This window comes from Thermincola ferriacetica, assembly GCF_001263415.1.
Taxonomy (GTDB): domain Bacteria; phylum Bacillota; class Thermincolia; order Thermincolales; family Thermincolaceae; genus Thermincola; species Thermincola ferriacetica.
In genome coordinates, this window is sequence record NZ_LGTE01000010.1 from 1 (window position 1) to 97,917 (window position 97,917).

The following is a 97,917-nucleotide window of genomic DNA, read 5'->3' on the forward strand; positions in this document are numbered from 1 at the left end:
CAACATGAGCCATCGAGTTCGGGAACACTGCCTGCCTGGCCAGGGTTTGCAGCATAAAGCTCCTTGGTAGCGGAGAACCCCACCCGCCCTTCCGTGGTTAAAGAAGCGCGTAGTTTCACCGGAAGAGCGGCCTGGTATTACTACTTACCCGGCAAAAATTAAGCAATATTCTGGGCGCGAGTGTGGAACACTTTATATACGATGAACCTTTATCATTAAGGAGTAAGACAATTGGACGTACTGGCGCAAATAAAAGAAAAAGCAAGAAGGTTTAAAACAAGAATAGTGTTGCCTGAAAGTTCGGACTTAAGGGTTTTAAAAGCAGCCGGTGAAATAGAACGGCTGGGTATTGCTCATGTAGTGCTGCTCGGGGAAAAAGGTTATTTTACACGCATAGAACGAGAGCATAACATCTCCCTTGATGGCATTGAAATTGTTTCTCAGACAAAGAAGTTTAACCCATACAGGGACCTTCTTTATAACCTGCGTAAGCACAAAGGTCTAACTTACGAGGAAGCGGGCCGTTTGGTAAAAAACCCTCTTTATTATGGAGCGCTGATGGTGAAAGCGGGGGATTGCGACGGGATGGTGGCCGGGTCTTTGTCACCTACAGCAGATGTTTTGCGGCCTGCCCTGCAGATAATCAAAACCGCTCCTGGCATTTCCGTTGTCTCCGGCGCTTTTATTATGATTGTTCCGAACAAGGATTTTGGTGACGATGGAGTTATGCTGTTTGCTGACTGTGCCGTTAACCCTGACCCAACAGCGGAACAACTTGCCGAAATCGCCTATACGTCGGCTGTAACTGCCAAATCTTTACTTGGCATGGAGCCGCGGGTAGGGATGCTGTCCTTTTCTACCAAAGGAAGCGCCCGGCATGAAAAAGTTTTTAAGGTCAGACAGGCTACGGAGATAGCCAGGCAAAGGTACCCTTCCCTGGTGATTGATGGGGAACTGCAGGCTGATGCGGCCCTGGTTCCTTCGGTGGGACGTTACAAAGCACCGGGCAGTCAAGTGGCCGGTAGGGTGAATGTGCTGATATTTCCCGACTTGCAGTCTGGAAATATAGGCTACAAATTGGGGCAGAGATTGGCCAATGCCGAGGCTATCGGCCCTGTCCTGCAGGGGATGGCAAAACCTGTTAATGACCTGTCCAGAGGCTGCAGCGAGGAAGACATTGTCAACGTAGTTGCTATTACGGCTGTACAGGCTCAGGGGAATAAGACCGCCGTGCCCGAGTTATTATTTTCCTTGACAAAAAAATAGACTATAGTTATAATTTAATTTGTTTGACTAATGAGGTGTACTGTATGGTTATCGATATTAGTAAGGTTAAAAGGACTCCCGAACTGAGAGAAACATTTCAACTGCGGGAGCAAATGGAACCTATTACCAATGGGAAAGACCGGATAGAGTTTTCCGAACCTGTTGAGATAACGGGTAAAATCGAAAATACCGGCGGGAAATTAATTGTTCTGGGCAATATCTCAGCCAGGTTAAGACTAACTTGTTCCCGCTGTTTGGAGCAATATCCTCATGAACTGGCAACTTCCTTTGAGCGGGCATTCCGGTTGACCCCGGAAGATGCATCTGCCGAAGGGTCAGAAGAGGAAACGGAAATTATCAGCGGGGAAAAGCTGGATCTGACAGATATGATAGTGGAGAGTATTCTTTTGGAGCTGCCCATGAAGCAGGTTTGTTCCGAGGAGTGCAAGGGGCTGTGCAAAAAGTGTGGGATAAACCTGAATAAGACTGCATGTAATTGTGAAGATGACGATATTGACCCTCGTTTCGAGGTGTTGAAAAACTATTTTAAATCGTAGGGCTTTAAAGGGGGTGTAAAATAAATGGGTGTACAACAGCACAGACAATCCAAGTCCCGTGTAAGGAAAAGAAGGGCTACCCAAAAGCTTACAGCGCCAGGTTTTATTTCCTGTCCACAGTGCCATGAACCAAAGTTACCACATAGAGTTTGTCCGGAATGCGGATATTACAAAGATAAAGAGGTTGTTGCTGCTGAGAGTAAGTAACGCGTCTTATGTAGGTGAACAGATGTCTTGAGGCATCTGTTTTTTTGTTTTTTTATTTTTGACAAAAACCAATATTCTTTTAACTTGCATAATTTTGGAGTATACTATATATTATAATTAGTACCAGGTGCTAAGGATAGGTGCTAAAACTAGGTGGTATTAATATGGCGAGCACATCTGCTAAAGCTAGGAGACTGGAAAAATTAAAAACAGCGTTGGAAAACAACCCTTTTCTCACCGATGAAGAGCTGGCCAGAATGTTTTCCGTAAGTATCCAGACTATTCGGTTGGACAGGTTGGAATTGAACATTCCGGAAGTTCGTGAACGGGTTAAGCAGATGGCTGAGAAGAGTTATGCCGAATTGAGGTCTTTGAGCGGTAGCGAGGTAATCGGCGATTTAATTGACCTGGAACTTAACCGGTCAGGAATCTCTGTTATGAACATAAACGAAGATATGATCTTTCAGAAAACGGGGATTGCCAGGGGCCACTTTATATTTGCCCAGGCAAATTCTCTGGCCGTGGCCTGTATAAACGCTGAAGTGGCGCTGACCGGGACAGCCAGGATTTTCTTTAAACGACAGGTGAAGTTGGGCGAGCGGATAGTTGCTAAGGCTACGGTGAAAGGCCGCAAAGGTAACAAATATATAGTCGGGGTCGAATCGAAATCCGGACAGGAAATAGTTTTTGAAGGTACTTTTATAATATTTGCCCTTTCTGATAAGGAGGCGACGATGCAGTGAAAATAGCAGTGGATGCTATGGGCGGAGACTATGCGCCCGTGGAAATTGTCAAGGGAGCCGTTGAAGCAGTAAAGCTGCATAAACTTGAAGTTGTTTTGGTCGGTGACCACGCGGCTATCACCAAGGAACTGGCCAAATATGCATATGATAAAAACCTAATTTCTGTTGTACATGCTTCCGAGGTAATCCGCATGGATGAAGCGCCGGCCGTTGCTGTTAGAAAGAAAAGAGATTCCTCCATTGTTGTGTGCAACAGGTTAATCAAAGAAGAACAGGCCGATGCAGTGGTGTCTGCGGGTAGCACCGGCGCGGCCATGGGGGCTTCACTGCTTGGTTTGGGCAGGATAAAAGGCATAGACAGGCCGGCCATTGCCAGCATAATACCCACCCTCACCGGTTATTGTCTCCTTTTGGATGTGGGGGCCAATGCAGAATGTAAACCTGTTAACCTGGTGCAATTTGCTATTATGGGGCATATTTACGCGAAAAAAATCATGGGGATTGCCCAACCGCGGGTAGGCCTTCTGAACATAGGTGAAGAGGAATCCAAGGGTAAGGAATTGTATGTGGAAGCTCACCGATTACTGAAGGAAAGTAAGCTCAACTTTATCGGTAATATCGAGGGCCGCGATATCACCAGAGGCCGGGCTGACGTCATAGTTTGCGACGGTTTTGTTGGCAATGTGGTGCTGAAATTCGGCGAAGGATTGGCTCGCGATCTCATGTGGATGATCAAGCAGGAACTGAAAAAAAATATTTTTGTTAAAGTGGGCGCTGCCCTTGTCTTTACCCAGGCCAAAGGCCTTAAAAAGCGGATAGATTATGCTGAATATGGCGGGGCGCCGCTTTTGGGGGTTAACGGGATAAGCATCATCAGCCACGGTAGTTCTGACGCGAAAGCAATTGCCAATGCCGTTAGGGTGGCCAAGGAATGCGTCGAAAAAAAAGTAGTGGACTGTATTCGGGACAGCATCCACGAAACCATTTTGGGAGATGATGAAGATGCCAGGGTTTAATCGGGTTCCGGTCGGTATTGCCGGCATCGGGGCCAGTATTCCCAACCGGGTCATGACTAACTATGACCTGGAGAAACTTGTGGACACCAGCGATGAGTGGATCAGGTCCAGGACCGGGATAGTAGAGCGCAGAATGGCAGAAAAAGGGCAAAACACTTCGGACCTGGCGGTGGAAGCAGCGAAAAACGCCCTTGCTGATGCCGGGGTTGGGGCTGAGGAAGTTGACCTGATAATTGTGGCCACCGTTACTCCCGACTATTCTTTTCCGTCCACGGCTTGCCTGGTTCAGAAAAGGCTGGGCGCTGTCAAGGCTGCCAGTTTTGACCTGGCTGCCGGCTGTTCCGGTTTTGTATATGGTTTGGTTACCGGAGCCCAGTATATAGCATCAGGCCAGTATGAAACGGTTTTGGTTATAGGGGCGGAGGTTTTGTCTAAAATAGTTAACTGGCAGGACCGCAATACCTGCGTGTTGTTTGGTGACGGTGCGGGAGCTGCTGTATTAAGACCTACGCAAAAAGGTTATGGTCTCCTTTCTTTTCAGTTAGGATCTGACGGCAGCGGTGGTGGGTTGTTAATGATGGGGCCCGACGGCTACCTGAAAATGAACGGCCGGGAAGTGTTCAAATTTGCCGTCAAAATAATGGGCGATGCTGCTCTGGAGGTTATAGAAAGAGCGGGTTTAACGCCTGCCGATATAGATTTTTTTATCCCGCACCAGGCTAATTTGCGTATTATCGAGGCAGCAGCGAAAAGGCTGGCTATGCCCATGGACAAGGTATATGTAAACGTAGACAGATATGGTAATACCTCTGCTGCTTCTATACCTGTAGCCTTATACGAAGCCCGGGAAAGAGGATTAATTAAATCGGGGGATAATTTAGCATTGGTAGGTTTTGGCGCAGGTTTGACCTGGGCTGCTGCTGTCATCAGGTGGAGTATATAATTCCCAAAATTGATGTAGGGAGGAGAATGCCTTTGAAGACAGAACTGTGCGATCTTTTAGAAATTGAATATCCCATATTGCAGGGCGGGATGGCCTGGGTATCCACGGCTGAGCTGGCTGCTGCCGTGTCTGAAGCGGGCGGACTGGGTATTATAGGAGCCGGACATGCCCCTGCTGAATGGGTAAGAGATGAAATAAGGAAAGCCAGGGAACGGACCAATAAGCCCTTTGGGGTAAATGTGATGTTGATGTCTCCCCATGTGGAAGAAGTAATGCAGGTGGTTTTGCAGGAGAAAGTTCCCGTCATAACCACCGGCGCCGGTTCGCCGGGGAAATACATACCGGCATTAAAAGAAAACGGAACCCGGGTTATACCTGTAATTCCATCGGTGGCTCTGGCCAAAAGAATGGAGAAGGCCGGGGCTGATGCGGTTGTTGCCGAAGGCATGGAATCGGGCGGCCATATCGGAGAATTGACGACCATGGCCATGGTGCCGCAAATCGTTGATGCCGTTGATATACCGGTAATTGCTGCGGGTGGAATCGCCGACGGCAGGGGTTTGGTCGCTGCCCTGGCTTTGGGAGCCAAGGGAATCCAGGTTGGTACCCGTTTTATGTGCGCCGAAGAATGTACTATTCACCCAAACGTCAAAGAGTTTATCCTGAAGGCGAAAGACAGAGATACTGTTATTACCGGAAGAATTACGGGCCATCCCGTGCGTTGCCTGAAAAACAAGCTGACCAAGGAATTTGAAGATATGGAGGAGCGGCGGGTATCTGTGGAAGAATTGGAAGCATTGGGCGCCGGCAGTCTGAAAAAGGCCATGATCGACGGTGATATTGAGATGGGCTCGGTGATGGCAGGCCAGATTGCCGGTATGGTGAAGGAAATCAAACCGGCGCGTGCTATTATTGAGGAGATTATTGCCGGCGCCGAGCAAACCTTAAAAAGTCTGGAGGCTGTCAGATAATGAAACTGGCTGTTGTATTCCCGGGACAGGGCTCCCAGTATGTGGGCATGGGTAAAGATTTATATGATAATTCCTCTGAAGCAAGGGCGTTATTTGAAAAGGCCGACCAATTACTGGGTTACAGCCTGTCATCAGTTTGTTTTCACGGCCCGGAGGAAGAACTGCGCAAAACTCCTGTAACTCAACCGGCTATGCTGACGACCAGCACAGTTCTTTTTCGTGAATTTAGTAAGCGCAACAAAATCCCTGTGCAGGTGGTAGCCGGACACAGCCTGGGCGAATATTCGGCTCTGGTAGCTGCCGAATGCCTTTATTTTGAAGAGGCTGTGCAATTGGTCGAAAAAAGGGGCCGCTTGATGGAAGAGGCGGCGTCCAAGGGAGAGGGTGGCATGGCCGCTGTTTTGGGCCTGGAGCGCAGTGCGGTGGAAAAGGCCTGCCGCGAGGCGTCCGCTGCCGGCAAGGTAGAAATAGCTAATTACAATTGCCCGGGGCAGATAGTTATCTCAGGCACAGCGGGTGGCCTGGAAAAGGCCGCTGAACTGTGCCGTGCACTTGGGGCCAAAAGAATAGTCACCCTGAATGTCAGCGGGCCGTTTCATTCCAGCCTGATGAAACCGGCTGAGGAAAACCTTGCGCAAATACTTAAGGAAACAGTAATTAATGCGCCTAAATATCCTTTTATTTGCAATGTGACGGCTGATTTTGTCAGTGACGTGGAGGAAATTCGCGAATTCCTGACCAGGCAGGTAAGCCACTCAGTACTATGGGAGGATATGGTGCAAAATATGATAGCCCATGGCGTGGACACTTTTGTGGAAATCGGTCCGGGTAAAGTTCTAACAGGCCTGATCCGGAAAATTAACCGCGAAGTAACCGTTTATAACATAGAAGATTTAACTTCGTTGGAAAATACCCTTGCTAAATTGGAGGAGGTTATATAGAATGGTTCTAAGGGATAAAATTGCCATAGTAACGGGCGGGTCCCGTGGGATTGGCAAGGCCATATGTGAAGCCCTGGCCCGACAGGGAGCGCGTGTTGTCATTTTTGACGTAAATGCCGCAGAACTGCAGAATTGTGTTACGGAATTAAAGGCTGCCGGTTTTGATGCCGAAGGCTACGAAGTTAACGTAGCTCAGGCTGATAAAGTTGAGGAGGCAGTGGCCGGGGTGATAGACAATTTAGGGCGTATTGATATTTTGGTGAATAATGCAGGTATCACCCGAGACACACTGTTAATGCGGATGAAGGAAGAAGATTGGGATGCCGTATTGGCAGTGAACCTAAAGGGTGTTTTTAACTGTACAAAGGCAGTAAGCCGCCCCATGATGAAGCAGCGCGGTGGGGTGATCATCAACATCTCTTCCGTTGTCGGTTTAATGGGTAATGCAGGCCAGGCCAACTATGCGGCTTCCAAGGCCGGGATCATTGGCTTTACCAAGTCAGTGGCCCGCGAGTTGGCGTCAAGAGGGGTAAGGGCTAATGCCATTGCGCCCGGATTTATTGTTACGCAAATGACGGATGTCCTTTCCGACGAAATAAAAGGGGAACTGCAGAAGCAGATTCCGCTGGGCAGGCTGGGACAACCGGAAGATGTAGCCAATCTGGTTGTTTTTCTGGCCTCTGACAATGCCAGTTATATTACTGGGCAGACCATCGCTGTTGATGGCGGGATGGTAATGCACTAATAATTTATATTATTTCAGTTTTGTCTGGAAGGGGGTGAAACCATGACAACCTTCGAAAAAGTTAAAAGCATTATCGTAGAGCAACTAGGTGTTGAAGAGGATGAAGTGAAGCCGGAATCCACTTTTATAGATGATTTGGGTGCGGATTCTTTGGATATTGTTGAGCTGGTCATGGCGTTGGAAGAGGAATTCGATATGGAAATTCCTGATGAAGACGCCGAGAAGATCAGAACTGTCGCCGATGCAGTTAAGTACATTGAAGATAACCAGTAAAATGATATCATTGGATGATTAAAAGAGTCCCGTGGGTTACTGCGGGACTCTTTGAGAATAATGCTATATATTTAAACCGGGAGGATTTTATGAACTTACCAGAGTTGAGAATTGGCAATTTAATGCCAAAACTGCCCATCATTCAGGGGGGCATGGCTGTTAGGGTTTCGACTGCCCCTTTGGCAGGTGCTGTAGCTGAAGAGGGGGGTATCGGACTCATTGCAGCCACCGGCATGGGAATTGAAGAGCTGCGCAATGAGATAAGAAAAGCTAAAGAAATGACCAAAGGTATAGTAGGCATTAACGTCATGTTTGCGGCTAGGGAATTTGCCCAGCTTGTCAAAACTGCTATAGCGGAGGGTATCGATCTGATTGTTTCCGGAGCCGGATTCTCCAGGGACATGTTTTCCTGGGGAAAGGAAGCTAATGTCCCAATTGTACCAATTGTTTCTTCCGTTAAACTGGCCAAGATTTCCGAAAAGATGGGTGCTGCCGCCGTTGTTGTAGAAGGCAAGGAGGCCGGTGGACACCTGGGAACCACCGAATCCATCAAAAAGCTGATTCCTGAAATCAAGGAAGCTGTTAAAATTCCGGTCATTGCAGCCGGCGGTATTATTAACGGCTTCAATATTAGGGAAATCATTAACCTGGGCGCCGATGCCGTGCAAATGGGTACCAGGTTTGTGGCCAGTTTAGAGTCCAATGTGGCTGACGCTTTTAAACAGCTTTATGTAAAAGCCCGCCCCGAAGATGTGGTGGTGTTGGAAAGCCCGGTTGGTTTGCCCGGCAGAGGGCTGTTGAATAAATTTACCGAAAGGTTGTTTAATGGGGAGACCCTTACGCCTCAAAGCTGCGATGGCTGTCTGAAAAAATGTTCCAAAAGATTTTGTATTCTTAAGGCATTGGTAAAGGCACAGCAGGGCGATATGGAAAATGGGTTGGTTTTTTCCGGTGAAAAAGTGCATGAAATTAAAGACATATTACCTGTTAAAGAAATTATCAGGAATTTGCTGAACGAATTTAAAATGGCCGGAAGTGAGGTGTAGGTTATTTGGTGAAAAAAGTAGTTGTTACCGGTTTAGGAGTGGTCTCTCCCGTGGGGACAGGCGTGGATAAGTTCTGGCAGTCTCTTTTGGAGGGCAAGAGCGGTATTAACAGAATTACCCGCTTTGACGCTTCGGATTTGGCTACCCAGATTGCCGGAGAAGTAAAGGACTTTGACCCTCTGGACTTCCTTGATAAAAAAGAAGTACGACGCATGGACAGGTATACCCATTACGGCATGGCAGCGGCTAAAATGGCTATTGAAGATGCAGGCCTTGATCCTGAAAAACTTGATAAAGACCGGGTCGGCGTTTTACTGGGGAGCGGCGTGGGAGGCATTGAAACCGTTGAAGAGCAGGCCAGGATACTGATGGCAAAAGGTCCGGGGCGGATTAGTCCTTTCTTCGTGCCCATGATGATTGCCAATATCTGTGGGGCTTATATAGCTATCAATTACGGTTTCAGAGGGCCTAACACCACGACAGTCACGGCATGTGCCTCTGCCTCAAATGCTATCGGCGAGGCTATGCGCCTGATCAAGAACGGTGAATGTGATGTAGTTATAACCGGTGGAGCGGAAGCGCCGATTATCCCGCTGGCTATGGCCGGTTTCTGTTCGATGAAGGCAATGTCCACCCGGAACGAAGAACCGGAAAAGGCCAGCCGTCCTTTCGATAAGGAAAGAGATGGTTTCGTCATGGGTGAAGGGGCCGGGGTTTTGATTCTGGAGTCTCTTGAACATGCTCAGAAAAGAGGAGCGAAGATTTATGCTGAGCTATCCGGTTACGGAGTAACCTGTGACGCTTACCATATTACCGCACCTGACCCCGACGGTATTGGCGCTGCCAGAGCTATGGAGTTGGCGATGCGCGAGGCCGGTGTTGAACCCGAGGATGTGCAGTATATCAATGCCCATGGCACTTCGACTCCGCTGGGGGATATTGGGGAGACGAAAGCCATCAAAAAGGTATTTGGCGAGCATGCTTATAAGTTAGCGGTTTCGTCTACGAAGTCCATGACCGGACATTTACTGGGCGCCGCAGGGGGTATTGAAGCTGCTATCTGCATCCTGGCCATACAAAAGGGCCAGGTTCCGCCGACCATAAACCTGGAAAACCCTGACCCTGAATGTGACCTGGATTATGTTCCAAATAAGGCCAAGGAGATGGAAGTTCGCGTTGCTTTATCCAACTCCTTTGGTTTTGGCGGCCATAATGGGACAATCCTGTTTAATAAATTTGAGGAGTAATGTGACCGACAATGAAGTTGGGAATACTGGGGCCCAAAATTGACGAACTTATCGGGGTTATGGGAATAGACTGGACTTCACCTGAACTGCTGGTTACAGCGTTAACACATAGTTCTTATGCGCACGAGAATAAACGTGAACCCATAGAACACAATCAGCGGCTGGAATTTCTGGGGGATGCTGTCCTGGAGCTGGTAGTAAGTGAATATCTCTACGACCGCTTCCCCACTTACCCGGAAGGAGTTCTCACCAAAATGCGGGCAGGGATTGTCTGCGAATCGTCCTTGGCCTCAGTGGCCCGGGCAATGAATTTAGGGCAGTACATTCTGATGGGTAAGGGTGAGGAGAGAAGTGGCGGCAGGAACAGGCCTTCCATATTGGCCGATGCCATGGAAGCTATTTTTGGCGCTGTGTACCTGGATCAGGGTCTGGAAACAACAAAACTTTTTATCATTAACACTTTAAGTGAACAGATTTCCAAGGTAGTAGCAAAAGGCGGCCAAACGGGAGATTACAAGACGGAGTTGCAGGAGTTGGTACAGCAAAAAGCTGATAACACCCTGACTTATGCCATCATAGGAGAAGAAGGGCCTGACCATAATAAAGTTTTTACCGCCGGAGTTTATTGCCATGGCAAGATCTGGGGTGTAGGAAAAGGGAGGACCAAGAAAGAAGCTGAACAGGCTGCCGCCCATGACGCCCTGGAAAAGATAAAAAACGGCTACAACGTGCTTCCCAAGGGTGAATGATATTGGAAACCAGACATTTTATCATTCCAATTTTTATACCGGACTTAGGTTGTCCCAATCAATGTGTCTTTTGTAACCAAAAGAAAATTACCGGGCAGGTAAACATTCCTACGGCGGAAGAAGTAGCCAAAAAAATCGGGGACTACCTGGCAACTTTGCCCAATGTTGAAAACCGTAAAGTCGAAGTAGCCTTTTACGGCGGAAGCTTTACGGCTATTCCAGTTGACGAGCAGAGAAAATTTCTGCGGGCAGCATGGGATTATTACCGGACAGGTAAAATACAGGGTATCCGAATTTCCACCCGGCCTGACAAAATTGATGAAGATACTTTGAGCATATTAATGGCTTACGGCGTAGACACTATTGAACTGGGTGTCCAGTCTATGGATAAAGATGTATTAGCCTTTGCCCGGAGGGGCCATGCAACTGAGCACGTGGTTAAGGCGGCAAAATTAGTAAAGTCATGGGGTTTCTTCCTGGGTGTCCAGATTATGATTGGTTTGCCCGGCGACAGCCAGGAAAAAGCCCTGAAGACTTGCAACGAGGTTATCGACCTCAGCCCGGATTTCGTCCGGATTTATCCTGTCCTCGTCTTAAAGGGAACGGAATTGGAGAGACTGTTCCGCCAGGGAAAATATTCCCCCTGGCAGGTTAATGAAGTGGTGGATACGGCCAAAAAAATGCTAAACCGCTTTGAAAGGGCCGGCATAGAAGTGATCCGTATAGGGTTACAAAACACAGAAGAAATTTCTCCCGGCGGTGAAATAATAGCCGGACCTTATCATCCCGCCATCGGGGAACTGGTTTATGGGGCCTTGATTTATGAGCAACTACGGGAATTGCTGAATAGGGCCGGAGCGGTACCGGGCGGAATAAAAGAAGTGGAATTTGCCGTTTCCCCCAGGGATGAATCGAAGGCCCGCGGCCACAAATCGACGAATATTAAGGCCCTGCAGGAACACTACGGCCTGAAAACGGTTAAGATTATACCTGACCCGGAACTGGTTCCGGGGACAATAAAGTTAACGCGGCTCGACGAAGAAGAAAAAGATGTTGTCCTGCGGCGAAAGGACCTTATTTTATAGGCTGTGGAAAGCAGAGGGGGAACTTATTTGACAAAGCTACCGAGCAAAGAGAACAAGGAAAAGTTTGTTCGTGATATGTTTAATTCCATTGCCCGGCGTTACGACCTGATGAACACGTTGATGACTGGGGGTCTGGACAAAAAATGGCGGAAGTTTGCTGTAAAAAGGGCTGAACTGCAGCCTGGGGGTTACGGACTGGATGTTTGCTGCGGGACGGGGATGCTGACTATGGAATTGGCTCGCGCAGCAGGTCTCGACGGTAGGGTAACGGGGTTGGATTTTTCGGAAAAGATGCTGGCGGTGGCAAAAGAAAATTTAAAAAACTTTGACCTGAAGGATAACATCAGTTTGATCCAGGGTAATGCCATGGCCCTGCCCTTTGCAGAAAATACCTTTGATTGTGCGACAGTGGGCTGGGGGCTGAGGAACGTGCCTGATATCATGACTGCCCTCAGGGAAATGGTGCGGGTGGTAAAACCCGGCGCCAAAGTAGTCTCCCTGGATATGGCTCAGCCTACAGCGCCGGTATTTAAACAGTTATACTGGTTTTGCTTTGAGAAGGTTATTCCTGCAATGGGCAAATTATGGGCCGGAAACAAAGGAGCTTATAGTTATCTCCATGCCTCGGCAAAGGTCTTCCCCAACCAGAAAGTCCTGGTCCAAATGTTTAGGGAAGCAGGGTTAGTAGAAACAAAATACCACAACTTTTGTGGCGGTGTGGTAGCGGTAGTGGAAGGCAGAAAGCCTTAGCATAATGATAATTATTGTTCGAAGGTCAATGGGCATATAGCCAAAGTAGTTTCATCGCATGGTTTATCCAGCAGTTCGCAGTATTCGACGCCTGTGTCTTTGTCGATATATAAATGCTTGCACATTGTTGCGACCTCCCTTCAAGAATTATTTTATTTTTAACGCTTTCCAAATGCAATAGGTACTCTCCAAATCGAAAGAGAAAACAGCAACACGTTTGCTTAATCAGAGGAAACGTGTTGTTGTTTTCTCTTTTAAACCTCACTGATTTCATTAAGAATCCGGTCAACCCACCTGTTGAGATAGCCCATCTTAGTTAGTTCCTCGCAATGGTGAAGACATTTTTCAGACGCTTCCCGTTTGCTGTCAATCTGGTCGTAATAAAGCTGGACGAAATTGGCATGTATCCATAAAATATCGTCGCCATTATCGGCGTATTCCAGCGCCTTATTAAGAAGAATTTCCGCAAAGTCGTAGTTACGGTGGGGAATGGCGTTAGCGGCCGTTACCCAGAGAAACCGTGCCGTGGATTTTATTGGAAACGGTTTGTTTGTTCCGCTGCTGCAATCGCTGCAGTTGCATATTTTCGGGAAGTATTGCTGCCAGGCCTTTTTATGTTCAACAGGCAGGGAGAGATACATCTCCGTCAAGTGGTGCTGCTTAAGAGCATTCATTAACAAAGACATGGGGAATCTTCCTTTCCAACAATCTGTTTAAAAGGTAAGATTCCCCAAAATATTAGAAAATATGATATAGAGTTGCTTTGAAGTTGAGGGAAGCCGCTGTGCCGGTGAAACAACCGTTGCTCCGAGGCTACGCCCTTCTTTAACCACGGAAGGGGGGCTGGGTTCTCCGCTACCAAGGAGCTTAGTGCTGCAAAACCTGGCCAGGCAGGCAGCGTTCCCGAACTCGATGGCTCATGTTGCATTTCTCAAAAGCCAGGCCGCCTCCCGTCCGGCTACTCAACTTAACTTGAGTGCCGGACTTCCCGGCGGCCTTCGCCATCCTCGAACATGCGGGAACCCCCTGCCTGCCTGGCTACGGTTTTGCGGGCGCACTCGCTCCTTAACGGTAGCCTGAGAACCCCGCCCCCCTTCCGTGTTGCCGTTCGGCCTTGTATGGTGAAACAACTATCGTTTTAAGGAAAACAGAAGATACCGCTATGGAGGTAAAACAATAAGTTGCGATTTGGTGGAGGGCGGATAGACAGTGTTAACGACAGTGAGGGCTTGAAATCGCTGTTTCCGGCACGGACGCCGGAAACCCGGCCACGAGTCACGGATGACACCGTTACAGCGGCTCGTGTTATTACAGCGGTCCTTACAATTGCGGAGCAACAGTTGCTGCACTGCTAAAGTGGCTCGTCACCGGCGACTAAATTAGCACGGAACACCTAGGTCTTGAAAAGTAAACATATCGGTGAGAATTTTGGTGGCCGCTTCAACTATAGGCATGGTAAGAGCAGCCCCTGTTCCTTCGCCCAGGCGCATTTCCAAATTCAGGACGGGCATTAGGCCGATAGTTTCCAGCATAATATGATGGGCCTGTTCGGCGGAACAATGAGAACCTATCATATACTTGACAGAAAGGGGAGAAATTTTTGCAGCTACCAGCGCTGCGGCAGAGGAAATAAAGCCGTCAATTATTACCGGCCGTTTTTTTGCTGCCGCGCCAAGTATTACACCGGTCAAGCCCGCTATTTCCAGGCCCCCTACTTTGGACAGCACATCAACGGGGTCATTGGGATTGGGCTTATTTACCTCTAAAGATTTGGCAATGGCATTTATTTTCTTTTTCAATCCTTCATCATCGACACCCGTTCCACGGCCCGCTACCTCTGCCGGAGACAAACCTGTGAAAGCAGCCAGCAAGGCGCTGCTGGGGGTTGTATTACCTATACCCATATCTCCCGTAGCCAGCAGGTCATAACCGGCGTCAATCTGCTGATTGGCCATTTCAATTCCTACCTCAATGGCTGCAATGGCTTCCTCTCTGGTCATGGCCGGACCAATAGCCATGTTGGCTGTTCCCGGCCTGATTTTTCTCTGGATAACGCCGGGGAATACAGAGGTGTCCCCTTTAACCCCAATATCCACTACAATTACATCGGAACCGACATGATTGGACAGGCAGTTGATACCCGCTCCGCCCTTGGTGAATACCATCATCATAGCGACGGTGATTTCCTGCGGGTAAGCGCTGACCCCTTCATCCACTATCCCATGGTCGCCACCCATTATGATGACGCATTTCTTGTGGATTTTAGGAGTAGGAGTGCCCATGATACCTGCCAACTGAGCAGCTATATTATTTAGCTGGCCCAGGGCCCTTGTCGGTGTAGCCAGGGAATCAATGCGATCCCAGGCCGCCTGCATGGTTTCCCTGTTCAGATCTGTGATTTGCTCCAGGGTGGATTGGTAGAGTTCCATAAAACATACCTCCTTGTAAATTTGAAAAATTAATTCAATACTTTAAAAACAAAAATCCAGAACCATCTAGGCTCTGGACTTTACCATCATCCAAGCTGCATTTTTGCCTCCGCGGGCAAAATACCGACAGTTTCTGGCAGGTCTCCTGGCTTATGGATCATCACGGGCCTTACGCCTTCCCCGGAAAAACCGAGTGGCACAATTGTAAGGCCATTCCCCAATTACAGTGGCGGGACCGCTTAGGATTTTAACCTAATTCCCTATTCTCCCATATCGGGCACCAGAAACAATTTATTAGTTTTTATATTTCTATTCGCGAAAAATTGGCCAATTCCTTTTGGGTTTAATAATTTACTTGAAAAATTTGAAAAATGTTACTTTGAAAAACCGTAATTCATAAAGGTAATTGGTAAAAAATGTAGAAATCTATTTTGGAGCGGGTGGTGAAAAATGAGGCAGTGGAATTATTATAGGGATAATCATATTTTTGTAATCATAATGAGGTGGGTACTGGTTTTATTTTCTCCTGTACTTTACCACATCAGTCGGCTTTGGCCGCAGGGCCTGGATTTTTATGCATTAATTACATTTATTGCAGTCAATGTTTTTTTGACTGCTGCCACATATTTTCGCTGGAAGCTTTCTATGCGTCTGTGGGTAGTTGTACACCTGCTGGATGCTATAATCATCAGTATAATGGTAACTGCCAGAGGCGGAGTAGGCAGCGAGAATTTTAACGTTTATTATTTACTGGTGTTACAGGCCGGCATGCTATTCGGGTTCAGACCGGCTCTATACTGCCTGATTTTAGCCAGTATTTCTTATCTGATAGCGGTAATTCTCACATATCCCCAGGGCTATGAATGGAATGTTTTGGAGATAAGGCTGATCTACCTGTGGCTCATAGGCCTTACCAGTTCATACCTGGCTTTTTCTGAAAAAAAACAGCATCATTCTGCGAGCATTGATTTCCTGACCAGGACTTATAACCGGAAATTTCTACAGGCTACTGTAGAGGAGGAGTTCATCAGGGCCAGGGATGCCGGGGATAGCCTTAGTGTCATAATGATTGATTTGGATAATTTTAAAGAAATTAACGACCGGTACGGTCACTTGGCCGGAGACAGCGTCCTTGAGAAAATCGCCGCTATAATAAAAGCAAAAATACGGGAGATTGACGTAGCTGCCCGGTACGGGGGAGAGGAATTTGTAGTTGTCCTCCCATCTGTCACCCGTGACCTGGCTGTTGAATTTGCGGAGCTGATCAGAGATGCTGTTCAGAAGACTTGCTTTGAAATCATAGGCAACGATGGAGAGGTTTATAAAATAAATGTTACGGTCAGTTGTGGCGTGGCATGTTTCCACAGCGGTGTACAAAGTATTGATGAGTTACTGGCAAAGGCTGATGAATGCTTGTACAGGGCCAAGCAGATGGGCAGGAACAGGGTTGAGGCAGATTTTTGTTAAATACAGCGCCCGTTTTCTTTTTCAGGTTGGTATGGTAAAATTAATATGGTTTATTGAAGCCGACTTAAGGAGGAGAAACCCAGTTGTATTTAAAACGTTTGGAAATCCAAGGGTTTAAGTCGCTGGCTGATAAGACTGAACTGTATTTTAACCCTGGAATTACTGCCGTTGTCGGCCCAAATGGCAGTGGTAAAAGTAACATATCTGATGCCATTCGCTGGGTTTTGGGCGAACAGAGCGCAAAAATCCTACGGGGAGCCAAGATGGAAGACGTCATTTTTTCCGGCAGCGATAAAAGAAAACCTGTCGGTATGGCTGAGGTTACCCTGACTTTAGACAATTCTACAGGGATATTCCCGGTTGAATACAGCGAAGTTACTGTTACTCGCCGTGTGTTCAGATCCGGGGAGAGCGAATTTTTTATTAACAAGACACCCTGCCGGCTGAAAGATATTCATGAACTGTTTATGGATACCGGTATTGGCAAGGAAGGTTATTCCATTATCGGGCAAGGAAAAATAGACGAGATATTAAGTTCCAAATCAGAAGACCGGCGTTTGATTATTGAAGAGGCTGCCGGCATAGTAAAATATAAGAACCGTAAGCTCCAGGCTGTCCGCAAACTGGAAGATACCGAGCAAAACATGGTCCGGATTAACGACATCATAGCAGAGTTGGAAAACCAGGTAGGCCCGCTGGAGGAGCAAGCCACCAGGGCAAAAACATACATTGGCTATAAAGAAGAACTGGACAAGCTGGAAATAAATCTTGCCGTTCATCAGTTAACCGACCAGAAAGATCGTTTAGAGACCCTGACGGGTGAGGAAGCAAAGCTGCGTCAGGATATTATTGCCCTGGAGACAGAGGTGCGTAAAACAGACTCCGAAATCGAAGAACTTAAACACGACCTACACCTGACCAACGAAAATATTAATAATTTGCAGCAGGATATTTTTGAGAAAAGCAGTGCCATAGAAAAGCTGGAAGCTGATATCAGGATAAACGGAGAACGGAACAAAAACCTTAAAGAGCGACAGGAGCGGTTGCAGGCAGAAATTAATGAATTATCGGGCAAACAGGCGGCCATTCGGGAGCAATCCAGAGGAGAAATGGAAGGCTACGAGAAACTGGTCCACAACATTAGGACTATGGAGACCGAACTGGCCGAACTGGAGGCCCAGTTGAGGGAACTGGAAGCCGATAACCGGAGTAAAATCGACGATATAGAGCAGGCCAAGGGAGAAATAATCGATACTCTAAATGAAACTGCTGCTTTGAACAACCGGCTCCATGCCTTGGAGGCAGAGGAAAAATCCCTGCAAAAACGCAGGGAACAGCTCGTAACCCTGATAAAGGATGTCTCCGCAGACCGGCAACAGATATTGGCAACTTTGGAAAGTTTAAATATTAGCATCCGGGAAACGGAAGATGAACTCTCTTCTGCCGAAACAAAAATAAAAGATATTGCTGCCAAAATCAATGAAAATAGGGTTAAAATTCAGGATGTTACTCGCGAATTCAATAATTTAACGGAAGAAAAACAAAAACTGGCTTCTAAATTAAAAGCCCTGGAAGAGATGGAGCAGGATTATGAGGGCTATCACAAAGGCGTCCGGGAAATTTTAAAAGCCGGTAAACAAAAGAAGTTGGCCGGTATCTGCGGCGTAGTGGCTGAACTCTTAAACGTCCCGAAGAAATATGAAATTGCGGTAGAGGTAGCATTGGGCGGCGCTTTGCAGTTTATTGTGACCAGAACCGACAAGGATGCTAAAGCCGCCATTGACTTTTTAAAGAAATGCAATGCCGGGCGGGCTACTTTTTTACCGCTTAATACGGTCAAGGCCAAAGAACTGCGCAGCTCGGACAAGATTTTGAAGGCTAAAGGATGTGTTGGGATAGCTGCCGAGTTGGTTACCTTTGATCGGGAATATGAACCGGCAGTAAAAAGCCTTTTGGGAAATATCATAGTAGCCGAAGACATTGATACAGCTTTGCAAATAGCTAAAGATAATGAGTTTAGCTTTAAAGTGGTTACTTTGGACGGAGACGTGGTTAACCCGGGGGGGTCCTTAACAGGCGGCAGCTACAACAAGAGCCGCAGCAACCTCCTGGGACGAAAGCGGGAAATCGAAGAACTGGCGGTTGCTATTGCTGTCCTGCAGGTACAGGTTAAAGCGGTACAGGATAAGGAAGCTGCTTTGCAGAAAGAGAAGGAAAAGCTGACCGGAGAATTGGAAAGCATTAAGGAAAGCCAACAGGTGGGCCAACTGAGAATCGCCGGCTTAAAGGCTGAAATGGAACAGGTCAAGATTCAAAAGTCTAAACTGGAGCAGAGTTTGGAGGTTTATGAAATGGAAGCAGCCCAGTTAGACGAACGGCTGAAGGAGGTTTTAACCCAGAACGGAGAAATTACCGGAAAAATCCAACAGTTGAAAATCCGGCATGATGAATTGAACAAAAGGGTGGCCGAGAGTCAGCAGGACTTTGCTTCGCTGGAAGTCCACAGAAACGAGGTCACCGGTAAAGTTACCGCTAAAAAAATTGAACTGGCCAGGTTGAGGCAGGAAGAAATAAGTTGTCGGCAAACTCTTGACAGGGTGCGCCAGGAGATTGATGAATTGGCCGGGCAAATCAGGGTGAAATCGGAAGAAATCGATTTTATTGGTCGGCAAGAAGGCAATATTGCAGTTGAAAACAGCAAACTAGAAAAACTGATTACTACTTTAGTCGAAGAAAAAATGGGCATGGAAGAGCGCGTTAGCGCATTAAAAAACCACAGGGACCATTTGGCCGGCCAGATTGAACTTAAAGAGACCTCCGCCAAAAATGCGAACAGGCAATTTGCCAGTTTACAAAATCAGATTCACAGCCTGGAAGTTAAGAAAACCAGGCTGGAGGCGGAAATGGAAAATGAGCAAAGTAAACTCCTGGAAGAATTCGGGTTAACTTATGAGGAAGCTTTGCTGCAAAAAACGGAAATCAGCAGCAAACGGGAAGCTCAGGCCCGGATTAAGGAACTGAAGTCTCTCATTGCGGACTTGGGAGCAGTTAACCTTGCTGCCATCGAAGAATTTGAGAAAGTTAGCGAGAGATATAATTTTCTGAAAGCCCAGTATGCCGATCTTGAGGAAGCCAGAGTTTCTTTGTATAAAGTTATTTCAGAAATGGACCAGATAATGAGCAAGCGTTTCTGCAAAGCTTACGAAGAAATCAACGAAAATTTCCGGCGAGTTTTTACCGAGCTTTTTGGCGGCGGACATGCCGAACTTCAGATGACCGACAAAGAAAATATCCTGGAAACAGGAGTGGAGATAATTGCTCAACCGCCCGGCAAAAAACCGCAGCATTTATCATTATTATCCGGCGGTGAACGGGCCTTAACCGCTATTTCACTTTTATTTGCCGTACTCATGGTCAAACCGAGTCCTTTTTGTGTCCTGGACGAAATAGAAGCTTCCCTTGATGAAGCTAATGTTGACCGTTATGCCGCCTTCCTGCGCAAGTTTTCCAAGCAAACCCAGTTTATTGTTGTGACCCACAGGAAAGGAACTATGGAAGCAGCCGATGTTTTATATGGAGTCACCATTGACGATACGGGCGTTTCCAAAATGGTCTCCATGAAACTGGCCGACGCCATAAGCAAGGTAAGTTAGCCTGCATACCCTGTTTTAGGTAAGGAAACAATATAAGTGTTCCGGTAGCGGAACGCTTATATTTTACTTAGGGGGTTAAAGAATGCAGGTTAAAGGTGTGGCAAGATATATTGTGGAGAGGCTTTTTAAAAGAACAGTAGAAATCAGCCAAGGCAGAAACGTCGGTTGCATCGGCCTGGTTAACGCCGATGGCATTATAGACCGGATAACTCCCTTGATTGACGGGGGCTTGTCCGGTTTACCTATTCGTAGGCAATTGGATACCATAACCGACATGTCGGGGAAGTCGCTGATTGAGGGATTGGTGCAAATGCCTGAGAATGCTGTTATTTTGATGACTCGCCCAGGCAAGACAGGAATTATTACTGATGTGGGTGGAGTAGATGTCTATGACCGACCGATGATTGCTGTTGGCGTCAAACGCAAGGCTTTAGCCGGTGTCGGTATTATATATCCCAAGCCTGAATATTTTGATATGGCTACGGAATCGGAAGAAATAGATATTCATATCCTGGCAGCTAAGACTATGGAAGAGGAAAAAGAAATACTCAGGAATTCAGCCGTCATGAGTCTCAAGTATCTTGAAATATCTGGGCCGCTCGAAGTTTTGGACATATCCGAACAGCCGGAAATAAAAAAGGAAGAAATCCTTCAGAACGACTGGCGGTTGCCGAGGCCGGAAGTAAAATCCATGGATAAAAGTCTGGCGGAAAAGTTGGTGTCCAGGTCCATGGCTGTAGGCCAGGGACGTGAAGTGGCTACTATCGCCGTTGTAAACGAAAAGGGGCATGTGGAACCGAAAGGAGATATCGTTGTAGGAGGTATAGGGTATGTTCCGTCTCGCATTTTGGCTTCCAGTTGTGTGGATATAACCGGTAAGTCTTTACGGCAGATTTATGCCCACGAAGTGCCGGAAAATGCAGTAATCGTGCATACCCATCCCGGTGGAACCGGTGTCATGCATATAGGGGATGCAAATGCCGGTCCGGGCTTCTGGGGTAGGCCCATAATCGCTGTTGGTCACGATAATGACGGAAAAATTCTGGGGGCCACGGTTATTGAAGTGACCAACCGAGTTTTTGAACTGGCAGATGAAGATGAAGAGTTGGGCCAGTGTTTCTTTGCGGCGCGGACTCCGCAGGAAGAGGCGGACATCCGGAATCGTAAATTCGGTGTGGCCCAGGAATATACCAATTTGTGCAAACCAATTGAGATAAGGGGCTAGATATGTTAAAATATTTAGGTTAAGGTAATTACCTTAACCTAAATTTGGTTTTTGGGAGGTTTTCATAGCAGTGGGTTTTTTTTCAAAACTAAAAGAAAAGCTGACTAAAACCCGCGAGGGTTTTGTAGAAAAAATCGAATCTCTGGTTACCGCCCGGAAAAAAATCGACGAAGAACTGTATGAAGAGTTGGAAGAAGCGCTCATCCAGAGCGATGTGGGAATTAATACCGCCCTGGAACTGGTTGAAGAGCTGCGCAGAAGGGTCAAGGAGCGCAAGGTGGAAGACGCTGCCGAACTAAAAAATATCTTGCAGGAAATCATAACTGAAGTACTTATGGATGACGAAAGCCGCTTGGAATTGGAAAAAGGTAAGCCCAATGTTATTATGGTAGTGGGGGTAAACGGTGTCGGCAAAACAACCACTATCGGCAAACTGGCGTACCAGATCAAGGTCGGCGGCAGGAAAGTATTGCTGGCGGCCGGTGATACTTTCAGGGCTGCCGCTATTGACCAATTAGAAATATGGAGCAACAGGGTCGGCTGCGATATAATTAAGCATAAAGAAAATGCTGACCCGGCAGCGGTAGTTTTTGATGCTATTCAGGCTGCCCGGGCTAGGAATATAGATGTATTGATTATTGATACAGCGGGCAGGTTGCATACGAAGTCAAACCTGATGGAAGAATTGAAAAAGGTATACCGTGTTATTAACCGTGAAATGCCCGACGCTCCCCATGAAGTGCTGCTGGTTTTGGATGCTACCACCGGACAGAATGCCATCAGCCAGGCAAAACTATTCGGCGAAGCCGTAGGGGTTACCGGCATAGTATTGACTAAACTCGACGGCACCGCCAAAGGCGGCGTTATCATAGGTATTAAAAAGGAATTGGATGTCCCAGTTAAACTGATAGGCGTCGGTGAACAGATAGAAGACCTCAGGCCTTTTAAACCTGGTGAATTTGTTGAGGCATTATTCGAAAAATAGGCGGTAGGAGGTTTTTATGCCCAGGCTTGCGATAATAGGTGGAACAGGTATTTATGACCCAAGTATGTTGAACGGTTTAAAGGAACATAAAGTGGTTACGGAATACGGTGAGATAGATGTGATTACCGGCCAGTGCTGCGGGGAGGATATAGTGTTTATGAACCGGCATGGCAAAGGACATGCCCTGCCCCCCCATCGGGTTAATTACCGGGGCAACATTATGGCTTTGAAGAACCTTGGGGTAGAAAGGATTCTGGCCACTGCCGCCGTGGGTTCTTTAAACCCGGAGATGGGACCGGGCAGTTTCGTCCTTTGCGACCAGTTTATGGATTTCACGAAAAGCCGGCCCCAAACTTTTTACGAAGACGGCCAGAAAGGCGTGGTTCATATAGATATGACGGAACCTTATTGCGCGGAGCTGCGTAATACTATCTATGAAGCTGCCTGCAGTGAGGATATTCCTGTCATCCAGGGCGGCACCTATGTATGTACTGAAGGACCCAGGTTTGAAACGCCCGCCGAAATCCGGATGTACAGGCAGTTAGGAGGAGACCTGGTGGGTATGACGGGTGTACCCGAAGTGGTACTGGCCAGGGAAGCCGAAATTTGTTATGCCACGGTGGCGGTGGTCACAAATTATGCCGCCGGTATTGCCAGGGAGCCCCTGACCCATGCTGAAGTATTGGTAGCCATGCGGGAAAGTTCCGAGAGGTTTAGGAAGTTGATATTGGCTTTTGTAAAAAGGGTGCCGCACAAAAGGAACTGTCTTTGCCAAAACGCCCTAGGCGAATTGGGCACTTTGGGCAAATAAAGTGGAGCAGGACCCGTAGTCAGTTAACAGTTAGCAGAGGTGTATGCTATGGAAACAATGTGCTGGTACGAAGATAGGCTGGAATTACTGGACCAGACCAAGCTCCCCCACGAAGTTGTTTATGTCAAGTGTTTTACTGCGGAGGATGTGGCCCGTGCCATTAAGACCATGCAGGTTAGAGGAGCGCCGGCTATCGGGGCCAGCGCCGCTTTTGGCATGGCTCTGGCGGCTTTAAAGGAAGATGACGCCGATAGGCAGAAATTTCTGGCCCGCATGGAGGAAGTAGGGCGGCATTTGGCGGCAACCAGGCCCACGGCGGTCAATCTATTTTGGGCTATTGAGCGGATGCTGGCGAAAACCAGGGAGCTTGTTCAAAGCGGGGCAGACCTGAAGGAAGGTATTGTTCAGGAAGCGCTGGCCATTTACCGGGAAGATATAGAGATGAACAAAAGAATAGGCCATTACGGAAATGAAGTTGTCCCGGCAAAAGCAAATATTTTGACACATTGCAATGCAGGGGCGCTGGCTACAGCTGGTTATGGGACGGCTTTGGGAGTTATTCGGGCGGCCCATGCAGCAGGAAAAGATATTCATGTCTATGCCGATGAAACCAGGCCTTTGTTGCAGGGTGCCCGGCTTACGGCATGGGAATTAATGCAGGATAATATACCTGTGACACTGATCACCGATAACATGGCGGGCTACCTCATGCGTAAGGGTATGATTGATCTGGTTGTGGTGGGAGCGGACCGAATTGCTGCCAACGGCGATGTAGCTAACAAGATTGGTACCTATACCGTAGCAGTACTGGCAAAGGCCAATCGTGTACCTTTTTATGTGGCTGCTCCCGGTTCGACCGTTGACCTGACGTTAGTCAACGGTGACCTGATACCGATAGAGGAAAGAGGGCATGAGGAGGTTATCTCTCTTTATGGGCAAGGCGTCGCCCCCCAGGGAGTGAAGGTTTTTAATCCGGCCTTCGACGTGACACCGCATGAATTAATAACGGGTATTATCACTGATAAGGGCATTATCAGGCCGCCCTTTGTGGAAGGTCTAAAAAAACTGTTTACCGGCGAGGAGGAATAGATGAAAATGGATTATTTGGTTAGGGACATTAAACTGGCGCCCAGCGGTCACCTGAAAATAGACTGGGTAAAAGAACATATGCCTGTACTGAACGAAATTCGGAAGGAATTTGAAAAAACGAAACCTTTTGCCGGAAAAAGAATTGCTGTCAGTATCCATCTGGAGGCTAAAACCGCTTACTTAGGGAAGGTACTGAAAGCCGGCGGCGCTGACGTAGTCATCACCGGCAGCAACCCGTTATCTACTCAGGATGATGTGGCGGCAGCTCTGGTAGAAGACGGGCTGAAGGTTTTTGCCTGGTACAATGCGACGACAGAGGAATATTTCGACCACCTGGGCAAAGTTCTTGATACAGAACCCGATATCGTCATTGACGATGGCGGCGATTTGGTGAACATGCTGCACAGTGAGAAGACGCATTTACTGCCCAAGATTATCGGTGGCTGCGAAGAGACGACAACGGGGGTACTCCGCCTGCGGGCCATGGAGAAGGAAGGGCTGCTGAAATTCCCCATGATCGCAGTCAACGATGCTTACTGTAAGTACCTGTTTGATAACCGTTACGGAACGGGCGAGTCGGTTTGGACAGGTATTATGCGCACAACTAACCTGATTGTGGCAGGCAAGACCGTAGTTGTAGCCGGTTATGGTTGGTGCGGCAAAGGTATCGCTATGAAGGCCAAAGGCCTTGGCGCTAAAGTAATTGTTACGGAAATTGATCCGATCAAGGCCATTGAAGCCCATATGGACGGATTTACCGTTTTGCCCATGGATGAGGCCGCTAAATACGGAGATGTTTTCATTACCGTTACCGGGTGCAAAGATGTAATCAGGGGCAGGCATTATAAAGTCATGAAAAACGGCGCTTTGCTGGCTAATGCCGGGCATTTTGATGTGGAAATAAACAAGCCCGAATTGTTGGAAGGCGCCAAAGGGAAGCGGGTGGTCCGGCAAAATATTGAGGAGTTCGAAATGCCTGATGGCAGAAAAATATACCTGTTGGCTGAAGGCAGGCTTGTTAACCTGGCTGCCGGTGACGGGCACCCGGCGGAAATCATGGATATGTCTTTTGCCCTACAGGCCCTTTCCGCGAAATATATTCTGGAAGAAGGTAAAAAACTGGAGAAAAAGGTTTACAGGGTACCTGAGGAAATAGACAAAAAAGTAGCAGAGATTAAACTGAATTCTATGGATACCAGTATTGATAAATTGACTCCCGAACAGGAAAAATACCTGTATGGGTGGAAACACGGTGAATAATGCTGTTTGGGAGGGTGAACGGTGCTGCTGAAGGAATTTCAATTGGTAGGCGGCGGCCTTTTTGCCGCCGGTTTAAATAATTCGCATAGCGGCAACCTTAGTGTTAGAGCGGGAAAAAAGATAATTATTACCAGGCGGGGTTCCATGCTGGGCCACCTGACAGAGAAGGACCTTATTGAAACCGACCTGCTGAAAGATGGTCCCGAGCATAACCTTGTATCCCGGGAAATCGGGGTGCACAGGGCAGTGTACCTGCATACTTCGGCCCAGGCGTTAGTCCATGCCCACCCCATTTTTGCCACGGCTTTGTCCTTGGTGGAAGATGAAATTGAACCCATTGATGCTGAAGGTAAATACTACTTAAAGAAAGTGCCGGTGCTAACCGTCCGGGAAACAATAGGTTCGGCTGAGGTTGCCGAAAAGCTTCCGCTTTTGCTTCGGGAAAACAAAATTGTGGTGGTGAAAGGGCATGGCACTTTTGCAGGAGGGAAAACGCTGGAGGAAGCTTACCAGTGGACAACTTCGCTGGAACATGCGTGCAAAATTCTATATTACACACGCACTTTGCGTGCACGTTAAAGTGACTGGATAAGCCAGGATTATGGAGGGATTCCGATGAAAAAAATCATCAAAAACGTTGATGTATTGCCAATGACCGAAGAAGGCCTTGTGCTCAGGGATGCTGTAGTAGTTATTGAAGGGCACACGATAAAGTATGTCGGGGCGGCTGAAGGGCTGGAAGCAGGATGGGCTGCAGCCGAGGAAATTGACGGAGCCGGTATGCTTTTGCTACCTGGTTTTATCAATGCGCATACTCATGCGGCTATGACTTTGCTCCGGAGTTATGCCGACGATCTGCCCTTGATGCAGTGGCTGCAAGAGCGTATCTGGCCTTTGGAAGAAAAACTAACGGCAGAAGATGTATACTGGGGAACAAAACTCTGTATTTTAGAGATGATTAAGTCAGGTACCACAACTTTTGCCGATATGTATTTCTTTATGGAAGATGTGGCCAGGGCGGTAGAAGAAACGGGGATAAGAGCCTGCCTGTCAAGAGGAATGATAGGTGTTGCTCCTACCGGTCTCCAGGCGCTTGTAGAGAGCGAAGCGCTGATAGAAAAGTGGCAGGAGGGCGCCGATGGTAGAATAACTGTGATGCTTGGGCCTCACGCACCATATACATGCCCGCCCGATTACCTGGAAAAGGTGATGGCCCTGGCGGAAAAATATAAGGTCGGTATACATATTCATCTATCTGAAACATTGCAGGAAAACAATGACATCAGGAAAATGTACGGGAAATCACCGGTAGCGCATTTAAACGACTTGGGACTGTTTGAGTATCCGGTACTTGCTGCCCACTGTGTGCACGTCAGCCCGGAAGATATAAAAATTCTTCAAGCTAAAAAGGTCGGTGTCGCTCATAACCCGGAAAGCAATATGAAATTGGCCTCGGGCATTGCTCCTGTTCCCGAAATGCTTGCTGCCGGGGTTGCCGTGGGATTGGGAACCGACGGAGCGGCCAGTAACAATAACCTGGATATGCTGGAAGAAATGAGATCTGCTGCTTTGCTGCACAAAGTTAATAAAATGGACCCCACTACGATACCTTCATATAAAGCCCTGGAAATGGCCACAACCGGTTCAGCTCAGGTAGTTGGCCTTGGGGACCAAGTGGGCAAAATTGCACCGGGTTATAAGGCGGATATGATTTTAATTAATACGGAGAAAGCTCATTTATACCCGAAACACGACTATTTTGCCCATATTGTTTATGCTGCCCAGTCCTCTGATGTTGATACCGTAATAATTAACGGGAGTATCGTTATGAGAGGACGGGAAATGACGTGTTGTGACGAAAAGGAAGTTCTTCGGCAGGCTCAACGCTGTGCGGAAAGATTGATCGGATAGAATGAAAAAAGATTAACCGTCAAGAAGTGAAGGAATTTTTAGTTGAAATTTAAAACGAGTTATGATAAAATTGCAACTGTCGTTGTTTTTCAATGTATTAAGATTTTTCAAAAAAAATAAAAAAGTTTTTAAAAAAGAAGGAATTTGTTTAAACCTGTCGAATAAAATAATATATAAAACAAGTTAGTGAAGATTTTCACATTTGAGTAAGGAGGTGAAGGTGAATGGCGGGGCGTAGGTTAGCATCCTTGCGCTTAGAGAGGAACCACTTAATTGACGAATGGAAAAGCAAGAAAGGTCCCGAAAGCGCAAAACTGCTGGTTAGAATTATGGACTTAGACGATGATATTGATAGAGAAATTGATTACCTTCGCAAAAGAAACCTGAAAAAATTTGGTTCTTTTTAATTGACTGGGATTGTGAATCTGAGTACATAAAAAAGAGGCTGAAAAAGCCTCTTTTTTATGGTGCGCGTCTTGAGCTTTACCGGAAAAAGTTAATTATAAAAAATGCTATTGCTGCTACGATGGCAGAGAGTGGAGCCGTAAGGATCCAGGCATTAACAATATTTTTCGCCACGAACCATCTTACCGCCGACAGTCGTTGGGTAGAGCCTACACCCATGATGGATGCCGATATAACGTGGGTAGTGCTGACAGGCTTTCCTAATAAAGAAGCAGCTATGATTACCAGCGCTGCCGATGACTCAGCGGCAAAACCGTGTACAGGTTCAAGGCGAATGATTCGGGAACCCATGGTTTTAATTATACGCCAGCCGCCCAGAGACGTACCTAACGCCATTGCCGTAGCGCAAGCAACAACGACTAAAGTCGGCACTTTAAACTCGGGGATGAGACCGGCGGATAATAATGCCGCCGTAATAATGCCCATTGATTTCTGGGCATCATTGGAACCATGACTAAAGGCCATAAATGCGGCGGATAAGATCTGTAGTTTGGAAAAGTATTTGTTAACGTTTCTATGGGACCAGTTGCCGACAAGAATAAAAATAAATTTCATGACCAAATAGGCAATAAGAAAACCTATGATTGGAGAGGTTATAAGGGGGATAAAGATCTTTTCTATTAAGCCTCTGACATTAAGAACGGCAAACCCCCGACTTGCCACTGCCGCTCCTGCCAGGCCGCCGATTAGAGCGTGGGAAGAACTGCTGGGTAGCCCGTAATACCAGGTGAAGAGGTTCCATATAATGGAGCCGGCTAGACCGGCTATGAGGATTTCATTATTAATAAGCTTTGGGTCCACAATTCCGTTGCCGATGGTATGAGCCACTTCCGTACTCGCAAGCGCTCCCACAAAATTAAGGACTGCAGCCATTATAATTGCTTTGGCGGGCGTCAGTACTCTAGTAGATACGGAAGTGGCTATGGCATTAGCTGTATCGTGAAAACCGTTAATAAAATCAAAAACCAGGGCAAGAATAATTACGAGGATGATTAAAAGATCAAGCATATTTCACCACTACCCCGCGTATCAGTTTGGCCACCTTTTCACATCGGTCAAGGGCTGTTTCCAGTTGTTCGAAAACTTCTTTCCACTTGATAACCAAAATAGCATCATCGGCCTTTTTAAACAAATCGGCTACTCCGAACCTGTATATTTTGTCTCCTGCCGTTTCCAGTTTTTTAATCTCATAGCACAGGTCCATTATTTGGACGGTATTATTTTTGGTGTTTTTCAGGTAGTAAACTGATTGTTTAACTTTATCGGTAGCATCAACGAAAATGTCGACCATTTCTCTAAATTTCTGGATAGGAATTCCGGTTTCATAAATAACCATTTTTTCCACGGTACTGCAGATGGAATCTAATATTTCGTCCAGTTCCCTGGCCAAACTATAGATGTCTTCCCGGTCGAAAGGGGTTATAAAAGTTTGGTTCAGCTTGTCTATAATTTGTTCGGTCACTTTATCACCCTTTTGCTCAACGGCTACGAGTTCGTCGAGCCGTTCTTCCATAGCTTCATGCCTGGACATCATATCCTTTAAAAGCAGAGCGCCTTCATGTAAGATGTCTGCGGATTCTTCGAAAAGTCTAAAAAACTTATCATCCTCGGACCTGAACATTTTAAACATATTCCTTCCCCCGTAAACTTAAATTTTAGACAATAGTCTGAAAAGATTGTTAAAATTACACGAATAATTATTGTTCTTCTAGAATTGTTGATTTCCTGTTAATTCATTGTTAAATTTATGTTAACATTATGGCCCGGATTGCCGGTCCGGCGGGTAGATAAAAAAAATTAAAGATTACTTGACAATTAATATAGCCTGTTATAAAATCAAGTATGTGTAAAGGAAAATCCCTTGACACATAAGAGGGTGAAAGAGGTTGGACAAACTCGGTTGGATTTCACTGCTCCTGGATTTTTATGGCCCACTGTTGACGGATAAACAATTTGCATACATGGAAATGTACTATAATAATGATTTGTCGCTTGGTGAAATAGCGGAAGAACATTCCGTAAGTCGGCAGGCGGTTTACGACATAATAAAGCGGGGCGAAAAAATCCTTGAGGAATACGAAAACAAATTGGGGTTAGTGAAAAAGTTTAATAAAGAACGGGAAAAACTTAACCAGGTAGCAAAAATTATCGCGGAATTAAAAAGAAACCATAAAAACGATGAATTGGACCGGGCTTTAAAATTATTGGCTGAAGTTGTCGAAATGGAAACCCGCTAGTATATGAATCGACTAATTGATGAAAATAAACATAAATATCCAACAGAGTAAAGACCCGAATTTATAGGGAGGTCTAAATATGATATTCGAAAGCTTGGCTGAACGGCTGCAAAATACCTTCAAAAAACTTAAAGGTAAGGGAAAACTGGATGAAAAAGATGTTGACGAAGCCATGCGGGAGGTCAGGGTAGCCCTCCTGGAGGCCGATGTCAACTATAAGGTTGTAAAAGATTTTGTAAAAAAAGTCAAGGAACGGGCTATCGGGGCTGAGGTTTTAGGAAGCCTAACCCCTGGTCAGCAGGTTATTAAAATTGTCAATGATGAATTAACTGAATTGATGGGAGGTACCCAAAGTAAAATTACGATTTCTTCCAAGCCGCCCACGGTGGTTATGTTGGTGGGCCTGCAAGGAGCCGGGAAAACGACAACCGTAGGGAAATTGGGGAATCAATTGCGGAAACAGGGAAGGCGCCCTTTGCTTGTGGCAGCGGATGTATACCGGCCTGCTGCAATCAAGCAGTTGAAAGTATTGGGCGAACAATTGAATATTCCTGTTTTTAGTCTGGGAGATAAAACCAACCCTGTTGATATTGCCAAAGCTGCCGTTGAACATGCCAAATCTTATGGGAATGACATGGTGCTTATCGACACTGCCGGACGGCTGCATATCAACGAAGAGTTGATGGAGGAACTGAAAAACATCAAGGAAAGCGTCAAACCGCACGAAATATTGTTTGTCATGGATGCCACCACCGGCCAGGATGCTGTAAATGTGGCCAAGACCTTTGATGAACAGCTTGGTATTGACGGAGTCATTATTACCAAGCTCGATGGTGATACCCGTGGCGGTGCTGCTTTATCAGTAAAAGCAGTCACGGGCAAACCTATAAAATTTGTCGGAATGGGCGAAAAACTTGATGCCCTTGAGCCCTTTTTCCCTGATCGGATGGCTTCCCGTATTTTGGGTATGGGAGACGTTTTAAGCTTGATTGAAAAGGCCCAGTCAACCCTTGATGCCAATAAAGCTCGTGAATTGCAGCAAAAAATTAAGTCCCAGGATTACAACTTGGAGGATTTTTTGGAGCAGATGCGCCAGGTACGTAAAATGGGACCATTAGACCAGATTTTGGGTATGCTGCCGGGGATGGGAAATCTGAAACAATTAAAAGATGTGCAGGTTGATGAAAAAGAAATGCTGCATATCGAAGCCATCATTCAATCAATGACCCCGGAAGAAAGGCGTAACCCCTCCATCATCAAAGATAGCCGGAAAAAGAGGATTGCGAAGGGGAGCGGCACCAAAGTCAGCGATGTAAACAAACTTCTTAAGCAGTTTGACCAAACTAAGAAAATGATGAAACAAATGATGGGTATGGAAAAAATGTTGAAGAAGCGTAAAGGTGGGGGCTTTAAGCTTCCATTTTTCAAATAAAGTATATAATGTGAAAAAATTGTAAGATTATATAAGGAGGTGAAAACATGGCAACCAGAATCCGCTTGCGCAGAATGGGCGCCAAGAAAAATCCTTTTTACAGGATAGTGGTGGCCGATAAGAGGGCCCCGAGAGACGGCGCCTTTATCGAGGAAATTGGTTATTACAATCCCTTGAAGGACCCTGCTGTTATAGAGGTTAATAAAGAAAAGGCTGTTGAATGGCTGAACAAGGGTGCACAACCTTCTGATACTGTCAGGTCACTTTTTACCAAAGTAGGAATAATTAATAAATAATTGTCTTTGGTTTTTCGGGGGGTGCAACCATGAAGGAATTACTTGATTACTTAGCACGGTCCCTTGTGGATAACCCGGATCAGGTGCAAATTAATGTAGTTGAGGGAGATAAATCTCTCGTTTTGGAATTGAAAGTCGCCCCTGAAGATATGGGTAAGGTTATTGGCAAACAAGGTAGAATTGCTAAGGCTATCAGAACAGTTATCAAAGCTGCTGCTGCTAAAGAAGGCAAAAAGGTTATGGTTGAAATTATATAACCCAAAGGAGGGGCTGGTTTCAGCCCCTTACTCCTATTTTTTAATATTTAGGAAATTATGCTTTGAGGTAAAATTGTGGATAACCTCAAAGCATGATTTCCGGATATCAACAAAAGTTTCCTTGAGGTTTCAATAGAAACTTTTGTTCTTTGTTATCTTATGTGTTGGGTGGGGTCTTGTTTTGGATAGTTTGACTATTTTGCGTCAGGTTACAGTAAAGGCGAAGGTTACGGAAAAATTCAAAAATACTATGGCAGCGCAAATCCAGGATGCGATCAGAAAAATTGATTTGGAGTTGCAGAATATCGATTTTCAACTGAAACGCACGGTGGCCGAATTAGAAAAACAAAATCCTGCAGGCATTCCTGCTGCGAAAAAACATTTTCAGGACGAAAGGGAAAAAAGGACCAAGGCCAGGGAACAACTGACGGAACAAATTAAGCAGATTGGTAAACTTGCTATTGGTTCAGAGATTATCCAGGGTACATTGGATACCCTTGCCGAAATAAAAGTGGGCGATAACTGGCAGGATATATTTAACGTAGAGGTTGTTGTATGTGATGACCGTATAATAGAAATACGGAGGAGAACTATCGGTAATGGAACAGGCAACTAAAAAGTTGATTGCTATCGGCAAGATTATAAATACTCATGGGCACAAGGGGGAAGTGAAGGTATTTCCTTTAACCGATGATCCCAGGAGGATGGAAGAACTAGAGAAGGTATATTTTACTTCAGGAGAGTCAACAAGGGAGTTAACCATCAAACAGGTAAGATACCATAAAAATTTTGTTGTCCTAAGTTTTGAGGAAATAAAAGACATGAATGCAGCGGAACTGCTAAAAAACGGGGAAATTTGCATTACCAAGGATGAACTGCGTTCATTACCGGAAGGCAGTTATTATATTTTTGATATTATCGGCTTAAATGTATTCACCAATGAAGGTAGATATCTGGGCGAAGTCACTGATGTAATTCAAACGGGGGCTAACGATGTTTATGAAGTCAGAGACAGTAAAAGCGGTAAACATTATTTAATACCTGCTTTAAAGCAGATAGTAAAAAGTATAGATACGGAAAAAAAAGAGATGATAATTTGCCCAATGGAAGGGCTGTTAGAATAGATGCACGAGTTCGGTGGTTGCTATGAGGTTTGATATACTGACCCTTTTTCCGGAAATGTTTGTGGGACCTTTTGGAGCAAGCATTATAAAGCGGGCGGTAGAGAAAGGATTAATTGAAATACATACTACTAATATTAGGGATTTTGCTGAGGACAAGCACCGGATTGTAGATGATTATCCCTTCGGCGGTGGCGCCGGAATGGTTATGAAACCTGAACCGATATTTAAAGCTGTAGAATCCCTTAGGCCGGAAAAAGGGAGAAGCCAAGTCATTCTCTTGTCTCCCCAAGGGATAGTGTACAAGCAGGAAATAGCCAGAAAGCTTTCGCAATACGGCCATATTGTTTTGATTTGCGGCCATTACGAAGGTGTCGATGAACGAATTAAATCACTTATTGATATGGAATTATCTATCGGTGATTACATACTTACCGGCGGGGAGTTGGCGGCCATGGTGGTAGTTGATTCCGTGGCGCGATTAATTCCCGGTGTTCTCGGTGACGAGGAATCAGCAAAGGAAGAATCCTTTTCCAATAACCTACTGGAGTATCCGCACTATACGCGACCCCGTGAATTTAGGGGCATGTCTGTACCTGACATTTTATTGAGCGGGAACCATGAAAAAATCAGAGCCTGGAGGCTAAAGCAGTCTTTGCTAAAGACTCTGCAGATGCGACCGGATCTGCTTTCCGAAGACCGTTTAACGCCCGAGCAGCGCAAGCTTTTGGCTGAAGAGATAGGGGCAGAAGATAATAAACGGGTTAAAAAGATTACCAATACAGGGGATGACCACAGTGAGTAGTGCGCCAAAATTATATATCGGTTTACTTCATTATCCGGTATACAACAAAAATATGAACGTTATTACCACCTCAATTACCAATTTGGATATTCATGATATTGCCCGAACAGCCTGTACTTATGATATAGCCAGGTATTATGTCATTCATCCTCTTGAAACCCAGCGGCGTTTGATTGGCGACATCCTTAATTACTGGCAGGAAGGGTACGGGGCGAGTTACAACCCAGACCGCAAAGAGGCCTTTCAAAGGGTAAAACTCATAGATACTTTGGACTCTGCCATGCAGGAAATTGAAAAAGTTGAAGGGCAGGTTCCCAAATTAATAACTACCGATGCCCGGATATACCCCAATACTATTTCTTACAAGGAAATGAGGAAATTGTTGGATACGGGTGATCCTTATCTGCTATTATTTGGTACGGGCTGGGGGATAGAAAAAGAAACTATGCTGAAATCTGATTATATCCTTGAACCTATATATGGCGCCGGTCCATATAACCATTTGAGTGTGCGCAGCGCAGTAGCAATTATTCTGGACAGGCTTAAAGGAACACCATGGTGGGAATAACTAATATTAAACCTTGTGTTTTCCATATGGCTATGCTATAATATCTCTTGTTAGTTTCTCATAACGCAGTTTTAAAATGCGCTTCTTTGTATGACGGATGGTCCTCTGCCGTAAAAGACGGTCACGAACATCTATGTGGGAAGGGGGTACATAGAATGGACGTATTAAAAACTATTGAGCAGGAGCAAATGAAGGACAATATTCCTGATTTTAGGCCTGGTGATACTGTAAAGGTATACGTCAAGGTAGTTGAAGGTAACCGAGAGAGGATTCAGGTTTTTGAAGGTACTGTTATTAAGCGGCGTGGTGGCGGTTTGAGAGAAACCTTTACCGTTAGAAGGGTTTCATATGGTGTTGGTGTGGAAAGGACATTTCCTCTTCATTCACCGAGAATAGAAAAGATAGAGGTAGTCAGACGTGGTAAAGTACGTCGCGCTAAACTATTCTACCTTAGACAAGTTAGAGGGAAAGCTGCCAGGATTAAAGAAAAGCGGTAGTAGCGAAAGGGACTGTTACGCAGTCCCTTTTAAAATCTGTTTTTTTTAGAAAAACTACAATCGGCTAATATATTTATTCCGCCAACATAGTTCTGTAGAAAGGCTTATGATGGGTTAAGGTCATAGTGCGGCCTTTTATAAGGAGGTAACCATGGAACGGGAAAACGGTTTTAAAGAAGATATTGGACAAATTGGTGTGGAACCGGAAAAGATTGAAGCGGCCAAAGGCACATTAGCACAGACCGGTTTTGCGGAAGGCGCCTTGGAACATGATCAGAAAAAAAAGGGTAGTTTCTTTGGCGAAATTCTGGAATCAGTGGCGATAGCTGTTATCCTGGCTTTCGTGATCAGGGTATTTCTGTTTCAGCCCTTTTATATACCTTCCGGTTCGATGGAACCGACATTACAGCCCGGCGACCGTATAATAGTTAATAAATTTCTATACCGTTTTAAGGAACCGGCCAGGGGTGATATAATAGTTTTTAAATATCCCAGGAACCCAAAAAGGGATTTTATTAAGAGGGTTATAGGCCTACCCGGCGAAACAGTGGAAATAAGGGACAGTGTTCTCTATATAAACGGAAAAAAAGTTGATCAGCCGTACCTGCCCAAAGGCCTGCGCTACGGCAGTTATGGACCGGTTAAAGTACCGGAAGGAAGTTATTTTATGATGGGCGATAATAGGAATAACAGTGAAGATAGTCGGGTATGGGGTACTTTGCCGCGGGAAAACATAGTAGGGAAGGCTATGCTGATATATTGGCCCCTGGCCCGTGCCGGAATGATAAAATGAATCAAGCTTATTCTCTTAAGGTGATTCCATGGAACTAGATACGGTGATTCAGTGGTTTCCCGGTCATATGGTGAAAGCCAAGAAAATGGTCCGGGAAAACCTAAAGGTTGTTGATATTGTGATTGAACTGGTTGATGCCAGAATTCCTTCCAGCAGTAGGAACCCTGACCTACAGGAAATAATTCAGGGCAAACCCCGGGTTGTAGCTCTCAATAAAGCTGACCTGGCCGACCAGAATCTTACAGAACGGTGGACCCAGGTTTTTGCCAGAGACGGATGTAATGCTGTGGCCATAAATTCTACGACCGGGCAGGGGGTAGAGAAGCTTGTAGCATTGACAAAGAAAGCCGGCGAACCCGTTATGCAAAAGCTGGCCGCGAAAGGACGCAAACCAAGGCCTATAAGAGCAATGATTTTAGGTATACCGAATGTTGGGAAGTCGTCCTTAATCAACAAACTTGCCGGGAAAGGAGCTACCAGGACAGGGGACCGGCCTGGCGTAACACGGGGAAAACAGTGGATCCGGGTAGGCAGAGATATGGAATTGTTGGATACACCAGGAATCCTCTGGCCGAAATTTGACGACCCGGAAGTTGGGTTTAAACTGGCTGTGACGGGTGCGATAAAAGAAGAAGTAATAAACGTGGAGCAGGTTGTATTAAAACTGCTCAAATACTTAAAGGACATGCATCCGGAAAAATTGAAAGCCCGCTATAAGCTAGACAGTTTAAGTGAAAAACCGGTAGAAATTCTCGCCGATATAGGTGCCCGCCGGGGACTTCTGATACCGGGTGGACAGGTAGATATGGAAAAAGCTGCCCGTGTTATTCTGGCAGAATTCCGGGCGGGAAAACTGGGACGATTTACCCTTGATTTGCCTGGTAGTTAACGGAACGCGGCATATACATAGCTGCGTTTTTTTTTTTTTTGGCCAATTATTTGTTATCTAAAGAGAAAACTTATTTTTTCTGCAGGGTTTACCCGAATGTTAAAGAATAAATATTTATATAGAAACTAAAAAATGTCAACAGTTTTGGGGAGAGAGTTTCTTGGATATTTCAAAAATGAGCCTGGCTCTGATAAAAGAAAAAGTAAAAGAAATACGGAAAATACAGCCCGGTTTTTTGGAACTGATGGCGCAGGATTCCAGGACTGGCGTTAGAAATCTGTATTTAACCTGTAAAAAACGTCTGGAAGCTATGGAAAAAGAAAAAGAGCGGCTTAACGCTTTGCTTAAGTATGAAAGGGAGCTTTGGGCTGCTGGGTATACATTGGTTGCCGGTATTGATGAAGCCGGGCGCGGGCCTTTGGCCGGTCCAGTTGTAGCGGCTGCGGTAATCCTAAAGCAGGGGGATCTAATTGAGGGTCTGAATGATTCAAAAAAACTGTCACCGGAGAAAAGAAGCGAATTGGAGGAAGTAATCAAAGAAAGAGCCGTTGCTTATGGCATTGGTATAGTCAGTGAAACGGAAATCGACGAGATGAACATTTACCAGGCCGCTTTAAAGGCGATGCGTATTGCGGTGGCTAAAATTTCCTTGAAACCGGAATATTTATTGGTTGATGCAGTAACTATACCGGGGGTGTCCATACCACAAAAAGCCATTGTACACGGGGACGCTTTGAGTTGTTCCATTGCCGCAGCTTCGATATTAGCTAAAGAAACAAGGGATAGGATTATGACGGAACTGGACGCTTTATACCCGCATTACGGCTTTGCCCAGCATAAAGGTTATGCTACCGCTTTTCACCTGGAGGCTCTTAAAAAATACGGGCCATGTCCTGTGCACAGAAAAACCTTTGGGCAGGTCCGGCAAAATCCTACATAAATATACAAATATGTGTATAATGAATCAGTAATTTTGGCAATTTTCTTTTTTTAAGAAGGGATTTTTGAAATGAATATAGAATATATATTACCGTGTAAGTTTTTGTCTACTTTTACACTGCTTCCGGAGGATCTGCCATGAAACGGATTGCTCTATTTGACGCCAAACCTAATATGGTTGTGGGCAGAGACGTGCGGAGCAGGACAGGTCATTTGCTTTTAAAAAAAGGCGCTATCTTATCCGAAAAAAATATCGGTATGCTGGCCAGATATGGCGTTCCCATTATTTATATTGAAGACAACCTATCGGACAGTTCGGAGTCGTTGGCGCCGGTTAATGAAGTGCCGGATGTAATAAATTGGGAAACCAGGGTGAGGGCCGAACGGGTTGTGCAGAACATTTTCCGTGATGTCAAAATGGGAAATGTTATTAATTTGGCAAGGCCCAAAAAGGTTGTTGATGAAATTATCAATGAGTTACTTGAAAATGCAAATATAATCGGCAAGCTTTCTGATATCAGGATACTTGATGATTACACCTTTGCCCATTCTGTAAACGTGTGTGTTTTGGCAATTTCCATTGGCATCGCACTCAATTATAGCAGGCTAAGACTTAGAGAATTGGGTATTGGCGCTCTTTTACATGATATTGGAAAAACTAAAGTTCCCGATAGGATTCTACTGAAGCCGGCAAATCTCACTAACGAAGAGTTTGAGGAAATCAAGAAACATCCTATATACGGCTATGAATTGCTTAATAACCACCCTGACTTAAGTAGCAACTCTGCCAGAATATGCCTGCAGCACCATGAAAGGATTAACGGGGCAGGGTATCCATATAAGTTTAAAGGCGCCGAAATTCACGAATACAGCAAGATAGTTTCTATTGCTGACGTTTATGACGCTTTAACGGCGGACAGGGTTTATAAAAATGCTGTTTATCCTTATGAGGCCATAGAAGTCATAATTGCTTCCAGCGGAAACCATTTTGATTCCGATTTGGTCCGCCTGTTTGTAGAAAATATTTCTATTTATCCTGTCGGGTCCACTGTGTTATTAAATACAGGTGAGACAGCTGTAGTAACGCAGGTGCATAGAAGTTTTCCCATCCGGCCTGTGGTTAAGTTGTTGACCACAGCCGACGGAAAGCCTGTTAAAGACTTAAAAGAACTGGACCTGATGACAAATACAACCTTATTCATAAATAAAGTGCTTGATTTTAAGAATACCAAAAGACAATAAAGGTGACAGGTCAAAACAGTCGCCTTTTATAAAAACTTAAAGATTCGCAAAATTCTAAATTATGGCTATTAATTAGTCAACTCTGGGTTTAAATGGATATTTTTTATATCCGTCAGCTTAAAAAACTTTAGATGAAAGGAGGGGGAAAATGGGCGCTGGTTATGCGGTATTAGGAGTCATTTTGCTATGGGGTATTATATTCCCGACCTTGCTCTTATGGCTTTCTAGGTTGTTTCACCCCAAAAATCCAACACCGCAAAAACTTTTAACTTATGAGTGCGGTTTGGATACCCAAGGGGAAACCTGGGTACAGTTTAAGATTAGCTATTTCATGTACGCGTTAATATTTATTGCTTTCGACGTGGAAACTATTTTCCTGTATCCCTGGGCGATTAAATTCCAAAGCTTAGGTTTATTTGCAATAGTTGAAATGTTTATATTTATTGCCATATTGTTAGTTGGATTTTTCTATGCTTGGAAGGAAGGAGCGTTAGAATGGATGTAATTAAACCAAACCAAGTTGACGAATTGGTCAGGAACAATGTTGTTCTAAGTACCGTTGAAGCGGCATTCAACTGGTGCAGGTCGAGGTCCCTCTGGCCTTTGACATTTGGTTTGGCCTGCTGTGCTATCGAGATGATGGCTGCTGCAGATACAAGGTACGACCTTGCCCGGTTTGGGTCCGAAGTGTTTCGCCCCTCTCCTCGGCAATGTGACCTTATGATTATAGCCGGAACCATAACCAAGAAAATGCAGCCTGTTGTACTGCGGCTTTATGAACAAATGGCTGAACCGAAGTATGTTTTGGCTATGGGTAGCTGCGCAATAAGCGGCGGACCATTCGTTGACTCTTACAACGTTGTTTTGGGAGGAGATACCTTTTTACCTGTAGATGTTTATGTCCCTGGATGCCCACCCAGGCCCGAAGCACTCATCTACGGTATTATGCAATTGCGGGAAAAAGTTGCCAATCCAAAGAAAATTGCGAGGTTGAAGGCGAATGGCTAAGGTTATCGACCGTCAAGCTCTTGTGGGCGAGCTGAATAAAAAGTTTGGTGATTGTGCCGAGATATTTGAAGACAATACAAATCAATCCATAAAAGTAAAGCCTGATAAGTTGGTAGAAGTGATGTTGGAACTGAGGGACAACCCTGATTATGATTTTAAAGTTTTGATGAATCTCAGTTCTGTAGATTATCCCGAAAACTTTACCGTAGTTTACCATCTGAATTCGTTAACTCACCTGCATAAGCTAACTGTCAAGGTTGAACTGGACAAAGCAAATCCTCAGGTTCCTTCAATTACTTCTGTTTGGAATGCTGCCAACGTACAGGAGAGGGAAGTATACGACTTGATGGGCATAGTTTTTACAGGTCATCCCAACCTGAAGAGAATTTTATTGGCCGACGATTTTGTCGGTCACCCATTGCGGAAGGACTTTAAAATGCAAGCATAGGAGTAAGAACTGTGGATTTTAATTTCGGGATTGTAGAGGTGTAAAATAATGTTAAAAACACAAGAACTAACCCTGAATTTGGGACCTCACCACCCCAGTACCCACGGTGTATTCCGTTGTGTATTAAACCTTGAGGGAGAGTATATTACCAAGGCTGTAAACCACATCGGGTATCTGCACCGCGGACTGGAAAAACTGGCGGAATCCCGCACCTATACTCAGTTCATTCCTTATAACGGCAGATTGGATTATGTAGCAGGCATGCTTAATGAGTGGGGCTATGTCATGGCTGTCGAAAAACTTTTGGGTATAACTGAGGAGATCCCTGAAAGAGCGGAATATATCAGGGTAATTGTAGGAGAACTGCAGCGTTTGGCCAGCCACGCCATTTATTTTGCTTCCATGGCTCTTGACGTGGCCGGCGCTACCGCATGGTTTTATGGGTTCCGTGACAGAGATGAGATACTTGATGTATTGGAAATGGTTTCGGGGCAAAGGCTTATGCATAACTATATGAGAATCGGCGGTGTTGCAGCTGACCTGCCTGATGGTTTCGAGGAAAAAGTCAGAGCGTTGCTGGATAAGCTGCCTGCTTGTATTGAAGAATACGAAGGCATTTTAATTGGCAATGAAATATTTAAAGCCCGAACCATAGGAGTTGCGCCTGTTTCCAAGGAAATGGCCCTTGATTATGGATTTACCGGACCTAACCTTAGAGCATCGGGCGTGGATTACGACTTGAGAAGAGACGAACCTTACAGTGTTTATGACCGGTTTAAGTTTAACGTTCCCGTGCGGCAGGGCGGCGATACCTATGACCGCGTGCTGATCCGTATCGAGGAAATGAAAGAAAGCGTGAAGATTATCGAACAGGCATTAAAAGACCTTCCGGATGGCCCGATTATGGCCAAGGTTCCGAAAGTTATCAAACCGCCTGTCGGTGAAGTTTACAGTCGTATTGAAAATGCCAAGGGGCATCTTGGCTTCCACATTGTGAGTGACGGTTCAACGAAGCCTTATCGTACTAGGATTTATTCACCTTGCTTCGTTAATGTTGGTATATTCCCTGAAATGGCTAAAGGGCTTCACCTGATGGATGCAGTAGTAGCCTTGGCATCACTCGATATAGTTCTGGGTGAAATCGACCGTTAAAGTTGAAAGAAAGACCAAAAAAATAGGGTTTATAGGGGAGAAGAAGCATGGAAAAATCTTTTTTTATTAATGTTGCTGACGCCCTAAGGAATTGGTTGACTAACAGCCTGGGTTTTTCTGCTACTGCCACAGACTTAATAACCACCGCTATCTGGACACTGGTTGTAATCCTCTTTATATTAATGAACCTGATTGTTCTTGTGTGGCTGGAAAGAAAATTCAGCGCTTTTTTCCAACAGCGTAGAGGTCCAAACCGGCTGGGGCCTGCTGGATTCCTGCAGTTCCCTGTGGACATCGTGAAGGTTTTGGGCAAGGAAGATATTATTCCCGCTGCCGCAGATAAAAGAGTGTTCAAGATTGCAAGTACCACACTTTTCATAACTGCTCTTCTTGCTTGGGCTGTTATTCCTTTGGGCGACGGAGTAATCTTGAAAGATATGAATATCGGGTTATTCTACTTTATTGCAATTGGTTCTACTTCAACAATTTCGTTTTTAATGGGTGGTTTCGCTTCCAATAACAAATACTCCTTGATTGGTGGTATGCGGACCGTAGCTCAGATGATCAGTTACGAAATCCCCATGGTATTTTCGCTGCTAGGCGTAGTGATGATGGTTGGTTCCCTGAAATTGAGCGATATAGTTGCTGCTCAAAAAAATATCTGGTTTATTATTCCACAATTAGTTGCTTTTGTGGTTTACTTTATATCCACTGTGGCGGAAACAAACAGGGGACCCTTTGACCTCGCAGAGGGCGAGCAGGAACTGGTTGCCGGTTATTTCACTGAGTACTCGGGAATTCGTTATGCTATCTGGATGATTGCTGAGTACGGAAACCTGGTAGCTGTCTCTATTATAGCCTCTATTATGTTCCTGGGTGGCTGGAATGCACCCTTTGGCTTGACCTTTATACCACCGTTTATTTGGCTCTTGCTAAAGATCTACTTCATGATCTTTCTGTTTATGTGGGTTAAGTGGACATATCCGCGGATCCGTATTGACCACTTAATGCACTTTGGTTGGAAGTTCCTGATTCCGGTTTCGCTGGCGAACATTCTGGTTACGGGAATCGGTATTTACGTTTATCGAATGATAACTGGTTAGGTGGTGATAGAGTGTTTGGACAAGGACTTATAAAAGGTCTCAGCATTACTTTGAAACACTTCTTTGAAAAGAAGATTACTCAGCAGTATCCCGAGGAAAGACCCAATTTACCGGACCGTTTCAAGGGTTCTTTCAAATTAAATGTTCCCAAATGTATAGCCTGTGGACTGTGTGCCAACGCTTGCCCCAACCATGTCATCGAAATTACCTCTGAAAAAGGTGAAGATAAAAAGAAAAAACTGACTGGATATAAGATGATGGTTGAGAGATGTTTATACTGCGGTTTTTGTGTTGAAACCTGTCCGACCAAGGCTTTACAGTGGACTAAAGAATTTGAAAATACGAAATTTTTCCGGGAAGATGTAAACTTGGACCTTTTCAACAGTTATGTTCCGTCCCCGGATGATGAAAAGCCTACTAAAGCCGACAGTGAAGAAAACGAGTCGGCTCAGGCCAGTTAGGGGTGAGATGTAGATGACTATTATGTTCTGGGTTATAGCCATAATCACATTAGGATCGGCTCTTATGATGGTTATGAACAGGAACATTTTTCATAGCGCTCTGTTCATGATCGTTACTTTTATCGGAGTGGCCGCAACCTACCTGATGCTTCAGGCAGATTTTATGGCGGCTGTACAGGTGCTTGTTTACGGAGGAGCTATTGCCATATTCGTAGTGTTCGGTATCATGCTTACCCAACGGGGAGATATGAAACAGTCCAACTTATTCTCCAAGCATGCTCCACTGGCAGCTATTGTGGCTCTGGCATTGATTGTTATCAACGGAGTTATGGTTCTCAAAACCAACTGGGCTGTAAGTAATGCAGCGCCTCCCACCGAGACTGTAGGCCCCATTGCTGAACTAATGTTGCAGAAATATGTCATTCCTTTTGAAGTAGCTGCAATTCTATTACTGGTTGCTTTGATAGGAGCAGTAATAATAGCGAAAGAGGTGAAAAAGACCTCATGATCGGATTGCAACATTTTTTGATTTTTAGTGGTACGCTTTTCTGTATAGGCCTTTTCGGCGCCTTGGCGAAAAGAAATGCCATTGCCATACTGATGGGTCTTGAATTAATGCTGAATGCTGTTAATATCAACCTCGTTGCTTTTTCAAGGTATATTACTACAGGCGACTTTACTGGCCAAGTTTTTGCAATTTTTGTTATTGCCGTAGCCGCAGCAGAGGTAGCAGTTGGTTTAGCCTTAATCGTAGCTATATACCGTGACCGGATTTCTGTTAACGTTGAAGATTTTGATTGGTTAAAATGGTAGATTATCTACTAACAAAGGTAGGTGCAAAGTAAACAATGATTGATTTCGCCATACAAAATGCGTGGCTGATTCCGCTTCTACCTGTATTATCCTTCGTATTAATCGTCTTCGTTTTAAAACCCTGGCCGAAACTCAGCGCAGCTCTATCAATTGCATGCATTTTAATTTCATTTGTTCTGGCGATAAGTGTAGGCCTGGGTGTTTTCCACGCGGAAAGCCCGATTACAGCGGAACACCCCTTTAAGCAAGCAGTCACGTGGTTTAGTATGCCGGGACTGGAAATCGAAATGGGGGTACAGATTGACCCGACATCGGCAATGATGTTGTTTGTCGTAACATTAATTGCTTCCTTGGTACAGATTTACTCCCTTGGTTATATGCACGGAGACCCGAACTTTTCCGTATTTTACTCCTACCTGTCATTGTTCGCGGCCTCTATGCTGGGTTTGGTTATTGCTCCCAACCTGTTACAGATGTTTATTTTCTGGGAATTGGTAGGTTTGTGTTCTTACCTCTTGATCGGTTTTTGGTGGCATAAATATTCAGCCCGTGAAGCTGCCAAAAAGGCTTTTATCACTACCAGAACCGGTGACTTCGGTTTACTGATGGGTATCCTGTTGTTGCAAATCAATTTCGGGACTCTCGATTTGCAAAAGCTAGGAGAAATGATCCCTAACTTTACACAGTACACCAGTCTTACAGCGGCTGGATTAACGGCTATTGCCATGATATTGTTCCTTGGTCCTATTGGTAAATCGGGTCAGTTCCCACTGCACGTTTGGCTGCCCGATGCCATGGAGGGCCCGACACCGGTATCAGCGTTGATTCACGCTGCTACAATGGTTGTTGCCGGCGTCTACCTGGTAGGACGTATTCTGGTTTTGTTTAAGACTGTACCTGCAGCCATGCTATTGGTTGCAGTAGTCGGTGGATTTACAGCCTTTTTTGCCGCATCAATAGCCTTCACTCAAATAGAGATGAAAAAGATCCTGGCTTACTCTACTGTCAGCCAGTTGGGTTATATGATGCTGGCCTTAGGTGCAGGCGGTTTGACAGCCAGCATGTTCCACCTGATGACCCATGCATTCTTTAAGGCGTTGATGTTCCTCGGTGCAGGTAGTGTTCTCCACGCTATGCATAATGAGGCCAACATTTGGAAGTACGGCGGCTTGAAGAAAAAGATGCCGATTACTTACTGGACCTTTTTCATAGGTTGTCTGGCTATTGCAGGGATTCCGCCCTTTGCAGGATTTTTCAGTAAGGACCTGATATTGGAAACAGTATTGGCCAACTCTTCTTTCCATCATGCAACCGGTCCCTATGCGGGAGCCTATTCAATACTGTTCATTTTGGGCACATTAACGGCAATGATGACTGCCTTCTATATGTTCAGGATGTTTTTCATTTGCTTCCATGGCGAGCAAAGAGACAGCCATTTCCATCCCCATGAAGCGCCCTTTTCCATGGCTTTACCGCTGGTTGTATTAGCAGTGTTGTCAGTGGTTGGCGGATGGGTTGGAACTCCCTGGACACACGGAGCCGAGAATTTTGCTTATTACATCCGGTTTGGCGAATATGAACCAATTCATGCTAATGTTCCGCTGATAGCGTTGTCCGTTGCTGTGGCACTAATCGGTATTATCGGCGCCTTCATGGTATACGGTAGAAAAACCGTTATGGAGGAACCACTGGCCAAGCTGGGCATAATCTACAAACTGTCTTACAACAAATTCTATATTGATGAAATTTACCTCTGGCTAATCCATAATATTCTGGACGGGGTAGGTAGGATTCTGTACTGGGTTGACATTGTAATTGTTGACAATATTGTTAACGGTGTAGGATTAGCCGCAAAGATTCTTGGCAGTATCCTGAGAAGAACTGAAACAGGAAAACTGCAGCATTATGCTCTGGTCCTGTTTGCTGCGGTGGTAGTTATCGTTTTGGTCCTGGCTTTTAACGGCGATTCCACTACTGCAGCTGCCCTGTTGTTAGGAGGTGGCAGGTAATGGATTTCCCGATACTGACGACGATTTTACTGGCGCCAATAATCGGTGCCCTGATAAACGTTTTCATACCCAAGGAAGAAGCAAAAACCATTAAAATAGTTTCTGCTATTTCCACCTTCATTTCCCTTGCTCTGACCGTTGTGATTTTTGTAATCTATTACAAAAACCACCTCGGTGGCGGCTACCAGTTTACCGAAACAATTCCCTGGGTGCCTGATTTAGGTGTAACTTATGCTCTGGGGGTTGACGGTTTAAGTTTACCATTGCTGTTACTGACCAACCTGATTGGTTTTACGGCAGTTTACTCCTCATGGAGTATCGACAACAGGCCGAAAGAGTTCTTTATCCTGTTGCTTATCCTGATAGCCGGTGTAATGGGAACATTTATTGCCCGTGATCTGTTCATATTCTTCCTCTTCTATGAAGTAGTGGTTATTCCCATTTACATCATGGTTATCATCTGGGGTAGTCAGAGTAAGCAAAAACCGGTTACCAAGGAATATGCCGGTATGAAACTTACTATTTACCTGTTGATAGGTAGCGCTTTCCTGTTGGCCGGTCTGATTTGGATGTATGTTACCGCTGCTGACATACTGGGCGCTCCGACCTTTGCCATCGACCAATTGGCTAAGGCCAACTTCAGCTATGAATTCCAGGTAGTTGTGTTTGGTATGATGGCTTTTGGTTTCACCACGCTGTTGTCCATGTTTCCGTTCCATTCCTGGTCACCTGACGGTTACGCCGGCGCGCCGACTGCAGTCAGTATGATTCACGCCGGAGTATTGAAGAAAATCGGTGGCTACGGTTTAATCAGGATTGGCTTATTTGTTCTTCCACTCGGTGCCAAGTTCTGGGCTCCCGTGATTGCCATCCTTGCTGTAGGAAACGTAGTATACGCCGCGTTAATCTGTCTGGCTCAGAAAGATATGAAATACGTTGTCGGTTATTCATCGGTGAGCCACATGGGCTTCGTACTGATCGGGGTTGCTTCCCTGAATATTATCGGTCTCAACGGAGCAGTTGCGAACATGTTTGCGCATGGTGTAATGTCAGCTCTGTTCTTCTCTATGATCGGTTTCCTCTATGGAAGCACCCATACCAGGTATATTCCTGACTTGGGCGGTCTGGCCCACCAGATGCCGCGTGCAGCCGTAGGATTTGTAATGGCTGCTATGGCTTCCGCCGGTCTGCCGGGATTAGTTAGCTTCGTTCCTGAGTTCACGGTTTTCGTAGGAGTTTTCCAGGTGCCTGAATACAGGGCCTTGGCTATAATAGCTCTTACCGGGGTAATTTTGGGCGCTGTCTACGTGCTCAGAATGGTGGCCAATGTACTCTTCGGACCCAGGAAAGAAGAATTCGACCACCTGGAAGATGCCAAAGGTCCGGCCATGGTACCGATTGTTGTTCTTGGTGCCGCTCTGGTACTCTTCGGCGTATTCCCCTCCTTAATTATGGACATGGTTAACTCCGGCATGGCGCCGATAGCTGCCAAACTTGCTGAGGCCGTTAAGATAGGGGGGAACTTCTAATGGCTGGGATCAATTACGGCTTATTGAGCGTAGAAGCATTAACAGCCCTTCTGGCATTAGTTGTACTGGTTGTGGGCCTGCTGGTTCCGAAACAGTCAAGGTACGGCCTGGGATACTTGATTACTTTTGGTCTGGCGGGAATTCTGGCTTTTACCTTTACCCAGTACGGTATTAACTCTTCAACTCTTAACAAAATGTTCATTCTGGATGACTTTGCAGTATACTTCAAGCAGTTATTTCTTGTTGCCGCAATTCTGGTATCGATGGCTTCCGTGCAATATGTAAAAAAGATGGAATATTATTACGGTGAGTTCTATGTGCTCATTGTATTTGCCACACTTGGCATGATGCTCATGGCTTCTGCCGGCGACCTGATTACCCTGTATCTTGCCCTGGAGCTTATGACTATTACCTTCTATATCCTGACCGGATTTAAGAAAGAAGATCATAAGTCTGCCGAAGCAGGTGTTAAATACCTGATTCTCGGGGCAATGTCGTCAGGTATTCTCTTATACGGTTTGAGCTTGGTTTATGGTTTTACCGGAACAACTATTATTGCTGATGTTGCTACCAAAATTGCCGGTAACGGTGCGGAACCGGCTGTAGTACTGGGACTGGTTTTACTGGTAGCAGGATTTGGTTTCAAGATTTCCTCCGTACCTTTCCAAATGTGGTCGCCGGATGTATACGAAGGAGCTCCTACTCCGGTAACGGCATTCCTAGCTGTTGGTTCTAAAGCAGCTGCCTTTGCCGCTATCCTCCGGGTGTTCCTCGTAGCATTCCCGGATCTGGCCGTACACTGGAAAGTGCTGTTTGCGGTTCTTTCAGCCCTTACCATTATCATTGGCAACCTGGTGGCTATTCCGCAGACTAACATCAAGAGAATGCTTGCTTACTCCAGTATTGCGCAAGCCGGATATATTATGACCGGTCTTGTAGCAGCCAATGAACTTGGCGCTAAAGGCGTTGCCTTTTACGGTATGCTTTATGTTTTTGCTACAATCGGCGCTTTTACAGTTGTTATGAATTTTTATGCGAAAACCGGTAGTGATGAAATTAAGGATTATGCCGGATTGGCCCAGAGATCACCTTTGATGGCTGCAGTCTTAACCGTTTGCTTGCTGTCAATGGCCGGTATTCCTCCATTGGCCGGTTTCGCCGGTAAGTTTTACCTGTTTTCCGCTGTTGTAGGGCAGGGTTACCTTTGGTTGGCCATTATCGGTCTGATTATGAGTATGGCGTCTGTATACTACTATCTGTCGGTAGTTAAAGTAATGTATATGGCTGATCCTGCTGATAACAGTGCAATACCCATCAACGCTGCATCAAAATTCACTCTTATAGCTTGCCTAGTCATTACTGCTTACCTGGGTGTTCGACCCGCAGAGTTGGCTGCCCTGGCCAATAAAGCTGCGGCAGCGCTCTTTAGCTTAATGTAATAGACGGGAGTGAGGGGCCTGGTTAATCAGGCCCCTTTCTTTGGAGGTAAAAATGAGTAAAGCAAGGTTGGAACTTGGTCGGAAAGGTGAAGAGTTGGCTGCAGAATATTTACAAAGGAAAGGTTTTCGCATAATTAAGCAAAATTACCGCTGCTTTTTTGGGGAAATTGATATTGTTGCAGTCGATAAAGAATATCTTGTTTTTGTTGAAGTCAGGACGAAGTCATCTGCCAAGTTCGGTACGCATGCCGAATCTATAACTTCCAGGAAAATCCAGAAAATTCGCCGGGTAGCCGAATGCTTCCTCACATGCTTTCCCGAACAGGTCAACAGAAAAATGCGTTTTGATTTTGTTGGTGTAAACCTGAAGTCGGACAAACCGCAGATTGAACATTACGCGGGAGTGTTTTAATGTTTTTTTCTTAAAAAAAAAGGAAAAACAGCCGGATCAAATATATTATACCGCGTGTGTATAAAAAGGTGGTGAATGTGAAATGCTTGCGGCAGTGAACAGTGCAGTAGTTGTAGGTCTACAGGCTGTTCCGGTTACTGTGGAAGTTGATGTTTCCAACGGTCTTCCTTCATTTGATGTAGTCGGTCTTCCCGATACGGCTGTGCGTGAAGCCAGGGAGCGGGTTAGGGCAGCTATAAAAAATTCCGGTTACGAATTTCCTTTGCAAAGGATAACCGTTAATCTGGCGCCGGCTGACATTAAGAAAGAAGGGGTCGTTTTGGATGTGGCTATTGCTTTGGGTATTCTCGGGGCCACCGGGCAAATATTCAGCCAGGGGTTAAAGAATATGTACGTAGTAGGTGAGCTATCCCTCGATGGAACGATCAGGCCTGTTAACGGTGTATTGTCGGTGGCCTTAATGGTTGGCAGGCAAAAAGGTTGGGGCGCCATAAAAAAATTGGCGGTTCCGTTAGATAATTACTATGAAGGAGCGTTGGTTGAGAAAATTGAAATTACGCCCGCGCCTGACCTGGCGACCTTAATAAGGTACATCCAAGAAGAGGATGCTCCAAAACCGCCCGAAAAAAAGATCTCAGGTAGCGAGGAATATAGTGAAACAAAACCCCTCGATTTTTCTGATGTCCATGGGCAGCATTTAGCTAAAAGGGCGCTGGAAATTGCCGCTGCCGGCGGGCATAATATAATTTTGATTGGTACCCCTGGAGCGGGAAAAACAATGCTGGCAAAAAGGCTGACTACTATTATGCCTACAATGACCCTGGAAGAATCATTAGAAGTGACCCAAATTTACAGTGTGGCCGGACTTCTGCCTAAGGGGCAGCCGCTTATTACAACCAGGCCTTTTCGCGCACCTCACCACACTGCGTCTGCTAACAGCATAATTGGCGGGGGCAGGATTCCCGTCCCGGGCGAAATCAGCTTAGCCCATAACGGCATATTGTTTCTTGACGAGTTTCCGGAGTATAAGAGGGACGTACTGGAGGCTCTTCGGCAACCCCTGGAAGACGGTAAGGTATTGATTTCCCGCGTTAATGCGGCTGTTACCTACCCAGCTAACATTATGCTGGTAGCTGCTATGAACCCTTGTCCTTGTGGTTACCTGGGTGATATAAAAAAAGAGTGCCTTTGTACGCCACCGCAAATTATGCGCTACCGGAACAGGTTGTCGGGGCCGCTTTTGGACAGGATAGATATGCACATTGATGTGCCGCGTTTAGAAATAGATGATATCATGAAAAACGAGAAGGGGGAGCCTTCAAGGGAAATCAGAAAGCGGGTCGAACAAGCCAGAGCTATACAACTGGCAAGGTTGAAGTCGGCTAAGGTATATTGCAATGCCCGCATGGGCCCGCAAGATATAAAAAGGTACTGTCATCCAAACAAATCGGCTCAAAAGCTGCTCAAGGAATCTTTTGAAAAGCTTAATCTGAGCGCGAGGGCTTATAACAAGGTGCTGAAAGTGGCCAGGACCATAGCCGATTTAGCCGGCAAAGCTGAGATTGAAGACCTGCATGTTGCTGAAGCCCTGCAGTTCAGAACCATGGATCGACGGTACTGGGAATAAAATGAGTTGTTTACTCTGGAGTGGGACTTAAATCTCGACCGGTCCACGCCCCGCGTGAGCGGGAGTGGCTAACCGGGCGAGATTTCGTCCTTGAGCGGAAGAATAATATGCCCTCCCTTTTTTGTTTATTTTTTCATATTATTTTGTATCTGCTGAACGGCCTGTTGGTCCACCTGCTTATGCAGGACCAGATTATTTTGTAACTGGGATAGTTTATCCTTGGTCATTTGCTGTTCCAATTTTTTGGTGACAACAGGTTCAACAACTGCAAACATGGCCCGGTATAAGATATAAACTGTAACACTACCACCAAGTAACAAGAGCAGTGCAGCTAATATTTTACCTTCCATGCAATACCTCCGTTTCAATTTAGCTTTAAGCTTTTTTAGTTTACCCATTATTACGGAAAAAATTTGAGTATCCTTTAAAAGTCACAAAAAAACCGTTGACTATTCAAAAATGACCGATTAAGGGAAAAGTAATTTCTTTCATAAAGTTTTCCGTTAAAATTAAAATAATAATGAAACGTTAAGATTTGGCTTCTTTATGGGGAAAACAGGTATTGGGGAGAAAAAGCGGAGGGACCAATTTATGTTGTCGCCTGAAAAACGCTTTGACATTTTGAAATTGGATAATATGAGGCTGTTGGATAAGTTAAACGACAGTATTTTATTTGTGGATCGAATGGGTAATATCGTTTTTATGAACCGGGCCTTTAAAGATAAGTTTAATAAAGGCGCCGATGTTATCCAGTTTCCCATCCAAAAGGTTTTTCCCAATATAAAATTTGATTTCTCCAAAAAACATAATAAATTCCAAAAGTTAAAGACTCTATATCAAGGTGTGGAATGGGAACTGACCATAACTAAAGTGGAAAAAGACCACGATTATATTGGAGCCTGGGTTATTATCACGGAAGCTGTAGACTATACTGGTTGTGACCACCATCTAACTTTTCCAGTCAATACAAAGGTATTTGATAGTATAACGGACGCTGTGGCAGTTGTGGATCGTAATTTTAAAATAGTTTACATAAATAGGACATTTGCCGATTTACTGGGTTTTGTGCCAGAAGAATTACGTGGCCAGGACTGCCGGCCATTGTTAAAAGGAATTGAAAAGTACGTGCGTAATGGTATTGAAAAGGGTATGATTGACCTTGATGCATCCCCCGTAGCAGGGGAACCTGTAGACATAATGATTTACCCCTTGGGCTCCGGGCGGGTGGTATTATTGATTATCAATGGCAGAAAACTATCTAACGCTTTTCAATACAAGGTCAGGATCCTGAATAGCAAAATTGCCTATTATCAGGAGCAATTGGCCCAGGTCACAGGAGCCAAATACAAACTTAAAAATGTAATTGGAACAAGTAAGCAGGTCAAAATTTTAAAGGAAAACATAAAAAAGATGGCCTGCAGTAATTGCACTGTCCTACTGAGGGGAGAAAGAGGTAGCGGCAAAGAATTTATGGCTAGGGTTCTGCATAGTGAAGGGACCCGTAAATTTGGCCCCTTTGTGAAAGTAAAATGTTCTTTTCTTTCTAAAAACGCGGATAAAAACGAACTTTTTTTTACGAAGTCCGTTTTTGTTGACGGTGAACAAGCTTCCGAGCGGATGGGGAAATTGGAACTAGCCGATAAAGGAACAATTTTTCTGGAAGATATAGCTGACCTTTCTCTCGAGGTGCAGAATAAACTGTTACAGTTTTTGCAAACTAAAAAAATTCGCGGGGCTGACGGAAAAGGAAAGAAAGTAGATGTCCGTATTATTGCTGCTACCAGCAGAAATTTAGAAGAACTTGTTAAAAGAGACTTGTTTCTGGAACACCTATATCACCGTTTAAATGTTTTGAGTTTTTCCTTGCCTCCTCTACGAGACCGACGAGAGGATATACTGCCATTGTTTTTGTACTTTGTCAAAAGGTACGCTGAGCAGGCCGGAATAGGAGGACAACCGAAAATACCCCCGGAAACTTATGAACTTTTATTTAATCACGACTGGCCTGGCAACGTCGATGAATTAAAGGAGATAGCAAAGAAGACTGTGAATTCCCTGGAAAGTCCCGTAATTGCGGTCGAGAAGGTTCCTGTATATTTAAATAAAGTTTTTGACAATGGCGCCGGTCATCTAACCCTTAAACAGATCTTAGATGAAACGGAGAAATTGGTTTTAATGCAAACTTTACAGAGAACCGCCGGCAACAAAGTGAAAGCAGCCAAGATACTTGGAATATCCAGGGCGGGTCTTTACCAAAAGCTGGAAAAACACTCCCTGCTTGACGAATAATAAACCAGATGGTATTATTTAAAAATGTGGAAAGGATTAGCGGCAGTCGAGGGGGGAAAGGCTTGGAGTTAATACTTACAGAGAAACACACTGATGGTTACAGTGTAAATTGGAAAATTAAAGAGACTCTGCATGTCGAGCAAACGAAATACCAGCATCTTGCCATCGTGGAGACTTACGAATTTGGCAGGGCGTTGGTTCTGGATGGTATTATTCAGACAACGGTAAAAGATGAGTATATGTATCATGAAATGATAGCTTTACCGGCTCTGATGACCCACCCGAATCCGCAAAAAGTGATGGTTATTGGCGGTGGAGACGGCGGTACCATTCGGGAGGTGTTGAAGCACCCGGCTGTTGAACAGGCAGATTTGATTGAGATTGATGAACGGGTAATTTTGGCCTGCCAGAAATATTTACCGGAAATCAGTTGCGCATTAACGGATTCCAGGGTCCGCATTTTTGTGGAAGACGGTATTGAGTATGTGCAGAGGCATAAAGATAAATATGACGTTATTTTAATTGATTCTTCTGACCCTATTGGTCCGGCTACAAATTTGTTTCATGAAAGCTTTTATAAAAACGTTTATGAAGCATTAAAGATAGACGGAATTATGGTATGCCAGTCAGAGTCTCCTTTATTTAACAGGGAACTGCTAGGCAATGTGCATAAAAGCGTTAAAAACCTCTTCCCCATTACAAGAACTTATTTGGCCACTGTACCTACGTATATCAGTGGGTTTTGGAGTTTTACCATGGGTTCGAAGCAATACGACCCACTCAATGCGGAGATTCCGCTGGACGTTGTAAACCGTTTAAAAACAAAGTATTACAATGCGGATATTCACAAAGGGGCGTTTGTACTCCCAGAATATGTGGCCGAATTATTCAGATAAAAAGTGCGTTCTGGAAACGCACTTTTTTTTTTATGCTTTTATTTTTGCCTTTCTGGGGTACGAACCGAGCTTCAGAAGTTTTTGTGTCACTAGTTTGCTCACGGCATTTTCACAGGCCTGACAGGTACCTCGGGGAATCTCTTCTTTGGTTAGACGATCCGCACAGATTCTGCATACAGGCACAGCCATCCACCTCTTTTGCGCTTTTGATTTTATTGTAGATTGTTTGTCTCAGGGTAGCAAGAAAAGCTTCCTCAAATGTCAAAATTTCGACTTTTCAGGTAATGAATGGGAATTGAGCGGTAGCCATTCCCTGTTTTAAGAGGCTGTTTTTATTTTGAAATATGTCGCAATTTTGGGCAAGGAAAAAATTGGAACATGTCGAAGACCTTCGAATAGGATATTTTTGGGGAATTCGCCCCTGATACCTGGCGAAACAAATTGCCTGCTTCCTTATCCCCGTAAGGGGACGGAAACTGGAATACAAGTTCGTCACTACGATTGGACAAACAGCACATTCTCTTTAAAACCTGCCACCTTCTCAGGGTGTGCTAATTCGACGCACTACAAAAAAAGAAAACCAGTGGAAAATGTCCGCCGGTTCAGGTTGAAATTATATGCCCTTACAAAAACAAAGGGAGAGGCGAAAACCTCTCCCTAGTTCTTTCTATTTTGGATATAAGGCACGACCAGCGACCACGGTGCTTTGTCCAGGTGTACCACATCATCCGCCGGACCGTGGGTGAATTTGACTATGTTGAGCTACGGGCTGCGGCTAACTTCCCGTCCTGTTTAATAAACAGGGCATGGCTCCAGCCAAATTCATTGGGATTTTCAGAAACAACCCTTATCTCAACGTCACCTTCACAAAAATTAGCCTTTTTAAAAACTTTTCAAACTTTTGTTTTCAATTTTTTCAGCTTACTTCATGCGTTTGAGAATAAAGGTCTCTTCTTCCTGTTTGGTCAGTCTGGCATCAATCTTTTTAATGTCGTCCCAAATATAGCGCAGCTCAGACCTGATTTCTTTTTGGCCTTCTTCGAGTTTCTTCTGGCCTTCCTCGAGTTTCTTCTGGCCTTCCTCGAGTTTCTTCTGGCCTTCTTTCAATATTTTCAGTTCGTCAAGGATTTGCTTTAAAATGTTTTCCACAGCACATCTCCCTTTCTCAGTTTTTCTTTCCTTTGACCTTTTCTACGGCAGCCCCAATACTCCTGCATGTTTTTTATCCCCTATCCCTATTTTTCTATTTCTCAGCCCTGGACTGGGTTATCTGTGCGGTAATATCGTATGTGACTCTTGTTAATATTTGACATTTGTTGTCAATCTCCTTCCAAATATCACTTATTTTCTCGTTTTTTTAGTGTCCTGACCGACCTGCAGCCCGGACACTGGTCGTATGCCCCGGTAAGCAGCATGGTAGCCCGTGGGTACATGCGTGGGTACCCGGACAGCAGGTTCCTGACTGACCGGAAGAAGACCAGGGCAGAAATTTTGCCCGTGGGAAGCAGGATATTATAGGAAAAAATGCCTGGCGGCGAATATCGCCAGGGCGGAAGCTGCAGCGGTCCTTAACCGGCTGATGGCGTTGGTACAGAGTTGAACAAATCAGTATGCAGGAAATTCAAATCAAGCTCCCCAAAAAAACAAACTAACAAATATCCCGCTCTTTAGGGCTGGAAAGAACGTGAAGGTATGTTTTGCATGGAAGAATTGTTAAAACAAATACTGGCTAGGCTTGATAATCTGAATAATGATGTTAAAGACCTGAAACCTCTTGTCGGACAGGTGAAAATACTGCAGGAGCAGGTGACAAGAATAGAAACCAGGATCGAAAACGATGTTTCCGATAAAGTTCGGGTTTTATACGACGGTTATGCTTTACGCGGCGACCAGGTCGAACGCCTGCGGGAACACCTGGACGTCCGTAAAAACACTTACCAATTATAATGCGCCAGAAAATGGAGTAGGTTTTGGCAAAATATAAATAACAAAATGACAAACTATTGTCACTTTAAGATGCGATAATCTCCCTGACAGGATAAAAAGGGGAGATTTTTTCTTTCACGTAAAACAAAAACAAGAGGTGAAATTATGAAAACCAGGTATATTGCTGACTTTAAACCGGGGGACAACGTGGACGACCTGTTTTTCGTCAGAGCCGTAAAAGTACTGAACTATAAAAACAAACCGGGCCGGTATGTAAGCCTGATATTAAGTGACAGGACCGGGGAAATGGCAGCCAGGATATGGGATGCAGATGACAATGACATTAACCTGCCGGAAAAAGTGTTCGTCGGCTGCAAGGGCGAGGTAGTTAAATTCGCAGGTACCCCTGAAATTCAAATCAGTTCATGGGAACTTATAGATAAGGCAGCAGTTGATTCTGCTGACTTTATACCCCTCACCCCCCTGGACGTCGGGAACATGCAAAAAGATGTTGCAGGTATGGCATCATCAATGACTAATCCTTACCTGAGACAACTGCTTGAAGAACTGATCAATGATAAGGAACTTTTTCATCAATACAGTACTGTTCCGGCGGCAAAAGCAATCCACCAGGCGTACATAGGCGGACTATTGGAACACAGTCTTAGAACAGCGAAAATAGCAGGCTATATCGCAAACTTGTATCCGGCCGTAAACAAAGAACTGGCCATAACCGGCGCATTGCTCCATGATATTGGGAAAATTGAGGAGTACGAAGTTGAATACTCTATCGAAGTTGCTGATAAAGGAAGACTGTTGGGCCATATTGTTCTTGGCCTTGAGATAATAAATTCATTGATAGAAAGAGTGCCTGGATTTCCTGAGGACCTGCGATTGGCCCTGAAACATATTATTGTTAGTCATCACGGCACTTATGAATGGCAGTCACCCAAACGGCCCAAGACAATAGAAGCATGTCTGGTTCATTACGCAGACGCGGTTGAGGCCGACATGTGGAAATTCAGCGACCTGAAAGAAAAATACCGGGGCAGCCGGTGGAGTCCCTGGGACAAGTCACTGGAAAGGTATGTTTTTGTGGATGATACCGCAGGGGAGGGAAATGCAAATGGACATGACTGAACGTTATCGCGGGTGCCTGCTGGGACTGGCAGTGGGTGACGCCCTTGGGACTGCCCTGGAATTCAGGGCACCGGGGACATTCACACCAATCAGTGATATGGTTGGCGGCGGCCCGTTTGGACTAAAGCCGGGCGAGTGGACGGACGACACTTCAATGGCCCTGTGCCTGGCAGAGAGCCTGATATCCAAAGCGGGTTTTGACCCCACTGACCAGATGGAACGGTATTTAATGTGGTACCGTGACGGCCACCTGAGCAGCACAGGAAGATGTTTTGATATCGGGAACACCGGTACGGAAGGCTTTGCTGAGATTTGATAGGTCCGGAGAGCCGTATTGTGGCTCAACCGATCCCATGAGTGCCGGAAACGGTTCAATCATGCGTTTGGCGCCGGTACCTATGTTTTATGCCAATGGCCCCCGGGAAGCAGTAAAAAAGTCAGGGCAAAGTTCCATGACTACTCATGGTGCCAAAGCGGCAGTGGATGGTTGCCGTTATATGGGGGCTTTGCTGGTGGGGGCACTTAACGGATGTTCAAAAGAAGAAATCCTGTCCGGCCATTTTGCCCCGGTTCCGGGCATATGGGATGAGGACCCTTTGCACCCCGCGATAAGTGAAATAGCAGGTGGTTCTTTCAAAAGGCGCAACCCTCCGGAAATAAAGGGGACCGGATATGTTGCGGAATCTTTGGAAGCGGCATTGTGGGCATTTTATCACAGCACGTCTTTTCGCGAAGGGGCGCTGTTGGCGGTCAACCTTGGTGATGATGCTGACACTACCGGGGCGGTATATGGACAGTTGGCCGGCGCCTGTTACGGTGAAGGGGGTATTCCGGGAGAGTGGAGGGATAAGATTGTACACAAGGATCTGATTGAATCGTTTGCCGAAAAATTATTTCATTTAAGTTGGGAGGAAAAATTATGTTAAAAGTAAGGGTCAGAAATAACTCAATTCATATAGGGAAACACTTTTCTGTCAATTTCCAACGTACTTTAAGGATACCCGATGACGGAAATACTTATCCATTACCACCCGGCCTTGGACGGTTTCCGATTTTTAAAGTTGACGATTACAAAAACAAAGTCCCGGCTTCCTGGAGAGAACATGGAGGGGTATTTATCCCGATGTATCAGAGAGAAGCGTTGTGGCTCAGTTTCAGCGGGGTTTACTGGAGACCGAACGCCGTTAAAATTGGAGTAGGCAAAATTAATGCGGTTTCCGGGAAGGAATGGGATCAACAACTTCGGAAAGAGGAGCAGGATTACATAGTTTGCCCGGATCAGCCCTGGCTGGATGGAATCAATGCCGGTGATGGCTACATACGGCAGTTTGTGGCCATGCCTTTGGGAATGGGCTATACCGTTGAGGGACGGGTAACCGGCAGGGAGGAGTTTGGAGGGATTCAGATAATCGTGTATGATCCTAAACCCGGAATCTTTCCTGATGAACAACCTGATTACCGTATGGATCATCTTATGTTATGCGAAAGTGCTGTAATGAGCCCATCGTGCTGTGGAGAAATGGGTTTGGCCGCCGGCGGAAAATTGAAACAGTCTGTATATCCTGACGAATATGGGATTGAAACCTGGGATCAGGCGAATTACGGAAGGGTTTATGTGCATATTGTAAACAGCATGATGTTTCGTGATATAACTGGATTGGAGCGACCACCAACGCCAATTTCGGCGAAAACTTATACGGAGTGGGGATTACCTTGGTTTGACCTCCTTGATGAAGGGAAAGGGGATGTTGCGGCCTCGGATATCCTGTCAAAGGTAAAATCAGTGAAAGAAATGGACAAAGAAAAGGGGTTTGCCCCCCAACAGGATGACACTTCCGTTGAAATACCGGAAAATCAGGTAAAAAAGATAAGTTGGATCCGGAAAGTGTGATTGATGGGAAGTGGTAATATTTCCGATATTTTGCAGGGGAAAATTACCATTGTGGAGAATATCAGAGAAAAATATCAAAACAATTTGCTTGTTAATTTTTTTTGTAATCACAAGACTAAATGGCGTGACAGACAAAATGGCAGGCCTGGCAACAATACGCCAAAAGTTATTTACAGCAATCGAGTTGAAAATGCGTATTCCGGTCAAAACCTGCCAGCCATTATGGATGAAACCAACCAGTCGAAAAGCACACTAGCATAATATTGGCAGGACTTATGAATAAAGGTTGCACAGACAGACTGGGAGGAAGGAGGTATACTATGAACGGCAAAATAAGATGGATTCTGATTTGTTTAACGGTTATGTTTGCATTTTCTATTGGACTGAATTTTTACTTTTATAACTTAGTTAGGAACTATGATAATATTCCTGTTAAACCGCTGGTTTCAAATAGTCCTTCTAATACCGATACAAAACCGGCCACTGCAGAAAGTCAACCCACAAAAAGTGAGAGTTCTTCTGACCAGACCAGTATCGTAGTCGGGACAGGAGATCTGAATCCAAACGAGTATATTAAGATACTCTCTCTCAAAGTTCATAAATTTGATGATTTGGTATATGACGAGTGCCTGGCTTTGGATGCCAAAATACAGAATATTAGCAATCAGGTTGTTAAGGATCTGGATATTCATATAGAACTACTGGACAAAGGCGGAAGGCCGTTTACTGAAAAAGACATATCTTTTGCTTATCCTGGAGCGTTTAACGATTCGCAAAAACCAATTAAACCAAATCATATACGTAATTACGGTTTGGTACTTTTTGAAGATGTGCCGCAGGAGTGGTCAGGCAAATACAGGTATCAGTTGATACTTAATGAAGTGGGTGACGGTGATGTATAAAAAAATTGGTTTCCTGGTCGTTTTCAGCCTTTTCGTAACATTTTTGTATGGATGTGATATGGGGAAAACAGGTAAATCTTCTTCGCAAGTAAGCATATTTGACGAAGGTAAAGCAAGAGCAGTCGTTGAATCATACTTTAAAAAGGTTATCTCTGGTGACTATGCCGGCGCTTATGAATTACTCGCGAATAAAGAGAAAAAAACTATATCTCTGGATGAACTTAACCCCGATAAAAACGTTAATCCTTCTATTGCTGACGGGTTTATCAATGATTTAGAAGAATTACGTAAAACAAAAAGTTCTTTCAAAGTTAAAAGCATCGAAAAACAAAATGGTGTTTTTAAAGTAACAGCCGATTACGAATACCCTGACGGAGAAGCAATTTATTCGGCTTTGCCTCGGTCAGGTTGGTTTGTTGACTGGGAAGGTGGCCGTAAAGTACTAAAACAAATGGTTCAGGAAAATCGTTTGCCGATGGAAAAAACACAATTGACAATGAAAGTTATTAAGGAAAACGGCAATTTGAAATTAGACTTTGGATGGTTTGATGCAGCAGAAAAAAGGAAAAAGGAAGTCGAGTCTTATAAAGCCAACCTGAAATTGCATGATGTTAAAATAGATAATTATTCCGACTCGGCTTGGGTTACTGGTTATATTAAAAACAACGGTACGAAGTCGATTGATTCAATATATGTAACTGTTTACTACCTGGACAAAGAAGGGAAACCGATGGGGGAGGATGTAGGTGTTGCCTATGTTGAAAACAACTCTGATATTCCAATAAAACCAAACTACGACGGTAAGTTCATTTTTGAGGTTCCAGAAGGTATTAGGAAAAGTTGGGGCAAAAAAGCAGAAGTTAAAATCACCGGATTAGAGTTTGTTCAAGAGGATAACAAATAGATAGAATGCCGTATTTGTATTATGGTGGTTTTTATGAGCATGGTATCACTAAATAGTACCGTCCGTACCAAAGCGGAGAGTAATCAATCGGTTCAGCCGGCAATTCAAAAGCCCAGTTAAAGTGCGGAAAAAGAACTACCAAAACAGCCGGTCTCAATAGGCAGGAATTTGGGATTCATTTCATTGAACTAAAATATACTACCACATTAAAGACGATACCGTACCTGTACCTAGAGACAAAAAAGGCTGCAAGGCTTAAATTGCAAGGCTTTCAGGAAAGTGATATTATTAAAGCGGCAGTTAAGGAAAACGTATTTCAAGTTAACACCGAAAGCAAAAAAATTGCTTCAACAATTATCCGGAGATTAAGAGTCTTAAACGAACCGCTTCCGAGAGATGTCCTTGAATCCAATATGTCACAGGTGGAAGAAGCCAGGGCGAGAAAGAAACCGTTGCAGGCGGATTTATTGGCCAAAATATAAGGCCGGAGGAGGATATGTATGTGTCCTTACAATGAAAAGGTCGAAAGCGTTAAAAAACAAATAATTGAAAAGTTTAAGCCAGTTGATATCATTTTGTTTGGTTCTTATGCAAAAGGCTTGGCTCGAAAACAAAGTGATATAGACATTTGCGTTATTACGGAAACGGACAATAAAAGAAAACTGGTGCAGGATATTCTGCTTGAGGTAGATTGTGATGTTGACCTTGATGTGGTGGTGTACACACCAAAGCAATGGGAGCAGTACAAAAACGATAAATCCAGGTTTGCCCATGTTATTAATAAGACGGGGGTGCGGATAGGTGGTTGACAGCAAAAGGTATAAAGAGTGGTTTGCCATGGCGGAAAAGGACTTGAAAAGCGCAAAAATTCTGTTTGAACATGATGCGGACTATGGAATTGTTTGTTTTCACTGCCAACAGGCCATTGAAAAATACCTGAAAGGGTACCTGATTTTAAAATCGGGTGAGTTGATTGAAGGACACAGCCTCGTGAAATTATGCAAGAAAGCAAGCCAATTTGACGAAACCTTTAAATCCCTTGTTAAGGATTGTGCTTTTGTTAATGCGTTTTATATAGAGACCAGGTATCCAGCCGAGGATTCCTTGGTTGTATCGAAGGAAGAAGTTGAAGAATGTTTCAGAATAGTAAACGATATTGTTGGTAAGGTAAACAAAGAGATTGAATAAGCAGGTGGCTTATGAATTTAGGTGACCGTAGAGGATGTCCACAAGATGCTGAGAGACCTTTTTAAGGATACTACAGGGTATTTTTGAGGCTGAAATAGAAGAACATTTAGGCTACAAAAAACATGGTATTGACGGAAATAATTCCGGTAACAGCCGTAACGGTTACAGCGAAAAGACTATCAAATCAAGGTTTAGAAAAACAAGAGTTATAATACCCAGGGACCGTAACGGCGAGTTCGAACCTCAGATTATTAAAAAGAATCATAAACAAGGCTGCTTACAATACAGTATTTCCGTAAACAGAAATTCAACTATGTGTCATCCATCAAATCCGGAACTCTTTGAAGTATGTTCCATACAAGGAGCAGAAACTTTTGATGGCTGATTTAAAGAAAGTGTACCAGGCTTTAACCATCGAAGAAGCCGAGATGGCCTTTGAGGACTTCAAAGGAAAATGGGGTAAAAAACACCCAATTATAATCAGGTTCTGGGAAAATAATTGGCTTGAATTAACGGCTTACTTCAAGTATCCCTATGAGATCCGGAGAATTATATATACAACCAACATAATCGAAGGCTATTACCGGCAATTACGGAAGGTGACAAAAACAAAAACGGCATATCCCACCGATGACGCTTTAAGGAAAAGTTGATGTACGAATTCATCCTGGTAACCCTAAAACAATATCATGGTATGACGGAGTGAAATATTGTTCACGAGACATTGGTAAATTGGTCTTAGACACGGATGACACATTTGAATTTATAGATACTCAAGGAATAGTTTATCGAATTGAGAAAGCCAATCTTAGCAATTTCCAGAAAATTGTCGATAGGTTATGGGCACCAGATCCTGATTTAATAAAAACAGATGCCGATGTTCAAAGGTATATCCTGAATGTTGAATAAGATTTAAAATTTCAAAGTTTGAACTTCCTTAACCCCGTAAGGGACGGAACCATTTTATTGTTTTTACTCGGCATAAATGGCAAGAAATTGCCCAAGTTACCTGACTTTGGTGGTTAGACAAAATAGTTAGACAAAATACAGCCGAACAGCAGCATCCTTCTGCTAAGCAATCGATTAATCGGTTAAAGATGCACTCGTAGACTTAATATGGTAAAATGAGTATATATTTTAAAGATTTAAGGGTGAGTTAAATTGACAACCGGACCGAGAACTGTAACAGGACAACTTTTTACCTCAAACGTGATAGGATTACGCAAACTGAAAGTTGATGCTGAAATTATACAAATTATGAGTGGGGGCATGTACCACCTCAAGTTTGGTGGCACAAATATGAAAAACAGTTTTTAGACGTTTTTTTGTAAGGTGGGGTTCTAATCAGGCAAACAAAATAAAAACTGCGGGCAGGCAAAAACAGGTGAACTTAACTCAACTCTCCGCATATTAACAATCAAGCGGTAAACTTAAGATTGCCCGCAAAGTCTTCTTTGATAATAAAAATGCATATAATTATTCAGGGTTAAAGTTGAGGTTGGCAGTAAAAATGTGGAGACGTGCGTGGATATTCTCAGGGATTTGAGGCAGTACCAGGAACAAGAAAAAGCCCTATACTGGGAAGGGACTTTTGCGAATTACCTGAATCTGGTACAGGAACGGCCCGAAATTTGCCGGTTAGCTCATGCCAGGGTTTACAATGTCGGATCCCAGAGCTAACAGGTTTGACGGGGAATTAAACATAGCCAACCGTGGAATTATGGAATTTCAGGAGATGCTCAGCCCCAAACAACGTTTGAGACAGCCCGGATGTTCAGGGCTTTCGCGCGTAGTGGAGGGGAAAAGGTTGCGACATAGCAAAACCGGCCAAAATATGGCCGGTTTTTTTGTACCAAAATGGTTTTGCCACCAGAACAACCTAATGACTTCAGCTCGTGGTAAAGTCTGTTGCAGTTGAAAATTGCTTTAGCCATTTGGACCTTCAGGTAATCTTTGAATGGGTCAAGTTTGGACGGCTTTTCCGGCCTTGGGCCGTCTTTAACAAACATAGCCTTTCCCTTAAGAATATAAGAAATTGCTTTGGCTAAACCTTCTTCATCTTCAATTAAAAGTAGTCCCATTAAACACCCCTCTAAATATTTGAATTTCATCAAAATTTGAAGACAGGTCTTTTTAAGATATTTTTAAGGTTGACTTGTTATAATCAAGACAAAGTTAAGAGGAGGAATAAGATGGGTCTGTTTGAAAAACTGAAGAATATCAAAAAAAGTGGCTTTACTCACTGGCAGTACCTGTAATTTTGGGGTTATGAGGTAGTATTGCGGGGGATAATTGTTGAACGTTATGAACAAAAGTTGGGAAATATAATCCGGCGTTATCAAGGGATGCTTATCCGGATTTACTATATTTAGAAAGCAATGAACCTTTAAAAATATGTGCGGAATAAGCTAAGGAATTACTTTCTTTAGTTGAAGGAGTTGCTAAAGTATCTGACTCAACCCAATTTACAACTACAATAAAATTACGAGTTTAAAATCTGAACTTTTTTGTCGCACGATGTATCTCTTATTAAAAAGAGTTTTTTGAAGTCCTTGGTAAACACTGGCTGGCATGATGAGGTGAAGGAAATGAACTACATTCTTCGACTGGATAATTGGATATTTCGAAACATTAACAACTATCTAAAGAACCCGGTATTGGATGGCGTGATGTCTTTTTTTACGATATTAGGAGGAACCACTATATCCATACTGCTTTGTATAAGTTTAGTCGTATTCAGTCAAGGGAATAGTGTAGGAAAAGAGTCGGTTTATTCGTTGACCGTTGGTCATTTTATGGTACAGTTATTCAAAAGATTTGTTTCCCGGCCCCGGCCATATTTGGTATTGCCCGGGGTTAAACTTCGTCGAGGATTTATTCTGAAAGATTATTCGTTTCCTTCGGGACATACTGCCGCAAGTTTCTCTATATTCACCGTAATATCAATCCACTATCCTTTCATTGCACCAGTGCTGTTAACAGTCGCAGTATTAATCGGTGTCTCACGGATATATTTGGGTCAACATTATCCCACAGATGTTATAGCCGGGGCAGTTCTGGGAATTGGGTCAGCAGTTTTGTTCAGTTTATAAAAAGAAATGAATTTAGACAAAGTATCTTGGAAAAGGGGCCATAGACTTATTTAATCCTATTTCTGATTATCTTTTTTGAAACAGGATTGGTGGTTACACCGTTCCTTCCGGGTGATTCACTCCTTTTTGCAGCAGGAACGTTTTCTGCTCAAGGATCACTAAATATCGGATGGGTAATGGTGCTTTTTGTATTGCAGCCGTATTAGGTGATACTTATAAAAAATACGGAGGGAAAACCATTATTTTGGCCAGATTTATTCCGGTTATCCGAACATATGCACCTTTCGTAGCCGGAATAGGAAAGATGAATTATTGGGAGTTTCTTATAACGTATTAGGGGGGATTACTTGGGTTATTATTTTGCTTTTATAAAAGCCAAAAGAAGTTCTTCAAACGAATACAAAAATAAAAGTATAGGCAAGAATGGAGCAGGGCCAAAAATGTAAATTAAAAAAACTTACTGAAGGGGGCTTAAGTTTTGAAGAACTTACGTGTACTTGTTTTTTCTGCAACTTTTGGTGCAGGGCACGTACGGGCGGCGGAGGCAGTAATCGAAGCAATTCATATTAGAGAACCTTATGCCATGGTTACTCACTTGGATTGCGGAGAGTTCCTTAGTAAGACATTTAACAATGTAATTAAAAATGTTTATATCGGCATGATCAAGTATTCTCCAAAACTCTGGGGGAAATTTTACTACGGTACAGCTAAGGTTTCACCTGATTCTTTAATTCAACGATTTCTAAACCAAATGGGGCAAAAAGATTTTGAAAAACTTATTTGTTCTTTACAACCTGATCTTATTATATGTACCTATCCTACAGTGGCAGGAGTCATTTCACAATTAAAGTTAAAACACAGGTTGAATGTTCCACTCGTGACAGTGATAACTGATTATGTTGTGCATAGCCAATGGATTCATCCGGGAGTGGATATGTATATTGTCGGTTGTAAAGAAGTCTTTGACGGTTTGGTATTGAGAGGAATTGACCCGGCTCGTATAAAAGTTACGGGGATACCCGTAAGTCCTCGTTTTGAACGCTATTTGAACAGAGCGGAGATAATCTCCCGGTTAGGGCTGTGCCCTGGCCAGCCGACACTGTTAATAATGGGAGGAGTCTATGGCGTTTTAGATAGTTTAAAAGATGTATGTAAACTTTTTGCGGAATCAGAATTTCCTGTGCAGTCAATTGTAGTTTGTGGCAAAGACGATAAATTATATAAATCTATTGATGAAATTGTTGACAAAGCTCGTAATCCAATTGTCCGTTTGGGTTTTGTAAGTAATGTGGAAGAGTTAATGTCAGCCGCAGATTTAATTATTACAAAGGCAGGGGGATTGACAGTATCCGAAGCATTAACCAAGCGTTTACCACTGGTGATTTATCGCCCAATTCCCGGCCAGGAAGAGGGGAACGCTGTTTTCCTGCGAAAAATTGGCGCTGGGAAAACCGCTGAAAGCCTTGAAGAGTTAGGGCATATCGTTCATTTTTTATTAAAACATCCTGAAGAATTGGAGAGAATGCGCAATAAGGCACAGAATGCCATACCTGGACGCGCAGCCGAACGGGCAGTAGAACATATGTTGGATTTGGTTAATGAAATGAAAATTAAAACAGTGATTGGGTGATCAAATGGCTCCTCTATTAGTGCTTGGGTTATTGGAATTTGTACGCGGAGCGCTTGTTTTCAGCATATTGCCGTTATATGGACGGTTTGTTGCAGGTTTTAGTATGGAAGTAATCGGTACAGCTATTTCACTACATTACCTGTTTGATAATATTTTTCGCATCCCGGCAGGTTGGCTTACAGACAGATTTGGCGGGAAAAGGTTATTAATTACCGGGATAGTTGTTTCCAGTATTGGAATTTCAATTATATCGTTTCGCTGGAACACCTATTCCTTTATATTAGGTGCGGTGTTATTCGGGTTGGGGATTTCCCCTGTATGGCCGGTAGTAATTTCCGGAATAGCCGCGAAGATGCCTGCCCGACAAATAGGTGAAGCGCTAAGCAAGGTGTTTATAGCCTGGTTGGTTGGGGCAGGTATTGGTCCGGTAGTTATTAATTTCGTGATTGAAAAATCTTATAGAATTTCTTTTCTGACACTTCTAGGGTTACTAGCTTTGGCTTTGCTGTTAACAATTGCTATTAAAATGCCACGGATAACCAATCAAGGGATGTTATCACAGTCGGTTTTTTTAAAAGAATTATTTCACGAATTGATTTCACACAGAGTCCTATACCCCGGAATGTTTGTCCAAACCATGTCAGTAGGAATATTGATGCCCGTTATTGTGATATATGCAAAAAAAGTATTCGGCCTTAGCCCCGAACAATTCAACTACCTTCTTATCGGCGGAGGAATCTTTACCGTGCTTTTCCTAGTTCCTGCGGGAAAATTGGCTGACAGGCTCGGTGTTAAAGGACCGCTTGTTGGTGGGTTTCTGTTGGCATCAGTTTGTTTGATTCTCCTGCCGTTGCAGAGATTGGTTGTAAGGGCTTTAATAGTTGGGGCTATTCTGGGTATCTCGTATTCTTTTATTCTTCCTGCATGGAATGGATTAATGGCTAGGGCAGTTTCAGCAGAGAAAAGGGGAACAATGTGGGCCATCTTTATGACCATTGAAGGTTTGGGAACGGCTGTTGGAACATATATTGGCGGCAAAGTATGGGATACGCTTGGGTACAGGGCACCCTTCTATGTAAGCGCCTTTATCCTTATTTCTGTGGCAGTTTTTTATGCCTTTGGTAATATTGAAAAGTTAATTAAGGAACATAGTCCGGATAAGTTAACGAACCAAAGTTAGCGGGGGTTGTTACATGAATTGGGGTTACTATTTACTGGTTATTATTGTATTTATAGGCGCTACATATACTGTAATTCCTGATATGTTTTTACACCGGTTGGGTATCGGAAGCTGGAAGCGCCAGTATACTCCCGGTGTGGCTATAACATTTGACGACGGCCCTAATTCTGAAACAACACCTCAGATACTTGATATATTAGACGAATATAAAGTTAAGGCAACATTTTTTGTAACTGGAGAAAATGCTATCAGGTATTCTAATTTAGTTAAAGAAATCAAACAACGAGGCCATCACATTGGGGCACATTCCAATAGCCACAGGTACGCCTGGTTTATGTCTCCCATGCAAACGTGGCGCGATTGGGAAGAATGTGTTAGTATCATCGAGAACTTAACAGGTACGGCTGTCCAATGGGTTCGTCCACCTTGGGGAACTTTTAATCTTGTAACGTGGTTATGGATAAAAGTGCGGAAAAAACGGGCGGTTTTATGGAATGTGGAAGGCCATGACTGGAAGGTCAGGCGCAATCCCGAACAAATTGCGTCAAGCATTCTACGGAAGACGAAAGAGGGGTCAATACTGGTTTTACATGATGCTGGAGGAGAAAAAGGTGCTCCGGAGAATACCGTTCGGGCTCTAAAAACTATTTGCCGGAAAATTGTTGAAGAACAAAAACTGCCATTGGTAAAGTTGGAATTTCCGGACTGGCCCTGGTGGCGAAGGTTAGTCTTTGCTCTATGGGAGAAATGGGAACGTTTTTTTGCCAGGATATATCACGTGGAACGAATTAATTCAACAAATTTTTTACGCTTGTCCAAGACTATTTATAAAGGCCCGAATCTATACACAAGTGACGGACGGTTATTGGCAAAAGCCGGGGATAAAGTGGGAGAAATTCATTTTGAAAGCGGGCGCTTGCGGGGCAATGAAAACGACATCCAAAAAGCTGCCGTGCGGGCATTGCGTTTAGCCAGGGAATCATTGCCTGAATTAGCACGGTATATAGTCGAGAACCCCGAATATAAAAACATTGAGGTTTTCTTTGGTCTAACTATGATCAATCGAGGGGTTAAAGGTTTGGGTTTTTCGGTGCAAGACATATCTATTAAGGGGCTCAAACGTGGAGTGTATTTGCTACAAAAGGTAATTAAGTGGATTTATGGTCCGACCCGAAAGGTTCGGGGCAGTAAACATCCGGGCGATCAACCCAAAATTGTATGGATCAGCCGACAACAACTGCTCGAAAGATGGTTCCCTACCAATGATGAATTACTGGAAAATCTGAGCGAAAGCCCCGGAATTCATTCCGGGGATGAAGCGTCTCATTAACCAAGAATAATGCACATGGTATAATTGAGATATGCAGGAATTTAAGTCTAGTAGACATTCCAGACCCCTGGACCAAAGTCCAGGGAGGATGTCAAGGAGGACGGACTTATGGGAAAAGCCTTTTTTTCTAACTTTATTAGATTATGTATTTTGGTGCCTTTTCTGGTATTTACGGCCTGCTCATCATTATCCGCGGCTAACAAACCGGTTAATCAAGCCACAAGTTCTTTTGTTCCGGACCATATAGCCCTTACATGGATACTGGACCCCGGTAAAACTCAGACCATTTCATGGAAAACCGGGGCTTCAGTAAAGAAGGGTGTTCTCCAATACGCAAAATTGTCAGATGGGGCGGCATTCCTATATAAGGCAAGAACTATCAATGCCACAGTATATCAACTTTTATCAGACTCCGGAAGAATTAACATTGATTACGCAACAGTGAACGGTCTTGAACCCGGGAACACATATTTATATAGGGTCGGTGACGGCAAAAATTGGAGCAGTTTTCATTCGTTCAAAACGGAACCTTTGGTTACAAAGAGTTTTAAATTTTTAATTTTTGGGGACAGCCAGAGTGATGGCAACTACACCTCATGGAAGAATACAGTGCGGAGCGCTTACAAATTTAATCCTGACGCCAAATTTTTTGTAGTTGTGGGCGACCTGGTAGATCGCGGAACAAGCAGTGCCCATTGGAATGCGTGGTTTGAAGGCGCCAAAGGAGTAATTGATTCTATCCCGGCTATGGTTGTAAGAGGTAATCATGAAACCAACAGAGCATTCTGGTCCGCGCAGTTTAAGCTCCCCCAAAACGGACCTGATGGCGCCAAGGGCCTGACGTACTCTTTTGATTACGGGGATGCACATTTTGTAATGCTTGACAACATCGAAGAAAAAGAAATTAAAGCTTTAAATGCCCAAAAAGCATGGTTGGCTAATGACCTTAAAAACACAAAAAAAACATGGAAACTTGTATTTTTTCATAAACCTCCTTTCTACAGCAAAGGTAAAAGAGCAAACAATTATCTAAAGGCAGCTTATGGGCCAATATTTGACAGATATCATGTAGATGTGGTTTTCAATGGCCACGACCATGTAGTGGCAAGGACTTACCCAATGTATGGGGGTCAACCGGCTAAAAGCCCTTCTAAAGGTACAATATATTACATAACCGGTCGAAGCGGTTCAAAGTACTATAAAGATTCGTCCAGGAAAAGTTGGGATACATTTTTTTACAACCCAACTGACGAGCCCAATTACATCATAGCCGAAGTAAGTAAAAATAAACTTACATTAAAATCTGTTAAACAGGATGAAACCTGCATTGACACATATACGATAAATAAGTAACAAAAATTTACTGTTATTTCACCCTTCTTGTCAAACCACAAGTCTGCTTTGGACATGTGGTTTTTTGATAGCAAAAAGTATTTTTCCGTATTTTTCTATAAAGGGCGGTCCACAAACTTACCAATCGCGTATTCTATACAGCTTCCGGACAAATTTGCCAACGCCGCCACCAACGTTACGCTAAACATGCTAAGTTTGCCGGCTGCCACCAGATACCCGGAATAAGGCATTATCACCTCACTCGGTATAGAGATACAGGCGCTTTCCAACACCATAGTTCAGATATATGGCGAGTAATTATCTAATAATGATTAACTGACAATGAAAAGAAAATTAAGATTTCATCTTTGATTAACAGGTTTCGGTTTGAAAAAGGTGTTTTATTAAAAAATCTTCATTTATAACTCATTTTATTTTAATTTATTAAAAGTAAGATATTGTAAAGAGCCAAATTACCAAAGTCGGGTGCGATTGGCGAAACTTTATTAAAAGGAGGATGTCGTATGTTGGACAAATTCAAGTTGGTCAGCTTTTTAGTATTAGGTCTGGCTATTGTGGGTTGTGGAAAACAGACAACTGTGCACACCAATAACACGTCTGGCGTATCCAACCCAGTGGCCCAAACTTCAATTACTACCAATAAACCGTCGCAAACTCAAACTAAACAGACGCAGGCTACTACTGAGCAGCCGGTAGCACCGGAAAAGAACCCCGTGGGTGACATTCCTGATTCGCAGGTGTTTGTCAGGTTTAGTTCAGCACAGGGGGGGTATTCCCTGGAAGTTCCCGAAGGCTGGGCACGTATGGAGCAAGCTGGTAATGTAGTTTTCACCGATAAACTGGACGGAGTCAAAGTTACTACTGAAGAATCTTCAAAACCGCTTTCCATTGCAACAATTGAAGCCAAACAGGTAACTGCCATTAAGAATACCGAGAGAGCAGTACAGGTAAGCAGTATTCAAAGTATTAATCTACCTAGTGGCCCGGCTGTTCTCGTAAAATATACTTCAAACTCCGAACCAAACTCTGTAACCGGAAAACAGGTCCGGCTTGATAATAGCAGCTATTTCTATTACAAAAATGGCAAGTTAGCCAGGCTGGAACTTTGGGCACCAGTTGGAGCTGACAATGTTGACCAGTGGAAAAGAATGTCGGAAAGTTTCAGGTGGGAGAAGTAATGGGTCTGTTAAACGCTGTTGACCTTTATCGCTTTTATCATTCAAACGAAGAAGAAACGCTGGCATTGCGAGGTGTGAGTCTTGAGGTAAAGGCCGGAGAGATTGTTGCTGTGATGGGCCCTTCCGGAAGTGGGAAATCTACTTTGCTATCCTGTCTGGCCGGGCTTGACGAACCCGATGGTGGTTATGTCGAAGTAATGGGGCAGCGCATAACGCGCCGACCGGAGGAGGAACGGGCTGCCATCCGATCTGCAGAAATTGGGATTCTCCTGCAGTCCGGAAATTTATTTGAGCATCTGACCGTAGAGGAAAATATTCTGCTACAAATGAGTTTAGCCCACAGAGGCGACAGGAAGAGGATGAACGATCTCCTTAACCGGACTGGAATTAGCCACCGTCGCTCGGCCTATCCTGAGGAACTCTCCGGCGGGGAAGCCGCAAGAGCCGGCATGGCAGTGGCGTTGTCTACCAACCCGTCAATACTGCTTGCTGATGAGCCAACAGGAGAAGTGGACAGCGAAACCGAAAAACATATAATAAACCTTTTTGAGAGTGTGCGAAATGAACGATGTGCGATTCTTGTGGCAACCCATAGCGAGACTCTGGCGTCCTATGCCAACAGAATCGTGCACTTAAGAGATGGGATGGTTGTCGGTGGCTAGAGAAACGTTGGCACAGGTTTCCAGTAATCTTGAAGTGACTAGTATTCAAGGGGAAATATTTATCAGCGCAAAAGATATAAGCTGTCTTTACAAAAAAGGCAACAATTCGGTAGTTGCGCTAAATGCCGTATCCTGCCAACTACATTCAGGAGACCGGATTGCTGTTGTTGGTCCGTCGGGAAGCGGTAAATCGACCCTGTTGCAGGTCATGGGAGGAATTGAGCCCCCAACGTCTGGTACAATTACGTGGCCGGCTCTGGGGCCGCGGCATGCCCTTCGGCCCGAGAAAATAGGATTTATTTTTCAAACCGAAAGCCTTTTGGAACCGTTAAACTGCATAGAAAATGTGAAAATACCGCTTCTGCTTAGTCATGTTGGAGAGGAGGAGGCTGATGAAGCAGCTTTCAATGCACTAAAAAAATTATCTCTTGAAAATCTGGCGAACAAACTGCCTGAAGAATTATCAGGGGGGCAGGCCCAAAGGGTCGCTGCGGCGCGGGCAATAGTACGCCAGCCCAAAGTTATTCTGGCCGATGAACCAACGGGCCAGTTGGACCAAACAACCGGACAGCATTTGCTTGACCTTCTTCTTGCTTCCATTGAAGGTACAGATACAGCTCTTGTCATAGCAACTCATGACATGACAGTAGCAAGGCGCATGAAAACTGTATGGTATATGGAACATGGGAGACTGGAGGTGCGTCAGCATTGTTGAAGGTGCTTTTATGGTTGAAAGGTTCGATTTTCAAACGAGGTGGGCGCCATCTGGGTGTAGCCCTCGGGGTTGCCATCACAGTTTCTCTCCTTGCTTCAATGGGGGCGTTTATCTCGTCAAGTGCAAGGTCTATGACCAGTAGGGCAATAGCAAACATTCCGGTAGACTGGCAGATCTTGTTGCGCCCGGGTTCGAATAAAACAGCAGTGAAAACAGAAATTGGAAAAGCGATCAAAATTACGTCCATTGAGGAGGTAGGATATGCCGACGCTGCTGGCTTTGTTGCCCAGACAGGTGCCTCCATCCAGACAACCGGCCCTGGTAAAGTTCTTGGTATCAGCCCGGAATACTGGAAGCGATTCCCTGCACAAATCCGGCATCTCCTGGGGAAAAATACCGGAGTATTGGCCGCCCAGCAAACTGCAGCCAATTTACATGTAACTATAGGGGATAAAGTGTCTGTTGAACGGGTAGGGCTGGCTCCGGTTGAGCTTACTATTGATGGTATTATTGACCTGCCAAATGCAGACTCTCTTTTTCAGGCCATCGGCATGCCGGCAGGCGTAGCCCCGCAGGCGCCGCCTGACAATGTATTATTGGTTCCTGACCAGCTATGGCACAAGCTATTTGATCCCCAGATGCAGATCCGACCGGACTCAGTCCGCAGTCAATTACATGTTAAAATTGCACATGACCATTTACCAGGGGACCCCACAAGCGCTTACTTGTCGGCTCAGAGGCTGGCTAACAACGTTGAAGCGCGAATCGCAGGCAACGGTATTATTGGTGACAACTTAGCATCCCGTTTGGACGGGGTGCGCGAAGACGCCTTGTACGCGAGAGTTTTGTTCTTGTTCCTGGGATTACCGGGTACCATTTTAGCTGTTATTCTGACTCTTGCTGTTACGGCTTCCGGCAAACACCGCCGACGTAGAGAGCAAGCACTTTTGCGGACCAGAGGGGCATCAAGAATGCAAATTTTTGCCCTTGCCGGAGTTGAAGCGATTTTGGTTGCCTTGGTGGGAACATTATTAGGGTTCATTCTGACATATGTTAACGCCAAATACATTGCCGCCTTCGATTTGCGAATGGATTCATCAATGCTTATCTGGATTTTGTTAGCGACCTTGGCCGGTATTTTGCTTACTGTCCTGGCTGTACTTTATCCGGCCTGGAACGAAATAAGTTGTTCAACCGTGGCCGCTGCACGGGCTGTTATAGGTAAAAAACGAAAACCTTTATGGCAGCGTACGTTTGTTGATGTCATCTTACTGATTCTGGCTATGGCGACATTCTGGAGAACTACAAGTTCCAGTTATCAACTTGTTTTGGCTCCGGAAGGGGTAGCCCAGACCAGCGTAGATTACCAGGCTTTCATTGCACCTTTATGCTTGTGGATAGGTGGTGCATTGCTATTCATTCGTCTTTGGTCTTTCGGAATCGAACGTGGAAAAAAAGCTTTGGCCAAAACTATCCGGCCTATTGCCCATGGGCTTTCTACTGTAGTGGCCTCATCACTTAGCAAGCAAAGATTCTTGATAACAAACGGCATAGTGATTGTTGCGCTGGCCTTTTCTTTTGCCGTTTCTACAGCAATTTTCAATACAACTTATAACGCTCAGTCACATGTTGATGCGGAACTTACCAATGGGGCTGATATAACAGTTACAGGATCTACTTCCGAACCTCCAAGCAGCAAATTGTCAAACCTGAAACTAATTCCTAGTATCATTGCAATCCAACCAATGCAGCATCGATTTGCATATGTGGGTAACGATCTCCAGGATATATTTGGTATTGATCCACTTCACATCAGCGATGCCACCAACATTTCTGACGCTTATTTTAAGGGAGGTAATGCTAAAGCAATGCTATCTGCGTTAGCTAACCGCCCGGACGGTGTATTAGTATCTGAAGAAACAGTTACTGATTTTCAGCTCAAGCCGGGCGATAAGCTTATTCTCCGGTTACAAAACGCCAGAGATCATCAATACCATGCGGTTCCATTTCATTTTATAGGTGTTGCCAGGGAGTTTCCCACAGCTCCCAAAGACTCCTTTTTGGTTGCAAACGCAAGTTATATTGCCCAGCAAACTGGGTCATCGGCAGCAGAAACAATTTTAATTCGCACTCGGACTGATCCGAAAAGTCTTTTACCTCAAGTTCGATCCGTGGTCAATTCACTTCCCGGGGTCAGGGTGACTGACATTGGTTCAACTCAAAGTATCATAAGTTCAAGCCTTACCGCAGTTGATCTTCGTGGGCTAACTCGTCTTGAACTAATCTATGCGCTTTTACTGATCTTAGGAGCGACCGGGTTAGTTTTGGCATTAGGGCTGGTGGAACGGAAACGTACATTCTCAATTCTTGCGGCGCTCGGTGCTAACAGGAAACAATTGGGCTCTTTTTTATGGAGCGAGGGGCTTCTAATTCTTGTAGGCGGAGTGTTAACCGGTTTGACTCTTGGTTTCATAATCGCGGAGGTATTGGTAAAAGTACTTACAGGAGTTTTCGACCCACCACCTCAGTTTTTGTTTATTCCGTGGAGTTATCTCACATTAATACTGGCGGCTGGTAGTTTTGCGGTGATTGTTGCGGTATTTGCGGCACAGGCTATTTCTCAAAAACAAGTGGTAAAAGCTTTACGACAGAATTAAAATTGACTTAAAGGATAACAACTATTTTCCTAGAAAATATTAATGGTTACCACTATTTAATAGCTTAGTCAGTCGTTAGAAGGGGAGTTCTCTATGCGGATATTGGTTGTGGAGGATGAAAAACGCATAGCTTCATTTATAAAGCGGGGGCTGGAGGAAGAAACCTACGCCGTAGATGTTGCCTATGACGGTGAAGAAGGGCTTAATTGGATAAACAGCTTCAGTTATGACTTAATTATTATGGATATTCTAATGCCCAAAATGGATGGGATTACTCTTTGTAAAACTGTCAGAGATCGAGGTATTGGTACTCCTGTGTTAATGTTGACAGCCATGGATGCTGTTGATGACAGGGTAGAGGGATTGGATGCCGGTGCGGACGATTACCTTGTTAAACCATTTGCATTTAAGGAGTTGCTTGCCAGAATACGGGCATTAGCAAGACGGTGTACTGAAGGTAAAGGGAACATCTTGTCTGTTGCTGATTTAAAATTAGATCTCGTTTCACGCAGGACATTTCGCAACGGGCAGGAGATTGAGCTAACCAACCGTGAGTTCGCTCTGCTGGAGCTGCTGATGCGTAATGCCGGGCAGGTTCTCAGCAGGACAATTATTGCTGAGCATATTTGGGATTACAATTTTTTTAACCAGTCCAATATTGTAGATGTTTATATCCGTCAAATACGTAAGAAAGTTGATGAAGCCTTTTCTGAAAAATTAATTCATACGGTACGTGGTTCAGGTTATAAAATTCAGGGTGGAAATAATAAATGAAAATTAAAATGCCAGTCACTTTGCGTTCCCGCCTGTCGCTTTTTAATGCTGTTTTTTTGTCCGGAACCTTTTTGGTCAGTCTGGTTTTGGTCTATTTTGTCTTGCAAACTTGGCTTTATCATCAGGTGGACAGTTCTTTGACTGAAATGGCCAAGCAGATTTCTATGGACGTAAACGTTAAAAAGAGCGAGATCATCTATCAAGTAGCCTTTCCTTCCAGTGAGTTGGAAAAACAACGCCAATTCGTGCGCATAGTCAATAATAAAGGGCAGGTGCAAGGACACTGGGGCCCTCTGGAGGACTTACCAGTAAAAATTAATGGCATTGGTAATGTATCTCTTAAAGGTGGGTTCCAGGAACTGACTAGAATTAATGACGATGAGCCAATCAGGGTGTACACTTTGCCAATTATAAGTGCCAACAAAGTCGCTGGTTTTGTACAGACAGGCCAATCACTTGAACCCATAGAAAATATGTTGCAAATGTTGATAGTAACTGTGGTAATTTTGGCTCCCTTATTTTTTGTAATTACCCTTTTGGCCAGCCGTTTGATAACGGGAAGAGCTTTAGCACCGATAGCCAGCATAGCAGCCACAGCCGAACGAATTTCTGAACAGGAGTTGCACAAGCGATTGGATATTCCGGGAGAGGACGAAGTGGCTAGGCTGGCTAGGTCTCTTAACCGCATGCTAAATAGGTTGGAAATTACCGTCGAAGGGTACAAACAATTTACCGGAGATGCCTCGCACGAGCTTAGAACTCCTTTAACTGTGATGAAAGGGGAAATATCCTTAGCATTACAAAAGGAACGCAGCACTAATTACTATAAAGAAGTGTTGGAAGGTATTGAAGAGGAAGTAGACCGGCTTATTCGCATGGTCGAGCAGTTGCTGTTTTTGGCGAGAGCAGACGGTGACAAAATTAAGAACCATTTAAATACTATCGATTTATATGAAACCTTAGTTCCTTTGCTTGAGCAAATGAAGATTTTAACTGAGGCAAAACACCAGGAAATATCATGGATTATTCCGAAACATATACTTATTTCAACAGATCCAGATGCTCTTCAGCAAATATTGCTGAATCTGTTGGATAATGCAATCAAATACACCCCGGAAAGTGGAAGAATAGAGGTTAGGGTTGAACAGCATCCAGATTTAGTAAGGATACTAGTTGCTGATACTGGGAACGGTATCGCCAACGAGCACCTTGAACGCATATTTGAACGCTTTTACCGGATTGACAAGGGGAGAAGCCGTGAATTAGGAGGGACTGGCCTAGGACTGGCTATTGTACAAAAACTGGCCCATTTAATAGGCGGGAATCTAAGTGTGACAAGTGCTGTTGGACACGGGACTACCTTTTCATTAGATATCCCGTTACGGCCTACCGGACAGTTATAAAAGATTGTTACATACAAATCCGATTTAGATGTTTTTAAGGTAGTTTTAATAAGGATTCGGTATTCCTGAATGTTGAATAAGATTTAAAATTTCAAAGAAAAATAGCGGGAAATAAACAACGAAACGTCCGGAAAAGCCAGGGCGTTTTTATTTTGTAAGGGGGACTTTAATGAAGCAGGGCCTTTGGCGGGATGAGGTATTTTTCTGCTTTGGCGAAAAAAATAAAAATTGGCGGGCAGGCAAAAACAGGTGAACTTAACTCAACCCTCCGCATATTAATAATCAAGCGGCAAACTTAAGATTGCCCGCAAAGTCTTCTTTGTTAATAAAAATGCATATAATTATTTAGGGTTAAAGTTGAGGTTGGCAGTAAAAATGTGGAGGGACGTGCATGGATATTCTCAGGGATTTGAGGCAGTACCAGGAACAAGAAAAAGCCCTATACTGGGAAGGGACTTTTGAGGATTACCTGAATCTGGTACAGGAACGGCCCGAAATTTGCCGGTTAGCTCATGACAGGGTTTACAATATGATTAAGGATGCCGGAGTGGAGGAGAAGGATGGCTATAAAGAATATAAGTTTTTTTCCTCTGAACTTTTTGGCTTGCATAAAACCCTGGAAAGGCTTGTAGAGGAGTACTTTCATCCTTCGGCAAGAAGACTGGACGTCCGTAAAAGAATTCTTCTGTTAATGGGGCCTGTCAGTGGGGGTAAATCGACGATTGTTACCATGCTGAAACGGGGGCTGGAAAAGTACAGCCGGACTCCCCAGGGGGCGCTGTATGGCATTAAGGGCTGCCCGATGCATGAAGAACCTCTGCACCTGATTCCGAGGGATATGCGAAAAGCTTTTGAAAGAGACTATGGTATTTATATTGAAGGGGAATTATGCCCGGCCTGCCGGATGATGGTGGAAACTCAATATAATGGGGAAGTGGAAAAGGTACCTGTTGAGCGGGTAATCCTTTCCGAAGAGAAGAGGATAGGCATCGGTACTTTTACCCCTTCTGACCCAAAGTCCCAGGATATAGCTGATTTAACGGGAAGTGTGGATTTTTCAACAATAACTGAATACGGATCCGAGTCAGACCCCAGAGCTTACAGGTTTGACGGGGAATTAAACATAGCCAACCGTGGAATTATGGAATTTCAGGAGATGTTGAAATGCGACGAAAAATTTCTCTGGAACCTGTTAAGTTTATCCCAGGAAGGGAATTTTAAGGCGGGGCGATTTGCTCTTATATCCGCCGACGAGGTAATTATTGCCCATACTAACGAAGCCGAGTACAAAGCCTTTGTTAGCAACAAGAAAAACGAAGCTCTGCAGTCAAGGATTATAGTTATTCCTATTCCGTACAATTTAAAAGTATCGGAAGAAGAAAAAATTTACGAAAAATTAATTCATCAAAGTGATATGCGGGGTATTCATATTGCGCCACATGCCTTGCGCATTGCCGGGATTTTTTCTGTTTTGTCCCGCTTGAAAGAGTCTAAGAAACAGGGCATGGACCTGGTGAAAAAAATGAAGATCTATGACGGCGAGGATGTGGAAGGGTTTAAACAAAAGGATTTGGCAGAACTGCAGAATGAATTTCCCGAAGAAGGCATGACAGGTGTCGACCCCCGGTATGTAATCAACAGAATTTCTACAGCGCTCATTAAGACGGAGACATATTGTATTAATGCTCTGGATATTTTGCGGGCGCTGAAGGATGGTTTGGACCAGCATCCGTCAATTACCAAAGAAGAGAAGGAAAGGCTGATTAATTTTATCTCCATCGCCCGTAAAGAATATGATGAAATATGCAAAAAAGAGGTTCAGAAGGCCTTTGTCTATTCTTTTGATGAATCAGCCAAAACTCTGTTCAATAATTACCTGGACAACATTGAAGCTTATTGTAACGGGGTGAAGGTGAAAGACCCCATTACGGAAGAAGAGTTAGATCCTGACGAGAAGCTGATGAGGTCCATAGAGGAGCAAATCGGAGTTTCAGAAAATGCCAAAAAGAGTTTCCGAGAAGAAATCCTGATCAGATTATCCAGTTACGCCCGCCAGGGGAAAAAGTTTGATTACAGTTCCCATGAGCGTCTCAGAGAAGCAATCGAGAAAAAACTCTTTGCTGACCTGAAAGATGTAGTCAAGATAACTACTTCAACAAAGACGCCTGATGAAAATCAGTTGAAAAAGATCAACGAAGTAATTGCCAAATTAATTGATGAGTATAAATACTGCCCGGTATGCGCCAATGAACTGCTGAAATATGTAGGCAGCTTATTAAACAGGTAATTTTGCTGCCGCGGGAGGAAGGGCTATGGAGAAATTTTCCTTCATCGTGTCTAAAGAGGATTGGTCCCTTCACCGAAAAGGTTACGTTGACCAGCAGCGGCACATGAAAAAAGTCAAAGAGGCCATAAAAAAGAACCTTGCCGATATAGTGAGCGAGGAAAGTATCATCATGTCTGACGGCAAAAAGATAGTGAAAGTGCCTATCAGGTCCCTGGAAGAATACCGTTTCCGGTTTAACCTGAATAAACAGGAACACGTTGGACAAGGGAAAGGAAAAACAAAACCCGGCAACGTTTTAGGCAGCGACAGTGCCAGGGGCAGCGGAAAAAGCGGGGGCGCCGGTGACGAACCGGGGGTTGATTATTATGAGGCGGAGATCACGGTAGACGAACTGGCGGAACTGATTTTCGAAGATTTGGGCTTACCTAATTTACAGGAAAAGAAACAGCCGGAAATGGTGACGGAGTCTATAGAATTTAAAGATGTCCGCAAAAAAGGAATCATGAGCAATATTGACAAAAGGAGAACCCTGTTGGAAAGTATCAGGCGTAATGCCAGGGAAGGTAGCTCAGAATTGAAGATTATTCCTGATGACCTCAGGTTTAAGACTTGGGAGACGGAAATCAAGCACCAGTCCAGCGCCGTGGTTATTGCCATGATGGATACCAGCGGCTCCATGGGCCCCTTTGAAAAGTATATTGCCCGCAGTTTTTTCTTCTGGATGGTCAGATTCCTCAGGACCAAATATAAAAATGTGCAAATAGTTTTTTTGGCCCACCACACTACAGCCAAGGAAGTAACGGAACAAGAATTTTTTACCAAAGGAGAAAGCGGCGGTACCAGGTGTTCCTCTGTTTATGAACTGGCTCTGAAAATTATTGAAGAGCGGTATCCGGTATCTGATTATAACATTTATCCTTTTCATTTTTCTGACGGAGACAATCTACCGTCAGACAACGAGAAATGCCTCCGACTGGTTAACCGGTTATTGGATGTGTGTAATATTTTCGGTTATGGTGAAATTGAAGGGCTTTATTATAATTCCAGCAGTTTGATGAAGGTTTACCAGCAGATCAAAAATCCCAGATTTACAAGTGTTCTGATCAAAGATAAATCGGGAGTCTACCCTGCTTTAAGGGCGTTTTTTAATCCCAAACGGGATGTATTTCAGGTTTAAGGAATTTATTTTGGTATGATTAAAGGGGGCAGCATGAAAACCGAAGAAATCAAAATTATGGAAGAAGCAATAGAAAAAATCGCCGAACAGGCAAGAAAGTTTGGCCTGGATTTCTATGATATGCGGTTTGAAATATGTCCTGCCGATATTATCTATACCTTTGGCGCCTATGGCATGCCCACCAGGTTCAGTCACTGGAGTTTTGGGAAAGCCTTTCACAAAATGAAAACTCAGTATGATTATAACCTGAGCAGGATTTACGAACTGGTGATCAATTCCAACCCCTGTTATGCCTTTCTACTGGACGGAAATTCCCTTATTCAAAACAAGTTGGTTATAGCGCATGTCTTTGCCCATTGTGACTTTTTTAAAAACAATTTCCACTTTAAAAACACCAACCGGAACATGATCGAAAGTATGGCGGTAAGCGCTGACAGGATCAGGGGGTATGAACAAAAATACGGACGGGATAAGGTGGAAGGTTTTATTGATGACGTTTTATCAATACAGGAACATATCGAACCCGACCTATATAAACCCCGGCAGAAATTGTCGGCTAAACCCGAACAACAAAGGCAGGAAACACCTTATGATGACCTATGGTATTTAGGCGAAGAAAAGCCTAAACAGGAAGATTCCAATAACCTACCCAAGAAATTTCCGCCGGAACCGGAAAAAGACCTACTGTCCTTTATGGCGGCCCATGCGAAAAATTTGGAGGAGTGGCAGAGAGACATTCTCTGCATTATCCGGGAAGAAATGCTCTATTTCTGGCCGCAGATGGAAACAAAGATTATGAACGAAGGCTGGGCAAGCTATTGGCATGCCAGGATTATGCGTGAAATTGATTTAACGGAAGAAGAGACCATCGAGTTTGCTAAAATGAATGCCGGTATCCTGCAACCTTCCCGGATGAGTATAAATCCATACCTGGTGGGACTCAAAATATGGGAAGATATCGAGAAGAGATGGGATAACCCGACAGAAGAGGAAAAGGAAAAGTACGGCCGCGCCGGTGGCGAGGGAAGGGCAAAGATGTTTGAGGTCCGTACCACGGAAAATGATATTTCTTTTATAAGAAATTACCTGACCAAGGAACTGGTCGAAGACCTGGACCTCTATCTCTTTAAAAAAGTTTATACCAGGTGGCAGGTCACCGAAACGGACTGGGAAAAGGTCAGGGAAGGGATGGTTACTCTTTTGACCAACTGCGGTTACCCCGTTATCAAAGTAGAGGATGCTGACTATAACTTAAACGGGGAACTATATCTGAAACATTACCACGACGGCCGGGACCTGGATATTTTCTTTCTGGAAAAAACCCTGCCCGGTGTTTACCGGATCTGGAAAAGGACTGTACACCTGGAAACGATTCTTGATAATAAAAAGTATCTTTTCTCGTATAACGGTGAAAGAACGACCAAGCGGCTTTTATAGGCCGCTTATCTGTTTCCATTGGCAGAGATAACAAAAAACAGCAGGAAATTTTGGTGGATTTGTTGAAAAGGTTGTGTTAAAGCGGAGGTATTACTCGCATCCCGTGAAAGGAAGTATTGAATATGAATGTTAAACTGCTGCATACTTCGGATTTGCATATTGACTGGTTATTTGGTAAGTTCAGCGAACAGGCCAGGAAAGTAAGGCGCCGGGAGCTTCTCCGGGTCCTTGATGTAATTGCCGATGTGGCCATAGCTGAAGAAGTCCAAGGGGTATTGGTTGCCGGAGACCTTTTTGACTCCAGCCGGGTGGACAGGCATACCCTCACTACGGTTTGGCTTGCCTTTGAACGCCTGACGAACAGGGGGATCAAAGTATTTGTCATCCCAGGGAATCATGACGAAGAGATCACCCGCATGTTTGCCGGTATCGGAGAGGACAATGAGAACGTTTATCTCTTTGCTCCAGGCCGGGAAAACGTGGTGGAATTAGAAAACTTGACAATATACGGAGTGCCTTATGAAACCGCAGTGAGCGGTAGTTCCCCCTTACAGAGGCTGCGGAAAAGGGATAATCCCGGCTACCATGTAGCTATGCTGCATGGCACCGTAAAAACCCTGCCCTTGGTCCGGGATAATTACGGCCCGATAGAGGCAACAGAAATTGCCCATTCTGGCATGGATTACATTGCTTTAGGGCATTACCATAATTTTCAGGACTGTTCGGCGGGAAGAGTAAAAGCCTTTTACTCCGGATCGCCAAGCACATTGTCTTTTGATAATATTGGGGAGAGGTATGTCCTTTTGGTGGAATTTTCTGCCGTCGGCACAGGGATAACCCCTGTCCCCATACCTTCCCGGCCATATAAGGTATACCAATATAACGCAACGGGAAAAACCCTGCCGGACCTCTACCGGCAGTTAGAAAGGTGGACGGATCCGGAAGCCTGTGTAAAGGTAATTATAAAAGGTATTGTTGACCTGGACCTGTATCCACTGCAGGTTAAAATCAGGGAACAGTTTGCGGAGAAGTTCTTTTACCTGGAAGTAGTTGAGGATACTACTCTGGTTCCCGCTTGTCATCCCAACGACCAGACTATTAAAGGAATTTTTGTCAGAAAAATTAACGAACGCCTGAACAGCCCAAACCTGACAGAAGAAGAACGCCTTCTGCTGCTGGAAACCCTTCGGGTTGGCTTAACGGCCATTGAAGGGAGGCGCCTCGATTGAGACTAAAGGAAGTCCATATTACCGGTTTTGGCAAACTTGTGCACCAGGCATTCCGCTTCAGCGAGTCCTTCCATATCGTCAAAGGCCTTAATGAAGCGGGGAAAACCACCCTGGTAAATGCCATACTGGGCATCCTTTACGGCTTCAAGGGTCGCAGCGAAGAAGTAAAAGCCCTGCGGGAAAGCTACAGACCCTGGGATGAGACAGCGCCTTACCGGGCGAGTATGGTAGTTAACTTTGGTGATGCTTTTGACTACAAAATTGAACGTGATTTTAAAGGTGACCAGGTGCAGGTAACCAAACTACAGGACGGTCGGGAACTGCCGGCAGACGTTTCTGTCGAGGACCTGCTGCGGGAAAGGCTGGGTTTGCCATCGGGCAAGCTGTTTCAAAGCACTCTGCTGATAAAGCAGGAAGAAGTGGCTGAACTTAACCGGACAGAATTAACTGATGCCATCATCAAAAAAATAACGGAAAGTGGTTCAGGCATATCAGTCAAGGAAATCCTGGCCATACTGGCCGACCGTCTGAAAGAGTTAAACCGGGGATTTGGCCGGCAAACTCCTAATCCCGGTCCTATAAAAGCCTGCCTGGAAGAAATTAAGCGCCTTAGAGAGGAACTCGATGAGGTAACGGCATATTATGCCGAATATAACGGGATATTGGACCGGCTGAAGCGAAAACAGGCCGAAAAGGAAAGCCTCGAGCGGCGGATTGCGGAAATAGCTCCCCTCCTAGAGGATTATGAAAACCGTTGTGGTTTCAGGGAGCGGTACGAGCAATTGACGGCCAGGCTGACAAATCTGCAGGAAATTAGGAGGAAAATTGCTGAAAAGGAACAGGAACTGAACGAATTAAATAACCGCCTGATTCTTTTTCAGGCGGGCGACCGGGCATTTAACCCGGAAAACCTGCAAAACCTGGAATACCTGGACCGTAAAATTAACCAGGTTGAACAGAGGATAGAACAAGTCAATTCCGAGTACCAGAAAGTGAAGGGTAAGAGGCAGGTAGTCCAGCGGGAGATGGGTGACTACAGTAAAACGATGGCCGTCTACTATTCTGTCCGCTACAATGAAAAAAACCTCGCGGAAGCCCGCCGGTTGCAGGCCGCTATCAGTAACCTGCAGCAGGAAATTTCCGAGAAAGAACAAAGGTTGGATGAGCTGGCCGCATATCGGGGCAGCAGGTTTTCCTGGACTTTTTGGCTGGGGCTTGGGCTCTGTCTGTTTTCTGCTGTAGGGGTGTTTACAGGCAGTATATGGGGTTATGTGGTGGCCAGCATCATGGTCGCCAGTGGTATTCTGATTATTTATTTCGGCGGCCTGGATGTGAAGCACGGTGTATCCAAGGAACTGGCGAAAATAACCGCAACAGAATTAGAAAGAGCAAAGTCAGGTTTAACGACATATAAGCGAATGCTGGAAGGCATTCTTGACCACGAAGAACTTGAAGAATTTGAAACAAAAGTAAAGGAACAGATCCAAATAAAGCAGAAAATCCAACTGCTGGAGGAAGAACTCCGGAGCCTGGACCCGGAACCCTATGAAGAACAGTTGGATGATTTGCAAAGAGAGCTTAACCAGTACTTGCGGCAACTGAAGGAAATTTTGCAGCAGGCCGGTGTCGAGTCAGCGGAACAATTTAAAAGAGATTACGAAAAGTACAAAGATCTGAAAGCAGAGGTAAAATTTGCCAGTGATACTCTGACTTTTTTAAGAGAAGAAACTCATGCTGAAAACATTGACAAAGAAATAGCCGTTCTGGAGGAAGAAATTGACGGGCTCCGACAGCAATTGGGGACAGAAATCATTACTGAGGCGGAGTATCTCCGGCTGAAAGAGGAGTTGGCCGAATTGACCGGCCTGTTGGAAAGGGCCCGCGAGGAAGAAATAAAGATTGCCGCGGGTTTGGAGAATTACAGCCGCCTTATTCTCTTGGATCGCGATATCTGGAGCCTCAAATCGGCCTTGACCGAAAAAGAGGCTTTATTAAAGCAGCTTGAGTTGGAAGGCAAAAGCATAGAACTTGCTGTCAAGCTTATTCAGGAAGCCACAGAAGAGGCCAGGTCAAAGCTTGCTCCACAGGTAAAGGATAAGGTAATAAAAATATTTCAATGGATTACCAAGAAAAGGTACCGGGATGTTCGACTGGAGATGGAAGGGGACAAACTGGTCTTTCAATATCTGGATGAGCAATACAATTGTTACCGTGATGTCCAGTACCTGAGTACCGGTACCAGGGACCAACTCTACCTGGCATTGAGAATTGCCCTTGGCGAGTACTTGACAAATTGCGCAACTTTTCCCATTTTCCTGGATGACCCATTTGTAAACTTTGACAGTGAGCGGCTGCTTAAGACTATCGAAATATTAAGAGTACTGGCTAAGGAGCACCAAATTATCTGGTTGACCAAAGATGAGCATCTTTTGGCTGGTATTCCGGAAGCTGCTGTCACCAGCATATGATTACCGGCTACCCAAAAAGGAGAACTAACCTCCGGTGTGGAAGGAATCTGTGTTAGCAGTGGGAAAGATAATTTATGTTAAAATTTCGTGATATAAAGGAAAAAATTATAAAAAACCTGCCTCGCCGGCACCATTTACGGGGCACCATTTTACACCGGGCCATAGGCGAAAAACTTTTCAAAAAAGAATGCTGGACAATGACCAGGCACTCCGTGGCGGCAGGTTTGGCGGTAGGGACAATTGTCGCTTTTACTCCCACTATCGGTTTGCAGATGTTGCTGGCTGGGGCGGCGGCCTATTTTTTGCGGGTAAATATCCCGGCAGCCATAATTGTCTGCTGGGTTACAAACCCTGTTACGGCCCCGGCAATCATTCCTCTTCAGTATAAACTGGGTGTCCGGCTTATGACCGTTTTGCATATCGGGTGGGTCAATGTTCAGCCCGGCCTTTTTTATAAACTGGTATATTATGCATGGCCTCTCTGGATTGGCAGCCTGGTGTCGGGCCTGACCCTGGCTATAATTGTTTACTGGGCGGTGTTTTTGAGTTGGGACCGGTTGATGTATTTAAAATCAAAGGTTGACAGGAGTCTGCATAATATCCATGAGGAAATAGAACATAAGATTCACCACAGGGACCGGAAACAGCAGCGAAATAAATAGGTATTAGCCCGGTAAAAACGGGATAATCAATAAATAATCAAAAAATTACGGAAGGAAGGTGTATTGATGGATACCAGAGCATTTTTCAAGTTGAGCTATGGTATGTACATCGTGTGTTCGAGAAAGGGCGACAAACTAAACGGCCAGGTGGCCAATACCGTATTTCAGATCAGTACCGAGCCGTTGACTATGGCAGTAAGTATTAATAAAAACAATCTGACTCATGAATACATCAGGGCAAGTAAGGTATTTACCGTTTCCGTACTACCCATTGACGCTCCCATGAATTTCATAGGAAATTTTGGTTTCCGTTCCGGCAGGGAAGCTGACAAATTGGAAGGTATTCGGTACAAACAGGGTCAGACGGGGGTGCCCGTCGAACTGGAAAATACTATCGCTTACTTTGAGGCTGAAGTCATTGACAGTATCGACATTGCCACACACACGGTCTTTATTGGGGAGGTTGTGAATGCCGAGACAGTAAAAGACGGTATTCCGATGACTTATGCCAACTACCATGAAATCAAGAGCGGCAAGAAACCACAGGACTTCGGCGGCAAAGTTGAAGCAGCCGGCAGTAATGCTGCTCAGGGCAGGGCCACAGGAAATGATAAATATCGCTGCATGGTTTGTGGGTACATATATGACCCCGCGTCAGGCGACCCCGATTCAGGGATAAAGCCAGGAACATCTTTTGCGGATATTTCCGACGACTGGGTATGTCCTGTTTGTGGGGTTGGCAAGGACCAGTTTGAAAAAGTAAATGGGCAGTGGGTGAAACTCTGATGTAGATAACTGTGTTTCATGTAATCCGGCTTTAAAGGGGCTTTGTTATAATTTTTGAATTTTCATATTTGACAGTTTTTTTTCTGGGACAAATATGATATAATTCATTTTAATAGGATACTGGGAAAAGGCTGGTATCAACGATTTACAACATTTTGTGGGAGGGGTAGCATTGAAGCTGATGATTATGGGCCCGCCGGGGGCCGGAAAAGGTACTCAGGCAGAAGTATTGGTTAAAGAGTTGAACATTACTCACATTTCAACAGGCGACATGTTCAGAGCTGCGATCAAAGAAGGAACGGAAATGGGGAAAAAGGCTAAAGAATATATGGATAAAGGCCAACTCGTTCCCGATGAAGTTGTTGTGGGAATGGTTAAAGACCGGCTTTCACAACCCGATTGCGAAAAAGGATTTTTATTGGACGGTTTTCCCAGAACCATCGCACAGGCAGAAGCTCTGTCCAAGACATTGGATGAAATGGGCATCAAACTTGATGGGGTAATCAATATAGAGGTGCCCAGGGAAAAACTTCTGGCCCGCCTGACCGGCCGGAGGGTTTGCAAGAGCTGTGGAGCCAGCTACCACGTCTTATTTAACCCACCGGAAAAAGAGGGTGTATGCAACAACTGCGGCGGTGAACTGTATCAGAGGAGCGATGATAACGAAGAAACAGTTAATAACAGGCTGGATGTTTACGAAGAACAGACTCAGCCGCTGATTGACTACTACAAAGAGAAGGGGCTGTTAATAAATATTAACGGCGACCAGCCCATTGACAAAGTATTGGCTGATATTTTAGCCGCCTTAAAAAAGTAAAACAGTACAAATATGAATTATGAATTCTGCTGAAAATATAGTGGAAAGCAGCCTATGAACGGGCTGCTTTTTTATGGGTAGTTGTAATAGCAATTTATGTTGAGATAAATAAATAAAATTTATAATTGTGCAGGATTACTAAAAAAAATATTGAAGTATTTTGTAAAACATGGTGATGGGAGATATACTTATGTTTAATTTACGCCAGCTTAAATCCTTCGTTTACGTGGCCCAGCAGAAGAGTTTTACCAAAGCTGCCAAGCTCCTGTATATGACCCAGCCGGCTGTCAGCGCCCAGATTAAAGCGCTGGAAGAACGGCTGGATGTGCAGTTAATGGAGAGAAATGACAAGCAGGTGGTTTTGACTGAGGCTGGCGAGATTTTCCTGGTAGAGGCCGAAAGAATTCTTGCTTCTTATGAAAGAATTGTAGAATCCCTTGACGAGCTGAAAGGTTTGCGGCGGGGCCACTTGAGGATTGCTGCCAGCACCATCCCGGGTGAATATATCCTGCCCAAATTCATTGGCCGTTTTAAGGAAAAATATCCCCAAATCGAGATTGAACTCGTCATCAGCGATACAGGTCAGGTCATTGAGTCCCTCAGAGAGCGGACGGCGGACCTGGGTGTTACCGGGGCCAGGATCAAAAATGACGTGGTAAAGTTTGAAAAGCTGCTTGATGACGAACTGGTGTTAATCACCTCGTCTGCCAGTCCGATAGGACAGAAAAAACAGGTAACCGTTGCGGACCTGCAGAAAGAAAAATATATTTTACGTGAGCATGGTTCAGGGACCAGAAAGGTTATGCTGGAACGGTTGCAAAGTATAGGTATCCAGCCTGCGCAGATGGATGTGACAATGGAACTGGGCAGCACCAGAGCGGTAATTACGGCTGTAGAATCGGGTCTGGGTATAAGTATGGTTTCCAGATGGGCGGCAGATGAGGCGTTAAAACTGGGACTACTTAAGGAGATAAAGCTTCCCGGCTGGAATTCGGTGCGGGATCTCTATCTGGCCTGGAATACTCACAAGTTTTTAAATCAACTGACGACTACTTTTATCAATGAGATAAAAGCCTATAGTACTAATTAAGTTGCTTGGTAAAGGCATACCATGTGTTAACAGGAGTGAGAATAAAAATTGCGCAGACTTATTTGGCGGGGTATAGTTTTTGTTTACCGGGAGATGTTTACCGGTGTGCTGTTGGGGCTAACGGCCCTGTTTTTAGTTGTCAAACTGGCTCCCGGCGGTGATATTAACGCGGGTTTGGTAGCGGTTTTCGGTTTAGGGGCGGGTTTGTTGAAAGGTTTTAGTAAATTTCTCTTGCTTGAAATGGTAAACAGGATACCGGCCAACGAATACAGCAAGAACTACCCCAGGTTTAAAATTCTTTTTTTATGGCTTGGTGTTTTTGCCTTAACGGCCATAATAAATTACGGGTTTAACATTTCCAACTGGTTTACCGAACCGTCCAGGCTGATTGCCAAAAGTCCCCTTTTTAGGGGTATTCCGGTTATTCACGTGGAAATAGCTTTAATATTCCTGTTTTGTTTGGGCATTATCAGTCACATATACGAGCCGCCACTTTAATTTCAAATATTAAATCACCTTTCCGGAGATAATATCAAAGGAGGTGATTTTTTTTGACGACACCTTGTTTTGCCGAATGCGTGCATGCTAAAGACGGCGAATGCCGACTGAACATTATCGGCAGCGACAGACTGTCGGAATTTGAATGTCAGTGCGAACATTTTAAACCAAGGCATATGTTTAAACAGAGTGAAATACTTTAGCACCGGTGAAAAACTTTAACGGCTGTATTATTGCACAAATGATTGGTTATTATGCTGACAGAAGTCAGCTTTTTTCATGTTTTGGATTGTTGTTGCAGGATATTGCGAAATGATGTTGAAAAAAGAAATATTTCAAGGTCGGATGGAGAGAGAATATGAAGAGACAAAAATGCAGAGTATGTGGGAAATTACGCCTGACACCGGCAATTGTGCCGGAAAAATGGGTTTGTTCCGCCTGCAGGCAAAAAATCCGTGAAATGATGGAATCACCTACGGAAGGTCCTAAACGGGCCTGTCCCAAATGCAAACTGTTAAAAAAAGGAGAATGCCCTTTCGGCGACCGGGAGAGGAAGCGCATCATCCGCTGCAATAAATATATTCATAAAGATGCTGACCACGATAAAAAACGTTGGGAGAAATATGAAGTTTAATTAACGGCAAAGAGGGGATGGCAACTGAAAACCAAAGCAACGAAAACTTTAGAGAAACTGCAGCATATATACGACCTTATGTTTGCCTACTTTGGACCCAGGAATTGGTGGCCGGGAGAAACCAGGTTTGAAATTATAGTGGGCGCAATACTAACCCAAAGCGTGGCTTGGCGGAATGTGAGCAAAGCAATAGAAAATCTGCGGGCTGCGGGTATTCTTACACTGGAGGCGATGTATAAGGCGCCTATCGAGGAAATTGAAAAACATATTGTGCCTACTTTGTACTGGCGGATGAAGGCTAAGAAACTTAGGGCTTTTGTTAATCATATAATGGACAACTACCATGGCGATCTGGATAAATTTCTGCAGAAAGATAAGGAGGAGTTGCGTAGGGAACTTCTTAGCTTGTATGGAATCGGCCCTGAAACAGCCGACAGTATAATCTTATATGCTGCCGAGCAACCTGTTTTTGTGGTGGATGCGTATACCAGGCGAATATTTCACCGGTTGGGGTTTTTTGAGGAATCCGTTAGTTATGATGAGATGCAGCAATTTTTTATGAAACATATTCCACCGGATGTACGTTATTATAATGAATACCATGCCCTTATTGTGGGTATAGGAAATAGGTTTTGTTCCAACAAGAAACCCGACTGTGGCAATTGCCCGATACAGTCAGTATGCCGTTTTAAACTAAGGAATAAGGTTGAAAATGAAGGATAACTCTCATCCGCAAAAAGAATGGCCTTTTACGCTGTTTTTGGCCATCCTTTTTTAATGGTGAACTGTCGTTAAAAAAACTGTTACCGGAAGCAAAATTTATGTCGGCAAAATTTTGTATGAGGCGTAAGTAGGCTGTTTTTCCAACTGGGGCAGTACCTTGAGGAAAAGTCTTCTGGCTTTGGGGTCTCTTTTTAAGTTTGTGATGGCATTGGAATAGCTGACCTGGTCCTGCCATTTCGATATTAATAAAACTTCTGCGGGATTATCCAGGTTTTGCAGGACTGTGGCTTCGAGACAACCTTTTTGTTCAGCGCCCAGTGCAGAGTTTTCGAATACGGTTTCCAGGCCCTTGGCTTCCATACCTGGCTTGAATACAAGACGGCCAATGGATATAATCATTTATATAATACCTCCCTGACAGTTGCTGATTATTTCTGAATATAATATGTCGGCTAAATATGAAATGTACCCTTTGGAAAATTGTTTTGGGAAAAGATGAATTTTTTGACCTGAATAAGCATATTTATAATTTGTCGGTAAATTTTAAGGGGGGATAAAATGAGTAAAGATTTGATAAATCAGATTTTGGAAGAAATCGGGCTGGAAGCAATTCACAATGACGACCAAATTCCAGAGGCGGAAAAAATAAAGGAGCAGAAGGAAAATACAATAAATCCCGGTAAGGAAAGTAAAATACAATATTAGCCGGAAAGCTGGTTTATAATAATACAAATAACATGAAAAGAAACACGACATTTTGTCGTGTTTCGCCAATTTATCCGACCTTTTATCAGACTTTGGACCTGTATCATGTTATGATTTAAATGGTGCGCCCGGTAGGAATCGAACCTACGCACCAGGTTCCGGAGACCTGTGCTCTATCCACTGAGCTACGGGCGCATATGATGATTTGCACAATAAATAGTCTAACGGAAAATTGGGCCGATGTCAAGTAAGACCTTAAAATACTAGACAAATCAAGTAAAAAAGGAAAAACAATCAGATTGAACATTAGTAATATGCATATTAGAATATATAATATAGTAAATATAAAATTGGTATATTGGTATATACTGGAGCCCGCTGCTATTTACTATAAGGGTATAAATTAATATTAGTGGCAAAAAGCCAAAATTGTTGGTAAAATTAATACAAAAGTGTTATTTACGCATTATAATGGTGGGGATAGTGATGGCAAGGGTTCTGAAAAATGTTTCCAAAATTTCGGGAATATACGGGCAACCAGGAGAAGAAAAGGTATCCTCACTTTTGGAAAAGAGCCTTCCTGAGGATTACGTAGTCTTAAATTCTCCCAGGATATTTTACCATGGGGCCACTATCGACATTGACCATGTCGTTATTGGCCCTAATGGTGTTTTTGTCATTGAGAGCAAGAATATGCACGGTAAAATATCCGGCGGATTAATGGGAAACTGGACACAGGAACGAAAAAGGTCCGGAAAAAACAAAAAAGTCAAAATAGGAAACCCCGCCAACCAGGTAAACCATTACGCCAAGATTGTCAAGTCCTATACAACGGTTCGTTACTTAAATGAATACGGAGATAAGGTGAGTGTCAAGGTATACCCCATAGTTGTTTTTGTGCATGAAGAAGCAGACCTCAGTACAATGGAGTTTACCAGACCCGGTTATGTGGGCAGGGTAAAAGTGTTGAAGCTGGATGAACTGGTCGATTACATTCATACCAGGGAAGGGGCCAGTTACTCCAGGGAAGACATCGCACATTTTGCCGAAATCCTTGTTCCGGCGGAGCATAGGGATCAGACAGAGTATTTTGCTCCGGGATTCCTTACGGAACAACTGGGGCAAAATGTACACAGATATGAAATTTATGAGGAAATCGGCCGAGGGAATTTTGGGACTGTTTTTCGTGGGTTTGATATAAAACTGGACAGGGAAGTTGCCATTAAAAAAATGCATAGTAAACAAAAGGACCCCGAAGCCGTCCGCAGGTTTTTCCGGGAAGCCCAGATTAATGCTAAGCTAAACCATGAAAACATAGTAGCTGTTTATGACTACTATGAAGATAACGGGGATTATTACCTGATCATGGAATACATTGACGGGATAACCCTGGAAGAATACCTGCATGATAAAAAGCCCGGGTGGCAAGAAACCTACAACATTATTGAGCCCGTCTGTGCAGCTCTGGAGCATGCCCATGCTAACCACGTTGTGCACCGGGACTTAAAACCGGCCAATATTTTGCTCACCGGGGATATGAAGGTAAAAGTATCAGATTTTGGTATTGCGCGTTTAACAGAGGATTCTTCGTTAACCCAGACCCTGGCCGGCATAGGAACTCCTTCTGTGATGGCTCCTGAACAAATAACCGGTAAAAAGGTTGATGAAAAGACGGACATTTTTGGCCTGGGAGTGCTGATGTACCTGCTATTGACGGGGGACTATCCTTTTACCGGTGGGCATATCGGGGAATTAGTGAATAAAGTATTGTATCAGGAACCGGCTCCCATTAAGGAAAAAAATCCGCAAGTCCCGTCCATGGTTGCCGATGTTGTCATGAAATGCCTCGCCAAGGAACCGGAACAAAGGTTTCAGTCTGTAACTGAACTGCGAGAGGCTTTATACTATGTATTTGTAAAGGAGCAACCCTATTTGAAAGGTACCGGTCAGTTGTCCGGAGGTCGTTACCGGAGATGGGTCCAAAAGCTGCCTGCTCCTTTGCGAGGGTTAATGGCCAGTGAACGAAAGTTTTTAACCACTGTAACGCTGGTAACTCTGGTTATTATCATTTTTCTTGTGAGTTATCAGGCCTACAGTGATTCGAGAAAAGCAACGGGCGATTTTCTGCAAACTGCTCAATACGGTTTTACCAATGAAAACCTCAGGACATTGTACTCCGACCCTGCCAAATTCAAAGGAGTACCTGTTAACCTGGTGGGTAAAATTGAGAAGATTTTACAACTGACCGATACCACCACTATTTTTACCATTACTGTAGAAGGTGATAATGTACCCTTTAAAAACTTGATTGTAGAATACCGCAAACCTCATTTCATGCTACAGTATTCCGAGTATATCAAAGTTGTGGGCAGTGTGCAAATCAAAAACGGCATCAAAGGTAGTAAAGGCAGCACGCCGATTATTGTGGCCGATAAGATTGAACCGGTAGAGGATCCATGGTCTGTTTTGGCCCCCACTGTGTTGACGGTTTATCCGAATAAAGCGGTGAATATGGATGGTGAAGTGGTAAATATTAACCGGGTGGAGTTTGCGACCAAAGAGACCAGGTTATTTATAACCGTTGCAAACTACTCCCGCCATAAAGCCTATTTTGTTTTATCAAAACCGATTGGACGTCAGGGTAACAGGGTTTTCAGAGAAATCCCCAACCGGTATGGAATTTTTTCACAACCGACCCTTGAGTTAATGCCCGGAGAATATATAGATGAGGTAGTTTTCCTGGAACCTATGGACCCGAAGGAAAAGTCGGCACGGTTTATTTTTGGTTCCGATTTAAATATTGCTGACACCGAAAAACCATATATTTTGGATATTTCCTGGTAACGGCCCGCCTGTTGAAACAAAGCGCAACAGGCGGGTATTTTATTATTTCCAGTGGAGAATAATAAGTGGAGAACAAGACTTGTGTAGGAAAAGCAATCAAAGTATACAGGGAAGATAAGAAAGATGCCGCAGGTGGCTAATAATATTGTTAAAGTGGCGCCCTTAATGGCAAAAATGGGATGCTCCCGCATACTTGACTTTGGCGCCGGAACATTTCGCAATACCAGGTATTTACAGGGATTGGGCTTTTCGGTAATAGCGGTGGAAAAAACGCCGGTCATTGAGAAATTCGCCCGGTTTAAACCGGGCGAAAACCAGATTATAAGCGTGATTTCGCCGGCGGTTATAGAAACCTGGCCGGGCACTTTTGATGCGGTGGTTTGCACCTTTGTTATGAACCTGCTGGATAATGCCACAAATTCACGGCTGGTATCAATTTTTCAGGATATACTTAAAAGGGACGGTTTAGTTTTTGTCGAGGTAAAGGAAATGCGTACCGCCCGCACTTCTAACGGTATGACTTTAACGGCATTAGACCGGTTATTTTTAAACAGGGGATTTTTCCGCCTGGCTGATTTCCGCGGCTGTTATTCGATAGGCGCTCTGTACAGGAGAATATAAATGTACGGACAGGGATAAATGATTCCTCCGCTCCGGTCAAAGTCTCTTACTGCATAACCGCTCCCGCTTACGCGGATTGCGGACTGATGGATGATCGATTAAGCCCGCTCAAGTTTTTGTGTTTTATGATATTTTGGTTCCGGTCTGTTATAAATTTTTTTTTGTTCAGAGGTAAGTTCTGTCGGTGCAAGATAATTATTTTGCGGTTTTGTATCAAATAAAGAGGGATGGCCGAGTTTGGCGGCAACCGTTGTTGTAACCAATCCGTATGCAGCATGGCTGACCATGTATGAAAGATTACTGGCTGCATCTTTCGGTCTTATTTGGTTTATGGGTAAAGTGCCCAAAACAAAAGTAATTAACGAGCCCATGGCTATACCTGAGGTAATTCCTTTCGTTATGATATGGTCCCGCCCGGTTTTGGACAGTAAAGATACTGAGGCAATACCACCCAACATACCCATGCCGAAATCAAGTAACCCTCCGAGGATTTGTCCTTTTATATTAAGGGCTTCCTTCCGGTTTGATACCCAGACACCGGCCGCAGTCTCGCGGAAGGAGCGCTGGGATATCTTTTTTTTGATGGAGATTTCATCAATGGCCATTTTTATAGTATTTCCAGCTAAACCGGCTACAACACCCAACAAGAATCTGTCTTTAATTTTGAACAACTTGACCACTCCTAACATGTGTCTTTTTTATTGTTTATATTGTTAGTTATTAATGCTTTTATTATTATTGGAGTGTATAGTAAAAATATGGAACGGCTGCCTCGTTTTCATGTATTATTTATGCCGCGCAGCGTACAGCGGCGCGGCATTTCGGCGGTTAGGCCAAGTTGGGGTAAAAGAAAAACTCCCGTTATTGGGAGCGCGATTTTGATGGTTTACGCATTGATGTTTTGGCTAACCCCCTGTCAGACTGTATGAGCATTTATACAGCTTCAGCCATATCCCGGCCAATAACCTTCTCTAAATCAAGGATTATGACCAATCCCGATTCCATTTTGGCCACCCCGGTGATGTAATTTTCGTCTACGGTAGAAGTGAGAAGAGAGGATGGTTTTTCAATTACACTGCCGGAAATCATGACTACCTCGGAAACGCCGTCCACCACTATACCCACGGTACTGTTGCCGGCTTCTACCACAATTATCCGCGTTTTTCCCATATCCCCGGCTTCCGGGAAATTGAATTTTTTCCGCAGGCTGACGATGGGAATCACATGTCCTCTCAGGTTAATTATTCCCTCTATAAATTCTGAACTCCCTGGCATATGGGTAGGTTCCTGGTAAACTATAATCTCCTTGACCTTGTTGATGTCTATGCCGAAAACTTCGGAACCCAGCCGGAAAACGACATATTGCTTTTCTTCTTCTGAAATTTGGCTCAATTGCTCCACCCCCTAAACGCGAAATTTGGCAACTATAGCCTGTAAGTCCTGGGCCATTTTCGCCAATTGTTCCGATGAAGCAGAGATCTCTTCTATGGAGGCAGTGAGTTCTTCTGTGGATGCTGATACCTCTTCCGCTGCCGCGGCATTCTCTTCGGATATGGAAGCCACACTCTGCATGGAGGAATTGACCTGCTGGGCAGAAGCCGACATTTCCTCGGTAGCGGCCGTGTTTTCTTCTGTTATGGCGGCCACGTTGTTAACGGCCTTGGAAACTTCCTGGCTGCTCTGCAAAATATCATTGATCAGGCCCATAATTTTTTGCACATGCTCCCCGGCCACCTGCACACCGTTTACTATTTCCTCCAGGGAACGCCCGGCTTCCTGGGCCAGGGTCACACCTTCTTCCACTTCTCTGGTGCCCACCTGCATGGATTCTACGGCCACCTTGGTCCCTTTCTGAATATTGGTTATCAGGTCGGCTATTTCCTTGGTGGCTTTACTGGACCTTTCGGCCAGTTTCCTT

105 protein-coding genes, 1 tRNA gene, 3 pseudogenes and 1 riboswitch are annotated in these 97,917 nt (G+C 44.4%); of the genes and pseudogenes, 97 read left to right on the forward strand and 12 right to left on the reverse strand.

The window, feature by feature from the left end; all coding sequences use genetic code 11:
• Window positions 1-231: 231 nt before the first annotated feature.
• The 15 genes from pta (at window position 232) to Tfer_RS07840 (ending at window position 12,539) form a co-directional block, all read left to right on the forward strand.
• The gene (gene pta / locus Tfer_RS07775; RefSeq protein WP_052217834.1) at window positions 232-1,266 is read left to right on the forward strand and encodes a phosphate acetyltransferase; all 1,035 of its coding nucleotides are present in this window, start codon (window positions 232-234) and stop codon (window positions 1,264-1,266) included.
• Between the two features lie 44 nt (window positions 1,267-1,310).
• Complete coding sequence (locus Tfer_RS07780) at window positions 1,311-1,823, forward strand: YceD family protein (protein WP_013120930.1); 513 nt, start codon at window positions 1,311-1,313, stop codon at window positions 1,821-1,823.
• A gap of 24 nt (window positions 1,824-1,847) precedes the next feature.
• A complete protein-coding gene (rpmF, locus tag Tfer_RS15995; RefSeq protein ID WP_013120929.1) occupies window positions 1,848-2,030 on the forward strand; it encodes a 50S ribosomal protein L32 in 183 nt (60 codons plus the stop codon).
• Between the two features lie 164 nt (window positions 2,031-2,194).
• The gene (gene fapR / locus Tfer_RS07785) at window positions 2,195-2,773 is read left to right on the forward strand and encodes a transcription factor FapR (protein WP_013120928.1); all 579 of its coding nucleotides are present in this window, start codon (window positions 2,195-2,197) and stop codon (window positions 2,771-2,773) included.
• The gene (gene plsX, locus Tfer_RS07790) at window positions 2,770-3,789 is read left to right on the forward strand and encodes a phosphate acyltransferase PlsX (protein WP_052217836.1); all 1,020 of its coding nucleotides are present in this window, start codon (window positions 2,770-2,772) and stop codon (window positions 3,787-3,789) included. Before fapR ends, plsX begins: the two co-directional genes overlap by 4 nt.
• Window positions 3,776-4,732: a beta-ketoacyl-ACP synthase III gene (locus tag Tfer_RS07795; RefSeq protein WP_052217838.1), complete on the forward strand. Its 957-nt coding sequence runs from the start codon at window positions 3,776-3,778 to the stop codon at window positions 4,730-4,732. Before plsX ends, Tfer_RS07795 begins: the two co-directional genes overlap by 14 nt.
• 26 nt (window positions 4,733-4,758) lie before the next feature.
• Window positions 4,759-5,703 (forward strand): enoyl-[acyl-carrier-protein] reductase FabK, encoded by a 945-nt coding sequence (gene fabK / locus Tfer_RS07800; RefSeq protein ID WP_052217839.1) that lies wholly within the window; start codon window positions 4,759-4,761, stop codon window positions 5,701-5,703.
• Window positions 5,703-6,644, forward strand: coding sequence for an ACP S-malonyltransferase (gene fabD / locus Tfer_RS07805; protein ID WP_052217841.1), 942 nt, complete (start codon window positions 5,703-5,705; stop codon window positions 6,642-6,644). Before fabK ends, fabD begins: the two co-directional genes overlap by 1 nt.
• Before the next feature lies 1 nt (window position 6,645).
• Entirely contained in the window at window positions 6,646-7,389 is a 744-nt protein-coding gene (fabG, locus tag Tfer_RS07810; protein WP_052217842.1) for a 3-oxoacyl-[acyl-carrier-protein] reductase, read from the forward strand.
• 42 nt (window positions 7,390-7,431) lie between these two features.
• A complete protein-coding gene (gene acpP, locus Tfer_RS07815) occupies window positions 7,432-7,662 on the forward strand; it encodes an acyl carrier protein (RefSeq protein ID WP_013120922.1) in 231 nt (76 codons plus the stop codon).
• Between the two features lie 89 nt (window positions 7,663-7,751).
• On the forward strand, window positions 7,752-8,708 hold the full coding sequence (locus tag Tfer_RS07820) for an NAD(P)H-dependent flavin oxidoreductase (protein ID WP_052217845.1): 957 nt from the start codon (window positions 7,752-7,754) through the stop codon (window positions 8,706-8,708).
• 5 nt (window positions 8,709-8,713) lie between these two features.
• Window positions 8,714-9,955, forward strand: a complete 1,242-nt coding sequence (gene fabF, locus Tfer_RS07825; protein ID WP_052217846.1) for a beta-ketoacyl-ACP synthase II — start codon at window positions 8,714-8,716, stop codon at window positions 9,953-9,955.
• An 11-nt stretch (window positions 9,956-9,966) separates the two neighbouring features.
• Complete coding sequence (gene rnc / locus Tfer_RS07830) at window positions 9,967-10,704, forward strand: ribonuclease III (protein WP_052217848.1); 738 nt, start codon at window positions 9,967-9,969, stop codon at window positions 10,702-10,704.
• Window positions 10,701-11,789, forward strand: coding sequence for an elongator complex protein 3 (locus Tfer_RS07835; protein ID WP_052217850.1), 1,089 nt, complete (start codon window positions 10,701-10,703; stop codon window positions 11,787-11,789). Before rnc ends, Tfer_RS07835 begins: the two co-directional genes overlap by 4 nt.
• Before the next feature lie 27 nt (window positions 11,790-11,816).
• Window positions 11,817-12,539, forward strand: coding sequence for a demethylmenaquinone methyltransferase (locus Tfer_RS07840; protein ID WP_083436848.1), 723 nt, complete (start codon window positions 11,817-11,819; stop codon window positions 12,537-12,539).
• 254 nt (window positions 12,540-12,793) lie between these two features.
• Here Tfer_RS07840 and Tfer_RS07845 read toward each other — a convergent pair whose 3' ends face one another.
• Window positions 12,794-13,225, reverse strand: a complete 432-nt coding sequence (locus Tfer_RS07845) for a hypothetical protein (protein WP_052217854.1) — start codon at window positions 13,223-13,225, stop codon at window positions 12,794-12,796.
• 495 nt (window positions 13,226-13,720) lie between these two features.
• On the opposite strand from Tfer_RS07845, the gene Tfer_RS16535 reads away from it, so the two are divergent.
• Window positions 13,721-13,894 carry a hypothetical protein gene (locus Tfer_RS16535; protein ID WP_160315540.1) on the forward strand — a complete coding sequence of 58 codons (174 nt, stop codon included), beginning with the start codon at window positions 13,721-13,723 and terminating at the stop codon, window positions 13,892-13,894.
• 24 nt (window positions 13,895-13,918) lie between these two features.
• On the opposite strand, the gene cobT is transcribed toward Tfer_RS16535, so the two are convergent.
• On the reverse strand, window positions 13,919-14,968 hold the full coding sequence (gene cobT, locus Tfer_RS07850; protein WP_052217856.1) for a nicotinate-nucleotide--dimethylbenzimidazole phosphoribosyltransferase: 1,050 nt from the start codon (window positions 14,966-14,968) through the stop codon (window positions 13,919-13,921).
• A gap of 118 nt (window positions 14,969-15,086) precedes the next feature.
• Window positions 15,087-15,268, reverse strand: a riboswitch (cobalamin riboswitch).
• 345 nt (window positions 15,269-15,613) lie between these two features.
• Between cobT and Tfer_RS07855 the strand changes: the two genes are divergently transcribed.
• From Tfer_RS07855 to Tfer_RS07900, 10 genes are all read left to right on the forward strand, one after another.
• Complete coding sequence (locus tag Tfer_RS07855; RefSeq protein ID WP_160315541.1) at window positions 15,614-16,435, forward strand: GGDEF domain-containing protein; 822 nt, start codon at window positions 15,614-15,616, stop codon at window positions 16,433-16,435.
• Window positions 16,436-16,518: 83 nt separating this feature from the next.
• Entirely contained in the window at window positions 16,519-20,088 is a 3,570-nt protein-coding gene (gene smc, locus Tfer_RS07860; RefSeq protein ID WP_052217860.1) for a chromosome segregation protein SMC, read from the forward strand.
• Window positions 20,089-20,170: 82 nt separating this feature from the next.
• Entirely contained in the window at window positions 20,171-21,313 is a 1,143-nt protein-coding gene (locus Tfer_RS07865; RefSeq protein WP_052217863.1) for a hypothetical protein, read from the forward strand.
• A 70-nt stretch (window positions 21,314-21,383) separates the two neighbouring features.
• A complete protein-coding gene (gene ftsY, locus Tfer_RS07870; RefSeq protein ID WP_052217865.1) occupies window positions 21,384-22,298 on the forward strand; it encodes a signal recognition particle-docking protein FtsY in 915 nt (304 codons plus the stop codon).
• 16 nt (window positions 22,299-22,314) lie between these two features.
• Entirely contained in the window at window positions 22,315-23,109 is a 795-nt protein-coding gene (gene mtnP / locus Tfer_RS07875) for an S-methyl-5'-thioadenosine phosphorylase (protein WP_052217867.1), read from the forward strand.
• Between the two features lie 48 nt (window positions 23,110-23,157).
• A complete protein-coding gene (mtnA, locus tag Tfer_RS07880; protein WP_052217869.1) occupies window positions 23,158-24,198 on the forward strand; it encodes an S-methyl-5-thioribose-1-phosphate isomerase in 1,041 nt (346 codons plus the stop codon).
• The gene (locus Tfer_RS07885) at window positions 24,199-25,458 is read left to right on the forward strand and encodes an adenosylhomocysteinase (protein WP_083436849.1); all 1,260 of its coding nucleotides are present in this window, start codon (window positions 24,199-24,201) and stop codon (window positions 25,456-25,458) included.
• 21 nt (window positions 25,459-25,479) lie between these two features.
• Complete coding sequence (locus tag Tfer_RS07890) at window positions 25,480-26,037, forward strand: aldolase (protein ID WP_052217871.1); 558 nt, start codon at window positions 25,480-25,482, stop codon at window positions 26,035-26,037.
• Window positions 26,038-26,073: 36 nt separating this feature from the next.
• Window positions 26,074-27,369 (forward strand): amidohydrolase, encoded by a 1,296-nt coding sequence (locus Tfer_RS07895; RefSeq protein WP_052217873.1) that lies wholly within the window; start codon window positions 26,074-26,076, stop codon window positions 27,367-27,369.
• Between the two features lie 224 nt (window positions 27,370-27,593).
• Window positions 27,594-27,776, forward strand: a complete 183-nt coding sequence (locus Tfer_RS07900; RefSeq protein ID WP_013120904.1) for a hypothetical protein — start codon at window positions 27,594-27,596, stop codon at window positions 27,774-27,776.
• A 76-nt stretch (window positions 27,777-27,852) separates the two neighbouring features.
• Here Tfer_RS07900 and Tfer_RS07905 read toward each other — a convergent pair whose 3' ends face one another.
• Entirely contained in the window at window positions 27,853-28,842 is a 990-nt protein-coding gene (locus Tfer_RS07905) for an inorganic phosphate transporter (protein ID WP_052217874.1), read from the reverse strand.
• Complete coding sequence (locus Tfer_RS07910) at window positions 28,835-29,464, reverse strand: DUF47 domain-containing protein (protein ID WP_052217876.1); 630 nt, start codon at window positions 29,462-29,464, stop codon at window positions 28,835-28,837. Before Tfer_RS07910 ends, Tfer_RS07905 begins: the two co-directional genes overlap by 8 nt.
• 256 nt (window positions 29,465-29,720) lie before the next feature.
• Here Tfer_RS07910 and Tfer_RS07915 point away from each other — a divergent pair, with 256 nt between their 5' ends.
• From Tfer_RS07915 to Tfer_RS08040, 26 genes are all read left to right on the forward strand, one after another.
• Window positions 29,721-30,071: a putative DNA-binding protein gene (locus Tfer_RS07915; RefSeq protein WP_013120901.1), complete on the forward strand. Its 351-nt coding sequence runs from the start codon at window positions 29,721-29,723 to the stop codon at window positions 30,069-30,071.
• Between the two features lie 82 nt (window positions 30,072-30,153).
• Window positions 30,154-31,503, forward strand: coding sequence for a signal recognition particle protein (ffh, locus tag Tfer_RS07920; RefSeq protein WP_486679324.1), 1,350 nt, complete (start codon window positions 30,154-30,156; stop codon window positions 31,501-31,503).
• A 47-nt stretch (window positions 31,504-31,550) separates the two neighbouring features.
• Window positions 31,551-31,799 carry a 30S ribosomal protein S16 gene (gene rpsP, locus Tfer_RS07925; RefSeq protein ID WP_013120899.1) on the forward strand — a complete coding sequence of 83 codons (249 nt, stop codon included), beginning with the start codon at window positions 31,551-31,553 and terminating at the stop codon, window positions 31,797-31,799.
• A gap of 29 nt (window positions 31,800-31,828) precedes the next feature.
• Window positions 31,829-32,056, forward strand: coding sequence for a KH domain-containing protein (locus tag Tfer_RS07930; protein ID WP_013120898.1), 228 nt, complete (start codon window positions 31,829-31,831; stop codon window positions 32,054-32,056).
• Between the two features lie 181 nt (window positions 32,057-32,237).
• Entirely contained in the window at window positions 32,238-32,672 is a 435-nt protein-coding gene (locus Tfer_RS07935) for a YlqD family protein (protein ID WP_242843565.1), read from the forward strand.
• Window positions 32,656-33,180, forward strand: a complete 525-nt coding sequence (gene rimM / locus Tfer_RS07940; RefSeq protein WP_052217880.1) for a ribosome maturation factor RimM — start codon at window positions 32,656-32,658, stop codon at window positions 33,178-33,180. Before Tfer_RS07935 ends, rimM begins: the two co-directional genes overlap by 17 nt.
• 22 nt (window positions 33,181-33,202) lie before the next feature.
• Entirely contained in the window at window positions 33,203-33,982 is a 780-nt protein-coding gene (trmD, locus tag Tfer_RS07945; protein ID WP_052217882.1) for a tRNA (guanosine(37)-N1)-methyltransferase TrmD, read from the forward strand.
• A complete protein-coding gene (locus Tfer_RS07950) occupies window positions 33,966-34,550 on the forward strand; it encodes an RNA methyltransferase (protein ID WP_052217883.1) in 585 nt (194 codons plus the stop codon). The genes trmD and Tfer_RS07950 overlap by 17 nt, the downstream gene beginning before the upstream one ends.
• 155 nt (window positions 34,551-34,705) lie before the next feature.
• Entirely contained in the window at window positions 34,706-35,047 is a 342-nt protein-coding gene (gene rplS, locus Tfer_RS07955) for a 50S ribosomal protein L19 (RefSeq protein WP_013120893.1), read from the forward strand.
• Window positions 35,048-35,198: 151 nt separating this feature from the next.
• Window positions 35,199-35,840 carry a signal peptidase I gene (lepB, locus tag Tfer_RS07960; protein ID WP_083436850.1) on the forward strand — a complete coding sequence of 214 codons (642 nt, stop codon included), beginning with the start codon at window positions 35,199-35,201 and terminating at the stop codon, window positions 35,838-35,840.
• Between the two features lie 28 nt (window positions 35,841-35,868).
• Window positions 35,869-36,729 carry a ribosome biogenesis GTPase YlqF gene (ylqF, locus tag Tfer_RS07965; protein WP_052217885.1) on the forward strand — a complete coding sequence of 287 codons (861 nt, stop codon included), beginning with the start codon at window positions 35,869-35,871 and terminating at the stop codon, window positions 36,727-36,729.
• A gap of 175 nt (window positions 36,730-36,904) precedes the next feature.
• Entirely contained in the window at window positions 36,905-37,669 is a 765-nt protein-coding gene (locus Tfer_RS07970; RefSeq protein WP_052217977.1) for a ribonuclease HII, read from the forward strand.
• Between the two features lie 137 nt (window positions 37,670-37,806).
• Window positions 37,807-38,910 (forward strand): HD-GYP domain-containing protein, encoded by a 1,104-nt coding sequence (locus Tfer_RS07975; RefSeq protein WP_052217887.1) that lies wholly within the window; start codon window positions 37,807-37,809, stop codon window positions 38,908-38,910.
• Window positions 38,911-39,058: 148 nt separating this feature from the next.
• Window positions 39,059-39,415 carry an NADH-quinone oxidoreductase subunit A gene (locus Tfer_RS07980; protein WP_013120888.1) on the forward strand — a complete coding sequence of 119 codons (357 nt, stop codon included), beginning with the start codon at window positions 39,059-39,061 and terminating at the stop codon, window positions 39,413-39,415.
• On the forward strand, window positions 39,406-39,918 hold the full coding sequence (locus Tfer_RS07985; RefSeq protein WP_013120887.1) for an NADH-quinone oxidoreductase subunit B: 513 nt from the start codon (window positions 39,406-39,408) through the stop codon (window positions 39,916-39,918). The genes Tfer_RS07980 and Tfer_RS07985 overlap by 10 nt, the downstream gene beginning before the upstream one ends.
• Window positions 39,911-40,366, forward strand: a complete 456-nt coding sequence (locus tag Tfer_RS07990) for an NADH-quinone oxidoreductase subunit C (protein ID WP_013120886.1) — start codon at window positions 39,911-39,913, stop codon at window positions 40,364-40,366. Before Tfer_RS07985 ends, Tfer_RS07990 begins: the two co-directional genes overlap by 8 nt.
• 48 nt (window positions 40,367-40,414) lie before the next feature.
• Complete coding sequence (locus Tfer_RS07995; RefSeq protein ID WP_013120885.1) at window positions 40,415-41,518, forward strand: NADH-quinone oxidoreductase subunit D; 1,104 nt, start codon at window positions 40,415-40,417, stop codon at window positions 41,516-41,518.
• A gap of 47 nt (window positions 41,519-41,565) precedes the next feature.
• Complete coding sequence (nuoH, locus tag Tfer_RS08000) at window positions 41,566-42,621, forward strand: NADH-quinone oxidoreductase subunit NuoH (protein ID WP_052217889.1); 1,056 nt, start codon at window positions 41,566-41,568, stop codon at window positions 42,619-42,621.
• A gap of 11 nt (window positions 42,622-42,632) precedes the next feature.
• Entirely contained in the window at window positions 42,633-43,082 is a 450-nt protein-coding gene (locus Tfer_RS08005) for a NuoI/complex I 23 kDa subunit family protein (RefSeq protein ID WP_013120883.1), read from the forward strand.
• A gap of 13 nt (window positions 43,083-43,095) precedes the next feature.
• A complete protein-coding gene (locus tag Tfer_RS08010) occupies window positions 43,096-43,590 on the forward strand; it encodes an NADH-quinone oxidoreductase subunit J family protein (RefSeq protein WP_013120882.1) in 495 nt (164 codons plus the stop codon).
• Complete coding sequence (nuoK, locus tag Tfer_RS08015; protein WP_013120881.1) at window positions 43,587-43,895, forward strand: NADH-quinone oxidoreductase subunit NuoK; 309 nt, start codon at window positions 43,587-43,589, stop codon at window positions 43,893-43,895. Before Tfer_RS08010 ends, nuoK begins: the two co-directional genes overlap by 4 nt.
• A 35-nt stretch (window positions 43,896-43,930) precedes the next feature.
• Entirely contained in the window at window positions 43,931-45,904 is a 1,974-nt protein-coding gene (gene nuoL, locus Tfer_RS08020) for an NADH-quinone oxidoreductase subunit L (RefSeq protein ID WP_052217891.1), read from the forward strand.
• Window positions 45,904-47,433 carry a complex I subunit 4 family protein gene (locus Tfer_RS08025; protein WP_013120879.1) on the forward strand — a complete coding sequence of 510 codons (1,530 nt, stop codon included), beginning with the start codon at window positions 45,904-45,906 and terminating at the stop codon, window positions 47,431-47,433. Before nuoL ends, Tfer_RS08025 begins: the two co-directional genes overlap by 1 nt.
• Complete coding sequence (locus Tfer_RS08030; protein WP_013120878.1) at window positions 47,433-48,872, forward strand: NADH-quinone oxidoreductase subunit N; 1,440 nt, start codon at window positions 47,433-47,435, stop codon at window positions 48,870-48,872. The genes Tfer_RS08025 and Tfer_RS08030 overlap by 1 nt, the downstream gene beginning before the upstream one ends.
• Window positions 48,873-48,924: 52 nt before the next feature.
• Window positions 48,925-49,284 (forward strand): YraN family protein, encoded by a 360-nt coding sequence (locus Tfer_RS08035; protein ID WP_013120877.1) that lies wholly within the window; start codon window positions 48,925-48,927, stop codon window positions 49,282-49,284.
• 82 nt (window positions 49,285-49,366) lie between these two features.
• The gene (locus tag Tfer_RS08040) at window positions 49,367-50,911 is read left to right on the forward strand and encodes a YifB family Mg chelatase-like AAA ATPase (RefSeq protein WP_052217893.1); all 1,545 of its coding nucleotides are present in this window, start codon (window positions 49,367-49,369) and stop codon (window positions 50,909-50,911) included.
• Between the two features lie 125 nt (window positions 50,912-51,036).
• Here the strand turns inward: Tfer_RS08040 and Tfer_RS08045 are convergent, their stop codons facing one another.
• Window positions 51,037-51,261 (reverse strand): hypothetical protein, encoded by a 225-nt coding sequence (locus tag Tfer_RS08045; protein WP_052217895.1) that lies wholly within the window; start codon window positions 51,259-51,261, stop codon window positions 51,037-51,039.
• Between the two features lie 241 nt (window positions 51,262-51,502).
• Between Tfer_RS08045 and Tfer_RS08050 the strand changes: the two genes are divergently transcribed.
• Together Tfer_RS08050 and speE are read left to right on the forward strand one after the other, a co-directional pair.
• Window positions 51,503-53,200: a sigma-54-dependent Fis family transcriptional regulator gene (locus Tfer_RS08050; RefSeq protein WP_052217897.1), complete on the forward strand. Its 1,698-nt coding sequence runs from the start codon at window positions 51,503-51,505 to the stop codon at window positions 53,198-53,200.
• Between the two features lie 62 nt (window positions 53,201-53,262).
• Window positions 53,263-54,096 carry a polyamine aminopropyltransferase gene (gene speE, locus Tfer_RS08055; protein WP_052217899.1) on the forward strand — a complete coding sequence of 278 codons (834 nt, stop codon included), beginning with the start codon at window positions 53,263-53,265 and terminating at the stop codon, window positions 54,094-54,096.
• Window positions 54,097-55,017: 921 nt separating this feature from the next.
• Here the strand turns inward: speE and Tfer_RS08060 are convergent.
• Window positions 55,018-55,245, reverse strand: a complete 228-nt coding sequence (locus Tfer_RS08060) for a hypothetical protein (RefSeq protein ID WP_052217901.1) — start codon at window positions 55,243-55,245, stop codon at window positions 55,018-55,020.
• 147 nt (window positions 55,246-55,392) lie between these two features.
• On the opposite strand from Tfer_RS08060, the gene Tfer_RS17295 reads away from it, so the two are divergent.
• From Tfer_RS17295 to Tfer_RS17300, 15 genes and pseudogenes are all read left to right on the forward strand, one after another.
• Window positions 55,393-55,614: an S-layer homology domain-containing protein gene (locus Tfer_RS17295; RefSeq protein WP_152909006.1), complete on the forward strand. Its 222-nt coding sequence runs from the start codon at window positions 55,393-55,395 to the stop codon at window positions 55,612-55,614.
• A 183-nt stretch (window positions 55,615-55,797) separates the two neighbouring features.
• Entirely contained in the window at window positions 55,798-56,043 is a 246-nt protein-coding gene (locus tag Tfer_RS08065; RefSeq protein ID WP_052217903.1) for a hypothetical protein, read from the forward strand.
• A 144-nt stretch (window positions 56,044-56,187) separates the two neighbouring features.
• Entirely contained in the window at window positions 56,188-57,162 is a 975-nt protein-coding gene (locus tag Tfer_RS08070) for a 3'-5' exoribonuclease YhaM family protein (protein WP_052217906.1), read from the forward strand.
• Window positions 57,149-57,478, forward strand: coding sequence for an ADP-ribosylglycohydrolase family protein (locus Tfer_RS17120; protein WP_282432061.1), 330 nt, complete (start codon window positions 57,149-57,151; stop codon window positions 57,476-57,478). The genes Tfer_RS08070 and Tfer_RS17120 overlap by 14 nt, the downstream gene beginning before the upstream one ends.
• Window positions 57,435-58,088, forward strand: a complete 654-nt coding sequence (locus Tfer_RS08075; protein ID WP_282432062.1) for an ADP-ribosylglycohydrolase family protein — start codon at window positions 57,435-57,437, stop codon at window positions 58,086-58,088. The genes Tfer_RS17120 and Tfer_RS08075 overlap by 44 nt, the downstream gene beginning before the upstream one ends.
• The gene (locus tag Tfer_RS08080; RefSeq protein ID WP_052217909.1) at window positions 58,082-59,053 is read left to right on the forward strand and encodes a hypothetical protein; all 972 of its coding nucleotides are present in this window, start codon (window positions 58,082-58,084) and stop codon (window positions 59,051-59,053) included. Before Tfer_RS08075 ends, Tfer_RS08080 begins: the two co-directional genes overlap by 7 nt.
• 3 nt (window positions 59,054-59,056) lie before the next feature.
• Window positions 59,057-59,314 carry a hypothetical protein gene (locus Tfer_RS08085; RefSeq protein WP_152909007.1) on the forward strand — a complete coding sequence of 86 codons (258 nt, stop codon included), beginning with the start codon at window positions 59,057-59,059 and terminating at the stop codon, window positions 59,312-59,314.
• A gap of 59 nt (window positions 59,315-59,373) precedes the next feature.
• Window positions 59,374-59,955, forward strand: coding sequence for a hypothetical protein (locus Tfer_RS08090; protein WP_052217912.1), 582 nt, complete (start codon window positions 59,374-59,376; stop codon window positions 59,953-59,955).
• Entirely contained in the window at window positions 59,948-60,859 is a 912-nt protein-coding gene (locus Tfer_RS08095) for a hypothetical protein (RefSeq protein ID WP_052217914.1), read from the forward strand. The genes Tfer_RS08090 and Tfer_RS08095 overlap by 8 nt, the downstream gene beginning before the upstream one ends.
• 182 nt (window positions 60,860-61,041) lie before the next feature.
• The gene (locus Tfer_RS16005; protein ID WP_282432063.1) at window positions 61,042-61,341 is read left to right on the forward strand and encodes a BrxA family protein; all 300 of its coding nucleotides are present in this window, start codon (window positions 61,042-61,044) and stop codon (window positions 61,339-61,341) included.
• 18 nt (window positions 61,342-61,359) lie between these two features.
• The gene (locus Tfer_RS08105; protein ID WP_052217918.1) at window positions 61,360-61,668 is read left to right on the forward strand and encodes a nucleotidyltransferase domain-containing protein; all 309 of its coding nucleotides are present in this window, start codon (window positions 61,360-61,362) and stop codon (window positions 61,666-61,668) included.
• On the forward strand, window positions 61,661-62,047 hold the full coding sequence (locus Tfer_RS08110) for a HEPN domain-containing protein (protein WP_052217920.1): 387 nt from the start codon (window positions 61,661-61,663) through the stop codon (window positions 62,045-62,047). The genes Tfer_RS08105 and Tfer_RS08110 overlap by 8 nt, the downstream gene beginning before the upstream one ends.
• Before the next feature lie 21 nt (window positions 62,048-62,068).
• Window positions 62,069-62,694: pseudogene (locus Tfer_RS16010) on the forward strand (transposase); the annotation flags it as partial.
• Window positions 62,695-63,571: 877 nt separating this feature from the next.
• Entirely contained in the window at window positions 63,572-63,727 is a 156-nt protein-coding gene (locus Tfer_RS16310; protein WP_200901020.1) for a hypothetical protein, read from the forward strand.
• Window positions 63,711-63,788: pseudogene (locus Tfer_RS17300) on the forward strand (hypothetical protein); the annotation flags it as partial. The gene Tfer_RS16310 and the pseudogene Tfer_RS17300, both read left to right, overlap by 17 nt.
• Here the strand turns inward: Tfer_RS17300 and Tfer_RS16925 are convergent.
• Window positions 63,787-64,128 (reverse strand): hypothetical protein, encoded by a 342-nt coding sequence (locus Tfer_RS16925; protein ID WP_052217924.1) that lies wholly within the window; start codon window positions 64,126-64,128, stop codon window positions 63,787-63,789. The pseudogene Tfer_RS17300 and the gene Tfer_RS16925 sit on opposite strands and share 2 nt — an antisense overlap.
• Window positions 64,129-64,716: 588 nt before the next feature.
• Between Tfer_RS16925 and Tfer_RS17305 the strand changes: the two genes are divergently transcribed.
• The 25 genes and pseudogenes from Tfer_RS17305 (at window position 64,717) to Tfer_RS08235 (ending at window position 91,829) form a co-directional block, all read left to right on the forward strand.
• Window positions 64,717-65,139: a phosphatase PAP2 family protein gene (locus tag Tfer_RS17305; RefSeq protein WP_427916558.1), complete on the forward strand. Its 423-nt coding sequence runs from the start codon at window positions 64,717-64,719 to the stop codon at window positions 65,137-65,139.
• 44 nt (window positions 65,140-65,183) lie between these two features.
• A pseudogene (locus Tfer_RS16930) lies at window positions 65,184-65,505 on the forward strand (VTT domain-containing protein); the annotation flags it as partial.
• Window positions 65,506-65,617: 112 nt separating this feature from the next.
• Complete coding sequence (locus tag Tfer_RS08130; protein WP_052217927.1) at window positions 65,618-66,769, forward strand: MGDG synthase family glycosyltransferase; 1,152 nt, start codon at window positions 65,618-65,620, stop codon at window positions 66,767-66,769.
• Between the two features lie 4 nt (window positions 66,770-66,773).
• Entirely contained in the window at window positions 66,774-67,949 is a 1,176-nt protein-coding gene (locus tag Tfer_RS08135; RefSeq protein WP_052217930.1) for an MFS transporter, read from the forward strand.
• 13 nt (window positions 67,950-67,962) lie between these two features.
• Window positions 67,963-69,279 (forward strand): polysaccharide deacetylase family protein, encoded by a 1,317-nt coding sequence (locus Tfer_RS08140; protein WP_083436854.1) that lies wholly within the window; start codon window positions 67,963-67,965, stop codon window positions 69,277-69,279.
• A 108-nt stretch (window positions 69,280-69,387) separates the two neighbouring features.
• A complete protein-coding gene (locus tag Tfer_RS08145; RefSeq protein ID WP_052217932.1) occupies window positions 69,388-70,632 on the forward strand; it encodes a purple acid phosphatase family protein in 1,245 nt (414 codons plus the stop codon).
• Between the two features lie 503 nt (window positions 70,633-71,135).
• On the forward strand, window positions 71,136-71,810 hold the full coding sequence (locus tag Tfer_RS08150; protein ID WP_200901021.1) for a hypothetical protein: 675 nt from the start codon (window positions 71,136-71,138) through the stop codon (window positions 71,808-71,810).
• Complete coding sequence (locus tag Tfer_RS08155; RefSeq protein ID WP_052217934.1) at window positions 71,810-72,472, forward strand: ABC transporter ATP-binding protein; 663 nt, start codon at window positions 71,810-71,812, stop codon at window positions 72,470-72,472. The genes Tfer_RS08150 and Tfer_RS08155 overlap by 1 nt, the downstream gene beginning before the upstream one ends.
• Complete coding sequence (locus tag Tfer_RS08160) at window positions 72,465-73,187, forward strand: ABC transporter ATP-binding protein (protein ID WP_242843566.1); 723 nt, start codon at window positions 72,465-72,467, stop codon at window positions 73,185-73,187. The genes Tfer_RS08155 and Tfer_RS08160 overlap by 8 nt, the downstream gene beginning before the upstream one ends.
• Window positions 73,188-73,189: 2 nt before the next feature.
• On the forward strand, window positions 73,190-75,844 hold the full coding sequence (locus tag Tfer_RS08165; RefSeq protein WP_242843570.1) for an ABC transporter permease: 2,655 nt from the start codon (window positions 73,190-73,192) through the stop codon (window positions 75,842-75,844).
• A 93-nt stretch (window positions 75,845-75,937) separates the two neighbouring features.
• A complete protein-coding gene (locus Tfer_RS08170; protein ID WP_052217938.1) occupies window positions 75,938-76,618 on the forward strand; it encodes a response regulator transcription factor in 681 nt (226 codons plus the stop codon).
• Window positions 76,615-78,021 carry a sensor histidine kinase gene (locus Tfer_RS08175; protein ID WP_052217940.1) on the forward strand — a complete coding sequence of 469 codons (1,407 nt, stop codon included), beginning with the start codon at window positions 76,615-76,617 and terminating at the stop codon, window positions 78,019-78,021. Before Tfer_RS08170 ends, Tfer_RS08175 begins: the two co-directional genes overlap by 4 nt.
• Window positions 78,022-78,412: 391 nt before the next feature.
• A complete protein-coding gene (locus Tfer_RS08180; protein WP_052217942.1) occupies window positions 78,413-80,308 on the forward strand; it encodes a PrkA family serine protein kinase in 1,896 nt (631 codons plus the stop codon).
• A 25-nt stretch (window positions 80,309-80,333) separates the two neighbouring features.
• Window positions 80,334-81,485: a sporulation protein YhbH gene (gene yhbH / locus Tfer_RS08185; RefSeq protein ID WP_052217944.1), complete on the forward strand. Its 1,152-nt coding sequence runs from the start codon at window positions 80,334-80,336 to the stop codon at window positions 81,483-81,485.
• 33 nt (window positions 81,486-81,518) lie between these two features.
• Entirely contained in the window at window positions 81,519-82,922 is a 1,404-nt protein-coding gene (locus tag Tfer_RS08190) for a SpoVR family protein (protein ID WP_052217946.1), read from the forward strand.
• 122 nt (window positions 82,923-83,044) lie between these two features.
• The gene (locus Tfer_RS08195; protein ID WP_052217948.1) at window positions 83,045-84,151 is read left to right on the forward strand and encodes a metallophosphoesterase family protein; all 1,107 of its coding nucleotides are present in this window, start codon (window positions 83,045-83,047) and stop codon (window positions 84,149-84,151) included.
• Window positions 84,148-86,619 carry an AAA family ATPase gene (locus tag Tfer_RS08200; protein ID WP_052217950.1) on the forward strand — a complete coding sequence of 824 codons (2,472 nt, stop codon included), beginning with the start codon at window positions 84,148-84,150 and terminating at the stop codon, window positions 86,617-86,619. Before Tfer_RS08195 ends, Tfer_RS08200 begins: the two co-directional genes overlap by 4 nt.
• Window positions 86,620-86,693: 74 nt before the next feature.
• The gene (locus tag Tfer_RS08205; protein ID WP_052217952.1) at window positions 86,694-87,281 is read left to right on the forward strand and encodes a DUF2062 domain-containing protein; all 588 of its coding nucleotides are present in this window, start codon (window positions 86,694-86,696) and stop codon (window positions 87,279-87,281) included.
• A 66-nt stretch (window positions 87,282-87,347) separates the two neighbouring features.
• Complete coding sequence (gene rd, locus Tfer_RS08210) at window positions 87,348-88,067, forward strand: rubredoxin (protein WP_152909009.1); 720 nt, start codon at window positions 87,348-87,350, stop codon at window positions 88,065-88,067.
• 181 nt (window positions 88,068-88,248) lie between these two features.
• On the forward strand, window positions 88,249-88,884 hold the full coding sequence (locus tag Tfer_RS08215) for an adenylate kinase (protein WP_427916559.1): 636 nt from the start codon (window positions 88,249-88,251) through the stop codon (window positions 88,882-88,884).
• Between the two features lie 190 nt (window positions 88,885-89,074).
• Complete coding sequence (locus Tfer_RS08220) at window positions 89,075-89,974, forward strand: selenium metabolism-associated LysR family transcriptional regulator (RefSeq protein ID WP_052217957.1); 900 nt, start codon at window positions 89,075-89,077, stop codon at window positions 89,972-89,974.
• Between the two features lie 48 nt (window positions 89,975-90,022).
• Complete coding sequence (locus tag Tfer_RS08225; protein WP_052217960.1) at window positions 90,023-90,472, forward strand: hypothetical protein; 450 nt, start codon at window positions 90,023-90,025, stop codon at window positions 90,470-90,472.
• A 53-nt stretch (window positions 90,473-90,525) separates the two neighbouring features.
• Complete coding sequence (locus Tfer_RS16540) at window positions 90,526-90,675, forward strand: hypothetical protein (RefSeq protein WP_160315543.1); 150 nt, start codon at window positions 90,526-90,528, stop codon at window positions 90,673-90,675.
• Window positions 90,676-90,830: 155 nt separating this feature from the next.
• Window positions 90,831-91,106 (forward strand): hypothetical protein, encoded by a 276-nt coding sequence (locus tag Tfer_RS08230; protein WP_013120836.1) that lies wholly within the window; start codon window positions 90,831-90,833, stop codon window positions 91,104-91,106.
• A 78-nt stretch (window positions 91,107-91,184) separates the two neighbouring features.
• Entirely contained in the window at window positions 91,185-91,829 is a 645-nt protein-coding gene (locus Tfer_RS08235; RefSeq protein WP_052217962.1) for an endonuclease III domain-containing protein, read from the forward strand.
• 96 nt (window positions 91,830-91,925) lie between these two features.
• On the opposite strand, the gene Tfer_RS08240 is transcribed toward Tfer_RS08235, so the two are convergent.
• Window positions 91,926-92,228, reverse strand: a complete 303-nt coding sequence (locus tag Tfer_RS08240) for an antibiotic biosynthesis monooxygenase family protein (RefSeq protein ID WP_013120834.1) — start codon at window positions 92,226-92,228, stop codon at window positions 91,926-91,928.
• Between the two features lie 159 nt (window positions 92,229-92,387).
• Between Tfer_RS08240 and Tfer_RS16545 the strand changes: the two genes are divergently transcribed.
• Window positions 92,388-92,534, forward strand: a complete 147-nt coding sequence (locus tag Tfer_RS16545; protein WP_160315544.1) for a hypothetical protein — start codon at window positions 92,388-92,390, stop codon at window positions 92,532-92,534.
• A gap of 120 nt (window positions 92,535-92,654) precedes the next feature.
• Here the strand turns inward: Tfer_RS16545 and Tfer_RS08245 are convergent.
• Window positions 92,655-92,729 (reverse strand) — tRNA-Arg (locus tag Tfer_RS08245).
• A 291-nt stretch (window positions 92,730-93,020) separates the two neighbouring features.
• Here Tfer_RS08245 and Tfer_RS08250 point away from each other — a divergent pair.
• Both Tfer_RS08250 and Tfer_RS08255 read left to right on the forward strand, forming a co-directional pair.
• The gene (locus tag Tfer_RS08250; RefSeq protein WP_052217964.1) at window positions 93,021-95,378 is read left to right on the forward strand and encodes a protein kinase domain-containing protein; all 2,358 of its coding nucleotides are present in this window, start codon (window positions 93,021-93,023) and stop codon (window positions 95,376-95,378) included.
• A gap of 123 nt (window positions 95,379-95,501) precedes the next feature.
• Window positions 95,502-95,999, forward strand: coding sequence for a class I SAM-dependent methyltransferase (locus Tfer_RS08255; protein ID WP_052217966.1), 498 nt, complete (start codon window positions 95,502-95,504; stop codon window positions 95,997-95,999).
• A gap of 98 nt (window positions 96,000-96,097) precedes the next feature.
• On the opposite strand, the gene Tfer_RS08260 is transcribed toward Tfer_RS08255, so the two are convergent.
• From Tfer_RS08260 to Tfer_RS08270, 3 genes are all read right to left on the reverse strand, one after another.
• Complete coding sequence (locus Tfer_RS08260; protein WP_052217968.1) at window positions 96,098-96,670, reverse strand: hypothetical protein; 573 nt, start codon at window positions 96,668-96,670, stop codon at window positions 96,098-96,100.
• 262 nt (window positions 96,671-96,932) lie between these two features.
• The gene (locus Tfer_RS08265; protein ID WP_052217970.1) at window positions 96,933-97,391 is read right to left on the reverse strand and encodes a chemotaxis protein CheW; all 459 of its coding nucleotides are present in this window, start codon (window positions 97,389-97,391) and stop codon (window positions 96,933-96,935) included.
• Window positions 97,392-97,403: 12 nt separating this feature from the next.
• The coding region (locus tag Tfer_RS08270) for a methyl-accepting chemotaxis protein (protein WP_242843568.1) at window positions 97,404-97,917 on the reverse strand (514 nt) is incomplete at its 5' end.

Coding starts and splice junctions, on each gene's coding strand:
- Tfer_RS08235 (WP_052217962.1), top strand. CDS start 91,185: ATGTTTGCCTACTTTGGACCCAGGAATTGGTGGCCGGGAGAAACCAGG.
- Tfer_RS07865 (WP_052217863.1), top strand. CDS start 20,171: ATGCAGGTTAAAGGTGTGGCAAGATATATTGTGGAGAGGCTTTTTAAA.
- Tfer_RS07950 (WP_052217883.1), top strand. CDS start 33,966: ATGACCACAGTGAGTAGTGCGCCAAAATTATATATCGGTTTACTTCAT.
- Tfer_RS07855 (WP_160315541.1), top strand. CDS start 15,614: ATGCGTCTGTGGGTAGTTGTACACCTGCTGGATGCTATAATCATCAGT.
- Tfer_RS08250 (WP_052217964.1), top strand. CDS start 93,021: ATGGCAAGGGTTCTGAAAAATGTTTCCAAAATTTCGGGAATATACGGG.
- nuoL (WP_052217891.1), top strand. CDS start 43,931: ATGATTGATTTCGCCATACAAAATGCGTGGCTGATTCCGCTTCTACCT.
- Tfer_RS08155 (WP_052217934.1), top strand. CDS start 71,810: ATGGGTCTGTTAAACGCTGTTGACCTTTATCGCTTTTATCATTCAAAC.
- mtnA (WP_052217869.1), top strand. CDS start 23,158: ATGGAAACAATGTGCTGGTACGAAGATAGGCTGGAATTACTGGACCAG.
- Tfer_RS07910 (WP_052217876.1), bottom strand. CDS start 29,464: ATGTTTAAAATGTTCAGGTCCGAGGATGATAAGTTTTTTAGACTTTTC.
- Tfer_RS07895 (WP_052217873.1), top strand. CDS start 26,074: ATGAAAAAAATCATCAAAAACGTTGATGTATTGCCAATGACCGAAGAA.
- Tfer_RS07885 (WP_083436849.1), top strand. CDS start 24,199: ATGAAAATGGATTATTTGGTTAGGGACATTAAACTGGCGCCCAGCGGT.
- Tfer_RS08065 (WP_052217903.1), top strand. CDS start 55,798: ATGGAAGAATTGTTAAAACAAATACTGGCTAGGCTTGATAATCTGAAT.
- Tfer_RS07995 (WP_013120885.1), top strand. CDS start 40,415: ATGTTAAAAACACAAGAACTAACCCTGAATTTGGGACCTCACCACCCC.
- rimM (WP_052217880.1), top strand. CDS start 32,656: ATGGAACAGGCAACTAAAAAGTTGATTGCTATCGGCAAGATTATAAAT.
- fabK (WP_052217839.1), top strand. CDS start 4,759: ATGCCTTTGAAGACAGAACTGTGCGATCTTTTAGAAATTGAATATCCC.
- Tfer_RS08050 (WP_052217897.1), top strand. CDS start 51,503: ATGTTGTCGCCTGAAAAACGCTTTGACATTTTGAAATTGGATAATATG.
- Tfer_RS07985 (WP_013120887.1), top strand. CDS start 39,406: ATGGATGTAATTAAACCAAACCAAGTTGACGAATTGGTCAGGAACAAT.
- rd (WP_152909009.1), top strand. CDS start 87,348: ATGGATACCAGAGCATTTTTCAAGTTGAGCTATGGTATGTACATCGTG.
- nuoK (WP_013120881.1), top strand. CDS start 43,587: ATGATCGGATTGCAACATTTTTTGATTTTTAGTGGTACGCTTTTCTGT.
- rpmF (WP_013120929.1), top strand. CDS start 1,848: ATGGGTGTACAACAGCACAGACAATCCAAGTCCCGTGTAAGGAAAAGA.
- Tfer_RS08090 (WP_052217912.1), top strand. CDS start 59,374: ATGAACGGCAAAATAAGATGGATTCTGATTTGTTTAACGGTTATGTTT.
- Tfer_RS08040 (WP_052217893.1), top strand. CDS start 49,367: ATGCTTGCGGCAGTGAACAGTGCAGTAGTTGTAGGTCTACAGGCTGTT.
- Tfer_RS07900 (WP_013120904.1), top strand. CDS start 27,594: ATGGCGGGGCGTAGGTTAGCATCCTTGCGCTTAGAGAGGAACCACTTA.
- Tfer_RS07990 (WP_013120886.1), top strand. CDS start 39,911: ATGGCTAAGGTTATCGACCGTCAAGCTCTTGTGGGCGAGCTGAATAAA.
- ylqF (WP_052217885.1), top strand. CDS start 35,869: ATGGAACTAGATACGGTGATTCAGTGGTTTCCCGGTCATATGGTGAAA.
- Tfer_RS07905 (WP_052217874.1), bottom strand. CDS start 28,842: ATGCTTGATCTTTTAATCATCCTCGTAATTATTCTTGCCCTGGTTTTT.
- nuoH (WP_052217889.1), top strand. CDS start 41,566: ATGGAAAAATCTTTTTTTATTAATGTTGCTGACGCCCTAAGGAATTGG.
- Tfer_RS08035 (WP_013120877.1), top strand. CDS start 48,925: ATGAGTAAAGCAAGGTTGGAACTTGGTCGGAAAGGTGAAGAGTTGGCT.
- acpP (WP_013120922.1), top strand. CDS start 7,432: ATGACAACCTTCGAAAAAGTTAAAAGCATTATCGTAGAGCAACTAGGT.
- Tfer_RS08010 (WP_013120882.1), top strand. CDS start 43,096: ATGACTATTATGTTCTGGGTTATAGCCATAATCACATTAGGATCGGCT.
- Tfer_RS16545 (WP_160315544.1), top strand. CDS start 92,388: ATGAGTAAAGATTTGATAAATCAGATTTTGGAAGAAATCGGGCTGGAA.
- Tfer_RS08140 (WP_083436854.1), top strand. CDS start 67,963: ATGAATTGGGGTTACTATTTACTGGTTATTATTGTATTTATAGGCGCT.
- Tfer_RS07930 (WP_013120898.1), top strand. CDS start 31,829: ATGAAGGAATTACTTGATTACTTAGCACGGTCCCTTGTGGATAACCCG.
- Tfer_RS17120 (WP_282432061.1), top strand. CDS start 57,149: ATGGACATGACTGAACGTTATCGCGGGTGCCTGCTGGGACTGGCAGTG.
- Tfer_RS07845 (WP_052217854.1), bottom strand. CDS start 13,225: ATGTCTTTGTTAATGAATGCTCTTAAGCAGCACCACTTGACGGAGATG.
- Tfer_RS07970 (WP_052217977.1), top strand. CDS start 36,905: ATGAGCCTGGCTCTGATAAAAGAAAAAGTAAAAGAAATACGGAAAATA.
- Tfer_RS07980 (WP_013120888.1), top strand. CDS start 39,059: ATGGGCGCTGGTTATGCGGTATTAGGAGTCATTTTGCTATGGGGTATT.
- Tfer_RS08215 (WP_427916559.1), top strand. CDS start 88,249: ATGATTATGGGCCCGCCGGGGGCCGGAAAAGGTACTCAGGCAGAAGTA.
- Tfer_RS08175 (WP_052217940.1), top strand. CDS start 76,615: ATGAAAATTAAAATGCCAGTCACTTTGCGTTCCCGCCTGTCGCTTTTT.
- Tfer_RS08135 (WP_052217930.1), top strand. CDS start 66,774: ATGGCTCCTCTATTAGTGCTTGGGTTATTGGAATTTGTACGCGGAGCG.
- lepB (WP_083436850.1), top strand. CDS start 35,199: ATGGAACGGGAAAACGGTTTTAAAGAAGATATTGGACAAATTGGTGTG.
- rpsP (WP_013120899.1), top strand. CDS start 31,551: ATGGCAACCAGAATCCGCTTGCGCAGAATGGGCGCCAAGAAAAATCCT.
- Tfer_RS08230 (WP_013120836.1), top strand. CDS start 90,831: ATGAAGAGACAAAAATGCAGAGTATGTGGGAAATTACGCCTGACACCG.
- fabD (WP_052217841.1), top strand. CDS start 5,703: ATGAAACTGGCTGTTGTATTCCCGGGACAGGGCTCCCAGTATGTGGGC.
- Tfer_RS08240 (WP_013120834.1), bottom strand. CDS start 92,228: ATGATTATATCCATTGGCCGTCTTGTATTCAAGCCAGGTATGGAAGCC.
- Tfer_RS08070 (WP_052217906.1), top strand. CDS start 56,188: ATGAAAACCAGGTATATTGCTGACTTTAAACCGGGGGACAACGTGGAC.
- Tfer_RS07975 (WP_052217887.1), top strand. CDS start 37,807: ATGAAACGGATTGCTCTATTTGACGCCAAACCTAATATGGTTGTGGGC.
- fabG (WP_052217842.1), top strand. CDS start 6,646: ATGGTTCTAAGGGATAAAATTGCCATAGTAACGGGCGGGTCCCGTGGG.
- Tfer_RS08085 (WP_152909007.1), top strand. CDS start 59,057: ATGGGAAGTGGTAATATTTCCGATATTTTGCAGGGGAAAATTACCATT.
- Tfer_RS07820 (WP_052217845.1), top strand. CDS start 7,752: ATGAACTTACCAGAGTTGAGAATTGGCAATTTAATGCCAAAACTGCCC.
- cobT (WP_052217856.1), bottom strand. CDS start 14,968: ATGGAACTCTACCAATCCACCCTGGAGCAAATCACAGATCTGAACAGG.
- mtnP (WP_052217867.1), top strand. CDS start 22,315: ATGCCCAGGCTTGCGATAATAGGTGGAACAGGTATTTATGACCCAAGT.
- Tfer_RS08195 (WP_052217948.1), top strand. CDS start 83,045: ATGAATGTTAAACTGCTGCATACTTCGGATTTGCATATTGACTGGTTA.
- Tfer_RS07795 (WP_052217838.1), top strand. CDS start 3,776: ATGCCAGGGTTTAATCGGGTTCCGGTCGGTATTGCCGGCATCGGGGCC.
- Tfer_RS08190 (WP_052217946.1), top strand. CDS start 81,519: ATGAAAACCGAAGAAATCAAAATTATGGAAGAAGCAATAGAAAAAATC.
- Tfer_RS08045 (WP_052217895.1), bottom strand. CDS start 51,261: ATGGAAGGTAAAATATTAGCTGCACTGCTCTTGTTACTTGGTGGTAGT.
- rplS (WP_013120893.1), top strand. CDS start 34,706: ATGGACGTATTAAAAACTATTGAGCAGGAGCAAATGAAGGACAATATT.
- fapR (WP_013120928.1), top strand. CDS start 2,195: ATGGCGAGCACATCTGCTAAAGCTAGGAGACTGGAAAAATTAAAAACA.
- Tfer_RS07835 (WP_052217850.1), top strand. CDS start 10,701: ATGATATTGGAAACCAGACATTTTATCATTCCAATTTTTATACCGGAC.
- Tfer_RS08150 (WP_200901021.1), top strand. CDS start 71,136: ATGTTGGACAAATTCAAGTTGGTCAGCTTTTTAGTATTAGGTCTGGCT.
- Tfer_RS08080 (WP_052217909.1), top strand. CDS start 58,082: ATGTTAAAAGTAAGGGTCAGAAATAACTCAATTCATATAGGGAAACAC.
- Tfer_RS08030 (WP_013120878.1), top strand. CDS start 47,433: ATGGCTGGGATCAATTACGGCTTATTGAGCGTAGAAGCATTAACAGCC.
- Tfer_RS08180 (WP_052217942.1), top strand. CDS start 78,413: ATGGATATTCTCAGGGATTTGAGGCAGTACCAGGAACAAGAAAAAGCC.
- Tfer_RS17305 (WP_427916558.1), top strand. CDS start 64,717: ATGTCTTTTTTTACGATATTAGGAGGAACCACTATATCCATACTGCTT.
- Tfer_RS16925 (WP_052217924.1), bottom strand. CDS start 64,128: ATGGGACTACTTTTAATTGAAGATGAAGAAGGTTTAGCCAAAGCAATT.
- Tfer_RS08255 (WP_052217966.1), top strand. CDS start 95,502: ATGCCGCAGGTGGCTAATAATATTGTTAAAGTGGCGCCCTTAATGGCA.
- yhbH (WP_052217944.1), top strand. CDS start 80,334: ATGGAGAAATTTTCCTTCATCGTGTCTAAAGAGGATTGGTCCCTTCAC.
- Tfer_RS07780 (WP_013120930.1), top strand. CDS start 1,311: ATGGTTATCGATATTAGTAAGGTTAAAAGGACTCCCGAACTGAGAGAA.
- Tfer_RS08205 (WP_052217952.1), top strand. CDS start 86,694: ATGTTAAAATTTCGTGATATAAAGGAAAAAATTATAAAAAACCTGCCT.
- trmD (WP_052217882.1), top strand. CDS start 33,203: ATGAGGTTTGATATACTGACCCTTTTTCCGGAAATGTTTGTGGGACCT.
- Tfer_RS08220 (WP_052217957.1), top strand. CDS start 89,075: ATGTTTAATTTACGCCAGCTTAAATCCTTCGTTTACGTGGCCCAGCAG.
- Tfer_RS08170 (WP_052217938.1), top strand. CDS start 75,938: ATGCGGATATTGGTTGTGGAGGATGAAAAACGCATAGCTTCATTTATA.
- Tfer_RS08095 (WP_052217914.1), top strand. CDS start 59,948: ATGTATAAAAAAATTGGTTTCCTGGTCGTTTTCAGCCTTTTCGTAACA.
- Tfer_RS08025 (WP_013120879.1), top strand. CDS start 45,904: ATGGATTTCCCGATACTGACGACGATTTTACTGGCGCCAATAATCGGT.
- Tfer_RS08145 (WP_052217932.1), top strand. CDS start 69,388: ATGGGAAAAGCCTTTTTTTCTAACTTTATTAGATTATGTATTTTGGTG.
- rnc (WP_052217848.1), top strand. CDS start 9,967: ATGAAGTTGGGAATACTGGGGCCCAAAATTGACGAACTTATCGGGGTT.
- Tfer_RS08105 (WP_052217918.1), top strand. CDS start 61,360: ATGTGTCCTTACAATGAAAAGGTCGAAAGCGTTAAAAAACAAATAATT.